103 protein-coding genes, 1 tRNA gene and 2 pseudogenes (2 of these 106 only partly in view) are annotated in these 111,742 nt (G+C 65.1%); 49 read left to right on the top strand and 57 right to left on the bottom strand.

Annotated features, from left to right (window positions below):
* Nucleotides 1–304, bottom strand: partial view of a GPO family capsid scaffolding protein gene (locus NAO55_RS01855; protein WP_102839388.1) — the beginning only. 557 nt of this gene lie to the left of the window's left edge; 304 of the gene's 861 nt are visible here — the first part of the coding sequence; it begins with the start codon at nt 302–304; the stop codon falls past the left edge of the window.
* A gap of 149 nt (nt 305–453) precedes the next feature.
* On the opposite strand from NAO55_RS01855, the gene NAO55_RS01850 reads away from it, so the two are divergent.
* Together NAO55_RS01850 and NAO55_RS01845 are read left to right on the top strand one after the other, a co-directional pair.
* Complete coding sequence (locus tag NAO55_RS01850) at nt 454–2,208, top strand: terminase ATPase subunit family protein (RefSeq protein WP_033996967.1); 1,755 nt, start codon at nt 454–456, stop codon at nt 2,206–2,208.
* Nucleotides 2,208–3,263 carry a phage portal protein gene (locus NAO55_RS01845; RefSeq protein WP_102839389.1) on the top strand — a complete coding sequence of 352 codons (1,056 nt, stop codon included), beginning with the start codon at nt 2,208–2,210 and terminating at the stop codon, nt 3,261–3,263. The genes NAO55_RS01850 and NAO55_RS01845 overlap by 1 nt, the downstream gene beginning before the upstream one ends.
* Nucleotides 3,264–3,327: 64 nt before the next feature.
* Here NAO55_RS01845 and NAO55_RS01840 read toward each other — a convergent pair whose 3' ends face one another.
* From NAO55_RS01840 to NAO55_RS01820, 5 genes are all read right to left on the bottom strand, one after another.
* Complete coding sequence (locus tag NAO55_RS01840) at nt 3,328–3,963, bottom strand: hypothetical protein (RefSeq protein WP_102839390.1); 636 nt, start codon at nt 3,961–3,963, stop codon at nt 3,328–3,330.
* 754 nt (nt 3,964–4,717) lie between these two features.
* A tRNA-Thr gene (locus tag NAO55_RS01835) sits at nt 4,718–4,793 on the bottom strand.
* A 97-nt stretch (nt 4,794–4,890) separates the two neighbouring features.
* Nucleotides 4,891–6,096: a methyltransferase gene (locus NAO55_RS01830; RefSeq protein ID WP_102839678.1), complete on the bottom strand. Its 1,206-nt coding sequence runs from the start codon at nt 6,094–6,096 to the stop codon at nt 4,891–4,893.
* Between the two features lie 90 nt (nt 6,097–6,186).
* The gene (locus NAO55_RS01825) at nt 6,187–7,563 is read right to left on the bottom strand and encodes a TRAP transporter large permease (protein ID WP_102839391.1); all 1,377 of its coding nucleotides are present in this window, start codon (nt 7,561–7,563) and stop codon (nt 6,187–6,189) included.
* Nucleotides 7,556–8,107 (bottom strand): TRAP transporter small permease subunit, encoded by a 552-nt coding sequence (locus tag NAO55_RS01820; RefSeq protein WP_102839392.1) that lies wholly within the window; start codon nt 8,105–8,107, stop codon nt 7,556–7,558. The genes NAO55_RS01825 and NAO55_RS01820 overlap by 8 nt, the downstream gene beginning before the upstream one ends.
* A 295-nt stretch (nt 8,108–8,402) precedes the next feature.
* Between NAO55_RS01820 and NAO55_RS01815 the strand changes: the two genes are divergently transcribed.
* Nucleotides 8,403–9,509: a TRAP transporter substrate-binding protein gene (locus NAO55_RS01815; RefSeq protein WP_102839393.1), complete on the top strand. Its 1,107-nt coding sequence runs from the start codon at nt 8,403–8,405 to the stop codon at nt 9,507–9,509.
* Between the two features lie 82 nt (nt 9,510–9,591).
* Here the strand turns inward: NAO55_RS01815 and NAO55_RS01810 are convergent, their stop codons facing one another.
* The 4 genes from NAO55_RS01810 to NAO55_RS01795 all read right to left on the bottom strand — a co-directional run bounded on the left by NAO55_RS01810 (nt 9,592) and on the right by NAO55_RS01795 (nt 16,922).
* Nucleotides 9,592–10,017 carry an OsmC family protein gene (locus tag NAO55_RS01810; protein ID WP_063541536.1) on the bottom strand — a complete coding sequence of 142 codons (426 nt, stop codon included), beginning with the start codon at nt 10,015–10,017 and terminating at the stop codon, nt 9,592–9,594.
* A 41-nt stretch (nt 10,018–10,058) separates the two neighbouring features.
* Nucleotides 10,059–10,367, bottom strand: coding sequence for a DUF2388 domain-containing protein (locus tag NAO55_RS01805; protein WP_102839394.1), 309 nt, complete (start codon nt 10,365–10,367; stop codon nt 10,059–10,061).
* 67 nt (nt 10,368–10,434) lie between these two features.
* Nucleotides 10,435–15,144, bottom strand: coding sequence for a PAS domain S-box protein (locus NAO55_RS01800; RefSeq protein WP_102839679.1), 4,710 nt, complete (start codon nt 15,142–15,144; stop codon nt 10,435–10,437).
* A 185-nt stretch (nt 15,145–15,329) separates the two neighbouring features.
* Nucleotides 15,330–16,922, bottom strand: coding sequence for a L,D-transpeptidase family protein (locus NAO55_RS01795; RefSeq protein WP_232244578.1), 1,593 nt, complete (start codon nt 16,920–16,922; stop codon nt 15,330–15,332).
* A gap of 224 nt (nt 16,923–17,146) precedes the next feature.
* Between NAO55_RS01795 and NAO55_RS01790 the strand changes: the two genes are divergently transcribed.
* The gene (locus tag NAO55_RS01790) at nt 17,147–17,860 is read left to right on the top strand and encodes a murein L,D-transpeptidase catalytic domain family protein (protein WP_063541542.1); all 714 of its coding nucleotides are present in this window, start codon (nt 17,147–17,149) and stop codon (nt 17,858–17,860) included.
* A 194-nt stretch (nt 17,861–18,054) separates the two neighbouring features.
* Here NAO55_RS01790 and tfpB read toward each other — a convergent pair whose 3' ends face one another.
* The gene (gene tfpB / locus NAO55_RS01785; RefSeq protein WP_102839396.1) at nt 18,055–19,839 is read right to left on the bottom strand and encodes a type IV pilus assembly ATPase TfpB; all 1,785 of its coding nucleotides are present in this window, start codon (nt 19,837–19,839) and stop codon (nt 18,055–18,057) included.
* A 98-nt stretch (nt 19,840–19,937) separates the two neighbouring features.
* Complete coding sequence (locus NAO55_RS01780; protein ID WP_102839397.1) at nt 19,938–21,302, bottom strand: CYTH domain-containing protein; 1,365 nt, start codon at nt 21,300–21,302, stop codon at nt 19,938–19,940.
* Nucleotides 21,303–21,415: 113 nt separating this feature from the next.
* Between NAO55_RS01780 and NAO55_RS01775 the strand changes: the two genes are divergently transcribed.
* The 4 genes from NAO55_RS01775 (at nt 21,416) to argA (ending at nt 26,012) form a co-directional block, all read left to right on the top strand.
* Nucleotides 21,416–22,093 carry a TIGR00153 family protein gene (locus NAO55_RS01775; RefSeq protein ID WP_102839398.1) on the top strand — a complete coding sequence of 226 codons (678 nt, stop codon included), beginning with the start codon at nt 21,416–21,418 and terminating at the stop codon, nt 22,091–22,093.
* Nucleotides 22,094–22,134: 41 nt separating this feature from the next.
* Nucleotides 22,135–23,400, top strand: coding sequence for an inorganic phosphate transporter (locus NAO55_RS01770; RefSeq protein WP_102839399.1), 1,266 nt, complete (start codon nt 22,135–22,137; stop codon nt 23,398–23,400).
* Nucleotides 23,401–23,518: 118 nt separating this feature from the next.
* Nucleotides 23,519–24,670, top strand: coding sequence for an acetylornithine deacetylase (gene argE, locus NAO55_RS01765; RefSeq protein ID WP_102839400.1), 1,152 nt, complete (start codon nt 23,519–23,521; stop codon nt 24,668–24,670).
* Between the two features lie 43 nt (nt 24,671–24,713).
* Entirely contained in the window at nt 24,714–26,012 is a 1,299-nt protein-coding gene (gene argA, locus NAO55_RS01760) for an amino-acid N-acetyltransferase (protein ID WP_102839401.1), read from the top strand.
* A 33-nt stretch (nt 26,013–26,045) separates the two neighbouring features.
* Here argA and gshA read toward each other — a convergent pair whose 3' ends face one another.
* The 3 genes from gshA to NAO55_RS01745 all read right to left on the bottom strand — a co-directional run bounded on the left by gshA (nt 26,046) and on the right by NAO55_RS01745 (nt 30,454).
* A complete protein-coding gene (gene gshA, locus NAO55_RS01755; RefSeq protein ID WP_102839402.1) occupies nt 26,046–27,623 on the bottom strand; it encodes a glutamate--cysteine ligase in 1,578 nt (525 codons plus the stop codon).
* Between the two features lie 126 nt (nt 27,624–27,749).
* On the bottom strand, nt 27,750–28,139 hold the full coding sequence (locus NAO55_RS01750; RefSeq protein WP_011911515.1) for a PaaI family thioesterase: 390 nt from the start codon (nt 28,137–28,139) through the stop codon (nt 27,750–27,752).
* Nucleotides 28,140–28,141: 2 nt separating this feature from the next.
* Entirely contained in the window at nt 28,142–30,454 is a 2,313-nt protein-coding gene (locus tag NAO55_RS01745; protein WP_102839403.1) for a Tex family protein, read from the bottom strand.
* A gap of 224 nt (nt 30,455–30,678) precedes the next feature.
* Here NAO55_RS01745 and ompR point away from each other — a divergent pair, with 224 nt between their 5' ends.
* Both ompR and NAO55_RS01735 read left to right on the top strand, forming a co-directional pair.
* Nucleotides 30,679–31,413, top strand: a complete 735-nt coding sequence (gene ompR / locus NAO55_RS01740; protein ID WP_014821967.1) for an osmolarity response regulator transcription factor OmpR — start codon at nt 30,679–30,681, stop codon at nt 31,411–31,413.
* 76 nt (nt 31,414–31,489) lie between these two features.
* Entirely contained in the window at nt 31,490–32,821 is a 1,332-nt protein-coding gene (locus tag NAO55_RS01735) for an ATP-binding protein (RefSeq protein ID WP_102839404.1), read from the top strand.
* A 22-nt stretch (nt 32,822–32,843) separates the two neighbouring features.
* Here the strand turns inward: NAO55_RS01735 and rimK are convergent, their stop codons facing one another.
* Nucleotides 32,844–33,749, bottom strand: a complete 906-nt coding sequence (rimK, locus tag NAO55_RS01730; protein WP_014821965.1) for a 30S ribosomal protein S6--L-glutamate ligase — start codon at nt 33,747–33,749, stop codon at nt 32,844–32,846.
* Complete coding sequence (gene rimB / locus NAO55_RS01725) at nt 33,746–34,213, bottom strand: retropepsin-like aspartic endopeptidase RimB (RefSeq protein WP_014821964.1); 468 nt, start codon at nt 34,211–34,213, stop codon at nt 33,746–33,748. Before rimB ends, rimK begins: the two co-directional genes overlap by 4 nt.
* 101 nt (nt 34,214–34,314) lie before the next feature.
* Between rimB and NAO55_RS01720 the strand changes: the two genes are divergently transcribed.
* On the top strand, nt 34,315–34,713 hold the full coding sequence (locus tag NAO55_RS01720; RefSeq protein WP_102839405.1) for an RNA-binding S4 domain-containing protein: 399 nt from the start codon (nt 34,315–34,317) through the stop codon (nt 34,711–34,713).
* Here NAO55_RS01720 and NAO55_RS01715 read toward each other — a convergent pair.
* Complete coding sequence (locus NAO55_RS01715) at nt 34,710–35,501, bottom strand: phosphatase PAP2 family protein (protein ID WP_102839406.1); 792 nt, start codon at nt 35,499–35,501, stop codon at nt 34,710–34,712. The two genes, NAO55_RS01720 and NAO55_RS01715, sit on opposite strands and share 4 nt — an antisense overlap.
* 195 nt (nt 35,502–35,696) lie before the next feature.
* Between NAO55_RS01715 and hslO the strand changes: the two genes are divergently transcribed.
* From hslO to NAO55_RS01695, 4 genes are all read left to right on the top strand, one after another.
* The gene (gene hslO, locus NAO55_RS01710) at nt 35,697–36,584 is read left to right on the top strand and encodes an Hsp33 family molecular chaperone HslO (RefSeq protein ID WP_102839407.1); all 888 of its coding nucleotides are present in this window, start codon (nt 35,697–35,699) and stop codon (nt 36,582–36,584) included.
* A gap of 217 nt (nt 36,585–36,801) precedes the next feature.
* The gene (locus NAO55_RS01705) at nt 36,802–38,346 is read left to right on the top strand and encodes a phosphoenolpyruvate carboxykinase (protein ID WP_063541566.1); all 1,545 of its coding nucleotides are present in this window, start codon (nt 36,802–36,804) and stop codon (nt 38,344–38,346) included.
* 166 nt (nt 38,347–38,512) lie between these two features.
* A complete protein-coding gene (locus NAO55_RS01700) occupies nt 38,513–39,115 on the top strand; it encodes a nitroreductase family protein (RefSeq protein ID WP_063541568.1) in 603 nt (200 codons plus the stop codon).
* A 199-nt stretch (nt 39,116–39,314) separates the two neighbouring features.
* On the top strand, nt 39,315–41,240 hold the full coding sequence (locus NAO55_RS01695) for a RecQ family ATP-dependent DNA helicase (RefSeq protein WP_102839408.1): 1,926 nt from the start codon (nt 39,315–39,317) through the stop codon (nt 41,238–41,240).
* Here the strand turns inward: NAO55_RS01695 and NAO55_RS01690 are convergent.
* Nucleotides 41,237–43,258, bottom strand: a complete 2,022-nt coding sequence (locus tag NAO55_RS01690; protein ID WP_102839409.1) for an FIST N-terminal domain-containing protein — start codon at nt 43,256–43,258, stop codon at nt 41,237–41,239. The two genes, NAO55_RS01695 and NAO55_RS01690, sit on opposite strands and share 4 nt — an antisense overlap.
* 328 nt (nt 43,259–43,586) lie before the next feature.
* Here NAO55_RS01690 and NAO55_RS01685 point away from each other — a divergent pair, with 328 nt between their 5' ends.
* A complete protein-coding gene (locus tag NAO55_RS01685; protein ID WP_102839410.1) occupies nt 43,587–45,221 on the top strand; it encodes a methyl-accepting chemotaxis protein in 1,635 nt (544 codons plus the stop codon).
* 17 nt (nt 45,222–45,238) lie between these two features.
* Here the strand turns inward: NAO55_RS01685 and NAO55_RS01680 are convergent, their stop codons facing one another.
* Complete coding sequence (locus NAO55_RS01680; RefSeq protein WP_102839411.1) at nt 45,239–45,433, bottom strand: hypothetical protein; 195 nt, start codon at nt 45,431–45,433, stop codon at nt 45,239–45,241.
* Between the two features lie 222 nt (nt 45,434–45,655).
* Between NAO55_RS01680 and NAO55_RS01675 the strand changes: the two genes are divergently transcribed.
* From NAO55_RS01675 to NAO55_RS01650, 6 genes are all read left to right on the top strand, one after another.
* Nucleotides 45,656–46,573 (top strand): aldo/keto reductase, encoded by a 918-nt coding sequence (locus tag NAO55_RS01675; RefSeq protein WP_102839412.1) that lies wholly within the window; start codon nt 45,656–45,658, stop codon nt 46,571–46,573.
* Between the two features lie 10 nt (nt 46,574–46,583).
* The gene (locus tag NAO55_RS01670) at nt 46,584–47,894 is read left to right on the top strand and encodes an NTP/NDP exchange transporter (RefSeq protein ID WP_102839413.1); all 1,311 of its coding nucleotides are present in this window, start codon (nt 46,584–46,586) and stop codon (nt 47,892–47,894) included.
* A 40-nt stretch (nt 47,895–47,934) separates the two neighbouring features.
* Nucleotides 47,935–48,510, top strand: a complete 576-nt coding sequence (locus NAO55_RS01665; protein WP_102839680.1) for an Sbal_3080 family lipoprotein — start codon at nt 47,935–47,937, stop codon at nt 48,508–48,510.
* A 126-nt stretch (nt 48,511–48,636) separates the two neighbouring features.
* Nucleotides 48,637–49,059, top strand: a complete 423-nt coding sequence (locus NAO55_RS01660; protein ID WP_017244747.1) for an HPF/RaiA family ribosome-associated protein — start codon at nt 48,637–48,639, stop codon at nt 49,057–49,059.
* A 110-nt stretch (nt 49,060–49,169) separates the two neighbouring features.
* A complete protein-coding gene (locus NAO55_RS01655; RefSeq protein WP_102839414.1) occupies nt 49,170–49,730 on the top strand; it encodes a histidine phosphatase family protein in 561 nt (186 codons plus the stop codon).
* Between the two features lie 127 nt (nt 49,731–49,857).
* Entirely contained in the window at nt 49,858–51,069 is a 1,212-nt protein-coding gene (locus tag NAO55_RS01650) for an aldose 1-epimerase family protein (RefSeq protein WP_102839415.1), read from the top strand.
* A gap of 631 nt (nt 51,070–51,700) precedes the next feature.
* Here the strand turns inward: NAO55_RS01650 and NAO55_RS01645 are convergent.
* From NAO55_RS01645 to NAO55_RS01615, 7 genes are all read right to left on the bottom strand, one after another.
* Complete coding sequence (locus NAO55_RS01645) at nt 51,701–53,650, bottom strand: PAS domain-containing hybrid sensor histidine kinase/response regulator (protein ID WP_102839416.1); 1,950 nt, start codon at nt 53,648–53,650, stop codon at nt 51,701–51,703.
* Nucleotides 53,640–54,518 carry a sensor histidine kinase gene (locus NAO55_RS01640; RefSeq protein WP_102839417.1) on the bottom strand — a complete coding sequence of 293 codons (879 nt, stop codon included), beginning with the start codon at nt 54,516–54,518 and terminating at the stop codon, nt 53,640–53,642. The genes NAO55_RS01645 and NAO55_RS01640 overlap by 11 nt, the downstream gene beginning before the upstream one ends.
* On the bottom strand, nt 54,511–55,521 hold the full coding sequence (locus NAO55_RS01635; RefSeq protein WP_102839418.1) for an ATP-binding protein: 1,011 nt from the start codon (nt 55,519–55,521) through the stop codon (nt 54,511–54,513). Before NAO55_RS01635 ends, NAO55_RS01640 begins: the two co-directional genes overlap by 8 nt.
* Nucleotides 55,518–55,922, bottom strand: a complete 405-nt coding sequence (locus NAO55_RS01630) for an ATP-binding protein (RefSeq protein ID WP_015278624.1) — start codon at nt 55,920–55,922, stop codon at nt 55,518–55,520. Before NAO55_RS01630 ends, NAO55_RS01635 begins: the two co-directional genes overlap by 4 nt.
* Nucleotides 55,919–56,281 carry an STAS domain-containing protein gene (locus NAO55_RS01625; protein WP_063541602.1) on the bottom strand — a complete coding sequence of 121 codons (363 nt, stop codon included), beginning with the start codon at nt 56,279–56,281 and terminating at the stop codon, nt 55,919–55,921. The genes NAO55_RS01630 and NAO55_RS01625 overlap by 4 nt, the downstream gene beginning before the upstream one ends.
* Nucleotides 56,281–57,129: an STAS domain-containing protein gene (locus tag NAO55_RS01620; protein WP_063541604.1), complete on the bottom strand. Its 849-nt coding sequence runs from the start codon at nt 57,127–57,129 to the stop codon at nt 56,281–56,283. Before NAO55_RS01620 ends, NAO55_RS01625 begins: the two co-directional genes overlap by 1 nt.
* Before the next feature lie 197 nt (nt 57,130–57,326).
* Nucleotides 57,327–58,226: a LysR family transcriptional regulator gene (locus NAO55_RS01615; RefSeq protein ID WP_102839681.1), complete on the bottom strand. Its 900-nt coding sequence runs from the start codon at nt 58,224–58,226 to the stop codon at nt 57,327–57,329.
* 101 nt (nt 58,227–58,327) lie between these two features.
* Between NAO55_RS01615 and NAO55_RS01610 the strand changes: the two genes are divergently transcribed.
* From NAO55_RS01610 to NAO55_RS01595, 4 genes are all read left to right on the top strand, one after another.
* On the top strand, nt 58,328–59,566 hold the full coding sequence (locus tag NAO55_RS01610) for a 3-hydroxyacyl-CoA dehydrogenase (RefSeq protein WP_102839419.1): 1,239 nt from the start codon (nt 58,328–58,330) through the stop codon (nt 59,564–59,566).
* Nucleotides 59,567–59,568: 2 nt separating this feature from the next.
* Nucleotides 59,569–61,359, top strand: coding sequence for an acyl-CoA dehydrogenase C-terminal domain-containing protein (locus NAO55_RS01605; protein ID WP_102839420.1), 1,791 nt, complete (start codon nt 59,569–59,571; stop codon nt 61,357–61,359).
* 219 nt (nt 61,360–61,578) lie between these two features.
* Nucleotides 61,579–62,742, top strand: a complete 1,164-nt coding sequence (locus tag NAO55_RS01600; protein WP_102839421.1) for an iron-containing alcohol dehydrogenase — start codon at nt 61,579–61,581, stop codon at nt 62,740–62,742.
* A 38-nt stretch (nt 62,743–62,780) separates the two neighbouring features.
* Complete coding sequence (locus NAO55_RS01595) at nt 62,781–63,212, top strand: acyl-CoA thioesterase (RefSeq protein WP_102839422.1); 432 nt, start codon at nt 62,781–62,783, stop codon at nt 63,210–63,212.
* A gap of 104 nt (nt 63,213–63,316) precedes the next feature.
* On the opposite strand, the gene NAO55_RS01590 is transcribed toward NAO55_RS01595, so the two are convergent.
* From NAO55_RS01590 to yrfG, 4 genes are all read right to left on the bottom strand, one after another.
* A complete protein-coding gene (locus tag NAO55_RS01590) occupies nt 63,317–63,778 on the bottom strand; it encodes a YMGG-like glycine zipper-containing protein (RefSeq protein WP_102839423.1) in 462 nt (153 codons plus the stop codon).
* A gap of 171 nt (nt 63,779–63,949) precedes the next feature.
* Entirely contained in the window at nt 63,950–64,795 is an 846-nt protein-coding gene (fdhD, locus tag NAO55_RS01585; protein ID WP_102839424.1) for a formate dehydrogenase accessory sulfurtransferase FdhD, read from the bottom strand.
* A gap of 112 nt (nt 64,796–64,907) precedes the next feature.
* Nucleotides 64,908–67,469: a hybrid sensor histidine kinase/response regulator gene (locus NAO55_RS01580; protein ID WP_102839425.1), complete on the bottom strand. Its 2,562-nt coding sequence runs from the start codon at nt 67,467–67,469 to the stop codon at nt 64,908–64,910.
* Nucleotides 67,470–67,638: 169 nt separating this feature from the next.
* Nucleotides 67,639–68,319: a GMP/IMP nucleotidase gene (gene yrfG, locus NAO55_RS01575; protein ID WP_063541668.1), complete on the bottom strand. Its 681-nt coding sequence runs from the start codon at nt 68,317–68,319 to the stop codon at nt 67,639–67,641.
* Between the two features lie 115 nt (nt 68,320–68,434).
* On the opposite strand from yrfG, the gene nudE reads away from it, so the two are divergent.
* Both nudE and cysQ read left to right on the top strand, forming a co-directional pair.
* On the top strand, nt 68,435–69,001 hold the full coding sequence (gene nudE, locus NAO55_RS01570; protein WP_102839426.1) for an ADP compounds hydrolase NudE: 567 nt from the start codon (nt 68,435–68,437) through the stop codon (nt 68,999–69,001).
* On the top strand, nt 68,998–69,816 hold the full coding sequence (gene cysQ / locus NAO55_RS01565; RefSeq protein ID WP_102839427.1) for a 3'(2'),5'-bisphosphate nucleotidase CysQ: 819 nt from the start codon (nt 68,998–69,000) through the stop codon (nt 69,814–69,816). Before nudE ends, cysQ begins: the two co-directional genes overlap by 4 nt.
* A 59-nt stretch (nt 69,817–69,875) precedes the next feature.
* Here cysQ and NAO55_RS01560 read toward each other — a convergent pair whose 3' ends face one another.
* Both NAO55_RS01560 and NAO55_RS01555 read right to left on the bottom strand, forming a co-directional pair.
* Nucleotides 69,876–70,328 (bottom strand): thioesterase domain-containing protein, encoded by a 453-nt coding sequence (locus NAO55_RS01560; RefSeq protein ID WP_020306830.1) that lies wholly within the window; start codon nt 70,326–70,328, stop codon nt 69,876–69,878.
* Nucleotides 70,329–70,509: 181 nt separating this feature from the next.
* Nucleotides 70,510–70,911 carry a YkgJ family cysteine cluster protein gene (locus tag NAO55_RS01555; protein WP_020306829.1) on the bottom strand — a complete coding sequence of 134 codons (402 nt, stop codon included), beginning with the start codon at nt 70,909–70,911 and terminating at the stop codon, nt 70,510–70,512.
* A gap of 204 nt (nt 70,912–71,115) precedes the next feature.
* Between NAO55_RS01555 and NAO55_RS01550 the strand changes: the two genes are divergently transcribed.
* The 5 genes from NAO55_RS01550 to NAO55_RS01530 all read left to right on the top strand — a co-directional run bounded on the left by NAO55_RS01550 (nt 71,116) and on the right by NAO55_RS01530 (nt 76,256).
* Nucleotides 71,116–73,566, top strand: coding sequence for a glycogen/starch/alpha-glucan phosphorylase (locus NAO55_RS01550; RefSeq protein ID WP_102839428.1), 2,451 nt, complete (start codon nt 71,116–71,118; stop codon nt 73,564–73,566).
* Between the two features lie 182 nt (nt 73,567–73,748).
* Complete coding sequence (locus NAO55_RS01545) at nt 73,749–74,759, top strand: class 1 fructose-bisphosphatase (RefSeq protein ID WP_063541628.1); 1,011 nt, start codon at nt 73,749–73,751, stop codon at nt 74,757–74,759.
* A 3-nt stretch (nt 74,760–74,762) separates the two neighbouring features.
* Nucleotides 74,763–75,365 (top strand): DUF924 family protein, encoded by a 603-nt coding sequence (locus NAO55_RS01540; RefSeq protein WP_102839429.1) that lies wholly within the window; start codon nt 74,763–74,765, stop codon nt 75,363–75,365.
* A gap of 72 nt (nt 75,366–75,437) precedes the next feature.
* On the top strand, nt 75,438–75,692 hold the full coding sequence (bamE, locus tag NAO55_RS01535; RefSeq protein ID WP_063541632.1) for an outer membrane protein assembly factor BamE domain-containing protein: 255 nt from the start codon (nt 75,438–75,440) through the stop codon (nt 75,690–75,692).
* Between the two features lie 27 nt (nt 75,693–75,719).
* Nucleotides 75,720–76,256, top strand: coding sequence for a lipocalin family protein (locus NAO55_RS01530; protein WP_102839430.1), 537 nt, complete (start codon nt 75,720–75,722; stop codon nt 76,254–76,256).
* A gap of 21 nt (nt 76,257–76,277) precedes the next feature.
* On the opposite strand, the gene NAO55_RS01525 is transcribed toward NAO55_RS01530, so the two are convergent.
* The gene (locus NAO55_RS01525) at nt 76,278–76,703 is read right to left on the bottom strand and encodes a hypothetical protein (RefSeq protein WP_102839431.1); all 426 of its coding nucleotides are present in this window, start codon (nt 76,701–76,703) and stop codon (nt 76,278–76,280) included.
* A 78-nt stretch (nt 76,704–76,781) separates the two neighbouring features.
* Here NAO55_RS01525 and pip point away from each other — a divergent pair, with 78 nt between their 5' ends.
* Together pip and dtd are read left to right on the top strand one after the other, a co-directional pair.
* Nucleotides 76,782–77,756 (top strand): prolyl aminopeptidase, encoded by a 975-nt coding sequence (gene pip / locus NAO55_RS01520; RefSeq protein WP_102839432.1) that lies wholly within the window; start codon nt 76,782–76,784, stop codon nt 77,754–77,756.
* The gene (gene dtd / locus NAO55_RS01515) at nt 77,753–78,190 is read left to right on the top strand and encodes a D-aminoacyl-tRNA deacylase (protein WP_102839433.1); all 438 of its coding nucleotides are present in this window, start codon (nt 77,753–77,755) and stop codon (nt 78,188–78,190) included. The genes pip and dtd overlap by 4 nt, the downstream gene beginning before the upstream one ends.
* A 3-nt stretch (nt 78,191–78,193) precedes the next feature.
* On the opposite strand, the gene NAO55_RS01510 is transcribed toward dtd, so the two are convergent.
* The 10 genes from NAO55_RS01510 to ubiE form a co-directional block, all read right to left on the bottom strand.
* The gene (locus tag NAO55_RS01510) at nt 78,194–78,613 is read right to left on the bottom strand and encodes a UPF0158 family protein (protein WP_102839434.1); all 420 of its coding nucleotides are present in this window, start codon (nt 78,611–78,613) and stop codon (nt 78,194–78,196) included.
* A 165-nt stretch (nt 78,614–78,778) separates the two neighbouring features.
* Nucleotides 78,779–79,486 (bottom strand): 16S rRNA (uracil(1498)-N(3))-methyltransferase, encoded by a 708-nt coding sequence (locus tag NAO55_RS01505; protein WP_102839435.1) that lies wholly within the window; start codon nt 79,484–79,486, stop codon nt 78,779–78,781.
* Nucleotides 79,483–80,286 carry a twin-arginine translocase subunit TatC gene (gene tatC, locus NAO55_RS01500; protein ID WP_102839436.1) on the bottom strand — a complete coding sequence of 268 codons (804 nt, stop codon included), beginning with the start codon at nt 80,284–80,286 and terminating at the stop codon, nt 79,483–79,485. The genes NAO55_RS01505 and tatC overlap by 4 nt, the downstream gene beginning before the upstream one ends.
* Nucleotides 80,283–80,705, bottom strand: coding sequence for a Sec-independent protein translocase protein TatB (tatB, locus tag NAO55_RS01495; RefSeq protein ID WP_102839437.1), 423 nt, complete (start codon nt 80,703–80,705; stop codon nt 80,283–80,285). The genes tatC and tatB overlap by 4 nt, the downstream gene beginning before the upstream one ends.
* Nucleotides 80,706–80,775: 70 nt before the next feature.
* On the bottom strand, nt 80,776–81,009 hold the full coding sequence (tatA, locus tag NAO55_RS01490) for a twin-arginine translocase TatA/TatE family subunit (protein WP_003303029.1): 234 nt from the start codon (nt 81,007–81,009) through the stop codon (nt 80,776–80,778).
* 20 nt (nt 81,010–81,029) lie between these two features.
* Nucleotides 81,030–81,362 carry a phosphoribosyl-ATP diphosphatase gene (locus NAO55_RS01485; RefSeq protein ID WP_011911574.1) on the bottom strand — a complete coding sequence of 111 codons (333 nt, stop codon included), beginning with the start codon at nt 81,360–81,362 and terminating at the stop codon, nt 81,030–81,032.
* Entirely contained in the window at nt 81,355–81,750 is a 396-nt protein-coding gene (hisI, locus tag NAO55_RS01480; protein WP_023447081.1) for a phosphoribosyl-AMP cyclohydrolase, read from the bottom strand. Before hisI ends, NAO55_RS01485 begins: the two co-directional genes overlap by 8 nt.
* Before the next feature lie 49 nt (nt 81,751–81,799).
* Nucleotides 81,800–83,410 (bottom strand): ubiquinone biosynthesis regulatory protein kinase UbiB, encoded by a 1,611-nt coding sequence (gene ubiB, locus NAO55_RS01475; protein WP_102839438.1) that lies wholly within the window; start codon nt 83,408–83,410, stop codon nt 81,800–81,802.
* Nucleotides 83,407–84,030 carry a ubiquinone biosynthesis accessory factor UbiJ gene (locus tag NAO55_RS01470; RefSeq protein ID WP_102839439.1) on the bottom strand — a complete coding sequence of 208 codons (624 nt, stop codon included), beginning with the start codon at nt 84,028–84,030 and terminating at the stop codon, nt 83,407–83,409. Before NAO55_RS01470 ends, ubiB begins: the two co-directional genes overlap by 4 nt.
* Nucleotides 84,030–84,800 (bottom strand): bifunctional demethylmenaquinone methyltransferase/2-methoxy-6-polyprenyl-1,4-benzoquinol methylase UbiE, encoded by a 771-nt coding sequence (gene ubiE / locus NAO55_RS01465; protein WP_063541658.1) that lies wholly within the window; start codon nt 84,798–84,800, stop codon nt 84,030–84,032. Before ubiE ends, NAO55_RS01470 begins: the two co-directional genes overlap by 1 nt.
* Nucleotides 84,801–85,048: 248 nt before the next feature.
* On the opposite strand from ubiE, the gene NAO55_RS01460 reads away from it, so the two are divergent.
* Nucleotides 85,049–85,324, top strand: a complete 276-nt coding sequence (locus NAO55_RS01460) for a polyhydroxyalkanoic acid system family protein (protein WP_063539450.1) — start codon at nt 85,049–85,051, stop codon at nt 85,322–85,324.
* Nucleotides 85,325–85,462: 138 nt separating this feature from the next.
* Here NAO55_RS01460 and NAO55_RS01455 read toward each other — a convergent pair whose 3' ends face one another.
* The 4 genes from NAO55_RS01455 to NAO55_RS01440 all read right to left on the bottom strand — a co-directional run bounded on the left by NAO55_RS01455 (nt 85,463) and on the right by NAO55_RS01440 (nt 88,589).
* On the bottom strand, nt 85,463–85,837 hold the full coding sequence (locus NAO55_RS01455) for a gamma-butyrobetaine hydroxylase family protein (RefSeq protein WP_011911581.1): 375 nt from the start codon (nt 85,835–85,837) through the stop codon (nt 85,463–85,465).
* Nucleotides 85,838–85,885: 48 nt separating this feature from the next.
* A complete protein-coding gene (hslU, locus tag NAO55_RS01450; protein ID WP_063539452.1) occupies nt 85,886–87,229 on the bottom strand; it encodes an ATP-dependent protease ATPase subunit HslU in 1,344 nt (447 codons plus the stop codon).
* Nucleotides 87,230–87,256: 27 nt separating this feature from the next.
* Nucleotides 87,257–87,793 carry an ATP-dependent protease subunit HslV gene (gene hslV, locus NAO55_RS01445; protein WP_014821912.1) on the bottom strand — a complete coding sequence of 179 codons (537 nt, stop codon included), beginning with the start codon at nt 87,791–87,793 and terminating at the stop codon, nt 87,257–87,259.
* 313 nt (nt 87,794–88,106) lie between these two features.
* On the bottom strand, nt 88,107–88,589 hold the full coding sequence (locus tag NAO55_RS01440) for a tRNA (cytidine(34)-2'-O)-methyltransferase (RefSeq protein ID WP_102839440.1): 483 nt from the start codon (nt 88,587–88,589) through the stop codon (nt 88,107–88,109).
* Between NAO55_RS01440 and NAO55_RS01435 the strand changes: the two genes are divergently transcribed.
* Nucleotides 88,588–89,034 (top strand): hypothetical protein, encoded by a 447-nt coding sequence (locus NAO55_RS01435; RefSeq protein WP_102839441.1) that lies wholly within the window; start codon nt 88,588–88,590, stop codon nt 89,032–89,034. The genes NAO55_RS01440 and NAO55_RS01435 overlap by 2 nt on opposite strands.
* An 83-nt stretch (nt 89,035–89,117) precedes the next feature.
* On the opposite strand, the gene ntrC is transcribed toward NAO55_RS01435, so the two are convergent.
* The 5 genes from ntrC to glnA all read right to left on the bottom strand — a co-directional run bounded on the left by ntrC (nt 89,118) and on the right by glnA (nt 94,546).
* Nucleotides 89,118–90,554, bottom strand: coding sequence for a nitrogen regulation protein NR(I) (gene ntrC, locus NAO55_RS01430; protein WP_013981495.1), 1,437 nt, complete (start codon nt 90,552–90,554; stop codon nt 89,118–89,120).
* The gene (glnL, locus tag NAO55_RS01425; protein WP_017244102.1) at nt 90,551–91,633 is read right to left on the bottom strand and encodes a nitrogen regulation protein NR(II); all 1,083 of its coding nucleotides are present in this window, start codon (nt 91,631–91,633) and stop codon (nt 90,551–90,553) included. Before glnL ends, ntrC begins: the two co-directional genes overlap by 4 nt.
* Nucleotides 91,634–91,802: 169 nt before the next feature.
* Nucleotides 91,803–92,429 (bottom strand): DUF4124 domain-containing protein, encoded by a 627-nt coding sequence (locus tag NAO55_RS01420; RefSeq protein ID WP_102839442.1) that lies wholly within the window; start codon nt 92,427–92,429, stop codon nt 91,803–91,805.
* Entirely contained in the window at nt 92,426–92,974 is a 549-nt protein-coding gene (locus NAO55_RS01415; protein WP_102839443.1) for a DUF4124 domain-containing protein, read from the bottom strand. Before NAO55_RS01415 ends, NAO55_RS01420 begins: the two co-directional genes overlap by 4 nt.
* A 165-nt stretch (nt 92,975–93,139) precedes the next feature.
* Nucleotides 93,140–94,546 (bottom strand): glutamate--ammonia ligase, encoded by a 1,407-nt coding sequence (gene glnA / locus NAO55_RS01410; RefSeq protein WP_003303004.1) that lies wholly within the window; start codon nt 94,544–94,546, stop codon nt 93,140–93,142.
* 340 nt (nt 94,547–94,886) lie between these two features.
* Here glnA and thiI point away from each other — a divergent pair, with 340 nt between their 5' ends.
* From thiI to NAO55_RS01395, 3 genes and pseudogenes are all read left to right on the top strand, one after another.
* Nucleotides 94,887–96,341: a tRNA uracil 4-sulfurtransferase ThiI gene (thiI, locus tag NAO55_RS01405; RefSeq protein WP_102839444.1), complete on the top strand. Its 1,455-nt coding sequence runs from the start codon at nt 94,887–94,889 to the stop codon at nt 96,339–96,341.
* A gap of 166 nt (nt 96,342–96,507) precedes the next feature.
* Nucleotides 96,508–98,328, top strand: a complete 1,821-nt coding sequence (gene typA / locus NAO55_RS01400; protein ID WP_063539459.1) for a translational GTPase TypA — start codon at nt 96,508–96,510, stop codon at nt 98,326–98,328.
* A 338-nt stretch (nt 98,329–98,666) separates the two neighbouring features.
* Nucleotides 98,667–100,303: pseudogene (locus NAO55_RS01395) on the top strand (methyl-accepting chemotaxis protein).
* 63 nt (nt 100,304–100,366) lie between these two features.
* On the opposite strand, the gene NAO55_RS01390 reads toward NAO55_RS01395, so the two are convergent.
* Complete coding sequence (locus NAO55_RS01390; RefSeq protein ID WP_102839445.1) at nt 100,367–100,813, bottom strand: DUF2147 domain-containing protein; 447 nt, start codon at nt 100,811–100,813, stop codon at nt 100,367–100,369.
* Between the two features lie 606 nt (nt 100,814–101,419).
* Nucleotides 101,420–101,902 (bottom strand): hypothetical protein, encoded by a 483-nt coding sequence (locus tag NAO55_RS01385; RefSeq protein WP_232244579.1) that lies wholly within the window; start codon nt 101,900–101,902, stop codon nt 101,420–101,422.
* Between NAO55_RS01385 and NAO55_RS01380 the strand changes: the two genes are divergently transcribed.
* Nucleotides 101,901–102,323 (top strand): hypothetical protein, encoded by a 423-nt coding sequence (locus NAO55_RS01380; protein ID WP_102839447.1) that lies wholly within the window; start codon nt 101,901–101,903, stop codon nt 102,321–102,323. The genes NAO55_RS01385 and NAO55_RS01380 overlap by 2 nt on opposite strands.
* On the opposite strand, the pseudogene NAO55_RS20945 reads toward NAO55_RS01380, so the two are convergent.
* Nucleotides 102,276–103,019: pseudogene (locus NAO55_RS20945) on the bottom strand (AsmA family protein); the annotation flags it as partial. The gene NAO55_RS01380 and the pseudogene NAO55_RS20945 sit on opposite strands and share 48 nt — an antisense overlap.
* A 308-nt stretch (nt 103,020–103,327) precedes the next feature.
* On the opposite strand from NAO55_RS20945, the gene NAO55_RS01370 reads away from it, so the two are divergent.
* From NAO55_RS01370 to NAO55_RS01360, 3 genes are all read left to right on the top strand, one after another.
* Nucleotides 103,328–104,224, top strand: a complete 897-nt coding sequence (locus NAO55_RS01370) for an alpha/beta fold hydrolase (RefSeq protein ID WP_102839449.1) — start codon at nt 103,328–103,330, stop codon at nt 104,222–104,224.
* A gap of 142 nt (nt 104,225–104,366) precedes the next feature.
* Nucleotides 104,367–104,729, top strand: coding sequence for a hypothetical protein (locus NAO55_RS01365; protein WP_102839450.1), 363 nt, complete (start codon nt 104,367–104,369; stop codon nt 104,727–104,729).
* A 61-nt stretch (nt 104,730–104,790) separates the two neighbouring features.
* The gene (locus NAO55_RS01360) at nt 104,791–105,108 is read left to right on the top strand and encodes a hypothetical protein (RefSeq protein WP_180981613.1); all 318 of its coding nucleotides are present in this window, start codon (nt 104,791–104,793) and stop codon (nt 105,106–105,108) included.
* A gap of 169 nt (nt 105,109–105,277) precedes the next feature.
* Here NAO55_RS01360 and NAO55_RS01355 read toward each other — a convergent pair whose 3' ends face one another.
* Complete coding sequence (locus tag NAO55_RS01355) at nt 105,278–105,667, bottom strand: DUF4168 domain-containing protein (protein ID WP_102839451.1); 390 nt, start codon at nt 105,665–105,667, stop codon at nt 105,278–105,280.
* A 149-nt stretch (nt 105,668–105,816) separates the two neighbouring features.
* On the opposite strand from NAO55_RS01355, the gene NAO55_RS01350 reads away from it, so the two are divergent.
* The 5 genes from NAO55_RS01350 to fdhF form a co-directional block, all read left to right on the top strand.
* Complete coding sequence (locus NAO55_RS01350) at nt 105,817–107,298, top strand: sensor histidine kinase (protein ID WP_102839452.1); 1,482 nt, start codon at nt 105,817–105,819, stop codon at nt 107,296–107,298.
* Entirely contained in the window at nt 107,291–108,679 is a 1,389-nt protein-coding gene (locus tag NAO55_RS01345) for a sigma-54-dependent transcriptional regulator (protein WP_102839453.1), read from the top strand. The genes NAO55_RS01350 and NAO55_RS01345 overlap by 8 nt, the downstream gene beginning before the upstream one ends.
* Before the next feature lie 63 nt (nt 108,680–108,742).
* The gene (locus NAO55_RS01340; protein ID WP_102839454.1) at nt 108,743–109,201 is read left to right on the top strand and encodes a YehS family protein; all 459 of its coding nucleotides are present in this window, start codon (nt 108,743–108,745) and stop codon (nt 109,199–109,201) included.
* A 173-nt stretch (nt 109,202–109,374) separates the two neighbouring features.
* Nucleotides 109,375–110,049, top strand: a complete 675-nt coding sequence (locus NAO55_RS01335) for a DUF1028 domain-containing protein (RefSeq protein WP_102839455.1) — start codon at nt 109,375–109,377, stop codon at nt 110,047–110,049.
* A gap of 202 nt (nt 110,050–110,251) precedes the next feature.
* On the top strand, nt 110,252–111,742 hold the 5' portion of the coding sequence (fdhF, locus tag NAO55_RS01330) for a formate dehydrogenase subunit alpha (protein WP_102839456.1). The gene runs 606 nt beyond the window's last position; only the first 1,491 of its 2,097 coding nucleotides appear in the window; the start codon lies at nt 110,252–110,254; its stop codon lies beyond the right edge, outside the window.

Genomic DNA, 111,742 nt, shown 5'->3' with positions numbered 1-111,742 from the left:
GGGCGATGAGGTCGGCGGTCGGCTCGATCTGGGCGAACAGGGCCAGCTTCTTCTTGCCGGCAATCTCGACTTCTTCGGTTTTCAGCGCGACGACGTCGCCGTAGGCCTTGAACGGGCCGTCCGGCAGTAGGCTGCGGAAGTGCTCCAGCCAGACCCGGGCGCCGTAGGTGTTCGGGTTGTAGGTTTCGGCAGCATCCACCAGCCATTGACGTTCGATGGTGCGGCCGTCGGTGGTGGCGCCTTCGACGGCGACGCGGAAGAACTTGCTGCGGTACTTCTTGGCGGTGGGGTTGTTTGCGGCCATGGGGCTTTCCTCAATCCGGGGCTATGGGCCTTTCGTTGAGGGCATGGTCGGCACCCGGCGGGGGCGCGGCAACGCGGCTGGCGTGTAGGACAGAGCGATACAGGACGCGCCGGTAGGGGCTCGCGCGCGCGAGCGGCAGCATCGGCGCCATGAACGCTATCGTCGAACTCCCTACCGATCACCGCCGCCACGCCAAGCACCTGTATTGGCAGGGCTATCGCGTCTGCGAGATCGCCGAGCTGCTCGGCGAGAAGGAGAAGACGCTGCACAGCTGGAAGGCCCGGGACGAGTGGGACCGGGCTACGCCGTTGGAGCGCATCCAGGCGGCCACCGAGGCCCGACTGGTGCAGCTGATACTCAAGGAACCGAAGAGCGGCTCGGATTACAAGGAGATCGACCTGCTCCACCGGCAAATGGAGCGGCAGGCCCGAATCCAGCGCTACCAGGACGGCGGTACCGAAACCGACCTCAACCCTGAGCTGGCCAAGCGCAACGCCGGGGAGAAGCGTAAACCCAAGCGCAACGACATCACAGAGGAGATGGTCGAGAAGCTCGTCGAGGCGTTCCTCGACGGATGCTTCGACTATCAGAAAGACTGGTACCGGGCGGGCAACCAGCGCACGCGGGCCATCCTCAAGAGCCGGCAGATCGGCGCGACGTTCTACTTCGCCCGCGAGGCGTTGATCGATGCGCTGACCACCGGGCGCAACCAGATCTTCCTGTCGGCCAGCAAGGCGCAGGCGCATATCTTCAAGGCGTATATCCAGGCCTTCGCCCGCGACACGGTCGGGGTTGAACTCACCGGCGACCCGATCATTCTGCCGAACGGCGCCGAGATGCACTTCCTGGGCACCAACGCGCGCACCGCCCAGGGCTATCACGGCAATTTCTACTTCGACGAATTCTTCTGGACGTTCAAGTTCAACGAGCTGAACAAGGTGGCCAGCGGCATGGCCATGCAGAAGCAATACCGGCGCACCTATTTCTCGACGCCCAGCTCGATGGCACACGAGGCCTATTCGTTCTGGACGGGCGAGCGCTTCAACAAGGGCAAGCCGGCGGCCAAGCATCTCAAGCTGGATGTGAGCCACGACGTGCTGCAGCAGGGGCGGCTGTGCGAGGACCGGATCTGGCGGCAGATCGTCACCATCCTGGACGCCGAGGAGCGTGGCTGCGACCTGTTCGATATCGACGAGCTGCGCCTGGAGTACGACGCGGCGGCCTTCCAGAACCTGCTGATGTGCCAGTTCGTCGACGACGGGGCGAGCATCTTCCCGCTCAATCTGCTGCAGCCGTGCATGGTGGACAGCTGGTCGGTGTGGACGGACTACCAGCCGATGGCCATGCGGCCGTTTGCCGATCGGCAGGTATGGGTGGGCTATGACCCGGCCGAGTCTGGCGATTCCGCCGGCCTGATCGTAGTGGCGCCGCCGCTGGTACCGGGCGGCAAGTTTCGCGTCCTGGAGCGGCATCAGTTCCGCGGGATGGACTTCAACGCACAGGCCGAGACGATCCGCCAGGTGACGCGCCGCTACTGGGTGACCTACATCGGCATCGACACCACCGGTCTGGGCAGCGCGGTGGCGCAGCTGGTGCGTCAGTTCTTCCCGGGCTTGAAGACCTTCTCCTACAGCCCGGAGGTGAAGACGCGCCTGGTGATGAAGGCTTGGGACGTGATCAGCAAGGGCCGGCTGGAGTTCGACGCCGGCTGGACTGACCTGGCGTCGTCGCTGATGGCCATCCGCAAGACGGTTACGCCGGGCGGGCGCCAGTTCACCTATACCGCCGGGCGCAACGAACACACGGGCCACGCCGATCTGGCTTGGGCGCTTTTCCACGCACTGCACAACGAGCCGCTGGAGGGCCAGACCGTGGCCAACACCGGCATCATGGAGATTTATTGATGAGCAAACGTCGCAACCGTAACCAGCAGGTGGCCACCACTGACCAGGTGCGCGAGGGCGAGGTGCTGGCCAATGGTGAGGGCGGTCAGTCGATGGCCTTCACCTTTGGCGATCCGATGCCAGTGCTCGATGGCCGCGAGATCCTGGACTACCTGGAATGCTGGGCCAATGGCCGCTGGTACGAGCCGCCGGTCTCGCTGGACGGGCTGGCGAAGTCGTCGAAGGCGAGCGTCTATCTACAGTCGGGCCTGATCTTCAAGCGCAACGCGCTGGCCCGCACCTTCATCCCGCACCGGCTGCTCAGCCGGGCGGCCTTCGAGCAGATCGTCATGGACTGGGGCTGGTCGGGCAACCTGTACCTGGAGAAGCGCGACAACATGCTGCGCCAGGCGATCGGCCTGCAGCCCTGCCTGGCGAAGTACATGCGGCGCGGTACCGACCTTGCGACCTACTACCAGGTGCGCGGCTGGAAGGACGAGCACGAGTTCAAGACCGGCAGCATCTGCCACCTGCGGGTGGCGGATATCAACCAGGAGGTCTACGGCCTGCCGGAATGGCTGCCCGCCCTGCAGAGCGCGCTGCTCAACGAGAGCGCCACGCTGTTTCGCCGCAAGTATTACCAGAACGGCAGCCATGCCGGCTTCATCCTGTACATGACCGACGCGGCGCAGAACGAGGACTTCGTCACCGACCTACGTAACGCGATGAAGAACAGCAAGGGCCCTGGCAACTTCCGCAACCTGTTCATGTACGCGCCGAACGGCAAGAAAGACGGGTTGCAGCTGATCCCGATCAGTGAGGTGGCGGCGAAGGACGACTTCGGTGCGATCAAGAACATCAGCCGCGACGACCAGCTGGCGATGCTGCGCATCCCGCCCCAGCTCATGGGCGTCGTACCGCAGAACGCTGGGGGCTTCGGATCGATCCGGGAGGCGTCCCAGGTGTGGGCCGTCAACGAGCTGGAGCCGGAGCAGGCTCGGCTGGGGCAGATCAATGACTGGCTGGGGGAGGAGGTGGTGCGCTTCCAGCCGTATGAGGTACCGGCGCAGGCGTAAGCTGACTACAGCGTTGCACACCGGCGCCTCGGAGAGGCGCAAAGTGGTTTCGGTAGCACTCGCGTCAACCGTGCAGTGGCGTCGCAGCAACCCGCAACAGGACTTTCATATCATTTTCTAGTTTCGAGTAGTCATCGGTCCACCCAAGCGCGTCGAGGACATCTTTCGCAAGAGAGCGGAAAGGGTGAGTCATTTGGAAGCGGTCTGGATTTTTCTCATGCAGTTTTCGGAACGTCTCAACCCATGAGCTGCGATAGCGGCGGTCGATCACCTTGCCGTCTGAATTTAGGTCCGGTTCCAGACGCGTATCTTCGTAGTGCATGGCTTGATTCCGGCCGTGCCAGATCAGGTCCCTAACGCAACTACATGAAACCGATCTGCCCGCAGGCGCCCTATTTAGCGGGTCTTCATATCCCATCGAGAGTGCTTGTTTAGCAATCTGGAGTATCGCTCCTGCTGCTACACCAATCAGCACCTCTCCTGTCTCCAGGCCGTTCAGATTCCCGCGCAGCTTCATCCGGGTGCGATCCAACCTGTGGCCGGCATCGGTCACGCCTTCGAACAAAGCCAAAGTCTCTTCGTTTGAGTGCCGTGAGTTTTCCAGCCCCTTTTGCATCTCCAGTTGCGTGTTAATCGAAATGTGCAGGTCCAGCAGCATCCGTTGGGCCCGGTTGAAGTAGGTGATCGCCGCCTCATTCATGGTTGCTATTTCCTTCCTAGAGCGCAGTCAGGCCATCTTGGCTAACTGCTCGCCCACTGTCGAACCGGCAATGGTCTCCGTCAATATCCTCACTCGCCCGCATCTGCAATCTCCAACCGGACCCGGCGCGCGCGCTCGTCCCCCCGCCACGCCCCCGGGCTAAATGTGTCGTTTTTTCTGCGCGCCTGCGGACAGCTGTACGCGGCCCAGGCAGTGGGCTGGTGGATGGGTATGAGGTAGAGCAAAACCCTGCGTTTCCCTGCAGGAAGAGCGGTTCTGGACGCTCCCGAGCTGTGTCCGGGGTATGGGCTTATGGGGGGCGATTTTCAGAAAGAGTAATTTCTGCAATCTGCCTGCAGACCGACCCTAGAGGCCGCGTCGTTCGGGGGGTCTGAGATTACAAAGGGAGGTAACCTAGAGGTAATCAAAAAGGTAATTTTTTATAAGCTGCTGATTTTGAAGGCTTTTTTAGAGGCCCGATATCACCCTATAAAAGAGTAACCAGATTACCTTTATGTTACTTGGAAGTTACCTTTTGCCATCGCCGGAAAAGTCTTGCAGATCAGGGCTTTGCGCCCGTTTCCCGGTCGATGTTACGGAAATTACTCTTTTTGCAGACCCCCCCACTACCTGAGAAAACAGCCTCACGTGTGGGGCGCGTGCGCATGTACGCGACGGTTCTGCTTGTTACGTGGCTTGTTACGCTAGCCTGCGTCGGCATCAGCCTTTATAGGGCTGGAAGCCTTGGTATTCGTGGTGCCGGCACCAGGAGTCGAACCCGGGACCTACTGATTACAAGTCAGTTGCTCTACCAGCTGAGCTATACCGGCAAGTGAGGGTCGCCATTATATCCATTGCGGGCGGCGAGTAAACCGTTAGCTGACGGTCACTTGCGCTGGCTTATTCAGGCCGCTTCACATTTGCGCGTTATCGGTAGCGCTCGGCCAGCAGGAGGATGTTGCGCGGCGTCAGTTCGCTGGGGCAGAAGGTGCCGAGGCGCACGCGGTAGCCGTGCTCCTCCAGCAGCAGGGCGCGGTCGAGCAGTAGCCAGAGTTCCAGCGGGCGGCGGAACAGGCCGCGTACCAGTTCGAGATTGCGTACCTCGGCGAGGCGTTGCCAGCCGGCCCGCTCCAGTGCGGCCCAGTCCTGCTCGCCCGGGGCGGGCAGTTGCTTGAGGGCGGCCAGGTCGCGGCAGTAGTCGGCGAAGTCCTTCTTCAGCCAGGCGCTCGGCAGCGAGGGCGTCGGCAGATAGTCGTCCTGCTGGCGCAGGCGCCGCTGCAGCAGATCGAAGCCCAGCCGCCAGGCCATCGACTGGTCGCGATTGCGCCGTTCGCGCGCGCCGGCGGTGACGGTTTCGCTCAGCGGCAAGCCGAGGTCGTCGCGGCTGAGTTGCAGTGCCGTGGCCCGGCCGGCTTCGGAGAGCGGCACGTAGATCTCGTCCCGGGTGCGGTTGTAGCAGCAGGGGGCGATGGCGATCTGGCGACAGCCCTTGGCAACGCTCAGGCGCAGCAGGCGTACATGCAGATCACCGCAGGCGTGCAGCGCGACGGGGGTGTGCGTGGCCTGTAGCTGATCGCCAGCATCAGCTGCGAGCACGTCCTGGCAGCGGTGCCGGGCCGGGATGCCGAGCCGCTCGCTCATATGAGCGCCTGCCTGCACCAGCGTTTCATCCCATTCCAGGCAGGTCAGCGCGGCGCCATTGCGGGCGAGATAGCGACCGAGATGGCCCTTGCCGGCACACCAGTCCAGCCAGTGCGTCGGTGCTTCGGCGAACCGTAGGCGGGCGCCGAAGGCCTGAATCTGCAGGGCCTTGCGGCCTGGCACGTCCACCGCGTGGCGATGGTCCATGGCTGACGATTCGCCGGCGGGCAACGCGTCGAGGTGGCTCAGCTGGTCGGCGAGGTCCGCCAGTTCAGCAAAAGGCGCGGGTGCGCCGAGTGTCGTTGGCTGGTTGTGTACGGCCTCGGCATCGGCCAGCGAGCGGCCGCGCAGCCAGGCGGCCAGCTCGGGGTGCTCGGCTTCCCACGGCAGCGTGTGGCAGACGAACGGCCGTGGCCGCCAGAGCGACTGGTGCGCAGTGAGGAAGCGGTCCAGCGCCTGGAAGCGCTCGAGCAGGTTGGGGGCGGCGGACATCGGCGGGGCCGGCATATGAACAGGCGCCGATTGTAGCGGGAGCGCCTGCCATAAAGCACAACGCCCGTCGAGGACGGGCGTTGTGTCGAACTACTTGCCGTAGACCTGTTCCGGCAGCCAGGTCACCAGGCCCGGCCACATGTACGCAACCACCAGCATGCCGATCTGGATCATGATGAACGGCAGCACGCCTTTGTACATCACGCTGGTAGGTACGCTGCGTGGCGTGACGCCGCGCAGGTAGAACAGCGAGAAGCCGAACGGCGGGGTGAGGAATGACGTCTGCAGGTTGATCGCAAACATCACACCGAGCCACACCGGGTCCAGGCCCATGGCGAGCAGGATCGGGCCGACGATGGGCACCACCACGAAGATGATCTCGATGAAGTCGAGGATGAAGCCCAGCAGGAAGATGACCAGCATCACCACCAGGAAGGCGCCAAGCACGCCGCCAGGCAGCGAGTGCAGGGCATCCTCGATCAGCGCTTCACCACCGAAGCCACGGAACACCAGGGAGAACAGCGAGGCGCCGATGAGGATCAGGAACACCATCGAGGTGATCTCGGTGGTGCCGAAGGCGACCTGCTTGAGCTGGGCGAAATTCAGCTGGCCCTTGGCGATCGACAGCACGGTCGCGCCAAGTGCACCGATCGCCGCAGCCTCGGTTGGGGTGGCGTAACCGGCGAGAATCGAGCCGAGCACCGCGGTGATCAGCGCCAGCGGTGGCAGCAACGCACCGATCAGCTTGCCCCACTCGATCGGACCCAGTTCTTCCTGCGGCAGCGCCGGCAGCTTCTTCGGTTGGAATATCGCCACGGCGATGAGGTAGAGGATGTACAGCCCGACCAACACCAGGCCTGGAATCAGCGCGCCGACGAAGAGGTCACCGACCGAAACGGTCTTCGGCGAGAAGATGCCCATCTTCAGCTGTGCCTGCTGGAAGGCGCTGGACATCACGTCGCCGAGCAGAACCAGGATGATCGAGGGCGGAATGATCTGGCCGAGGGTGCCGGTGGCGGCCAGAGTGCCGGTAGCGATGGCCGGGTCGTAGCCGCGACGCAGCATGGTCGGCAGCGCCAGCAGGCCCATGGTGACCACGGTGGCACCGACGATGCCGGTGCTGGCCGCGAGCAGCGCGCCGACCACGCAGACCGAAATCGCCAGGCCGCCACGCAGGGTGCCGAACAGTCGCGACATCGATTCCAGCAGGTCTTCGGCAACGCGCGATTTCTCCAGCATCACGCCCATGAAGACGAACAGCGGCACGGCCAGCATCGTCTGGTTGTTCATGATGCCGAAGATGCGGTTCGGTAACGCGTGCAGGTAACCCACGTCGAACGAGCCGGTGACCACGCCGATGCCGGCGAACAGCAGTGCCATGCCACCAAGGGTGAAGGCGACCGGGTAACCCGACATCAGGGCGAAGCAGATGCTGATGAACAGCAGGATGGCCATGATCTCACCCATGCTTCACCTCCTGCTCTGCTTCAGGCAGGCGACCGGCCAGGCGGTAGCCGGCCTTGATCAGATCGGAGATGCCCTGCAGGGCGAGGCTGGCGACCAGAAGCAGAATGATGCTCTTCTGCAGGTAGACGAACTTGAGCCCGCCGGACTCGTTGGAGCCCTCGTACGTCGCCCAGGAACTGCTGACGTAATCCCAGCTGTTCCAGCCGAGAAACAGGCACACCGGCAGCAGGAACAGCAGATGGCCGAGGCCATCGACGGCGGTCTGCCGGCGGCTGCTGAACTTCTGATAGAAGATGTCGACGCGGACGTGGCCGTTGCGTTGCAGGGTCCAGGCGGCGGCGCCCATGAAAACGAGCGCATGGCCGTACATCACCGCTTCCTGCAGGGCGATTGCGCCGATGCCGAAGCCATAGCGCAGTACCACCACGATGGCGGTGCCAATGACGAGAAACAGGGTGATCCAGGCACATAGCTGGCCGAGGCGCATGTTGAACGCATCGATGAGGCCAGCCACGCGCAGCAGGGGCGGGGGGCTCTGGGACATTGGTAGTCCTTCTTAGTAGACGCAAGGTTGGCGGGAGGCGTCGATTCTTGCAGCACTGGCGCGTTGCAGCAATCGGCCTACGACTTTTAGCTTATGCGCTAGGCTTGAGGCGCCGGAGGCTCTAATGTTAGTCGAGCCCGAAGTGGCGTATGCATTTCCGGCGCAGGTTTCGCCGTGCGAGCCAGCGCTCAGCCTGAATCAGGCGCTCGAAACGGAACGAAAGGCGCAAGGCGATCCGGCAAAAAAGCGTAGCCTTGCCGTTGCGCAATAAGAACAAATAACAAGGAGTAACCTCATGAAACGTCGTGACATTCTCACCGCCGCTGGCGTAGGCCTGGCGGCCACCGCACTGGCCGGCTGCAACGACAAGAGTGAAAAGCCGGCCGCAGGCGAAAGCACGCAGGCCAGCGAGCAGCAGACATTCAACTGGAAGATGGTCACCTCCTGGCCGAAGAACTTCCCGGGCGTAGGCGTCGGGGCGGAGAACTTCGCCAAGCTGGTCAACGAGATGAGCAACGGTCGGCTGACCGTCAAAGTGTATGCCGCGGGCGAGCTGGTTCCGGCTCTGGAAGTCTTCGACGCGGTGTCGCGCGGCACGGCCGAGATGGGTCATGGCGCTCCCTATTACTGGAAAGGCAAGGTGCCGGCGGCGCAGTTCTTCTGTGCGCTGCCGTTTGGCCCGAACGCGCAGGAAATGAACGCCTGGCTGCATCGCGGCGGCGGCATGGAGCTGTGGGAGGAGGTCTACAAGCCGTTCGGCGTGCTGCCGATGGCTTGCGGCGCCACCGGCGTACAGACTGCCGGCTGGTTCAACAAGGAAATCAACTCGGTCGACGACTTCAAGGGTCTGAAGATGCGTACCCCGGGCCTGGGCGGCGAAGTGCTGACCAAGATGGGCGGTACGGTGGTGAACATGCCGGCCGGCGAGATCTTCACCGCTCTGCAGACCGGTGCCATCGACGCCACCGAGTGGATCGGCCCGTACAACGACCTGGCGCTGGGCCTGCACAAGGCATCCAAGTACTACTACACCCCGGGTTGGCAGGAGCCGAACGTCACCTTCGAGCTGGACGTCAACCTGAAGGCTTGGGAAACCCTGCCGGATGACCTCAAGGCCATCGTCCGGGCCGCTGCCCGTGCGGTTAACGGCGACATGCTCGACGACTACAACGCCAAGAACATGGAAGCCATGGAGCAGCTGCGCGAGCAGGGCGTGGAAGTCCGACGCCTGCCGGACGATGTGCTGGCCCGCCTGAAGGAAGTCGCCGCCGAGGTGGTCGATGCCTCCGCCAACGCCGACCCGGTTGCCGCCAAGGTGTGGGAACAGCAGAGCGCCTATCTCAAGCGGTTGTACGAGTACGCCGAGCTGAACGAGAAGGACATCTACAACATCCGCGGCTGATAGATACCCCGGATGCGAAAACGCCACACCGGCAACGGTGTGGCGTTTTTTTTCGCCCGAGCTCCGCGCGTTGGAGGAGCGATCAGCCTTCCAGCGTCGCGTTCAGGCTGATGCGTGCGTTGAGCACCTTGGACACCGGGCAACCTTCCTTGGCCTGGTTGGCGATCTGCTGGAACTGAGCGTCGTTCGCACCCGGAATGCGTGCCTTGAGGGTCAGGTCGATGGCCGTGATGCTGAAGCCTTCACCATCCTTGTCCAGCGTCACCTCGGCGTGGGTCTCGATGCGTTCGGCGGTGAGGCCGGCCTGGCCGAGCATCATCGACAAGGCCATTGAGAAGCAGCCGGCGTGGGCCGCACCTATCAGCTCCTCCGGATTGGTCCCGGGCGTGTCCTCGAAGCGGGTATTGAAGCCGTAGGGGTTGTCCTTCAGCGCGCCACTCTGGGTGCTGATGGTGCCCTTGCCGTCTTTCAGGCCGCCTTGCCAGACGGCCGAAGCGCTCTTCTTCATGAACTGTCCTCCGGATATGGGTTGCGGGTTTGGCACGCCGCTCAGCGCGGCTGTTCGGCCGCCAGGATGGCAGTTGCCAGCTCCATGTCGCTGGCTCGCAGGTCGGGCTGCTCGCGACGCATCTGCTGCAGTGCGGCCTCCAGGTACGGGCCGCGGATCTCGCCATTGCTGGCGACGAAGCTGCCGGCATCCTCGCGCGCTGGAACGACGAGCTTGTTGTCCTTGAAGGTCAGGTAGGTGGACGCGGTGGTCGCGCCGGAGGAAAGGATGTCGCGCACCAGGCCATCGGCCATGGCCGTGCCCAAGGGTGCCAGGGCGAGGGTAAGCGCCGCGAGTCGTATCTTGCGCATGAGCGGAAACCTCTGTGCTGTCGTCCTTCCTGAGAGTGCGCGACGCCGATCGGAGTTCCGGTTGCGCTCAGTCGCGACCGTCGATCAGGCGCCGGATGCGCGCGGCGAGGATGTCGATGCTGAACGGCTTGGTGAGGATGTCCATGCCGGGCCCGAGGAAGTCGTTGCGCATTTCATCGTCCGGCACGTAGCCGGTGATGAACAGGACCTTCAGATCGGGGCGGCCCTGGCGCGCGCGTTCCACCAGTTGTCGACCGTTGAGGCCCGGCAGGCCGAAGTCGCTGACCAGCAGGTCGAGACGCTGGTCGCCGTCCAGGTAAGGCAGTGCACTGGCCGAGTCGAACGCCTCCAGCACCCGATAGCCCAGCTCCTGCAGCACTTCGACCACCAGCATGCGCACCGCGGCCTCGTCCTCGACGACCAGTACCGTTTCGCCGTGCTGCGCACTGGGCGTCTCGGCAGGCTGTTCCGGCTGGTGCTGGGGGTTCCGTGCGGCCTGATTGCGCGGCAGGTAAAGCGTGACCCGGGTGCCCTGGCCCAGCGTACTGTCGATGCTGACATGGCCCCCGGTCTGCTTGGCGAAGCCGTAGACCATCGACAGCCCCAGCCCCGTGCCCTGGCCGATCGGCTTGGTGGTGAAGAACGGGTCGAACGCCTTGGCGATGGTCTTGGCAGACATGCCGGCGCCATTGTCGGTGACGCTCAGCACGACATAGTCGCCCGGTTCGGGGGCATCTGGCTGGCGTTGTTGGATATGCAGGTTCTGCGTGTGCACGCCGAGCCTACCGCCGTTGGGCATGGCGTCGCGTGCATTGATCACCAGGTTGAGCAGGGCGTTTTCCAGCTGATGGCCGTCGGTGTAGGCCTGCCAGGCATCGGCCTGCAGCTCGACCTCCAGCTGGATGTGCTCGCCCATCGTACGGCGCAGCATATCCTCCATCGACACCACCAGCAGGTTCACGTCGACGGGCTTGGGATCCAGCGACTGGCGTCTGGCAAAGGCGAGCAGGCGATGGGTCAGCGCCGCGGCACGGTTGGCGGAGGTGGTGGCGGCATCGATATAGCGGTCCAGATCGCTGGTGCTGCCGTTGGCGACGCGGCGCTGAATCAGGTCCAGGGCGCCAAGCACGCCGGTGAGCATGTTGTTGAAGTCGTGCGCCAGGCCACCGGTGAGCTGGCCGATGGCTTCCATTTTCTGTGCATGCCGCAGTGCTTCCTCGGCGCGTTCGCGCTCGGCCATCTCGATATGCAGCCGGCTGTTGATCGCCGCCAGTTCACGGGTGCGCTCGGCCACGCGTCGTTCCAGGCTGTCGTTAAGCTCGCGTAGCGCCTCCTCGGCGGCGACTTGAGCGGTAACGTCGGTATTGGTGCCGAACCAGTGGGTAACCTGGCCGAAGTCGTCGCGAATGGGCAGGGCGCGCGAGAGAAACCAGCGATACTTGCCATCCTTGCCGCGCAGCGGAAAGGTTTCCTCCCAGATCGAGCCGATGGCGAAGGCACGCTTCATCGAGGCGCTGACCCGCTCGTGATGGTCCGGGTGATTCACCGCACGCCAGCCCAGGGCGCGCATGGCTTCCTGGGTGGTGCCCGTATAGTCGTACCAGCGCTTGTTGTACCAGTAGATGCGGCCATTCGGGTCGGCCATCCAGGCGAACTGGCTCATGTTGTCAGCCAGCGTGCGGAACTGCTCCTCGCTCTCGCGCAGGGCACGCTCGGCGCGCATGCGTTCGTCGGCGGACCAGGCGCGGTCGGCGACCTCGCGAATGAACGAGATGTCGTCGTCCAGCCAGGCCCGCGGTTGGTCTTCGAGCAGCATCATCACTGCAGCCAGACGGCCCTGCTCGAACAGTGGCACGCAGACGATGCTGCGGATCAGGCTTTCGGCGAAATTCTCCGCGTGACTGGCGGTGCGGGCGTCGTGCAGCACATCCTCGATCACCACCAGCTCGTTTTCCTGCAGATCGTAGAAGAAGTCGCCGTAATCGGCGAAATAGACCGTCTCGCTGCTGCTGTCGGAGCTGCCATCGCTCCAGTAGCGCTCGATGGTGGCGCTCTGGCTGGAGAGCTCGACGCTGGCGAACAGCACGCGGGATATGCCGATGGTCCTGCCGATCACGCTGACCGCCGCATGCGCGATGGTCTGGCTGTCGTGCTGTTCGCGCAGCAAGTCGCCCAGTTCGATCAGCGCCGTCTGCCGCTGTTCGGCCTGCTGACGGTCGCGGATCTGCTGCTCGAGCATCTCGTTCATGCGCAGCATGCGCTCGGCGGCGCTGCGCTCGGCGGTAATGTTGCGAGCCGTGCCGAGAATGCGCACTTCGCCATTGCCATCGACCAGCCGGCGTCCGCGGTTGGCCAGCCAGATGAAGCTGTTGATACGGGTGTCGAACATCCGGTAGTCGAGCTGGAACTCGCCGTCGCCCTCACCCTTCAGCGTATCGCTCAGTGCCTTGAACAGCTTGCCCCGATCATCCGGATGGACGCGGGCGAGGATCTCCTGCACGTCCAGTCCCGGCTCATCGGGTGACAGTCCGGCCATGGCCTTGAGCTGCGCATCCCAGTGCAGCGAGTGCTGGCTGTCGCGGTATTCCCAGACGCCGGTCGAAGCGATCTCGTTGGCCAGGCTGATGCGCTGTTCGGCTTCGCGCAGCGCCTTGTTCGCACAGGCGCGCTCGGCGGCGCGACGAATGCGCTCGAGCACCTCACGAGTGAGCGCGATATCGTCTGCGCTCCAGCGGTTCGGCTGGCTGCGAATGAACAGCAGTACTGCCTGCTGGTTACCGGGCTCGGCTCCTGGCAATTCGGTCAGCAGCAAGGCGTCGGCGGCCAGGCTGCGGCGCAAGGGCTCGCTCGGCGCGTGGTCCGGGTCGAACACAACGATGCTGTCTCGAGCCAGCCGCTCGCTCAGGTCGGTGGCAACGGCAGCCAGGTCATGCTGGCTGATGCGGCTCGTTGCGCCTGGGGCCGGCCATTGCGCCTGCACCGAGAGCCGGGCGTTTTCCAGCCAGCCCCAGGCGATGCAGTCGCAACGCATGAGTTTCGCCAGGCGTTCGTCGAGCACGCAGCAGACGTCGACACGCTCGCTGCTGGCCTGCAGGCAGTCGCTCAGCTCCAGCAGGAACGCTTGCAAGGCCTGATGCTGGGTGCGTTCGCTGATGTCGCTGAAGGTGCAGATGGCCCCCTGCAGCTCGCCGTCGCGATAGATCGGTGCGACGCGGTATTCCACCGGCAGGCTGCCGCCATCGACACGGAAGAACAGCTCGTGTTCGACATGCCGCGGCTCGCCGGTCGTGGCGGTGTGCTGGATGGGGCAGTCCTGCACCGGATAAGGGGTACCGTCCGGGTGGCTGTGATGAATCAGCTGGTGCAGCTGCCTGCCGAGCACTTCTTCGCGGCTGGTGAAGCCGAGCATGTTGAGGAAGGCATCATTGCACAGTGTGACCGCGCCGCTGCGATCAATGGAATAGAAGCCTTCGTTGGCCGAGTCCAGCAGCAGCCGGGTGAAGGCTTCGCTTTCCAGGCGCTGCATCTCCAGCCGCCGCCGGGCATCGACATCCTGGGCGACGCAAACCCAGTGCAGCAGTTTGCCGCCGGCGTCGTAGACCGGCGCTGCGCTCGCCTGGAACCAGCGCTGACTGCCGTCGCCATCGCGCAGCGGCAGCTCAAGCTTGAACGGCAGCTCCCGACGCAGCGCGGCCCGCCATTGCTCGGCGACACGCTGGCGATCGGGTTCGGTGACCGCCTGCAGCCAGCCGTCACCGTGCGATTGCTCGATTGCGAGGCCGGTAAAGTCGGTCCAGTAGCTGTTGCAGAAACTCAGGCTGCCATCTGCATCGCACTGCCAGATCACCTGCGGGCTGAGGTCGACGAGGGTGCGATAGCGTTCTTCGGTTTCGCGGGCCGCAGCCTGTCGCATCCGCGACTCGGTCAGGTCGCGCAGGATCTTGACGAAACCCAGCGGCTGTCCATCCTCCAGCAACGGCGTGAGGATGCCGCTGGCCCAGAACTGTTCGCCATCCTTGCGCTGGTGCCAGCGCTCGTCGAGCGCACGGCCCTGCTCCAGAGCGGTGCGCATTTCCTGCTCGGGGACATCGGCGGCGCGATCCTGCTCGGTAAACATGAGTTCGACATGACGGCCGCAGACCTCGTCCTCCGACCAGCCGAGCAGCTGTTGCGCGCCGCTGTTCCAGCTGGTGACGAGGCCGCGCAGATCGGTGGCGATGATGGCGTAATTCTGCGCGCTGTCGATGATCTGCCGGCTACGCGCCTGTTCGTTGCATAGGCGCCGCAGTTCCAGCAACGCCATGGCCTGGCGTGCCAATGCCTCTAGCTGGGCCCGCTGGCGTGCGCTGAGCTCGCGTGGTTGGCGGTCATAGATAGACAGCGTGCCCAGCGGTAGTCCGTCCGCGTCACGCAGTACGGCGGCGGCACAGAAGTCGGCGTGCTGGCCGTCGACGAGGCGGGGCATTCGGACAGGGGCGCGGAGCTCGTCCGCCCGTCGAACGAATAGCGGATCTGCCTGCTCGATAGCCTGCGCCGGCACCGAACAAGCGCGCTCCTGCGGCTGTTGTTCGATGGAGAACGCGGCTATGCAATGCTGCTGGTGCTGATCGATCAGGTGGATCGCTGCCGCCGGGCAGGCGAACAGCTCTGCGGCCAGCGCTGCCAGCTCATCAAGTTCCGTGTTGGGCGTGCCGTCGAATACGCGATAGCGGGCCAAGGCGGTCAACCGCTCGGCTTCATTCCAGGTCGCGGCGGGGGCACTGTGGTCGGCGTTCAAAATGTCCTGCTCGGCTATCCATTGCACTGAGTAATTCAGGCGAATCCCATGGCGAAACACTCGGCATCGATTCGGTTGCCGAGCGGTCAGCAAAAGACTACGCCGAGCCTGCTTGGTTCAGGCTGCAACGGACAAAATCCCCGACGAATGGAGTGCATTTCCCGACGTGATCGGGCTGCGGCCGATCAACGGTTGCTGGCGGCGTTCAGCGCGGCGAGCAGCGCGGCGTCGCGGTGATAGATATCCGGTCGATAGCGGGGGTGACCGTCGGCATCGGTGTCGGCCGTCCAATAGGCCATCAGGATCGGCGTCGGGCGGGCCAGGCGATATTCGTGAGTCTTGCCCGATTGCAGCAGAGTGGCGACTACGGGGCGCTCGTGGTCTTCCAGCAACAGATCGACCAGTTGCAAAGCCGACTCGACGCGCACGCAGCCGGAGCTGAAGGCGCGAGCGGCGCGGTCGAACAATGGCTGGCTTGGCGTGTCGTGCAAGTAGACCGAGTAGGGATTGTCGAAACGGATTGCCACCTGCCCGAGCGGGTTGGCCGGCCCGGCATCCTGGCGCAGCAGAATGCCGCGCGGGTTGTTCCAGTCGACGTGCTGCGGGTCCAGGCTGTTGCCCTTGGTGTCGAGCACACGCATCTGGTTGCGTGCCAGGTACCCAGGGTCCTGGCGAATCAGGGGCAATTTGTCCTGCTTGAGGATGGTCGGCGGAACCGTCCAGGTGGGGTTGAGCGTCAGGCGCGTGATCTGCGATTTCAGCGGCGGCGTTTGCCGCGCCTGCCGGCCGACCTGGGTACGCGTCTGCCAGAACGGGCAACTGTCGCGAAAGTAGATCAGCCGGGCTCCGGCGATATCCACCAGCAGCGACTGAGCTTCCAGATCGCGGCTGACCCAGCGCAGGCGCTCCAGGTTGATGCGCAGCTGATCCAGACGGCTGGCCGGACTGACGTTCAGTTCGGTCAGGGTCGCGGAGCCGACCACGCCGTCGTCTTCCAGGCCGTGCTGGGTCTGGAACCGCTTGACCGCCTGCACCAGCTCGCCGTCGTAGTGCCGGTCCAGGGCCGACTCCGTCGCTGAGCCGGCCAGCAGCAGCTCGCGCAGCAGGGGTACCCGTGGGTCGGTCATTCCCGGGCGCAGGGTCGGTCCTGTCGGCACGGCTCGCCATGCCGGCAGCGGACGCTGGCCTAGATCGGCATAGGCCGCCCGCAGGTCACGATAGAGCGCCAGCTCAGGGCGGGCACGATCGAACGCCTCGGGAAGATCGGCCAAGCCCTGCACAGCGATCTGCAGCAACCGTTCGCCATCATCGCGCTCGGGCAGCTGCGGGCTGCGCCAGAGGGGTTCGACCTTGGCCTGAAGCAGGCGACCATGCGATAGATGCTGCAGCGCTTCGAGGTAGGCATGGCTGGCCAGGATGTCGGCGCATTCGCGAGCCCATGGATCGGTGCTGCTGCGCTGCAGTTCATGGCGGACCCGCTCGGGTTGGTACTGCGCCGGATCGAGGCCGTCATCGGCCAGCATCGCAAGCTGGCGCAGCAGTTCGTCGAGCATGGGGTAGGACGTCCAGACCGGGCGCTCGCCGGTTGCCTGGTAGAACTGCCGGAGGCGTTGCAGGGCGCCGTCAGGCAGCTCCGCCGGCAGCGTCGGGCAGCCGTGCGGCAGCCCTTGCAAGGCGGCGGACACGGGTGTCTGCGCGGCAGCGGACGGAGCGGCAACGGCCAGCCAGGGGGCCAGGCATAGCCACAGGGTCAGACGGGATGCACATTTTTTAACCAAGGTCTCGCTCCAAGCCGTTGCGGTGGCTGCTAGACTGCGCCCCGTGGGGCCACGGCGCCGGCTTCGCTGTTCAGCCGTCCGGTCCATAAGAACATATCGTGCCGGGAAGTTGGGGCTCGTTCGTCCCGCCCGGCTTAATTGCTCCGCTGCTGCAATGTGCCGCGGGCATGAGGCACCGGCCAGACAGGAAGTCGTCAGGCCGTGGCCGATGAGGTTTGTCGTTCATGATGTCCATTCTTCGACGTGCCTGCCTGGCGGCGGGTCTTTTCGTTTTCGCTGTGCCTGTCTGGGCGGCCACCGCCACCTATCAGCCGATGGTCGACAGCCTGGCCCGGCTGGCCCCCAAGCTGGACCGGCAGGTCCTGACTCATGCGGTCGCGGCCATGCAGTGCGCCGTGAACAATGGTGCCGCTGCGGCCCAGCGCCTGGCGGTGATCGACTTCTCGCGACCGTCGAGCGAAAAGCGGCTGTGGATCTTCGACCTGGAGCAGGAGCGGTTGCTGCTCGAGGATCTGGTCGCGCATGGGCAGAAATCTGGCGACAACCATGCCACCCGCTTCTCCAACAAGGTCGGCAGCCACCAGTCCAGCATCGGCCTGTTCCGCACTGCCGAGAGCTACAGTGGCAAGCACGGCTACTCGCTGCGCATGGACGGCCTGGAACCAGGTATCAATGATCGCGCCCGTGAACGCGCTATCGTCATTCACCCGGCCGCCTACGTGAATCCGTCCTGGATCGCCACCCAGGGTCGCATCGGCCGCAGCCAGGGCTGCCCGGCGGTTCGGCCGGAGGTGGCACGGATGGTGGTCGATAGTCTCAAGGGCGGCCAGTTCATGTTTTCCTGGTACCCGGACCAGCAGTGGCTGCAGTCCTCGGCCTACCTCAACTGCAAGCCCAATCAGGTGGCGAGCATTCTCGCTGCAAGGGCGGATGGCTGAATCGTCGTTCAGCCTCAGGTGTAAGGCAGGCCCATCGGTGGTTTCGGCCGCTGATGCTGATTGGGCGCGAGCTATTCGCGGCCAGGCCGCTGCCCCAGCTGGTGCAGGGTGGACCACGCTTCACCGATCCACCGGACGGAGTCGCGGTGGATGTAAAAAGCGACATCCACCCTACGAACGCCTCGAGCCGCCGGCTATTTCTGCTCGCTCTGCGGCGTTACCCGCAGCACTTCTTCCATGGTCGTCAGCCCGGCGGCGATCTTCTGTGCGCCAGACAGGCGCAGGCTGCGCATGCCGTCCTTGAAGGCCTGGCGGCGCAGGGCAACGATATCGGTGTCGGCGGTGATCAGCGGTTTGATCGCATCGTTCAGCAGCATGATCTCGTAAACCCCAGCCCGGCCGCGGAAGCCTGTATCGCGACATTCCAGGCAACCGACCGCCCGTTGCGCGGTGGTCGGTAGCGGGGCATTCCAGGGCCGGGTCAGCGCGCTCCAGTCATCGGCATCCAGCTGCACCGGCGCCTTGCAATGCGGGCACAGCGTGCGCACCAGACGCTGGGCCATCACGCCAAGCAGCGTGGCCTTGAGCAGGTAGTGCGGCACGCCCAGCTCCAGCAGGCGGGTGATGGCACTGGGCGCGTCGTTGGTATGCAGCGTGGAGAGCACCAGGTGGCCGGTCAGCGCGGCCTGGATGGCCATCTCCGCGGTTTCCAGATCACGGATCTCGCCGACCATGATGATGTCTGGGTCCTGGCGCATCAGCGCGCGTACGCCGCTGGCGAAGGTCAGGTCGATGTTGTGCTGCACCTGCATCTGGTTGAAGGCACCCTCGATCATCTCGATCGGGTCTTCGATGGTGCAGACGTTCACTTCCGGCGTCGCCAGCTGCTTGAGCGTGGTGTAGAGCGTGGTGGTCTTGCCCGAACCGGTCGGCCCGGTGACCAGGATGATGCCGTTGGGCTGGCCCGTCATGCTCTGCCAGCGGCGCAGGTCGTCGGCGGAAAAACCCAATTGGTCGAAGCCCTTGAGCAGCACCTCGGGATCGAAGATGCGCATCACCATCTTCTCGCCGAAGGCGGTCGGCAGGGTCGACAGGCGCAGCTCCACTTCGCCGCCGTCCGGCGTCTTGGTCTTGACCCGGCCGTCCTGCGGTTTGCGCTTTTCCGCGACGTTCATCCGCCCCAGCGTCTTGAGCCGGCTGACCACCGCCATCGCCACCTGCGGCGGGAACTGATAGACGTTGTGCAGCACACCGTCGATCCGAAAACGCACCGTGCCCTGATCGCGGCGCGGCTCGATGTGGATGTCGCTGGCGCGCTGCTGGAAGGCGTACTGGAACAGCCAGTCGACGATGTTGACGATGTGCGAGTCGTTGGCGTCCGGTTCCTGGTCGCTGGCACCGAGGTTGAGCAGCTGCTCGAAGTTGCCGACGCCGCTGATCTTCTGCTCGCTGCCACTGGCGCCGCTGACCGACTTGGCCAGGCGGTAGAACTCCACGGTGAAGCGCTGGATGTCCGCCGGGTTGGCCACCACGCGCTTGATCGGGCGCTTGAGCACGTGGGTCAGGTTGGCTTCCCAACCGTGTACGAACGGCTGGCTGCTGGCGATGGTCACGGCGCTGGCGTCCACCGCTACGGCAAGAATGCTGTGGCGCTGGGCGAAGGCGTATGACATCAGCGGGGTGATGGCGGCGACGTCGATCTTCAGTGGGTCGATGCGCAGGTACGGCTGGCCGGCGTGCTCGGCGAGCCAGACGGTCAGCGTCTCCAGGTCGAGCTTCTTACCCGGCCGGCGCAGATCGTCGAGCTGCTGAGCGGCGAGAAATTCCAGCGGATGCTGCTGGTTGGCCACCGCGCTGCGGCGCACCGTCAGGCATTGCTCGGCGCTGTCCTGGGCGACCCGCCCCTGGGCAACCAGCTCGCGCAACAGGTCGGCTAGATCGAGAGGGCGGTCCTGAGTGGGCGAGTTCAGCACGGACATGGAGTTCCTTCGACGTGGCGGCGCAAAAAACCAAGCTTGCCGTTAAACCCCCGACGCTGTCTGCTGCCGGGGTTCAACTTTGCGCAGCGTTGATGCCGTTATTTTTCCAGCAGCTTCCAGGCCTTGAGCGTCCAGACCCGATGGGCCTGCTCGACGCGTTGCTCGCGCGCTGCTTCGTCCAGCGCCTGACGGGCCATTTCGTGGAGCTTGGCCAGTTCGCCGTAGAGACGGTCGGTTTCCGGCAGCTCCAGCACGCCGCGGGCCAGGTGCAGCCAGACCAGCATTCGCTCCATGCGCGGGCTCTGCTCGGTCAGGTCTTCGGGTTGCTGCTGGTAGCGTAGCAATTGCAGAGCCTTGGCTTCTTCGGCCAGCAGGTGCGGCAGCCATTTGCCCAGCTCGGCAGCACCCTGGCGATCGCCACGGGCGTTGCGGCCTTGGGTCCAGCGGCGTTGCAGCAGCCACAGCGAGGCTTTCAGCGACAGCAGGCCCCAGCGGGTCCGGCCCAGCTCGTCGGTGAACTGCGCCGGCGCGGCCTTGCGCCCCCCTTCATCGTCCTGACCGGCTTCGACCCGTGGGCGCCAGTCCTGGATCAGCATATCGAGCAGTTCGCGCAGTTCTCGGCTGCTGGCACGCGGGGCGGCCTGGCCGAGGCTGCCGAGCAGGGCACGCAGTTCGATGAGCTGATGTAGCCACTCGCCCAGTAGCTTCCAGCGGCCATTGAAGCGGTACTGCTCGGCCAGGCGCTGGCTGTTGCCGAGCAACTGCCAGCCGAGGGCGACGATGGCATCGTCCAGCGCCATGCCGGGCGTCAGCTCCGGGGCTGGCAGCTGCAGGCTGTAGCCATCGGCGTCGTACAGGCGGTAGCCGCGCTCGGCCTTGCTGATGTCGCAGGGCATCAGCGGCAGATCGGCGGCCAGTTCGGCGGCCAGTTCCAGCAGCGCTTCGGGTTCGCCCTGGCGCAGTTCCAGTTCCAGCTCGCAGATCTCCTCGGACTGCTTGCCGGCCTTGACCTGTCCCAGATCCAGCGCGGCCTCGATGACGACCCTGGTCTTGCCACGGCCCCAGGCGATCTCGGCTTTCTCGCGAACGAAGTCTGTGGTGAAGATCGGCTTGAGGGTCTTCTTGTCGAGTTCGGCGAGGCTGGCCGGCCAGCAGTCGTCGCCGAGCTTCTTCACGTCAAGCTTGGCCTTGTCCAGGTACCAGTCCCACTCGTTGCGTTCGGACAGACCGGCGACGCTCTGGCCGCGGCTTTTCAGGGTCTGGATGAATTGCTCGCCGTCGCGGCGCAGGCGCAACGCGACCCGGGCCTGAGCGAGTGCGCGGTCCGGGGTGTCGTAATACTGGTTGAACAATTCATGGCGCGACCAGCCACTCTTGTTGCGCTTTTTCAGCAGCGGATGTTCGCGCAGGGCGAGCAGGGTTTCGCGGCTGGCGCGTAGCTTGATTTCGGTTTCTTTCTGCATGGTGCCGACTGGGTGCCTATGATGTGTTGATGTTGCAGTCTGATGACGCACGGTAGCAGGCGTGATGGCCTGTCCGTATACTTGCCGCCTCTTTCAAGCCGGGGCCATACCCTATGCCAGTCAATCCTTTCGTCAGCTTGTTCGGACGTTCGCCAATCGGCCCGATGCAGCAGCATATGGCCAAGTCGCATGAATGTGCAGCGAACCTGGTGCCGCTGTTCCAGGCGGTGATGGCCGAAGACTGGGAAAAGGTCGAGCAGATCCAGCAGCAGATGGCGCAGCTGGAGAACGAGGCCGACAAACTGAAGAAGAGCGTACGCCAGCACCTGCCCAAGAGCCTGTTCCTGCCGGTGCCGCGCTCCGACCTGCTGGACCTGCTGAGTGTACAGGACAAGATCGCCAACCGCGCCAAGGACATCGCCGGTCTGATGCTGGGCCGCTGCATGACCATCCCGCAGGCGCTGCAGCCGCAGATGCTGGCCTACGTGCAGCGCAGCGTCGACGCCAGCGCCCAGGCGCTGAAGGCGCTGAAGGAACTGGATTCGCTGCTGGAAACCGGCTTCAGCGGCCGTGAAGCCACACTCGTCGAAAAGATGGTCGAGGAGCTCGAGGAGATCGAGCGCGAAACCGACCGCATGCAGATCACGGTACGCCGTGCACTGTTTCATCTGGAAAAGGACCTGCCAGCAGTCGACGTGATCTTCCTCTACAAGATCATCGAATGGATCGGTGATGTAGCCGACCGCGCCGAGCGCGTCGGCAACCGTCTGGAACAATTGCTGGCGCGCTGAGGCGCCAGCGTCCTTTCTGGGTTCAACAGGTAGTTTTCCTTATGTCTCTTATTGCGGATTACGGCTTCGTACTCCTGATTCTCGCCTGCGCATTCGGTTTCTTCATGGCCTGGGGCGTCGGCGCCAACGATGTGGCCAACGCCATGGGCACTTCGGTCGGATCCCGTGCACTGACCATCAAGCAGGCGATCATCGTGGCGATGATCTTCGAGTTCTGCGGCGCCTACCTGGCCGGTGGCGAGGTTACCGAGACGATCAAGAACGGCATCGTCGATGCCGAGGTCATCCCGCCCGATCTGATGGTGCTGGGCATGATGTCGGCGCTGCTGGCGGCCGGTACCTGGCTGATGATCGCGACGATGAAGGGCTGGCCGGTCTCCACGACGCATTCGATCATCGGCGCGGTCATCGGCTTCGCGGCCGTCGGCGTGTCCACCGATGCGGTGCACTGGGAGGCTATCGGGCCGATCGTCGCCAGCTGGGTGGTCACGCCAATGCTTTCAGGGATCGTGGCCTTCGGCCTGTTCATGAGCGTGCAGAAACTGATCATCAACACCGATCATCCCTTCGAGAACGCCAAACGCTTCGTCCCGCTGTACATGTTCCTGACCGGCTTCATGGTCGCCTTGATGACGGTGACCAAAGGCCTCAAGCATGTTGGCTTGCACCTGAGCAGCCAACAGGGCGTGGTCATCGCCTTCGGCATCGGTCTCTTGGTGGCGCTGCTCGGCGTGGCGCTGCTCAGCCGTATCAAGCTGGACGTGGAGGCGGACAAGACCTTCCACTTCGCCAGCGTGGAGAAGGTCTTCGCCGTGCTGATGATCTTTACCGCCTGTTCGATGGCCTTCGCCCACGGCGCCAACGACGTGGCCAACGCCGTCGGTCCGCTGGCCGCCATCGTCGGTGTGATCGAGTCCGGTGGTGCTGCCGACGTCGCCGCCAAGTCCGCGGTGCCGGGCTGGGTGCTGCTGCTGGGCGCGCTCGGTATCGTCATCGGTCTGGCCACCTACGGTTACAAGGTGATCGCCACCATTGGCAAGGAAATCACCGAGCTGACCCCGAGCCGCGGCTTCGCCGCCGAACTGGCCACCGCGACCACCGTGGTCGGCGCCTCGGCCATCGGCCTGCCGGTTTCCACCACCCATACGTTGGTGGGTGCCGTGCTTGGCATCGGTATCGCCCGCGGTATCGGTGCGCTGAACCTGGGCGTGGTCGGTTCGATCTTCATGTCCTGGCTGATCACCCTGCCGGCCGGTGCCTTCCTCGCGATCGTCTTTTTCACCGTGCTCAAGTTCATCTTCACCTGAGTCGAGCCGACGCGATCGACGCCCCGCCTCGGCGGGGCGTTTTCGTTTGCGGGTCCCGCCGTCGCGCGTTTCGTGCTTCACTGCACCTTCGTTCCGATCGCATCACGGGAGGTCACCGGTGCCCATTCCTTCGCTCAAGGAGCAGTTCGCCGCGCTCATTGCCGCACCCTCCGTCAGTTGCACGCAGCCTGGCTGGGATCAGAGCAACCGTCCGGTGATCGAGCTGCTGGCCGCCTGGCTCGGCGAGCTGGGCTTTGCCTGCGAGATGCCGGAGATTGCGCCCGGCAAATTCAACCTGCTGGCCAGCTATGGCAGCGGCCCCGGTGGCCTGGTGCTGGCCGGACACAGCGACACCGTGCCGTTCGATGGTGAACTGTGGACGGCCGATCCGCTGCGCCTTCGTGAGGCCGATGACCGCTGGTACGGGCTCGGCAGTTGCGACATGAAGGGCTTCTTCGCGCTGATCATCGAGGCGGTGCGGCCTTTGCTGGAGCAGCCATTTCGTCGTCCGCTGCTGATCCTTGCCACCTGCGACGAAGAGAGCTCGATGTCCGGTGCCCGCGCCCTGGCCGCAGCCGGTCAGCCGCTCGGCCGCGCGGCGCTGATCGGCGAACCCACGGGGCTGCGGCCGGTGCGTCTGCACAAGGGCATCATGATGGAGCGCATCGACATCCTCGGGCAGAGCGGGCATTCCTCCAACCCCGCCTACGGCCACAGCGCACTGGAAGCCATGCACGGCGTAATCGGCGAGATGATGACGCTGCGTCGGCAGTGGCAGGCCGAGTACGACAATCCGCTGTTCGACGTGCCCAAGCCGACGCTCAACTTCGGCTGTATCCACGGCGGCGACAACCCCAACCGCATCTGCGGGCAATGCGCGCTGGAATTCGACCTGCGCCCGCTGCCGGGCATGGACCCGCAGCAGCTGCGCGGGATCATTCGCCAGCGCCTGCAGCCGCTGGCCGAGCAGCACCAGGTGAAGATCGACCTGGCGCCGCTGTTTCCGGCGGTGCCGCCCTTCGAGCAGCCGGCCGAAAGCGAGCTGGTGCGCCTGGCCGAGCGCCTCACCGGGCACCGCGCCGAGGCGGTGGCGTTTGCCACCGAAGCGCCTTATCTTCAGCAGCTCGGCTGCGAGACCCTGGTGCTCGGCCCCGGTGACATCGCCTGCGCGCACCAGCCCGACGAGTACCTGCAGCTCGAGCGCATCGAACCGACCGTGCAGCTGCTGCGTCGGATGATCGAGCACTACTGCCTGCAGCCGCAGGCCTGATCCACCCCGCCCCAACCGAAAGGACCGCCACGAAGGCTCATTCATGCACGACTACGTCACCTGGCTCCGCGATTCCTCGCCCTACATCAACTCGCACCGTGACCGCACCTTCGTCGTCATGCTGCCGGGCGACGGCGTGGAACATGCCAACTTCGCCAATATCGTCCACGACCTGGTGCTGCTGCACAGCCTTGGCGTGCGCCTGGTGCTGGTGTTCGGTTCGCGTCCGCAGATCGAGGCGCGGCTGGCGGCGCGCGGTATCACGCCGCGTTTCCATCGCGACCTGCGCGTCACCGATGGTCCGACCATGGAGTGCGTGATCGATGCGGTCGGCCAGCTGCGCATTGCCCTGGAGGCACGGCTGTCCATGGACAAGGCCGCCTCGCCGATGCAGGGCGCGCGCCTGCGGGTGGCCAGCGGCAACTTCGTCACCGCAAGGCCGATCGGCGTGCTCGACGGCGTCGACCTGCACCACACCGGCGAGGTGCGGCGCATCGATCGCAAGGGCATCGGCCGGCTGCTGGACGAGCGCACCATCGTGCTGCTCTCGCCGCTGGGCTATTCGCCCACCGGGGAAATCTTCAACCTGGCCTGCGAGGACGTCGCCACCCGCGCGGCCATCGATCTGCAGGCCGACAAACTGGTGCTCTACGGCGCCGAGACCGGCCTGCTCGACGAAAGCGGCAAGCTGGTGCGTGAGCTGCGTCCGCAGCAGATCCCGGCCTATGTCGAGCGCCTCGGCAGCCAGTACCAGGCCGAACTGCTGGATGCGGCGGCGCAGGCCTGCCGCGGCGGCGTGCGGCGCAGCCACGTGGTCAGCTATGTCGACGACGGTGCGCTGCTCAACGAACTGTTCACCCGCGACGGTGCGGGCACGCTGGTGACCCAGGAGCAGTTCGAGCAACTGCGCGAGGCGACCATCGAGGATGTTGGCGGGCTGATCGACCTGATCACGCCGCTGGAGGAGCAGGGCATTCTGGTGCGGCGCTCACGCGAGGTGCTGGAACGCGAGGTCGAGCAGTTCAGCATCGTCGAGCGCGACGGGTTGATCATCGCCTGTGCGGCGCTCTATCCGATCGCCGACTCGGATGCCGGCGAGCTGGCCTGCCTGGCGGTCAATCCGGAGTACCGTCATGGCGGGCGCGGCGACGAGTTGCTCGAACGCATCGAGGAACGTGCCCGGGCGCTGGGGTTGAAGAAGCTGATCGTGCTCACCACGCGTACCGCGCACTGGTTCCAGGAGCGTGGCTTCGAGCCCATCAGCGTCGATCGTCTGCCGGCCGCGCGGGCCTCGCTGTACAACTTCCAGCGAAATTCGAAGATTTTCGAAAAGCCGCTCTGAAGCCTGCTGGCGGGCGCAGACCCGCCAGTTTGCTTAGAGGCTTAGGCTGCGCTGGTAATCGGCGACGAAGCTGTCGAAGTCCAGCGTGTCGGCGGCTTCTATCGCTGCCTGGCGCTCCAGCGACTGCCGCGCCGCCGTTTCGAACTGCTGCAATTCATCGGTGCTTGGCGCCTGGCTGCGGAAGTAGTCGGCATGGGCAAGCGTCTGGCGCATGGCGAACTGGCTGAAACTCTCGCCATTCGTGCGCAACTGCTCGAGCACGCGCGCCGAGGGCGTCAGGCTGCTGTCGGCGACCTTGGCGCGCTGTTCGGCCAGTGCCTCGGCATGCCGGCTGTCGCCATGGCTGCGGTCGAGCAGGGCGGCGACTTCGGCGATCTCGTCGAGCAGCTGCCCGGCCCACTCGCCGAGCGGCACGGCCTCGCCGCAGCGCTGCAGTTGCAACCCGGGGCGTCGCCCCTCCTTGACCACCTTGAGGAAGTTGTCGGTGGCCGCGCCGCACTCGCCATCGGCCAGGCAAGGGCTGTCGGCCAGCGCGCAGAACAGCAGGAAGGCGTCGAGGAAGCGTGATTCGGCGAGGTCGATGCCCAGCGGCAGGAACGGGTTGATGTCCAGGCAGCGCACTTCGATGTACTGAATGCCGCGGGCGCGCAGGGCCTGCAGCGGGCGCTCGCCGGTGGCGGTGACGCGCTTGGGGCGGATGTTCGAGTAGTACTCGTTCTCGATCTGCAGCACGTTGGTGTTGAGCTGCTGCCAGTTGCCGGCGGCGTCCTTGATGCCCATCGCCTCGTAGGGGGTATACGGCGTGGAAACTGCGCGGAACAGGCTCTCGGTATAACTCGACAGGTCGTCGTAGCAGGGGGTGAGGCCGGCCTGGGCGTTGTTCTGATAGCCCAGATCGCTCATGCGCAGGCTGGTGGCGTAGGGCAGGTACAGGGTGTCGGCGTCGAGCGCTTCGAGCTGATGCGGGCGCCCGCGCAGGAAGCCGGCGTCCAGCGCCGGCGAGGCACCGAACAGATACATCAGCAGCCAGCTGTAGCGGCGGAAGTTGCGGATCAGCCCGATGTAGCGCGCGGAGCGGTAGTCCTGGACCGAGCGGGTATCGCCATCATCGGCCTGCAGTACCGGCCACAGCGCCTCGGGCAGCGAGAAGTTGTAGTGGATGCCGGCGATGCACTGCATGGTCTTGCCGTAGCGCAGCGCCAGGCCCTGGCGATAGACATGCTTGAGCCGGCCGATGTTGGAACTGCCGTATTCGGCGATGGGGATGTCCGCTTCGCTCGGCAGCGGACAGGGCATGGACGGGCTCCACAGGTATTCATCACCGAGCTTGGCGTAGGTGAAGCGATGGATCGCTTCGAGCTCGGCCAGGGTATTGCGAGGGTCCTGGTCGGTGCCGGTGATGAACTCCAGCAGCGCCTCGGAATAATCGGTGGTGATCTGCGGGTGGGTCAGCGCCGAGCCCAGCGCAATGGGGTGCGGCGTCATGGCCAGATGGCCGTGGGCATCGACGCGCAGGCATTCGCGCTCGATTCCGTGCAGGCATTGGTTGAGCAGCGGCAGGTGGGGAGCCTCGGCCAGCAATGCCAGGCGGTGGGTGAGAAGAGCGCTCAACTTGTGGATTCCTTCACGCGACAGTCGCCCCAATATGGGGATGGAAACGCCGCTTCACAAGAGGCAGCGTTGCTTCGACCACAGGCCAGGCGTGCCGACTCCGCAAGCGGCTGGCGGCACAGGCCGTTAGAGGCAGGCGAAGGTCGCCTGGGCCTTGGCGATCAGCTTGTCGCCCTGATGGACCTCGGCTTCCAGCACCTGGGTCCGCCGGCCACCGTGCACCACCCAGGCGCGACAACGCAGCTCGCCATCGGTCACCGGGCGGATGTAGTTGACCTTGCATTCGAGCGTGACGCTGTTCGGCGAGCCATCGCCCAGGCTGTGGCTGGCCTGGCCCATGGCGGTGTCGATCAGCGAAAACAGCGCGCCGCCATGCAGCTTGCCGTGCAGATTGCGGAGGCCGTCGTGCATGGACAGGCCGAGCACGGCCTCGCCATTGCCGACCTGGTGAATCTCCAGACCGAGCAGACGGCCGAAGGCGCTGGAGTTACCCACCGCCTCGACTTGAATGCTCATGCCTACTTCCTCAGCTGTTTGGCGTTGGCGAACAGCGCGGCCATGGCGGCATTGGCCGGTGCCGGCTTGTCTTCCCTGGCATGACGCTCGCTACGCGGGGCGTTGCCGCGTGGCTTGCCGCCGCGCGGGCCGTCGGTCTTCTCGCCGGGCGTGTCGCTCATGCGCATGGACAGGCCGACGCGGTTGCGCGGGATGTCCACTTCCATGACCTTGACCTTGACGATGTCGCCGGCCTTGACCACCTCGTAGGGATCCTTGACGAACTTCTCCGACAGCGCGCTGATGTGCACCAGACCGTCCTGGTGCACGCCGATGTCGACGAAGGCACCGAAATTGGTCACGTTGGTCACCACGCCTTCGAGCACCATGCCCGGCTCCAGATCGCTGAGCTTCTCCACGCCGTCCTGGAATTCAGCGGTCTTGAACTCGGGGCGCGGGTCGCGACCCGGCTTGTCCAGTTCGCTGAGGATGTCGGTGACGGTCGGCAGGCCGAAGGTCTCGTCGGTGAACTGCTTGGGGTCCAGGCGCTTGAGAAACGCCGAGTCGCCGATCAGCGAGCGGATATCGCGACCGGTGTCGGCGGCGATGCGCTTGACCAGCGGATAGGTTTCCGGGTGCACCGCCGAGGCGTCCAGCGGGTTGTCGCCGTTCATCACGCGGAGAAAGCCGGCGGCCTGTTCGAAGGTCTTCTCGCCCAGCCGCGGGACCTTTTTCAGCTCGCTGCGGGACTTGAACGCACCGTTGGCATCGCGGAACTGCACGATGTTCTGCGCCAGCGTCGCGTTGAGGCCGGAGATGCGTGCCAGCAGCGCGGCGGAAGCGGTGTTGACGTCGACGCCGACGGCGTTCACGCAGTCCTCGACCACGGCATCCAGCGAGCGCGCCAGTTTGAGCTGGGACACGTCGTGCTGATACTGGCCGACGCCGATGGATTTCGGGTCGATCTTCACCAGCTCGGCCAGCGGATCCTGCAGGCGGCGCGCGATAGAGACGGCGCCGCGCAGGGAGACGTCCAGGTCGGGGAATTCCTTGGCCGCCAGTTCCGAGGCCGAATACACAGAGGCGCCGGCTTCGCTGACCATGATCTTGGTCAGCTTGAGACCGGGCACTTTCTTGATCAGCTCGCCGGCCAGCTTGTCCGACTCGCGGCTGGCGGTGCCGTTGCCGATGGCGATCAGGTCCACTGCATGCTTGGCGCACAGCTTGGCGAGGATCGCCAGGGTGCCGTCCCAGTCGTTGCGCGGTGCGTGCGGGTAGACGGTGGCGGTTTCCAGCAGCTTGCCGGTGGCGTCGACCACCGCGACCTTGCAGCCGGTGCGCAGGCCCGGGTCCAGCGCCAGGGTCGCGCGCGGGCCGGCCGGCGCAGCCAGCAGCAGGTCATGCAGGTTACGGGCGAACACCGAGATCGCCTCGTCCTCGGCCTTGTCGCGCAGCTCGCCGAGCAGGTCGGTTTCCAGGCTGGTGTAGAGCTTGACCTTCCAGGTCCAGCGCACCACCTCGGCCAGCCACTTGTCGGCGGCGCGGCCGCGGTTGGCGATGCCGAAGCGCTCGCCGATCATGCCTTCGCCGGGGTGCATGCTGCCCGGGGTCTCGTCGCCGACCTTGAGGCTGACGCTGAGGATGCCCTCGTTGCGCCCGCGGAAGATCGCCAGCGCGCGGTGCGAAGGGGTGTTCTTCAGCACCTCGTCGTGTTCGAAGTAGTCGCTGAACTTGGCGCCTTCGGTTTCCTTGCCCGGTACGACGCGGGCACTGAGGGTGGCGTTGTGCTTGAGGAAGTCCCGCAGCTTGGCCAGCAGGTCGGCGTCCTCGGCGAAGCGCTCCATGAGGATGTACTTGGCGCCTTCGAGCACGGCCTTCACATCGGCGAAGCCCTTCTCAGCGTCGATAAAACGGGTGGCTTCGCTTTCAGGATTCAACTCGGGATTGCCGAACAGCGCATCGGCCAACTCGCCGAGACCGGCTTCCAGGGCGATCTGGCCCTTGGTGCGGCGCTTCTGCTTGTAGGGCAGGTAGAGGTCTTCGAGGCGGGTCTTGGTGTCGGCGAGGTCGATCTCGCGCTTGAGCTCGGGGGTCAGCTTGCCCTGTTCCTCGATGCTGGCGAGGATCGAGACGCGTCGCTCGTCCAGCTCGCGCAGGTAGCGCAGGCGCTCTTCCAGGTTACGCAGCTGGGTATCGTCGAGGCTGCCGGTGACTTCCTTGCGGTAACGGGCGATGAAGGGAACGGTGGAGCCTTCGTCGAGCAGCGCCACGGCGGCGGCGACCTGTTGCGGGCGTACGCCCAGCTCGTTGGCGATACGGGAATTGATGCTGTCCATGAACCTACCTGGGTCAGTCGAGGCATGCAGGTCGGGCCTGCGCGAAAGCCGGCGATTATAGGGGAAGTGCGGCGATCGGCCTCAAGCTAATCCCGGCACATGGCGTGCGGCATGACGGTTTGCGCGTGGTGACTGCCGCTGGGCGAAAAATCTGCTAACAATGGCTGTCAGTAGGGCCGATCCACACTGCGCAATAATGCGCCGTCGACCATCTGGGAGTTTCCATGAGCAGCACTGCGCCAGCCAGCGAAGGCGAAAAAATCCTCATCGTCGATGACGATGCCCGTCTGCGACGTCTGCTCGAGCGTTTTCTCGACGAGCAGGGCTACCGCGTCCGTACCGTGGAAAACACCGAGCAGATGGACCGTTTGCTCAGCCGCGAGCTGTTCCAGCTGGTGGTGCTCGATCTGATGATGCCGGGCGAGGACGGGCTTTCCGCGTGCCGCCGGCTGCGCGAGGGCAACAACCAGATTCCGATCATCATGCTCACCGCCAAGGGCGACGAGGCCAGCCGCATCCAGGGCCTGGAGCAGGGCGCCGACGACTACCTGGCCAAGCCGTTCAACCCTCGCGAGCTGCTCGCGCGCATCCGTGCGGTGCTGCGCCGGCAGGCGCCGCAGGTGCCGGGCGCCCCGGCCAGCGAGGACGAGACCGTCACCTTCGGCGAGTACGAGCTGTCGCTGGCGACCCGTGAGCTGAAGAAGGGCAACGAAGTGCACATGCTCACGACCGGTGAGTTCGCCGTGCTCAAGGCGCTGGTCCAGCATGCTCGCGAGCCGCTGACCCGGGACAAGCTGATGAACCTCGCCCGCGGCCGCGAGTGGGATGCGCTGGAGCGCTCCATCGACGTGCAGATCTCCCGCCTGCGTCGGCTGATCGAGCCGGACCCGTCCAAACCGCGCTACATTCAAACCGTCTGGGGTGTGGGTTACGTATTCGTGCCGGACGGCAACAAGTGAGTCGGCTGCGGCCTGTTTCAGGCTGCGAGCGTGTCAGGCTCGCGGCCTGCCGTCCCGGGCGTGCCGCCGCTTTTTCATGAAGACTCCGCTCTGGTTCCCGCAAAGCTTCTTCGCCCGCACCCTGTGGATGGTGCTGATCGTGGTGCTGTTCTCCAAGGTCCTGACGCTGGTCTATCTGATGACCAACGAGGACGTGCTGGTGGACCGCCAGTACAGCCACGGCGCGGCACTGACGCTGCGTGCCTACTGGGCCGCCGATCTCGAAGACCGCGACCGTATCGGTCGTGCCGCCGGCCTGCAGCTGGTGGCCGAGCAGAACGTGCCGCGCAGCGAGTATCACTGGCCCTACACCGAGATCTTCCAGCGCCAGATGCGCGACGAACTGGGCGACGACACCGAGGTGCGCGTGCGCATCCAGCCGTCCACGGCGATCTGGGTGCGCGCGCCGAATCTGGGGCCGGACTGGGTGCAGGTGCCGCTCTATGCCTATCCGCTGCGTGGCCAGCGCATCTGGAGCGTGCTCGGCTGGTTCCTGGGCATCGGCCTGCTGTCCACCGGCGCGGCCTGGATATTCGTCAGTCAGCTCAACCTGCCGCTCAAGCGGCTGGTCTTCGCCGCGCGGCAGATCGGCAAGGGCCGGCGCGTCCGCCTGCCGATCAGCGACACGCCGAGCGAGATGACCGAGGTCTACCGCGCCTTCAACCAGATGGCCGAAGACGTCGAGCAGGCCGGTCGCGAGCGCGAGCTGATGCTGGCGGGGGTGTCCCATGATCTGCGCACGCCATTGACGCGCCTGCGCCTGTCGCTGGAGCTGATGAGCAGCGATGACGAGCTGACCGACGACATGATTCGTGATGTCGAGGACATGAATGCGATCCTCGATCAGTTCCTCGCCTTCGTCCGCGACGGCAGCGACGAGCCGGTGGAGACCACCGACCTCGGCGAGCTGATCCGCGAAGTGGTGGCGCCCTACAACCAGCAGCAGGAGATCGTGCGTCTGTGCGTCGAGCCGATGCCGCCGTTCGCCCTGCGTCGGGTGTCGGTCAAGCGGCTCTTGGTCAACCTGATCGAGAATGCGCTGCGTTATGGCGGTGACGGGGTCGAGGTGGCGGCGTATGTCTCCGGCGACCAGCATGCGCCCTATGTGGTGCTCAGCGTGCTCGACCGCGGGCCGGGAATTGATCCGGCCGAGCTGGAAGGCCTGTTCAACCCCTTCATCCGCGGCGATCGCGCCCGTGGTGGGCAGGGCGCCGGGCTGGGCCTGGCCATCGTCAAGCGTATCGCCTCGCAGCACGGTGGCATCGTCGAGCTGCGCAATCGCGAGGGTGGTGGTCTGGAGGCACGCGTCAGCCTACCCTTGGGGCTGTTGTTGCCGCGCGACGCGGTGCAGGGCAAGCCGGCCGAATAAGCCGGCTCGCAGCGTGGACGGATCAGCCCTTGCCCTTGGTGCGGGTCAGGTGCGGGCCGCCGTTCTTTTCCAAGTACTGAATGATCAGCCCGGCGACGTCCTTGCCGGTGGTTTCCTCGATACCGGCCAGGCCCGGCGAGGAGTTCACCTCCATCACCAGCGGGCCATGGTTGGAGCGCAGGATATCGACACCGGCGACGTTTAGGCCCATCACCTTGGCGGCGCGGATGGCGGTCATGCGCTCTTCCGGGGTGATCTTGATCAGGCTGGCGGAGCCACCGCGGTGCAGGTTGGAGCGGAATTCCCCAGGCTTGGCCTGGCGCTTCATCGCGGCGATGACCTTGTCGCCGACCACGAAGCAGCGGATATCGGCGCCGCCGGCTTCCTTGATGTACTCCTGCACCATGATGTCCTGCTTGAGCCCCATGAAGGCCTCGATCACCGATTCGGCCGCCTTCTCGGTTTCGCAGAGCACCACGCCGATGCCCTGGGTGCCTTCCAGCACCTTGATCACCAGCGGGGCGCCATTGACCATCTGGATCAGATCGGGGATGTCGTCCGGCGAGTGGGCGAAGCCTGTTACCGGCAGGCCGACGCCGCGACGTGAGAGCAGCTGCAGGGCGCGCAGCTTGTCGCGCGAGCGGGCGATGGCCACCGACTCGTTGAGCGGGAACACCCCCTGCATCTCGAACTGGCGCAGCACGGCGCAGCCATAAAAGGTCACCGAGGCGCCGATGCGCGGGATCACCGCGTCGAAGCCCTCCAGCGGCTTGCCGCGGTAGTGGATCTGCGGCTTGTGGCTGGCGATGTTCATGTACGCGCGCAGCGTATCGATCACCACCACTTCATGGCCACGCTGCTCGCCGGCTTCGACCAGACGACGGGTGGAATAAAGACGCGGATTGCGCGACAGCACGGCGATTTTCATTGAGCACCGGAAGAAGTGAGGATCTGGGGTTTGTCCTGGATATAGGTTCGCGACGGATCGATCAGCCATTGACCGTCGACCAGTGCCTTGGAGCCGAGCAGCAGGCGGTAGCGCATGGTCTTGCGGCAGGTCAGGGTGAACTCCACCGGCCAGACGTGGCTGCCCAACGCGAGCAGGGTGCGCACCACGTAACGCGTCTGCACCTGGCCGTTGGAGCTCTTGATCAGCTTGCGGGTGACCAGTGGCGCCTCGCAGCGATGGCGTCGCTGCACCAGCGTGCCCAGGTGCGCGGTGAAGCGAACCCAGCGCTGCCCATCGCGTTCGAATTCGCTGATGTCGGTGGCGTGCAGCGCCGAGGTGCTGGCCCCGGTATCGACCTTGGCACGCAGGCCCACCACGCCGAGATCCGGCAGGGCGATCCATTCACGCAGTCCGATCACGGTGTGGGGGTCGAGTCTCTTCAATGGGCGTGTCCGAAGAATTTGGCGGCATTCTAGTTGGGGTGCATGACAACTGCATCCGTCTGTAACACCCTAGAACGATGTGTAGGAGTTAGAGCTGGACGATGGCTGAAAAAGACGACGACAAGGTGCGCCTGGACAAGTGGCTGTGGGCCGCGCGCTTCTTCAAGACTCGCGCGTTGGCCAAGGCGGCCATCGAAGGAGGCAAGGTGCACTGTCGCGGCGAGCGTTGCAAGCCGAGCAAGGAACCGAAGGTGGGCGATGAACTGGTGATTCGCGTTGGCTTCGACACGCGTACGGTGGTTATCCGCGCGCTATCGGCGGTGCGCCGCGGCGCACCCGAGGCGCAGACGCTCTATGACGAGACGCCGCAGAGCCTGGCTGCTCGCGAGGAAGCGGCAGCCCAGCGCAAGGCAGGTGCCCTCGGCATGCAGACCGACGGCCGGCCGAGCAAGAAGCAGCGTCGGCAGATCCAGCTGCTGCGTGACTTCAAGCCCGACTAGCCGCGCAGCACGGCCAGCTGGCGCAGCAGCGGCAGCCTGGTGGCCAGCTGCATGGGCGCACGAGCTAGCCACTGCAACAGTGCAGCGATATGCGCGCCCAGTGGTGTGCAATAGCCCCAGCCGATGGCCAGCAAAGCGATCAGCAGCCCTCCGACGAAGTCATCGCTGAGCCAATGGGCGCCAGCGACCAACCGCGGCAGCATGAACAGCAAGGTGATGCCGAGCACCAGTGCCAGGCGGCCGCCGCGGGCGAACAGCGCCATGAACAGTCCCCAGATCAGCAGCACCGAGGCGTGATCGCCGGGGAAGCTGCGGCTGGAACGATCCTTGAGTTCGAACATTTGCTCGAGCAGCGGGAAGTGGTCGCTCAGATGATAGGCGCCAGCGATTTCGAGCGAGGGACTGGCGTGTTGCCAGCCGAAGTGCCCGGCCAGCTTGGTCACCAGCACGCGAATCACCAATAGCACCAGCAGCAGCGCGACGAAAGTGAACAGCGCCGGGCGCAGCTGGTGCTGCGCGAACAGCCAGTCGCGGCGGATCAGCAGAGTCAGCAGCAGGGCGCCGACGAGGATGTCGAACACGCGAATGCTGGCCAGTGCCCACAGCCAGTCCCACCAGGCCTGCTGGCCCAGCGAGCCGTTGAGTAGCTGGAAGGTCGCCTGGTCGATGGCATTCCAGAGCGGGCGGCTGGTGGGCCAGAGCCAGCTGAGCAGCAACAGGCCGGCGAGCAGGTGGGTGATGAACAAAGGCAGCGGGCGCCAGCGCGCCTGGGGCGTGGTCATGGGCATGGGGTCTTCCCTGGAGTTGCGATGGCGCGCGATGCTAGGGCCTGCCGTTACGCCTGTCCTGACTACCTGCGAGCCGTTCAGCCCGCGTTCAGCTTGCGGCTGTCCGGAACTCCGTCTGGCGCCCGCCCTTGGTAAGGGCCGGATTTGCGCCTAAAATTGCCCGCCTCCTCCGCCGTACCTGCGAGCTTTCCGGCTATGCCCGATCAAACCCAGCGTTTTCTCTTCGATGATTCCGATGTTCGCGGCGAGATCGCCACGCTCGAGGAAAGCTACCAGCACGTGCTCGCCAAGCACGCCTATCCAGAACCTGTGGCCCAATTGCTCGGCGAGCTGCTGGCGGCGGCCGCGTTGCTGGTCGGCACGCTCAAGTTCGACGGGCTGCTGATCCTCCAGGCCCGCTCCAACGGTGCCGTGCCGCTGTTGATGGTCGAGTGTTCCAGCGCGCGCGAAGTGCGTGGCATCGCCCGCTATCACGCCGAGCAGATTCAGCCAGGTGCAACGCTGGGCGAGCTGATGCCCGAAGGCATGCTGGCGATCACCATCGACCCGGCCAACGGCCAGCGTTATCAAGGCATCGTCGGGCTGGAGGGGGTCAACCTGGCAGCCTGCCTGACCGACTATTTCGCCGCCTCCGAGCAGCTGCCGACGCGTTTCTGGCTCAATGCTGACAGTCGTCGCGCCTGCGGTCTGCTGCTGCAGCAGCTGCCGGCCGATCGGCTCAAGGATCCGGAGGAGCGTGACGCCAGCTGGGAGCACCTGCTCACTCTGGCCGACACGCTGACCGCCGAGGAGCTACTGGGGCTGGACAGCGAGACGCTGCTGCATCGGCTTTACCACCAGGAGCAGCTGCGCCTGTTCGATGCGCTGCCGATCCGCTTCCGCTGCAGCTGCTCACGCGAGCGCTCCGCCCGTGCTCTGGTCAGCCTGGGCGAGGAAGACGCCCTGCAACTGGTGGCTGAGCAGGGTGGGACGGTCAGCATCGATTGTCAGTTCTGCAACGAGAAATACACCTACGACGCCGCGGACGTGGCCCAGTTGTTCGCCGGCGGCGGCAGCGAGGCGCCGTCTGATACCCGCCACTGAATCGGCCTGACGCGCAACGCGTCTGCATCAAGGTTCCGCGGGGCTGCCCGTTGATGCCGGCGGCCTCGCGCCGACAGTGAACTATTTGGCCATCACGGCCTCATACCCAGCGCGGCGCATTATCTGGCATAATCGCGCGCACTTTTTTCGATGTAGTTCGCTGTTCGGCGGGCTACAACAGCATGGAGGAATCGGCCCAGGGCCGACGGGAACACTCATGACGCAAGCCACCAACGCCGTGTACACCGACATCAGCACCGCTCAACTGATTGAAGAAGCCGTCAAGCGCGGAGAGGGCGAACTGTCCGCCAATGGCTCTCTGGTGGTGAAGACCGGGCACCGCACGGGTCGTTCTCCGGCTGACCGCTTCATCGTCGAAGAGCCGAGCACCCAGCAGAAGATCGCCTGGGGCCCGATCAACCGTCCGTTCCCGGCCGGCAACTTCGAGGCGTTGTGGAACCGCGTCGAAGCCTACCTCGGCGAGCGTGACAGCTTCGTTTCCCATGTCCATGTCGGTGCCGATCCCGAGCACTACCTGCCGGTCAAGATGACCACCGAAACCGCCTGGCACAACCTGTTCGGCCGTTGCCTGTTCATCACTCCCGAGCAGTTCAACCAGGCCGGTCTGAGCGAATGGCGCATCCTCAACGCACCTTTCTTCCAGTGCGTACCCGAGCGTGACGGCACCAATTCCGACGGCTGCGTGATCATCAACTTCGCCGAGAAAAAGGTCCTGATCGCTGGCATGCAGTACGCCGGTGAGATGAAGAAGGCCATGTTCTCCGTGCAGAACTTCCTGCTGCCGGACGTCGACGTGCTGCCGATGCACTGCGCCGCCAACATTGGCGAAGACGGCGACACCACCCTGTTCTTCGGTCTGTCCGGCACCGGCAAGACCACCCTATCGGCCGACGAGAGCCGTTACCTGATCGGTGATGACGAGCACGGTTGGGGCGTTGGTCGCGTGTTCAACATCGAGGGTGGCTGCTACGCCAAGTGCATCGACCTGTCCGAGAAGAACGAGCCGGTGATCTGGAAGGCCATCAAGTTCGGCGCTGTACTGGAGAACGTGGTCCTCGACGAGCGCACCCGCCTGCCGGACTACGCAGACGCCAGCCTGACCCAGAACAGCCGCGCCGCCTACCCGCTGCAGCATGTCGAGAAGCGTTCCGAGAAGAATCTCGGTGGCGAGCCGAACGCGGTGATCTTCCTGACCTGCGACCTGACCGGCGTACTGCCGCCCGTGTCGATCCTGAACAACGAGCAGGCTGCCTACCACTTCCTGTCCGGCTACACCGCGCTGGTCGGTTCCACCGAAATGGGTTCGGGCAGCGGCATCAAGTCGACCTTCTCCACCTGCTTCGGTGCACCGTTCTTCCCGCGCCCGGCTGGCGAGTACGCCGAACTGCTGATCAAGCGCATCAACGGCTTTGGCTCCAAGGTCTACCTGGTCAACACCGGCTGGACCGGTGGTGGCTACGGTGTCGGCAAGCGCTTCAACATCCCGACCACCCGTGCGGTGATCGCGGCAATCCAGAGCGGTGCACTGGTAGGTGCCGAGACCGAGCACCTGCCGATCATCAACCTGGACGTGCCGAAGGCCGTTGCCGGTGTCGATACCCAGCTGCTGAACCCGCGCAACACCTGGGCCGACAAGAGTGCCTACGACCAGGCCGCGAAGGAACTGGCTGGCAAGTTCATCGAGAACTTCAAGAAGTTCGATGTTTCCGACGCCATCCGCAACGCCGGTCCGCAGCTCTAAGCTGCCTGCCGCGTGATCGAAAGCCGCCTCCGGGCGGCTTTTTCGTTTGAGCCGGGCGGTGAGTTAGATCAAAGGCGTCGATGATTCTTATCGGTCAAGACGCATGGATTCGATTGGTCGACGCCCTTAGCATGGCGCCACTGTTCATTACGAGGAACCGCGCGCCATGAATACCGAAGAAGCCATCCGCACCCGTCGCGCCGTCAAGGCGTACGACCCGAGCTTTCAGCTGAGCCGTGAGGAAAAGGACGAGCTGCTGCAACTGGCACTGCTGGCGCCCTCTGCCTTCAATCTACAGCATGTGCGCTTCGTCGAGGTCAGCGACCCGGCGTTGCGCGCGCAGATCCGCGAGGTGGGCTGGAATCAGGCGCAGATGACCGATGCCTCGATGCTGGTGGTGGTCTGCGCGCAAGTCGACAGCTGGGAAAAGAATGTCCGTCGCGTCTGGGACGGTGCACCGAGTGAGGTGCAGGACTACATGGCCGGTGCCATCGATGCCTACTACCGTGGCAAGCCGCAGGTCCAGCGTGACGAGGCCATGCGCAGCTGCGGCCTGATGGCGCAGACGCTGATGCTCGCGGCACGGGCCAAGGGCCTGGATTCCTGCCCCATGGATGGCTTCGATTTCGATGCGGTCGGCAAGCTGATCAACCTGCCGGACAACCATGTCATCGCGCTGATGGTCGCGGTGGGCAAGCGCGCCGCCGAGCCCAAGCCGCGCGTCGGCAAGTTGCCGTTCGATGAGGTGGTCATCCGCGATCGCTTCTGAGTCTTCTGGCGAAGGGCGCGCAATGCGCCCTTCCGCTGGGCCCGCTTTGCCCTCCTCGAAGCCTCATCCGGCCCGCCCAGGGCCATCGCTGGGCTGATGGCCACGCGCTCCGACGACCGGACGCACATGTCAGCCGCTTTGCAGTACCGTCTCCCTCCTTTTGCTACCCTCCGGCCTCCAGTCAAGGGAGTGACTCAGCATGATCGAACAGACGCTCGAACAGACATTCGGCTACGACGGCTTTCGTCCCGGCCAGGAACGGGCCGTTCGCGCCGTGGTGGCCGGCCGCTCGGCGGCGGCGATCTTTCCCACGGGGTCGGGCAAGTCGCTGTGCTATCAGCTGCCGGCGTTGCTGCTGCCGCATCTCACCCTGGTGGTCTCGCCGTTGCTGGCGTTGATGCAGGATCAGCTGGCCTTTCTGCAGCGGCATGGCATCGCCGCCGGCAGCATCGACTCGGCGCAGAGCCGCGAGCAGGCCAGCGAAACCATGGCGCGGGCCAAGTCCGGCGAACTGAAGATCCTGATGATCTCGGTGGAGCGACTGAAGAACGAGCGCTTCCGCCATTTCATCAGTCAGGTGCCGATCTCGCTGCTGGTGGTTGACGAGGCGCACTGCATCTCCGAATGGGGCCACAACTTCCGCCCGGATTACCTCAAGCTCCCCGACTACCAGCGCCAGTTCATCATTCCCCAGGTACTGCTGCTGACTGCCACGGCGACGCCGCCGGTGATCGCCGACATGCAGGCCAAGTTCTCGATCGCCACGGACGACGTGGTCACCACCGGCTTCTACCGGCCCAATCTCAATCTGCTGGTTGAGCCGGTCAGCGGCTTCAACAAGCCGCGCCGGCTGGTGGAATGGCTAGAGGACAAGGCTGGGCAGCCGACCATCGTCTACGTCACCCAGCAGAAGACCGCCGAGCAGGTCGCCGAGCATCTGGCGCAGCGGGGGTTTCCGGCCAGCGCTTATCACGCTGGCATGGCTCACGAGATGCGTGAGTCGATCCAGCGCCGCTTCATGGCCGGCGAGCTGAACTGCATCGTCGCCACCATCGCCTTCGGCATGGGCATCGACAAGGCCGATATCCGCAACGTGGTGCACTATGACCTGCCCAAGTCGGTGGAAAATTACAGTCAGGAAATTGGTCGGGCAGGGCGCGACGGCAACGCTTCGGATTGCCTGGTGCTGGCCAATCGCGACAGCCTCAGCGTGTTGCAGAACTTCGTCTACGGCGATACGCCGGAACGCGAGGGCATCCGCTGCGTGCTCGACGAGCTGCTGCAGGCCGGCGCCGGGGGGCAATGGGAGCTGATGCTCAACCAGCTGTCCGATCAGAGCAACATCCGCCAGCTGCCGCTGAAAACCCTGCTGGTGCAGCTGGAGCTGCGCGGCATCATCGCACCGCGTTTTGCCTACTTCGCCGAGTACCGCTTCAAGTACCTGCTCGAGCCCGAGGCGCTGGTAGCGAAGTTCGAAGGCGAGCGGCGACAGTTCGTCGAAGCCATCGTGCACACCTCGGCGCGGGCGCGGACCTGGTGCACGCTGGATTTCGAAGCGCTATACGGGCAGCACGGCGCCGACCGCGCTCGGGTGGTCAAGGCGCTGGAATATTTCCAGGAGAAGGGCTGGATCGAGCTCGACAGCAAGCAGATGACCGAGGTCTACGCGCTGCTCGACACGCGCTTCGATGCCGAGGCCCTGAGCGCCGAGCTGCACGCCTACTTCAAGGAGCACGAAGCCAGCGAGATCGCCCGCATCGACAACATGCTGGCCCTGTTCGAGTCCCGCGAATGCCTGAGCCAGCGACTGGCCGCCTATTTCGGTGATCGCCAGGCACCACAGCGCTGTGGGCATTGCTCGGTCTGCCGCGGACAGGTCGCGAAGCTGCCGGAACCGCCGACACTGGCGCCGCTGGAGCAGATCGACCTGGCCGCCCGCTGCGCCGAATTCAGTCAGCGTTACACGCAGCTCAAGGGCGGTGCGCCCAGTGCCGAGTGCCTGACGCGCTTTCTCTGCGGCATCAGCGTGCCGCTGTTCACCAGGCTCAAGGCGCGCCAGCTCCCCGGTTTCGCCTCGCTGGAGGCCTACCCCTACGCCGAGGTCCGCGCGCGCCTGGCTGGTTAGCGGGCGGTCAGGCCGATCAGCCGGTCGGCGACGCCCTTGGTCTGGCGTGAGGTGCCAGCGGTGAGGTTGCTCGAGTTCTCCAGCGCATCGAGCAGCCCGGTCAGCGAGCCGACACCGGCCGATTGCGTCTCGATATGCTGCGCCACCGCGCGAATCTCGCTGGCCAGGCGGTCGATGTCGGTACCGATCTCTTCGGCGTTCTTGCCGGTGATCTCGGCCAGCTTGCGCACCTCGTCGGCCACCACTGCGAAACCGCGGCCCATGTCGCCGGCGCGCGCCGCCTCGATCGCCGCATTGAGCGCCAGCAGGTTGGTCTGCCCGGCGATCTGCTGGATGGTCTGCACCACCGACTGGATGCGCTGGCTGGACTGTGCCAGGTCGCGGGCGCTGCTGACCACCTCGTCGGCCTGGTGAACCATCTGCTTGACCGAGCTGCCGGCCTGTTCGATGACGGTGCCCTGCTGGTTGATGTTCAGGGTCAGGTCGTCCATCGACCCGTGCAGTTCAGTGGCGCACTGACTCAGCTGTTCGGACATCGAGCGGCGTTCCTCGTCGGCCTGCGAGAGCACCTGACCGAGGTCGGCGAGGCCGCGGAACACCGGCCGGATATGCTCGTCCAGACCGTTGATGTCCACCGCACTACTGTAGTCCTGGCGCTTGAACTGCTCGATCTGCTTGACCACCACCTGGCTCAGGCCGGTGAGTTTCTTGATCTGCCGCCGCAGGAAGAACGCCTTGAATTCACCGTGGTAGGCGATGAAGTTGTCGGTGTACTCGTCGTGGAACTCGTCCTTGCCGTTGGTGCGGAAGAAGAACACCGCCGTCAGTGTCTGGTTGAGATTGAGGCCGAGGATCTCGCCGAAGGTCGAATAACCGGCCACCGGCACGTCATCGAACACCGGGTCCATGCTGCCGAGCGCTCGTTCGTTGTTCAGCCGGCGCAGGATGCAGTCGTTGAGGATGCCCACGATCGGCTTGCCGGGTTTGTTGCGCATGAACTGCTGATAATCGCGGCGGGTGGTTTCGGCCAGCGGCGTGCGCTTGACCATGATCAGCTCTTCGCCGGGCGCTACGTCGCAGAACAGATGCACGCGCTCGTTGACGAAGTCGATCTGCGAGATCGAGCGGACAAACACTTCCTCGCCGACGCGGATGGCGAAGGAGTAGTCCGAGAGCCGTTGCTCCAACTCCTGCGGCGCGCATTTGAGCGCCTCACAGAGCGCCTGGACCATGCTGCGGATGTTGCCGCGAGCGTCGACCACCTGGCTGATGTAGCGATCCTCCAGGGAGGCGCTGAGTACGCTCAGGCTGAGCGGCGTGGGCTCGAAGTTCTGGCTCTTGAAGACGCCGAAGCGGACGTCGCGGGCGCACTTGAGGAAGACGATCAGCGCATGGTTCTGGTAGCTGCGCTGGCCGTCGTGGAGTTGGGTGCGCTGGAAATCCAGCTTGCCGCCCGCCGAGCCACCGACGAACAGGCAGGGAAAGCGCCCGGACTCGTACAGGGCCTCCATGAAGAAGGATTCCGAAGCGGAGAGGCCGTCGAAGAAGATATTCGCCAGGGTGTCGCGGTAATCGATCTTCATCGACACCTGCACGCGCTTGATCGACGCCGTGAGGCGTGCGATGCGCTCGCCCATCGACAGCCGCTGACCCCCGCCGCGGATGTCCTCGCACTCCAGCGGTACGCGGACGATCTCGGCGGCGGCGATGACGCTGGCGTCGAACAGCTGCAACACCACCCGATCCCACTGCGCACCGGTGGCACAGTAAAGCCGCTGCCCCTCGCTGGACAGCTCGCCCGCAGTGGTGCACAGGCTGATCGTCGCCTGCGGAAAGCGCTGCGCTACCTGCCTGGCGACTTCGTCCAGATCCACATGCGGCGAGACGAAGCCGGCGATGTAGGTCGGGTTGAAGCGCAGGGCGGCGAGCTGCTGTGAGAGCTGCTGAGCCGGGCAGAGCAGGCTCGCCGTGCCGGTGGATTGCGTATGGCCTGGCTTGAATCGGGAGAGCGAAATCATGGGCGTTACTCGCGCTTGGGGACAGGAAGCGGGAAACTCGGCCGCTCCCGCACTGATCAGCCGTCGATCAGAGGCTACTTTTTTGTTATCGACGCCCGGGCCGCGAGCTGATGCCCGTTCGGCGCCGTCACCGTCAGCCACGTTATCGGCCGCCAGATCGAAGATCGCCATGCAACCATGGTCTTCATCCGGAAGTAGTGGGTGGCGCGGCGATTGCCCTTGATATGGCGCAAAGGAAGTCGCGCGCGGCTGTGCGATTGTCGACCGGTGGCCTGTTGCCGCAGTTGTTGTAGCCGATAGCAAGGAAAGCCTCTCGAGGAGCGACGCCATGCCCCGCCTGTTCACCGATCTCGGATTCCGCTGGAAGATCACCTTGCCCATTGCGGCGCTGGCCCTGTTGCTGGTGCTGATGGGCATTTTCGGGATGCGCGGCATCGAGCGCGTCACCGGCTCCAGTGAGGTCTTGGCCACACGCCATCTGCCGGCCATCGGTCTGCTGCTCAATGCCGATCGCGACCTGTATCAGGCCTTCGTCGCCGAGCGTAGCCTGCTCGACAGCGATGCTGGCGAGCATGTGCAGGCACTCAAGGCCAGCCATGCGGAAAACCTCAGGCAGGCCTACGACCGTGTGCAGAAGTACGCAGCCATGCAACCGGGCGCCGAGGCACTGGCGCTGGTCGAGCAATTCAATGGCGGCTTTCAGCAATGGTCCGCGGTATCGCAGCGGGTCATCGAGCAGGTCGATCTCGATCCTCAGGCCGCCAGCGCGCTGAGCTTCGGTGACAGTGAGGCGCGCTTCGATGCCATGCGCGATGCCATCGACAAACTCGGTGAACTCGAAGGCGCAGCCGCCGAGGCCGAGGGCGCGGCGGCGATCGCCGAGGGCGCCGCCACATCCAGTCAGCAGACCGTGGTGCTGATCATCGGCCTGCTGGGCTGCGCACTGCTCATCCTCGGTCTGCCGCTGGTGGTGTTGCGCCCGATGCGCCGTTTGCTCGATCGGCTGAAGCAGATCGCCGATGGCGATGGCGACCTGCGTGCTCGCCTGGAGGTGCATTCGGCTGACGAGCTGGGCCAGCTCGGCAATGCCTTCAACCGCTTTCTCGACAAGCTGCAGCCGCTGATCGCCGAGGTCGGACGGGTTACCGCTGAGGTCGAGACAGCCGCGCGTGGCATGGCGGCGATGGCTGAAACCAACGATCAGTTGATCAGCAGCGAACACGCCGCGGTCGATCAGGTGACCACCGCGGCGACCGAGATGAGCGCGGCGGTGCACGAAGTTGCGCTCAATGCGCAGAATGCATCGGACGCCGCGCGTGCGGCGGAAACCCAGTCACGCCAGGGCGCGTCGGTCGTCAGCAGCACCATCCAGTCGATCCGTCAGCTGGCCGGGGAGGTCGAAGGCGCATCGCAGACCATCGGTGCGCTGGCCGAGGAAACCGCCAGCATCGGCGCGGTGCTCGAAGTGATTCGCGGCATCGCCGAGCAGACCAATCTCCTCGCGCTCAACGCCGCCATCGAGGCGGCGCGCGCCGGTGAGCAGGGCCGTGGTTTCGCCGTGGTGGCCGACGAGGTAAGGGCACTGGCCGCGCGCACGCAGGATTCGACCAAGGATATCCAGGCGCGCATCGAGCGCCTGCAGAGTGGCGTCGGCAAGGCCGTACAGGCCATGCAGACCGGCAGTGACAAGGCGCGAGACAGTGTCGAGCGGGCATCCGGTGTCGATCAGGTGCTGGCGGAAACCTCCGTGTCGGTGCAGCGCATCAACGATATGGCCGCCCAGATCGCCACCGCGTGCGAGGAGCAGAGCTGCGTCACCGAGGAAATCGCTCGCAACATCACAGATATCCGTGACCTGTCCAACGAGGCGGCCACTTACTCCTCGCAGAGCATGCTCGCCAGTCAAAAGCTGTCCGGGCTGTCGAAGACGCTGGCGGAACTGGTTGGCCGTTTCCGCACCTGAGGCCGGGCGCGCTGCCGTTACAGCGAGCCCCAAAGCAGCCGACCCAGACCGCTGTCGTTCGGCAGCAAAAGCAGGCTGAGGATGAACACCAGCAGCAGTCCGGCGGCATAGCAGAGGCTGCTCAGCCGGGAGCGTGCGCGGGGCGGGCGCGACGCGGCAGGTGGCTTGCCGTCTGGGCTCGGCTGGCGCGACTGGGGTATGTTGCAGGACATGCTCGTCTCGACAGTTATCAGCCCGCCGTCAACGCAGCAGGCATCGGAAGCGGCGCAGTAAAGCGCAAATGGAGGCGTATCGCCACTACTGTGGCATCGCTTCCGTACGCTTCGCGTCGCTCTGAAACATCAGGAAAAGCTCCGTACGTCGCCGGACCGGTATCGCGGGATGGCTCGACCATACTCAGAGGTCGATACCGCAACTGATCGGAGACTCCGCCCATGCTGACGCGCCGCCAGATCATCCAACGTTCAGCAGTGGCCGCAGCGCTGCTGGCGCTCGGTCCGCTGCTACCGTCGCTGGTGCGGGCAGCCGCGGGGCTGCGTCGACGCGAGATTCCTTCCACCGGCGAGATGCTGCCCGTGATCGGCCTCGGCACCTCGATCACGCACAATGTCAGCCTTGACGATCCGCGCATGGACCGCCTGCTCGAGGTGCTGCGGGTGCTGGTCGAGGGTGGTGGCTCGGTGATCGACACCGCGCCGAGCTATGGCAATGCCGAGCGCGTCGTCGGTGAGCTGGTCGAGCGCCTGGGCCAGCGCGGCCAGGTGTTTCTCGCCAGCAAGGTGTCTTCGACCGGCCGCGAGCGCGGCCTGGCGCAGATCGAGGCGAGCTTCGGGGCCCTGCAGACCGAGGTCATCGACCTGATCCAGGTGCACAACCTGCAGGACACCCGCACCCAGCTCGGCCTGCTGCGTGAACTCAAGCAGGAGGGGCGGGTGCGCTACATCGGCGTGACGCACTATCTGGAATCGGCCCACGATCGCCTGCTGGACACCCTGAAGCAGGAGCAGGTGGACTTCGTGCAGTTCAACTATTCGGTGGGCGAGCGCAACGCCGAGAAGCAGCTGCTGCCGTACTGCGCCGACCACGGCATCGCCACGCTGATCAACCGGCCGTTTACCCGTGGCAACCTGCTGTCCAGGGTCAAGGGCAAGCCGCTGCCGGACTGGGCCGCGGAGATCGACGCCAGCTCCTGGGCGCAGCTGCTGCTCAAGTTCATCCTCGCCGAGCCGGCGGTGACCGCGGTCATACCGGCGACTTCTAACCCGCGCTACATGGCCGACAACCTGCTTGCCGGCCAGGGCCGTCTGCCCGATGCGCGACAGCGGCAGATGATCGTCGACGCCTTCCGCTGAGCCGGGCCAAATGCCCGTCGCTCCGGCTGCGCGCCTCGCCGCGCTGATCAATGCCCGCCCCGGCGAACTCCGCGCGGCGCTGGCCGGCTTCGGCCTGTTCTTTTGCCTGTTCGCCGGCTATTTCATGCTGCGCCCGATCCGCGAGTCCATGGGCATCCAGGGCGGCGTCGAGAACCTGCAGTGGCTGTTCACCGCGACCTTCATCGCCATGCTGGTGGCGGTGCCACTGTTCGCCTGGCTCAACTCGCGGGTGGCGCGCGTCCATTACATCGATTGGGTGTACGGCTTCTTCTGCGTCAACCTGCTGCTGTTTGCCGCGCTGTTCTTCGCGCTGCGTGACAGCGTCTGGCTGGCGCGAGTGTTCTACGTGTGGATCTCGGTCTACAACCTGTTCGTGGTCTCGGTGGCCTGGAGCCTGATGGCCGATGTGTTCGATGCGCCTCAGGCGCGCCGGCTGTTCGCCTTCATCGCCGCGGGTGCCAGCGTCGGCGGACTTGTCGGCCCGGCGACGAGCGCACTGTTGGTTGGCGTGCTCGGTCAGTTCGGGCTGATGCTGCTGGCGGCGCTGCTCTTGGTCGCCGCGGTTGTGCTCAAGCACTACCTGATGGTCTGGCGCGAGGATATGGGTGCCGGCCGGCCCGGAGCCGAACACGCCGAAAGTCCACGGCGACCGGTAGCGGGCAATCCATTCAGTGGCCTGACGCGGGTGCTGGGCTCGGGCTATCTGCTCGGCATCGCGGCGTTCGTGCTGCTGCTGACGACCGCCAGCACCTTTCTCTACTTCGAACAGGCACGGCTGGTCGCCGAGCTGTTTCCGGATCGTGCCGAGCAGGTACGGGTGTTCGGTGCGATCGATTTCGTGGTGCAGGCGGGTGCCTTGCTGTCGCAGCTGTTCATCACAGGGCGCATCGCGCAGCGGCTCGGCGTGCGGATTCTGCTGGCAGCGGTGCCGGCGCTGGTCTGCCTCGGGTTCATCGGCCTGGCGCTGGCGCCGACCTTTGCCGTGCTGGCCGCTGTGATGATCGTCCGCCGCGTCGGCGAATACGCCTTCGTCCGCCCGGGCCGCGAGATGCTCTTCGCGCCGCTGGATGCCGAGAGCAAGTACAAGGCGAAGAACTTCATCGATACCGTGGTCTATCGCGGCGGCGATGCCCTGAGCGGCTGGGCCAAGAGCCTGCTCGACAGCCTCGGTCAGGGCGCCTGGCTGGTGGGGCTGGTGGGCGCGATGTGTGCGGTTGTCTGGGGTGTGCTGGGTTGGCTGCTCGGTGGTCGGGCTGACCGTGCGGATCAGGGGAAGGAAGCGACTAGATCGACGTTGTGATGGCACAATGCCGTCTTTCTATCCGGACAAGGACGTCAACATGCGCACAGCGCTGCCCGTACTTCTCGCCACGCTCTTCATGACCGGCTGCAGTATCAAGCAGACCGTAACCCCCGCCAGCCTTTCGGCTGAGCTCTCGCCCGAGATCTGCACGATACCTGCTGTCGGGCTGCGCTCCGGCTTCAACACCACCTATCAACAACTGCTTCGAGACAAGGGTTTCAAGACTCGCCAGCTCGCCGCAGGCAGTAGCCCCTCTCGTTGCGCTCTCGCCACGACCTATACAGGAACCTGGCGCTGGGATCTGCTGCTTTATATGAGCTATGCCGATATTCGCGTCTACGAGAACGGTCGCCAGGTTGGCCAGGCGGAGTATGACGCTCGCTGGGGCGGCGGCCGGCCAGACAAGTTCATCAGTGCCGAGGACAAGATCGCCGAACTGACCGATCAACTCTTTCCCAACGGCGCCCATGGTCTCGGGGCCGTTGCAGAGAAAATGCTCGACGCACCGCTGAGCGAAGAAGCCTATCGTCAGCATCAGCTCGAGCTGCTTATGCGCGAGAACCTTCCATACGATCAATACCAGCAGCGCTACCGCGAGCTGATGCAGGAATGACTGAAGCACATCGTAGCCAGCAGCCAGCCGACCCACTTGAGCTCGCAACCGGACGAAGCACCTGAACCTTCGAAGAGACCGGCCCCTCGAATCTTCGTAGACCCGTCAATTATCAGGAGCAGTCGTATGCATGTTCAGGTCAATAGCAACCACATTCCCGGCAGCGTAGAGCTGCACGAGTGGGTCGGCACGACCGTGGAGGATCGCCTGGAACGGTTTGACGATTTCCTCACCCGCATCGAGGTGCATATCAGCGACGAGAACGCGCAGAAGGCCGGCGCCGACGACAAGCGCTGCCAGATCGAGGCGCGGCCGAAAGGCCATCAGGCGGTTTCCGTAACGCACAAGGCCGAGTCGATGCAGCTGGCGGTCGATGGTGCCGCCGAGAAGATGCACCATGCGCTCGAGCATCTGATGGGCAAGCTGGACAGTCGGGTCCTGTCTGGCGGTGAATTGAATGACCCCCTGCGTGACGAGTCACCACAGGCCGTCAAGGATGCGATGCTCGAAGAGGAGTTCCTGGAAAAGCAGGACGAGCTCGACAAGTGATCCTGTCGCCCCGGCTGCGCGCCGGGGCGTTTCCACCAGCTTCATTCTCATTCTATCCCCCTGCTGCCGCCCTGCGCCTTGGCGGCCGGCCCCGTGTATCCGGTAGTCAGATGCAGATCATCCTCGTGCGGCACGGTAGACCCGATCACGGTGCAGCGCGCTGGAGCACACCGGTCGGCATGAAGACCTGGGTCGAGCGCTACAACGCGGCGGAGGTCGTCGCCGCCGAACGCCCGGACAGTCTGGTCGCGCTGGCAGGCTCGGTTGGCATCGTGGTCTGCAGCTCCTTGCAGCGTTGCATCGAATCGCGCTCGCATCTGGAGTGCGACTGCTGTGAACGGCCCGATCCGCTGTTCGCCGAGGCGCACCTGCCTTATCCGGACTGGGGGCTGCCGCTGTTGCCGTCGCGCTTCTGGCGCCTGGTGTTTCGCACCGCCTGGTTTCTCGGCTTTGCCAGCCATACCGAGCACATCGGCGAGTCCACCAGGCGTGCCAGCGCAGCGGCAGAGCGTTTGATCGAGCTGGCCGAGGCCAATGAAAGCGTGCTGCTGATGGGACACAAGATCATGAATGCGCTGATCGCCCGGCAACTTCGTCAGCGCGGCTGGCGTGGTCCCGCGCTGCCGCTGCTCACCGGCTATTGGCAGCCGAGTCGCTACAGCAAAGGCTAAAGCCTGCTCCGATCACACCTTCCGCGCGTGTTCCACCTGCCTTCGGTCATTCGGCAACCGCTTTGGCTTGCCAGATGAAACGTTTCATCTACCTTGAGCAGGAGTCATAACTACAAAGGGAACCCCCATGACCCGTTTGCAGCTTCTCCTCGGCCTGGGCATCTGCCTGGCCACTCCTGCCATGGCCTGGGAACAGGTGCTGATCGACCACGACAAACCGGCGAAGAACTGGCGCATCACCAGCGAAGAGCTGGGCATCGACGCGCCGAAGCCATTCTCGGTCAGCATGCGTACCTTGCATGGCGGGCGGCAGGAAGGCGTCAACCTGATCGAGATCGACAACGGCAGCATGCGCATGACCGTTGTGCCCACACGCGGCATGAACGTGCTGGAAGCGGTGGCCGGCGAGGTCCGCCTGGGCTGGGATTCGCCGGTGGATGAAGTGGTCAACCCGGCCTTTATCGAGCTCAACGGGCGCGGCGGTCTGGGCTGGCTCGAAGGTTTCAACGAACTGGTCACCCGCTGCGGCTTCGAGTGGGTCGGCCACCCCGGCGAGGACAATGGCGAACTGCTCACGCTGCATGGTCGTGCGGCGAACATTCCGGCTTCGCGGGTGGTGCTGCAGATCGACGAGAAGCCGCCCTATGCCATTCGCCTGCGTGGCGAGCTGCAGGAGAAGGCCTTCAAGAAACTCGACTTCGCCATCCTCACCGAGCTCAGCACCGAGCCCGGCCGCAGCGGATTCTCGCTGCACGACACGCTGACCAATCAGGGCGACTACGCCAAGGAATACCAGGTGCTGTACCACACCAATTTCGGCACGCCGCTGCTGGAGGAGGGCGCGCGCTTCGTGGCGCCGGTCAAGCAGGTCTCACCGTTCAACCCCCGCGCGGCGAAGGAGCTGGGCGACTGGCAGCGCTACCGTGGTCCGACCAGGGACTACGACGAGACGGTGTTCAACGTGGTGCCCTATGCGGACGAACAGGGCAGGACCCTGACCATGCTGCACAACCGCGCCGGCAACCTCGGCGTGAGTGTCGGCTTCAATACCGCCGAGCTGCCGGTGTTCTCGCTGTGGAAGAACACCGATACCGAGCAGCAGGGATACGTGACCGGCCTCGAGCCGGGTACCAGCTTTTCCTACAACCGCCGCTATCAACGGCCGTTGGGGCTGGTGCCGAAGATCGAGCCGGGCGAGCAGAAGCATTTTCGCGTGACCTACGAGCTGCTGGCCGATAGCGCCGCGGTCGACGCCGCGCGCAAACGGATCGAAGCGGTACAGGCTGGTCGCGAAACTGAAATCCGTGACCAGCCGCTGGTTGACCTGACCAGGGACTAATACGGCTGCTGGCGACGTGTTGCGTGTGCTGCAGCTCGTCGCCACGATGCATCGTCGATCCGCTGCGTCACCCGCTATGGCGGGCTCTATGCCGGGCCTTGCAGGGCGACTGCGAGGCGCGGCTGGGGTCTGAAAGTTCTCCGCTTTCTACCGCTATAGCAAAAGGCTTACAAGAGGCTGCGGCGTTCGACCCTTTTGCCGATCACGGCATGTAATTAATCTACACCCACTCTGAAGCGCAGGAAGCGCTCAGGATCAGGAAGATCGACCATCGCCAGGACGGCACTCGAAGGGAATTCGGAACGGTCAGAAAAACCCGCCTCGGCGGGTTTTTGCTTTTCCGTGCTGCTTCGACTGCATCGACTGCAGCGCTCGCCGTAGCGAAAGGCTTACACGCAGCTCAGCCATTGGCGCTTTGTCTGCGCCACGGCGCAGCTTAATCTTTGCCCGTCTCTGAAGCGCAGGACGCGCTCAGGATCAAGGAGGATCGACCATCGCCAGGACGGCAACCGGAAGGATTCGGAATGGTCAGAAAAAACCCGCTACGGCGGGTTTTTTGTTGCCTGCGCAAAATCCGTCCTCAGCCGCAGCGTGGTGCTTTTTCAGCGGCTCGGGATGGCGCTTGACAACATCAGGCCTCGTCGAGCAGGCCGCGGATCTTGACCAGCAGGTCCGCGGCTTTGAACGGCTTGAGTACCAGCTCCATGCGTTCATCGACGAATCCCTCGCGACTGGATGCTTTTTCCGCATAACCGGTCATCAGCACCACCGGTAGCGTTGGCCGCGAGCGCCGCGCCCATTCGGCCAGCTGCTGCCCGGACAGGCGCGGCAGGCCAACGTCGGTCAGCAGCAGGTCGATGGACGGATCGGCCTCCAGCAGTGCCTGGGCGGTTTCCACATCGCCGGCCTGGCTACAGCGATAACCCGCCTCGATGAGGGTCTCGGCGATCAGCATGCGCACGCTGGGCATGTCTTCCACCACCAGCACGTGCTCATGGCCGGCCAGACGCGCCGAATCATCCGGCGCCGCGCTGGGTGCCAGACTCGTTTCGCCGTCGGCGGCCGGCAGCAGCAGCGTCACGTCCGTACCGACGCCCAGGGTGCTGCGAATGTGCGCGTCGCCGCCCGACTGCAGGGTGAAACCATAGATGCTCGACAGCCCCAGACCGGTACCGCGGCCTTGGGGTTTGGTGGTGAAAAAGGGGTCGAACACCTTGTCCAGCACGGCGGGGTCGATGCCCGTGCCATCGTCGCTGACGCACAGGCCGATGTAACGGCCGGCGGCCAGCTCAGGGTGCTGGCTAGCGTCGGTGGAAAAGGTCCGGATGCCGATGTGGCCGCCTTCGGGCAGGGCGTCGCGGGCATTGATCACTAGGTTGAGCAGCGCGCTCTCGAACTGGCTGACATCCACCCGCGCCACGGCCGGCCCGTCGGTGAAGTCGAAGCTCAGGGTGATGCGCTCGCCGATGGTGCGCCGCAACAAATCCTCCAGCGAGCGGATGCGCTCGTTGATGTCCAGCGCGCGGGCGTCCAGCGGCTGCTTGCGGGCAAACGCCAGCAGGCGATTGGTCAGCGACGCGGCACTGCGCGCCGAACTCAGTGCGGCGTCGGCGAAGCGCAGCACGCTGTCGCCGCGGCCTTCGATGATCCGCTGTTTCATCAGCTCGATGCCGGTGATGATGCCGGTGAGCAGGTTGTTGAAGTCATGGGCGATGCCACCGGTCAGCTTGCCCAGGGCATCCATCTTCTGTGCCTGCAGCAGCTGCTCTTCGGTACGCGCGCGCTCGGCCACCTCATGGGCCAGCTGACTGGTGGTGGTCGCGATCTCCTGCCGCTGGGCGCGTTCACGGTGACGCTGCTCGGTGACGTCCTCGACGAACACCAGGCCCAGCCCCTGTGCGCGGTACGGCGAGATCTGCCACTCGGTCTCGCGGGTCTCGCCGTTGACCTGCATTTGCAGTGGTGTATGCCAGCGTTCGCCGGCCTGCAGATGCGTGCGCAGCTCGGCGAGAATCGCCTCCTGCCCGGCGGTGACGCTTTGCAACAGAGGCGAAGCCGGGCTGGCGCCGCCGATCAGCAGTTCGAATGCGTGATTGCACTCGTGCAGCTGCAGCTGGGCGTCGAGTACCGCGATGGGCGCCGCGACGTGAATGAATATCTCGCGAAAGCGCGCCTCGCTGTCACGCAGCGCGCGCTCGGTATCGCGTACCCGCAGCAGGGTGCGCAGCGTCGCCAGCAGCACGTCGGGGTCGACCGGGTGGATCAGGTAGGCGTCGCCGCCGGCGTCGAGACCGGTGATGATGTCGCCGGTCTCGATGGATGCCGCGGACACGTGAATCAGCGGCAGCAGTGCGGTATTCGGATCGGCGCGCAGCTGACGCGCGATGTCGAAACCGCTGATGTCCGGCAGGTTGACATCGAGCACCAAGGCATCCGGCATGGCGCTGGCGAGCAGCGCCAGCCCTTCGCTACCGGTGCCGGCCTCCAGCACCTGATAGCCGTGGCGCTCCAGGACCCGACGCATCGCGTAACGCGTAGTGGCGTTGTCATCGACGATCAACAGGCGGCTTTCACGCTCCATCGCTTCCCTCCGCCTCGATGCTGAACGGGATGATCACATAGAACTCCGAGCCCTTGCCCGGTTCGCTCTCCAGCCCGACCCGCCCGCCGAGCAAGGCGGCGAAGCGCTTGCACAGGGCAAGCCCCAGACCCGTGCCACGCAGGCGCTTCTGCAGCGGCGAATCGACCTGGGAGAAGTCCTCGAACAGGCGATCATGCAGCTCGGCGGCGATGCCGATGCCGGTATCGGTAACGGCGAACCGTACCTGCTGCGGATTTTCCATCCGTGCCGAGACCCGAACCTCGCCGTGCGGGGTGAACTTCAGCGCGTTGGAAATGAAGTTGCGCAGGATCTGCGCGAGCTTTTTGTCGTCGGTGTAGAAGCGCGGCAGCCCCTGCGGCTCTTCGAAGATGAGATCCACCTGAGAGCCTTCGACGATCGGCCGGAACATGCCGCGCAGCGCGGAGAACAGGTCGAGCATGTCGAACCAGGCCGGGGAAATGCTGACACGGCCTGCTTCGATCTTCGCCAGATCGAGCAGGTCATCGACCATCTCGCTCAGCTCATTGGCCGCCGAGCTGACGAAACGTACCTGCTTGTGCTGTTCCGGGCTTAACGGGCCGTCCAGTTCGTCGCTGAGCAGGCGTGTGATGCTGAGAATCGAGCCCAGCGGCGTGCGGAACTCGTGACTCATGTACGACAGAAAGCGGCTTTTCAGGTCCGAGGCCTGGCGTAGTTGCTCGGCCTGGGTGTCCAGCTCGGCATACAGCGCCAGGACACCTTGATTGGTTTCTTCGAGCTCGGCGCGCAGCGAGTCGTTATCGCGGCGCAGCTGCTCGATGAGGCCGGCGTCGCCGAACCCGGACCCGGGGGATGTCGGATCAGCCACGAGGAGCCTCCAGATTGAGTGCCAGCACGGTCACGTCGTCGCGACCGCGACAGAAGTCCCGATGCAGCAGTGCGGCGATGATGGCTGGGTGTCGATGAACCAGCCCTGGATAGTCGCGCAGATTCCAGCGGGTTTGCAGACCATCGCTGAAGAGCACCAGTAGTCGCGCCTCGCCCAACGGGTAGTCGAAGACGTGCGCCTTGCGAAAGCGCACACCGACGATGCCTGGGTGCGAGGCCAGGCCACGCGAGCCCCCGCTACCGATCAGGCTGGCGCCGATATTGCCAACCCCGGCGAAATTCAGCGTCTGCCGCTCGCCGTCAAAATGAGCGATGGCTGCGGCGCCGCCACGAGTGCCGTTCATTGCCTGGTGCATGTTGCTGAACAGGGCGAAGGGGGAGTCCATCGGGGCTTCTGCAAACGCCGCGGCGCCTGCTTGGGCGGCCTGACGGGCAAGCTCGCCATGGCCGATGCCGTCGATGACCAGGGCACTGCAACGCTGCCCATCGAAGGCCAGCTGCCAGGTGTCGCCGCAAACCTGTTCACCTGGGTAGGGATGCTGGCTGACGCCGTAGCGCCATAGCGGCGGCTGCACGCCGCGAGGAAACAGCTGCGCCAGCACCACCGAGCCGCGGGCATTGGAGTAGGCGTCGAACACCTGGGCCTGACGCGCCAGCGCGCCGAGTCCGATGCCCTGGGTGCCGCGGGTGGAAAAGCCGTCGGTCAGGCATTGATCGAGGTCGAAGCCCGGTCCGCGGTCGACCGCGATGATTTCGACGCCGCGCCCCTCTCGTCCAGGAATTACGCGCAGGTGCAGTTCGCCGCGTCCGGCGTGCTTGAGCAGGTTGCTAGCCAGTTCGGTCGCGAGCAAGGCGACGCGTCCTGCATCGGTGACATCGAAGCCCTGCTGTTCGGCCAGCCGCTGGGCGACCCGACGGGCATGGCCGATCTGGCTGTTGTCTTCGATCAGCAGGACCTGAGTGACGCTGCCCGGAACGTTCATGTCCACCGCGTGATGGTGATTCGGGTGCCCACGCCGACCGTGCTGTCGAGTTCGAACTCGTCCACCAGCCGCTTGGCGCCGGTCAGCCCCAGGCCGAGTCCGCTGCCGGACGTCCAGCCGTCGGTCATGGCCAGCTTGATGTCGGCGATGCCCGGCCCTTCGTCGCGGAAGGTCAGGCGCACGCCGACCCGCGTGCCGTCCTCGATCAGCTGCCAGTCCATGTCGCCACCGCCGCCGTAGACCACGGTGTTGCGCGCCAGCTCGCTGACCGCAGTGACCAGCTTGGTCTGGTCGATCAGGCGCATGGCACATTCCTGGGTCAGCTTGCGCACGGTCTGCCGGGCCAGCACGACATCCTGTTCGAGGCGCACCGGCTGGCTGCCGCTGCTGCGCACGATCATTGCGCAGCCACGCGGGCGCGCAGCAACTGCATGCCACGCTCGACATTCAGGGCGGTGCTCACGCCGGGCAGTTCGAGACCAAGCTCGACCAGGGTGATGGCCACGGCGGGCTGCATGCCCACCACCACGGTTTCGGCATCCATGATTCGCGACAGGCCGGAGATATTGGCGATCATGCGGCCGATGAAGGAGTCGACCATGTCCAGCGCGGAGATGTCGATCAGCACGGCCTTTGCCGAAGTTGCGCTGATGCGCTCGGCCAGGTCGTCCTGCAGGGTCAGGGCCAGCTGGTCATGCATGTCGACCTGGATGGTGACGAGCAGGAACTCGCCCATCCGCAAAATAGGGATTCGGTCCATCAGGCAGTCCTGGTGACGGTGAGACCGGAGCGGCGCAGGGCCAGGGCGAGGGCGTCGGCCAGGCTGGCCTTGGTGACGATGCCCTGCAGGTCGAGCCCGAGGTGGACGATGGTCTGCGCGATCTGCGGACGTACGCCGCTGATGATGCAGTCGGCGCCCATCAGACGGATGGCGGTGACCGTCTTCAGCAGGTGCTGGGCGACGAGGGTGTCGACGGTGGGCACGCCGGTGATGTCGATGATGGCGATTTCCGAACCGGTGTCGACGATGCGTTGCAGCAGCGATTCCATCACGACCTGTGTGCGCTGTGAGTCGAGGGTGCCGATCATCGGCAGGGCAAGTACGCCGTCCCACAGCTTGACCACCGGGGTCGACAGCTCCAGCAGCTCTTCCTGCTGGCGCTTGATCACCTCTTCGCGGGATTTCTGGAAGGTGCGCACGGTGTATAGACCCAGGCTGTCGATCAGCTCGGACACGGCCCACAGTTGCTCGGCGAACACCGCCGGTTCATTGGCATATTCGCTCTGCAGCAGGGTCATCAGCGGACGCTTGATGGCGAAGAGGAAGCCGGCGGTCTGCTGCGAATCCATTCCCAGCAGCGCACGGCTGCGCGACAGCTTTTCCAGATAAAGGCGCATGCCGTCCCAGGTCGGGCCGTTGACGTCGGCAGAGCCGTCCGCCGTTGCGCTGATGAGTTGGCGGATCAGGTCGATGGTCTGCTGGGTCAGCTCTTCCGGCTTGACGTTGTGGTAGCCGCCAAGGCTCTGCAGATCGGATTTCCAGCTGCTCAGCAGCTCGGCTTGGTTGCGGGTGATGGTGTCCAGGGTACGTTGCAGCAGGGCCGCCATAGGTGTAGCTCCAGATTTGCTTGGTCGTCCATGTTCACCATGGCGCGTAACAGGAATAGATGTCCGCTGTGCGGCGATGTTCCGCGAACGCGGCTCAGTCATCTGCGTTTGGGGTGGAAACCCGACGAAAACGCTGGGGAATACTAGCAAATAGGCATAGGACAGGGGTGCACGAATCGTCGCGCGTGATTCGCCGCTTAGCCTGGCGCTACGCCGTCGATCTGTTCGATCAGCCATTGCAGCGCCGCATCATTCTGCCGTTGCGCCACGCTGACGATGTCCAGCTCGAAGGGGCCGAGCTCGAACGGCAGGTCGAACAGTCGCAGCGGCAGCAGGTCGGCGAAATGGCGGGCCAGCTGCGTCGGCAGCACCGCCGCGAGGTCGCTGCTGGCGACGATATGGGCGGCTTGCAGGTAGTTCGGCGTGGTGTAGACGACCTCGCGGGCTAGGCCTTGGCCCTCCAGCCACTGATCGACCATGCCGCGGGTCTGACCGCCATGCACCCAGAGATGGCGCAGGCCCAGGAAGGCTTGCAGGTCGAGGCCGTCCGTCACCAGTGGATGGCCGCGGCGCACCGCCACCTGCAGCGTTTCGCTGGCCCAATGGCGCACATGGAAGCGCGATGGCACGTCGAGGAAGCGTCCCAGCACCAGGTCGACTTCGCCATTGTCCAGCGCCTCGGTGGGCAGGCTGGGTGTCAGGTGCTGGATCGCCAGCCGAATGCCCGGCGCCCGCTCGGCCAGGCGCCGCATCAGCGCCGGCATGCAGATCAGCTCCACATAATCGGTCACGGCGATGCGAAAACGCTGCTGGCTGCACGCCGGATCGAAGGCTTCGCCGGCGATCAGGCTGTGTTCGATCTGCTGCAGCGCATGACGGATAGGCGCCTCCAGCGCCAGGGCTCGCGGCGTCGGTTGCATGGCCCGGCCGACGCGCACCAGCAGCGGGTCGTCGAGCAGTTCGCGCAAGCGGGCCAGAGCGTTGCTGACCGCCGGCTGGCTGAGGGACAGGCGCTCGGCGGCACGCGAGACGTTGCGCTCACGCAGCAGGGCGTCCAGCACGCGAAGCAGGTTGAGGTCGAAGTTGTAGATATTCACTTGGTGAATCCGAAACATCACAAGACTAAATTTCAAAAATAGTAGCGTCTTCGTCTATGGTTGGTCTCCACTTTTTCCAGCCTGCGACGAGGACCGTTCACATGAGCCAACCCCGCTTCGATATCCAGACCGCCGCCGTGATCGGCGCGGGCACCATGGGCCGCGGCATCGTCATGAGCCTGGCCAATGCCGGTGTGCAGGTGCTGTGGCTGGACAACAATCCCGAGATGCTCGAGCAGGCGCTGGGCGTGGTGGCCGACACCTACGCACACAACGTGCGTCAGGGGCGGATCGACGAGGCCGAAGCGGCGGCGCGCCGGGCCCGCATCGCCAAGGCGGCGGATTACCCGGCGCTGGCCGACGTGGACCTGGTGATCGAGGCGGTCTACGAGAACCTCGAACTCAAGCAGAAGATCTTCCGCGAGCTGGACGGCATCGTGAAGGCGGCCGGCATCCTCGCCAGCAACACCTCGGCGCTGGATATCGATGCCATCGCTGCTGTCACCAAGCGCCCGGAGCAGGTGGTAGGCCTGCACTTCTTCAGCCCGGCGCACATCATGAAGCTGTTGGAAATCGTCCGCGGCGCGAAGACGGCGCCAGCAGTGCTCGAGGCTGCCACGGCCCTCGGCAAGCGCATGGGCAAGGTCAGCGTGATCGCCGGCAACTGCCCGGGCTTCATCGGCAACCGCATGCTCGCCACCTACGTGCGCGAGGCGCGGATGATGCTGCTCGAAGGCGCCTATCCCCATCAGGTGGACGCCGCGCTGCAGGGCTTCGGCTTCGCCATGGGGCCGTTCCGCATGTATGACGTGGTGGGTATCGACCTGGAATGGCGCGCCCGCGAGCTGGCCGGCAAGGGCCAGGACGAGGCCGAGGTGCAGGTGGATAACCGTCTCTGCGAACTGGGCCGCTTCGGCCAGAAGTCGCGCATGGGCTACTACCGCTACGCCGAGGGCAGCCGCCAGGCCGAGCACGACCCGGAAGTGGACGCCCTGGTGCAGCGCGAGTCCGAGCGCCTCGGCTATGAGCGCCGCGAGATCGGCCCGGAGGAAATCCTCGAGCGCTGCCTGCTGGCGCTGGTCAATGAGGGCGCCAAGATTCTCGAGGAAGGCATGGCCGAGTCCAGCGCCGATATCGACACCGTCTACCTCTACGGTTACGGCTTCCCGGCCGAAGTCGGCGGGCCGATGACCTGGGCCGACCGTCAGGGTCTGCCGGCCATTCGTGAGCGCCTCAACGCGTTGGCCGAGCGCCACGGCGAGCACTGGCAGCCGGCCGGACTGATCGACAGCCTGGCCACACTCGGCGGCCGCTTCGCCGACTACAAGAAGGAGGCTTGAGCATGGAATACAAGGCCCCCCTGCGTGACATGCGCTTCGTGCTGCACGAGCTGTTCGACGCCACCGGCCATTGCGAATTGCTCGGCAACGGCCTGGACCGCGAGCTGATCGACGGTGTGCTGGAAGAAGCTGCGCGCTACACCGGCGGCGAGATCGCGCCGCTCAATCGCAACAGCGACGAAGAAGGCGTGACCCTGGAAAACGGTGAAGTGCGCACGCCGCAGGGCTTCGTCGAGGCCTACAAGCAGTACGTCGACAACGGCTGGGCGAGCATGACCGGGCCGACCGAGTACGGCGGCCAGGGCTTCCCGCAGTTGGTGGCCTGCAACTTCCACGAGATGCTGATGGGCGCGTCGCTGTCCTTTCGCATCTATTCCGGCCTGACCGAGGGCGCGGTGCTGGCGCTGTACAAGCACGGCAGCGATGAACTGAAGAATGCCTATCTGGAGAAGCTGGTCAGCGGCAGTTGGAGCGGCACCATGTGCCTGACCGAGCCGCAGGCCGGCACCGACCTCGCCCTGCTGCGCACCCGCGCCGAGCCGCAGGCGGACGGCAGCTACAAGGTCAGCGGCAGCAAGATCTTCATCTCCGGCGGTGAGCACGACATGAGCGAGAACATCGTGCATCTGGTGCTGGCGCGCCTGCCGGATGCGCCGGCCGGGGTGAAAGGCATCAGCCTGCTCTTGGTGCCCAAGTTCATCGCCAATGCCGATGGCACGCCGGGCGAGCGCAACGCGCTGAGCTGCGGCGCCATCGAGCACAAGATGGGCATCAAGGGCGCGGCGACCTGCGTGATGAACTTCGATGGCGCCACCGGCTGGATCGTCGGTGAGCCCAATCAGGGACTGGCCTGCATGTTCACCATGATGAACGACGCGCGGTTCCAGGTCGGCTTGCAGGGACTTGGCATTGCCGAACAGGCTTATCAGGGCTCGCTGGCCTATGCCCGCGAGCGCCTGCAATCGCGCGGACTGGCAGGCGCGCAGCATCCGGACAAGCCAGCCGACCCGATCATCGTGCACCCCGACGTGCGCCGCATGCTGCTGACGCAAAAGACGCTGGTCGAAGGCAGCCGCATGCTGGCGGCCTACTGCGCCCGGCAGCTGGACCTCGAGCACGGCCATCTCGAGCCGAGCTACCGCAAGGCCGCAAGCAAGCGTGCGGCGCTGCTGATCCCCATCGTCAAGGCGTTCTTCACCGACATGGGCCAGGAGGTGGCGAGCCTCGGCGTGCAGGTCTACGGCGGCCACGGCTATATCCGCGAATGGGGCATGGAACAGCTGATGCGCGACAGCCGCATCACCCAGCTCTACGAAGGCACCAACGGCATTCAGGCGCTGGATTTCATCCGCCGCAAGCTGCTCGGTGACGGCGGCGCGGAACTGTCGGCGCTACAGGCGGAATTCAGCGAGATTTGCGACCGGCAGATCGATCGCCCGGCGCTGCACGAACTGGCCAGCAGGGTGCAGGCACGCATCGGCGAATGGCGCGAGCTGACGGCCGAGATCATCGCCGCCACCGGTCGCGATCCCCAGGAGATCGGCGCGGTGTCGGTGGATTTCCTGCATTACTCCGCCTATGTCTTGTTGGCCGGCCTCTGGCTGCAGGCTGCGGCGCGCTCGCAGGATGCGCTGGAGCAGGGCGCCGGCGAGGAGGCGTTCTATCAGGCCAAGCTGGCCAGTGCGGATTTCTATCTGCGCCGTGTACTGCCGCGTGCCAGTGCGCATCGGGAAGCCATTCAGGGTGGCGCGGATTGTCTGATGGCGTTGCCGGAGGCGGATTTTGCGTTTTAACGAGAAGTGGCGATCGAGCTAACCCGCTGCCCCTCGCCCCTACGCCGGGCGGCCCAGCCCTCTCCCCGAAAAGAGAGGGCGTTGATCGAATGACGGTAGGCCGCGCGGTGTTGGGCTACTACACAGAACTACCCCCTCTCCCTCCGGGAGAGGCTTGGGGTGAGGGGGCTTTTGATTTGCTGCTCTCTCAACGCCGCATCAAGACAATCAGGAGGCAGCATGCATCCGTTCAGCTTTGCCACAACCGCTCAATTGATCTGCGAGCCCGGCTCGTCGCGCCGGCTGGCCAGCCTCTGCAAGGAACGTGGAGCGCGCTCGGTGCTGGTGGTGACCGACCCCGGCATCACCCGTTTTGGCCTGCTCAACGAGGTCCTGCCGGGCTTCGAGACGGAAGGGTTGAAGGTCGCCGTTTACGATCAGGTCGTCGCCGATCCGCCAGAAAACATCGTGATGGCTGCAGTCGAGCAGGCGAAAGCGTGCAGTGCCGCTCTGATCATCGGCTTCGGCGGCGGCAGCTCCATGGACGTGGCCAAGCTGGTTGCGCTGTTGGCCCATCCTGATTGCGCGCAATCGCTGCAGGACATCTACGGTGTCGGCAACGCCAAGGGCCGGCGCCTGCCACTGATTCAGGTGCCGACAACGGCGGGTACCGGCTCCGAAGTCACGCAGATCGCCATCATCACCACCGGTGAGACGACCAAGATGGGCGTGGTCTCGCCCCTGCTGCTGCCGGACCTGGCATTGCTCGACGCCGATCTCACCCTCGGCCTGCCGCCGGCGGTGACCGCGGCCACCGGCATCGACGCCATGGTGCATGCCATCGAGGCCTACACCAGCGCGCTGAAGAAGAACCCCATGTCCGACCTGTTGGCCCGCGAGGCGCTGCGCCTCTTGGCGGCCAATCTGGACGAGGCGGTGCACAACGGCAGCAACCGCGAGGCACGCCAGGCCATGCTGCTGGGCGCCTGCCTGGCCGGACAGGCGTTCGCCAATGCGCCGGTCGCCGCCGTGCACGCGCTGGCCTATCCGCTGGGAGGCAATTTCCACATTCCCCACGGCCTGTCCAACGCCCTGGTACTGCCGCAGGTGCTGCGTTTCAACGTCAGCGCGGCGGCCACGCACTACGGCGAACTGGCACCGATCATTCTCGGCGAGCGCCTGCGCACGGATGATCCGTCCACCTACGCCGAGCAGCTGATCGCGGAGTTCGAGCAGATGAGCGCCCGCGTCGGCCTGCCGACCCGCCTGCGCGACGCCGGCGTGCCGGAAGAGATGCTGCCGCAGCTGGCGAAGGAGGCGATGCTGCAGCAGCGGCTACTGGTCAACAATCCGCGCGAGGTCAGCGAGGCCGATGCGCTGGCGATCTATCAGGCCGCCTACTGAGCCAGTCTTCCTCTTCATTGCGTACCGCGAGAACGACCATGCCCGAGCAACCCAAACACCTGCGCCGCGACTACAAGCACTTTCAGCCCATCACCACGCGCTGGCACGACAATGACATCTACGGTCATGTGAACAACGTCGTCTATTACGGGTTTTTCGACACGGCGGTGAACAACTACCTGATCCAGCAGGGCGGGCTGGATATCCAGGATGGCGACATCGTCGGCTTCGTGGTCAGTTCGGCTTGCGACTACTTCGCCTCGATCGCCTATCCGGACCTGATCGAGGTGGGCCTGCGGGTGGCCAAGCTGGGCAACTCGTCGGTGCAGTACGAGCTGGCGATTTTCCGCGAGGGCGAGCAGGAGGCCAGCGCGGCGGGCCGCTTCGTGCATGTCTTCGTCGAGCGGGCAAGCAACCGGCCGACGGCGATCCCGCCGCGCCTGCGTGCGGCGCTGGAGGCTCTGGCGTAGCGGCTGGATTCATTTAGCCAGAGAAACGAGAACGCCCGGACTCGGCAGGGCGAATCCGGGCGTTCTCGAGGGATGCTGCAGCAGGCCGGCGACCTGCTCAGGCATCAATGGTGTTTGTGACGATGCTTGTAATGCCCCTTGGCCTTGCCGGGCGGGCCATAGTAGTGGCGGTCGCGGTAACGGCGATCACCTCGGTAGCGGTCGTCATCATCGTCGCCGTAGGCGTTGCCGATCGCGCCGCCGGCACCGCCGCCGACGGCTGCACCGATCAGACCGCCGGTGCTGCCGCCGACCTGCTGGCCGATGACGTTGCCGCCGGCCGCACCAAGGCCACCGCCGATGGCCGCTTCGGTGCGGCTGCGCTTGTCGGCGCCGACCATGCCACCTGCCGCACCGCCGACGCCAGCGCCGATGGTCGCGCCAGTCGAGCCACCCAGATGCTCACCCACCACGGAACCGAGCGCGCCACCGAGGGCACCGCCAACGGCGGCTTCGGTGTTGCTGCCGGCAAAGGCGGCTGCGCTGAGCAGGCTGGTGGACAACAGGAAAATCGAGGCGTACTTCATGGTGTGATCCCGTATGTGGAATTGCGCCGCGATCCTCACGTGCCGCTTCGCTTCCGGCAAGGGCTTTCCGATGAAATGCGTGAAGCAGTTCCTGTTTGCTAACTCTTTGATTTACGGTCGGAACTTGCTTTGCGGGCGGGGGTCTTGTGCCGCTTGTGCGGCGTCCGCAACTCAATCGCGGGCGGCGCTTGCCGCCGGGCTGTAGACGCGCGGCGGGCTGCGATGCGGCAGATGAATCAGGTTCAGGTTGTGTCGCTGCGCCCAGCGTGTCGCGAGACCAGTGGGGGAGGACAGGCTGACCAGGGTCGGGATGCCTGCGCGCTGAACCTTGTGCACCAGCTCCAGGCTGCAGCGACTGGTGACGATAGCCAGGCCGCCGGCAGCTTCCAATCCTTCGCGCGCCATGGCACCGATCAGCTTGTCCAGCGCGTTGTGCCGACCGATATCTTCACGCCCCAGACGTATCGTCCCCTGGTTGTCCATGAACAGGGCCGCATGTACCGCGCCGCAGCCGCGTCCCAGCGGTTGATAAGCGGAGATGCGCTCGCGCAGGTCGTGCAGCCAGTGTGCCGGCGGCAGCGCCGCTGGAGGCATGATCGGCAGCTGCGGCAGGGCCTGTTCCAGCGCTTCGACGCCACACAGGCCGCAACTGCTGTTGCCGGGGAGCTGGCGGCGCTGTCGCTTGAGTTGCCAGAAGCTGCGGCTGGATATCTCGACTTCCGCCCGCCGGGCGCTGCCCTGGCCGTGCAGATGAATGTCGTAGATGTCGTTCGGCGACTCGACGATGCCGTTCGCCAGGCTGAAGCCGACGACGAAATCCTCGAGGTCCGCCGGAGAAATCATCATCACCGCCTGATTGAGCCCGTTATAGGCGATCGCCAGCGCGCATTCCTCGGCGAGGTCGACATCGCACCGTTCGGCCTCGTCGATCGGCTGATAGTGATAGCGCTGGCTGGCACCGCTGGGCGTTGGCGTAGCCGTTGCGATACCGGCGGGCAGACGGGAAGGCGCGTTCATCGGCAGGCTCGTAAGGGTCGGTTTCAGGGCCGGGGTCGGGCAACTGCGCTGCGAGCGCCGATCAGGTTGCCGGCAGCCGGTAGGGTTATGACCCCGCCCGGCCGAAGACGATTCACCGTTGGTCGGCCTTCGCCAGCATGTCGCGCACGCGCTTGGCCAGCGCGTCCAGGTTGAAGGGCTTGCTGATCATGTCCATTCCCGGTTCGAGGAAGTCCGAACTGGCCGCCTGCCTGGCATAACCGGTCATGAACAGGACCGGCAGGCCGGCGCGTTGCTGCCGTGCGATATCCGCCAGCTGGCGCCCGTTCATTCCCGGCAGGCCGACATCGGTCACCAGCAGGTCGATGTCGGGCGTGTTTTCCAGGATGCGCACCGCGGCGTTGCCATCCGCCGCTTCCAGGGCCTGGTAGCCGAGCATCTGCAACACGTCGAGAACCAGCAGACGCACGGCGGGATCGTCTTCGACCACCAGTACCGTCTCGCCCTGCCGGGCGCGCAGCGGGCCATGCACCTCGCTGGTCAGCGGTATCGCCTCGGGCTGGCTGTCGAAGACCGGCAGATAGAGGCTCACCTGGGTTCCCTTGCCCGGTTCGCTGGCGATCTGAACGTGCCCGCCTGCCTGGCGGGTGAAGCCGTAGACCATGGACAGGCCCAGCCCGGTGCCCTGGCCGATCGGCTTGGTGGTGAAGAAAGGCTCGAAGACGCTGGCCAGGACCTTGGCGCTCATGCCGCAGCCGCTGTCGGTCAGGCTCAGGATGACGTAGCGTCCCGGCGCCAGTTCACCTACCTCGCTCTGCTGTCGAAGCTCGACGTTGCGCGTCTCGAGCAGCAGGGAGCCGCCGTCGGGCATCGCGTCGCGAGCGTTGATGACCAGGTTGAGCAGCGCGCTCTCCAGCTGGTTCTCGTCGCTCGAGACCGGCCACAGACCGGCTTGCAGCTGGTTGCTGATGCGGATATGGCTGCCCAGGGTGCGGCTCAGCAGATCGTGCATCGACTCGATCAGCTGGTTGAGTTCGACGCACTTGAGATTCAGCGGCTGCCGACGCGCGAAGGCCAGCAGACGATGGGTCAGTGCCGCGGCGCGGTTGGCCGAGGTCACCGCGGCGTCGATGAAGCGCTGGGTTTCATCATGGCGGCCGGACTGGATATAGCGCTGGATCAGGTCGAGGCCGCCGATGATCCCGGTCAGCATGTTATTGAAGTCGTGGGCGATGCCGCCGGTCAGCTGGCCGACCGCTTCCATCTTCTGCGCCTGACGCAGCGCTTCCTGAGCCTGTTCGCGGCTGGCCATTTCCTTGAGCAACCGCTCATAGACTTCGGCCAGCGCCTGGGTGCGCTCCTGAATGCGGCTTTCCAGAGTCTCGTTCAGTTCGCGCAGGGCCTGCTCGGCGCGCCATCGTTCGGTGACATCCAGCGCCATGACGAAAAAACCTAGCACCTTGCCCTGGCTGTCTCGACGCGGCAGATAGTGCACCAGCATACGTCGCGGCTGCCCGTCGCGATGCGGACTGTAGGCTTCGAATACCACTTCCTGGCCGGCCAGCGCGGCCCCGATATAGTCACGTCGCGCGGCATAGCCCTGCTCACCGAGCACTTCGCGAACGGACTTGCCCCGCAGCCATTCGGTCGAATGGCCGAACCAGTCCTTGTAGTAGCGATTGTTGAAGCGGAAGCACTCGTTGTTATCGACATAGCCGATCAGCACCGGCAGGGCATCGGTGATCTTCTTCAGCTCGGCTTCGCTCTGGCGCAGTGCATCCTCGCTGGCCTGCTGGCGGCTGATGTCCATTACCGCGCCGGGAAAGCGCTGCGGTTGGCCGTGCTCGTCGCAATGCCGACGACCGCGCGCGAGGGCCCAGCGCACGGTGCCGTCGGGGCTGCGCAGGCGATAGCGCACCTCGAGCTCTTCGCGGCCGTCGATACATCGCGACAGCGCGGCCTGCAGGCGCGGTATGTCGTCCGGATGAACGTGCTCGAAGAATGCCTGATGGCGCAGCCCGGTCGGTCCCGAGCGCTCGACCGGCGCAATGCGCAGCAGCTCGGCATGGTCCGGAATGCCACCGCTACGGATGTCCCAATCCCAGATCCCGACCAGGTCACTGGCCTCCAGCGCCAGCTGCAGGCGGTGCTCGCTGATCCGGTGTACTTCGGCACTGAGCTTGTAGTGCAGGGCGGTCTGCGATAGCCGAGTTTCGGTGCGCACGCGTTCGCTGGTTTCGCTCAGGCACAGCAGCAATCCGCCAATGCCGTGCGGCTGGTTGCGTATCGGGCTCAGTGCCAGGTCGAACCAGGCCTCGACCCGCTGGCCGTCGCGCTCGACCGCCAGCTGCTGGTTGCGCAGCGTTCGCGGCTCGCCGCGACGGGCTCTGTCGCATGCCGGGGCGAGCAGCTCCCAGGTCGCGCCCCAGCGCCGGCAGGCCGGCATGCCCAGTTCGGCCGGGTGGCGGTCGCCGATAAGCCGGGCATGGGCGTCGTTGTACAACTGCAGCGCCTGGTCGCCCCAGAGGATGCACATGGGCAGCGGCGCTTCGAGGATGGTGTCGAGAAGCAACCGCAGCGTCTGCGGCCAGCTATCGAGCGGGCCGAGCACGCTTTCTTTCCAGGCATGCCGGCGAATGCGCTCGCTCATCTCGCTTTGACTGTGGGGCCAGAACTCGGCGCCTACTGCTGCCATGTCACTTCCTATCGATCATCCGTGGCTTTTGAACCGCGAACGCCGGGTCTCGACGACCGGCGTTCGCTGTTTCGATGTTGCTCGGCCCTAACTCATCCTGAGTCGGTTCTGCCGGCGGCAATTGTTGCGTAGTGTAAGGCTTCTGGCTGGCCCACGGCAGAGCCAGCCGTCACGCCAGGGGGCCGGTCAGGCTGCTTGCCAGGTCGCGATAATCCTCGACGGCGGCGAACTCCTCGGTGTCCTTCGGCGCGCGGCGGCTGTCCGGCTCGCGCACCGCGAGCAGATGGGCGATGCCGAAACGCCGGGCACTGCGCAAGATTGGCAGGCTATCGTCGATGAACAGGGCACGGGACGGGTCGAACTCCAGATCCTGGCGCAGCGCATACCAGAACTGCGCTTCCTCTTTCGGGTAGCCATAGTCGTGGGAGCTGATCAGGCGGTCGAACCAGGGCGCCAGTTCGATTTTTTCCAGCTTCAGCGACAACGAGTCGCGGTGGGCGTTGGTGATCAGCACCACGCGCTTGCCGGCTTGGCGCAGTGCGGCGAGAAACTCGTCGGCGCTGGGCCGGAGGGCGATCAGCTCGGCGATCTCGCGCTTCATCTCGCGGATCGGCAGGTTCAGCTCGCGCGACCAGTAATCCAGGCAATACCAGGTGAGCTTGCCGACGTGTTCGTTGAACAGCGGCGCCAGCTCCAGCTCGGCCATGGCGCGGCTGATGCCGTGCAGCTCGGCGTAGCGTTGCGGCAAGAGCTCGAGCCAGAAGTGATTGTCGAAGTGAAGATCCAGCAGGGTGCCGTCCATGTCGAGCAGGACGGTGTCGATGTCGGGCCAGGGCAGGGTGGCGGTCATGGGCGGGCTCGGGTCGGCGAAGGGGATGAACAGGGCGTTCAGCTGGTCGCAAAGCATTCGCGGCCAGCGCGGGAACACGGGTTATGATAGCCGCTCGCGTTTCCAGGAGTTTCCCATGCGCCAGAAACCCACCGTGCTAGCTCGTGAAATCGTTGCCAGCAGCCGCCTGTTCCGCGTCGAGGAATTGCAATTGCGCTTTTCCAACGGCGTGGAGCGTACCTACGAGCGCCTTGTCGGAAAGGGCAGCGGCTACGGCGCGGTGATGATCGTGGCGCTGGCCGACGCCGAGAACGCGCTGCTGGTCGAAGAGTATTGCGGCGGGACCGACCGCTACGAGCTGTCGCTGCCCAAGGGGCTGATCGAGCCGGGCGAGGACGTGCTGGAGGCGGCCAACCGCGAGCTGAAGGAGGAGGCCGGCTTCGGCGCCCGGCGCCTGGAGCTGCTCACCGAACTGTCGCTGTCACCCGGCTACATGAGCCAGAAGATCCAGGTCGTGCTGGCCCGCGATCTCTATCCAGAGCGGCTGCCAGGCGACGAACCGGAGCCGATGCGGCTCGACAAGGTCAGCCTGCACGAGCTGTCCAGCCTGGTACAGCATCCACAGTTCAGCGAAGGCCGCGCACTGGCGGCGCTCTATCTGGCGCGTGATCTGCTGACCCAGCGCGGGGAGTTCGGCCAATGAGTCATCCTTATCTTTCGACGGTGATCGATCTGGTGCGCCAGGCCGGTGAGGTGATCCTGCCGCACTGGCGCAGCGAGCTGGAGGTGCAGGCCAAGGCCGACCAGTCACCAGTGACGGCGGCGGACATGGCTGCACATCATGTGTTGCTCGATGGCCTCAAGGCGCTCGACGGCAGCATCCCGGTGCTTTCCGAGGAGGACTGCGAGGTGCCCCTGGCCGAGCGTGCCGGCTGGACGCGCTGGTGGCTGGTCGACCCGCTGGACGGCACCAAGGAGTTCATCGCCGGCAGCGCGGAATTCACCGTCAATGTGGCGCTGATCGAACAGGGCGAGGTGCGCTTCGGCGTGGTCGGCATTCCGGCATCCGGGCGCTGCTACTACGGCGGCAAGGATTTCGGCGCCTGGCGCAGTGAGGCCGATGGCGCGGCGCAGCCCTTGCGCGTGCGCCAGCACCCCGCGGGAGCCTTCACCGTCGTCGCCAGTCGGCGGCACAGCAGCCCGGCGCAGGAGCAGCTGCTGAACAGCATGCGCGAGCGCTTCGGGGAGCTGGCGTTGGCCAATGTCGGCAGCTCGCTGAAGTTCTGCCTGCTCGCCGAAGGCTCGGCCGATTGCTATCCAAGGCTGGCGCCAACCTCGCAATGGGACACCGCAGCGGCACAGGGCGTGCTGGAAGGCGCCGGTGGCGAAGTGCTGGAGGTGGGAGGTGCGCCGTTGCGCTACGAGGCGCGGGAAAGCTATCTGAATCCGTCGTTCCTGGCACTGCCGGTCGGCGTCGACTGGCGCGAGATGCTGATCGAGCTGGCCGGCCGCGACTGATCGCGCGAGCCGGGCGCGCGATCGACAGGGTATATGCTGCGCCGCCCTGGCGCAGCCGATCACTTGTGCAGTACGAACTGCCCGGTGAAGCGCACGGCATCGCGACCGTCGGCGGCGAGGATGCGGCTGTGCAGCTCCAGGCGCGAGCGCCCGCGCCGACGATAGATCGCCTCGAAACGCTCCCAGGCCTCGGGGCTCGGTGCCGAGCAGATGGCCATGGCGTCGTCGACCACCGGCAGGGGGTATTCGATCTTGCCTTCGTGGATGACGATGTGCCCGTCCTCGATACCGGCTTCGCGCAGGCGCAGATGCAGCCAACCCCAGCCCGCCAGCACGGCAGCGCAGTAGAGGCTGCCGCCGAACATGCTGCTCTTGTGATTGATGTTCGGCTGCAGCGGCACCTGCAGGCGCAGCTCGTGGTTTTCCCAGCGCTCGACACGCAGCCCCAGCGAGCGGGTCAGCGGAATGTCGTGATGGAGGATGGCTTCCAGGTAGCGGCTATCGCGGCTCATGCCGGGTAGATTCCTAAACGTTGCGAAGATACAGACAGACGCCAAGCATGACTCCTGAGTCACGCTTTGGCCAGTCCGTTCAGGCATCAGGCCGGGGCCGCCAGATCCGCTGCGCTCCTGGCCCTGCGCGTGCCCCGGGCCGGTGCCGTGGCGGTTGACGGTGACGTTCGCTGGTGCGCCGCTAGCCGTTGGTCTTGCTGCGATAGGCGCAGTAACCGGGGCGCGGTCCGATGCGCGGGTGGTTGCGGCAGGTATCCGGACGCTTGGCATAGACCGTGCAAAGACGTGTCTTGCGGTCCAGGTAGAGGCAGTCGCCATTGGTCAGGCGCGTCAGCGTGAAGATCTCGTGCTTGTGGTTGAAGTGCTCGACGATGCCGGCCTTGCTCAGACGCTTGGCGATGTTCTTCGCCGGCTCGTCGCGCTCGAAGGCATCCACCAGCTCCAGGCGGATCAGGTCATCGATGCGCACCTCCACCGGCAGGGTGCAGCAGGTCGCATGGCAGTCGCGGCACAGGCCGGCGCTGTAGCGCACCCAGGTTTCCAGGCGTTCCGGGTCGGCGGAGGCGATCAGTCTTGTCTTCACGGGAGGTCTTTCGGTGCGGTTGGGCGCGCGGATCATAACGGCTCGCGCGCCAATTACCAGTGCCTTCCGGCGCTGGCCACCGGACAGGCGGTAGCGCAGATGTAAAGGAAACCTGTAACCCTTTTCGGAAACGCCGAATCAGAGGTGAACGGGCGCGGCTGCCGTGAGTCCCTCTTGTGTGTCTTCGCTAACCGAGGTCTGTCCATGACGCAGGAATCAGCCACTGTCACCGCCGAAGAAGTCGCCGCTTTTCGTGAGCGGGTTTTGCGCAAGCTCACCTACTCGGTGGGCAAGGATCCGGAGAACGCTTCCGACTATGACTGGTTCCATGCGGTCGCCCTTGCCACCCGCGACAGCACCATCGATCGCTGGATGGACTGCACGCGCGAGGCCTATACCGGCGGGCAGAAGCGGGTCTACTACCTTTCGCTCGAGTTCCTGATCGGTCGTCTGCTGGTCGACAGCCTGAGCAACCTGGGCCTGTTCGATGTGGCGCGCGAGGCGCTGGCCGGGCTGGATGTGGACATCGATCGCATCCGTCTGCTGGAGCCGGACGCGGCGCTCGGCAACGGCGGCCTCGGGCGGCTCGCGGCCTGTTTCATGGAGAGCATGGCGACCCTTGGTGTGGTCTCCCACGGCTATGGCATTCGCTATGACCACGGCCTGTTTCGCCAGGCGATCGTCGACGGCTGGCAGCACGAGCAAACCGAGACCTGGCTGGATTTCGGCAATCCCTGGGAGTTCGAGCGCTCAGAGGTCAAGTACCTGATCGGCTTCGGCGGCAGCGTCACGGCGACCACCAACGAGCAGGGCGAGGTCCAGCATTTCTGGCACTGGGCCGAGGGCGTGCGGGCGATCGCCTACGACACGCCCATCGTCGGCTGGCGCGGTGCCGGGGTGAATACGCTGCGCCTGTGGCGCGCGCGGCCGGAAGCGGACTTCCACCTGGCGCGCTTCAATGCTGGTGACCACATCGGCGCCGCGGCGGAAGAGGCCCGCGCCGAGAGCATCTCGCGGGTGCTCTATCCGGCCGATAGCACCGAGGCCGGTCAGGAGCTGCGTCTGCGCCAGGAGTACTTCTTCGTCGCCGCCTCGCTGCAGGATCTGCTGCGCCGCCATCTCAAGCAGCGCGGCTCGCTGGATAGCCTGCCCGACTACACCTCGATCCAGCTCAACGACACCCATCCGGCGATTGCCGTGGCCGAGCTGATGCGGCTGCTGGTCGATGTGCACAGCTACGAATGGCGGCATGCCTGGCGGCTGACCACCGCCACCCTGTCCTACACCAACCACACCCTGCTGCCCGAGGCCTTGGAGACCTGGCCGGTGGGGCTGATGGAGCGCCTACTGCCACGGCATATGCAGATCATCTATCTGATCAATGCCTACCACCTGGACAACCTGCGCGAGCGCGGCATCCACGACGCCGAGCTGCTGCGCTCGGTGTCGCTGATCGAGGAGGAGCACGGCCGGCGGGTGCGCATGGGCAACCTGGCCTTCCTCGGTTCGCACAGCACCAACGGCGTGTCCGGTCTGCATACGCAGCTGATGCGCAAGACCGTGTTCACCGACCTGCATCGCCTCTATCCGCAGCGGATCAACAGCAAGACCAATGGCATCACCTTCCGCCGCTGGCTCTATCAGGCCAATCCGCAGCTGACCCAGTTGCTGGTGGAGCATCTCGGTGAGGAAGTCCTCGACGAGCCGGAAACCCGTCTGCGCCAGCTCGAGCCCTATGCCGAACAGGCGGCCTTCCGCCAGCGCTTCGCCGAACAACGGCTGGCCAACAAGCGCCATCTGGCCAACGTGATCCAGGAACGGCTGGGCATCAGTGTCGATCCGAACGCGCTGTTCGACGTGCATGTCAAACGCATCCACGAGTACAAGCGCCAGCTGCTCAACCTGCTGCACACCGTGGCGCTGTACCAGGCCATTCGCTCCGATCCGGGCGGCAACTGGGTGCCGCGGGTGAAGATCTTCGCCGGCAAGGCGGCCGCCAGCTATCACCAGGCCAAGCTGATCATCAAGCTGACCAACGACATCGCCAACACCATCAACGCCGACCCGACCGTGCGCGGGCTGCTCAAGGTGGTGTTCCTGCCCAATTACAACGTCAGCCTGGCCGAGGACATCATTCCCGCGGCGGACCTGTCCGAGCAGATTTCCACCGCCGGGCTCGAGGCTTCCGGCACCAGCAACATGAAGTTTGCCCTCAACGGTGCGCTGACCATCGGCACCCTCGACGGCGCCAACGTGGAGATGAGCGAGCAGATCGGCCTGGAGCACATGTTCATCTTCGGGCTCACCGCGCAGGAGGTGAATGCGCGCAAGCAGGCCAACGAATACAACGCCGAAGCCATCATCGCCGCTTCGCCGCGGCTGGCCGAGGTGCTTTCGGCCATTCGCGGCGGTGCCTTCTCGCCGGGTGACGCCGGGCGCTATACCGGCCTTGTTGATGGCATCAGCTGGCACGATACCTTTATGGTCTGCGCCGATTTCGAGGCCTACTGGCAGGCCCAGCTGGAGGTCGAGGAGCGCTGGCGCGATCCGGCCCGCTGGTGGCGTTCCTCGGTGCTCAATACCGCGCGCACGGGCTGGTTCTCGTCCGATCGCACCATCCGCGAGTACGCCCTGGAAATCTGGAAAGTGATGTGACGGCAGGCCCGCCGGCGCTTTTTCGCTGGCGGGCAGCCGGAACCTGCGGGGCGTTGCGCTCGTGCTGGCAATCTGCTCGCCGCTGCGCTGAACTCTGCGGGGGGCGAACCGGTCTGAGGGGAGTTAGTTTTCCTACGGCCTGCTAAACTGCGCGGGTTTATCCTTCCTCCGGAGTCATTTCCATGTCACGCGTAACCCTCAGTCGCTTCCTCATCGAGCAGACTCGCAGCAACAACACCCCGGCGGATCTGCGCTTTCTCATCGAGGTCGTGGCGCGTGCGTGCAAGGCGATCAGCCATCAGGTCTCCAAGGGCGCGCTGGGCGGCGTACTAGGCAGTGCCGGTAGCGAGAACGTGCAGGGCGAAGTGCAGAAGAAGCTCGATGTGCTCTCCAACGAAATCCTGCTGGAAGCCAATGAGTGGGGCGGCCACCTGGCCGGCATGGCGTCCGAGGAAATGGATAACGCCTACCAGATTCCCGGCAAGTACCCGAAGGGCGCCTATCTGCTGGTCTTCGACCCGCTGGACGGTTCCAGCAACATCGACGTGAACGTCTCGGTAGGCACCATATTCTCCGTGCTGCGCTGCCCGGATGCCTGCTTCAGCCAGAACGACGCTCTCGGCGAGGAAGCCTTCCTGCAGCCGGGCACCAAACAGGTCGCCGCCGGTTACGCCATCTACGGTCCACAGACCATGCTGGTGCTGACCCTCGGCCATGGCGTCATGGGCTTTACCCTCGACCGCGAGCTGGGCAGCTTCGTGCTCACCCATGAGAACCTCAGCGTGCCGCAGAGCACCGCCGAGTTCGCCATCAACATGTCCAACCAGCGCCACTGGGAAGAACCGGTCAAGCGCTACGTCAGCGAGCTGCTGGCCGGCAAGGAAGGCCCGCTGGGCAAGAACTACAACATGCGCTGGATCGCCTCGATGGTCGCCGACGTGCACCGTATCCTCACCCGTGGCGGCATCTTCATGTACCCGCGCGACGCCCGCGAGCCGGACAAGGCTGGCAAGTTGCGCCTGATGTACGAGGCCAACCCGATGTCGATGATCATCGAACAGGCCGGCGGTGCCGCCACCACCGGTTCCCAGCGCATCCTCGAGATTCAGCCGGATTCCCTGCACCAGCGCGTGCCGGTGTTCCTCGGCTCGAAGGAAGAAGTCGAGCGCGTCACCGGCTACCACCAGGGCTGACCGGTGCAGGCGCCCTGGCAGGACTTGCTCCACTGGTGGTTCGGCCAGGGCACCAGCGCAAGCGAGATCGCGGCTGAAAAGCAGCGCCTCTGGTTCGGTTACCGTCCAGAGCAGGATGCCGAGGCCCGCGAACGCTTCGGTGCACTGGTCGAACAGGCGCTGAACGGAGAGCTGGAGGACTGGGCCGAACTGCCCGAGGGCTGGCTGGCCTTGGTACTGCTGCTCGACCAGCTGCCACGCATGATCCACCGCGACACCCCGCGGGCCTTCGCCGGCGATGAGCGCGCACAGCAGTTGGTCCGCGATGGTTTGGCCCATGGCGGCGACATGCTGCTCTCGCCGATCCAGCGGGTATTCATCTATCTGGTGCTGGAACACGCGGAGAACCTGGCGGTGCAGGATCTGGCTGTGGCGCACTTCACGGCCCTGCGCGACATCGCTGCCGAGCACGAGCAGGTGCTGTTCGCCGGCTTTCTCGACTATGCCGAGCGCCATCGGGACGTCATCTCCCGCTTCGGCCGCTTCCCGCATCGCAACGCCATTCTCGGACGTCGCAGCAGCGACGCCGAACGATCATTCCTGCAGCAGCCGGGTTCGTCGTTCTAGCGTGCCGCCGTCGTAGCGCTGCAGAAACCTCGCTCGGCAATGCTGAACTTAAAAAGAAGCAAGGAGCTCGATATGTCATTGCGTACCCCATTGCTGATTGTCTGCACGGCTCTGCTGGCCGCCTGCAGCCCGATCACCCAGGAGAACTTCGCCAAGCTCAAGCCCGGCATGGAGCGGGTGGAGGTGGAGAAGCTGCTCGGCAAGCCTTCGGAATGCGCCGGCGCGCTGGGCATGTCCAGCTGTACCTGGGGTGAGAAGAACCGCTTCATCAGCGTCCAGTTCGCCGGCGACAAGGTGATGATGTTTTCCGGCAAGGGGCTGCAATAACCGCTGATGCAACCCTGGAGATATCCGATGCGTGCAAGTGTCGCCCTGCTGTGCTTGATGATGCTGTTGAGTGGCTGCGTGGGAGGCGGGCGTGAACGGCCGCCGGAAACCGTGGGCGAGGTGAATCTCGAGCGCTACCAGGGCACCTGGTACGAGCTAGCACGCCTGCCGATGTTCTTTCAGCGTGACTGCCTGCGCTCCGAAGCGCACTACCAATTGAAGGACGACGGTCATGTCGCGGTGACCAATCGCTGCGAGACGGAAGATGGCGAATGGCAGGAAGCAAAGGGTGAGGCGGTACCGCAGGAGGCAGGGCGCACCGATCGACTATGGGTGCGCTTCGATAACTGGTTCAGCCGGCTGTTCCCCGATCTGACCAAGGGACACTACTGGGTGCTCTACCTCGACGAGGGCTACAACACCGCGCTGGTCGGCAGCCCCGACCGCAAGTACCTCTGGCTGCTTGCGCGCGACGCCGAGGTCGACCAGGCGACGCGGGAGCGCCTGCTCAGCGAGGCCGAACGCAGGGGCTACGACACCTCCGAGTTGATCTGGCGGCGATGAGCGTTCAGCGCTCGGCGCCGCTCACTGCCATTGCAGGCGCGCCAGCTGCCAGTTGCCGTTCTCCTGTCGCCATTCCAGTCTGACCTGATAGTGCCCGGCCTGCTGCGGCAACAGCGCCTCGGCGCCGGTCAGCGCGACCTGCGCCTCGGTATAGCCGCGGTCCGGGTAAGTCGCATCGACCCAGCTGCGCTGGCTCAGGGCGATCACCCGGACGTTGCGGTGGCGCAGGAACATCAGCGTTGCCGTGCGCCGCGCCCATTCCTGATCGTACTGTCGCTGGGCCTGGAAATCGGCGTGCAGCAGCGCCATCAGCTCCCCGGTCTGCTTGCTCTCCAGGCTCGTCTGCAGCTGTTCTGCCGCGCGCTGCAGCGCCGCCTGCGGATCGTCCCGTCCGCAGCCGACAAGTGCCAGCAGTACCGCCAGCGCCGCTATTTTCCATGCTGACATGCTCAACTCCCCGAACCTCGCTATGATGCCGCAAACGTCATGCGGGCCGGCCGGCCCGCCGCAGATCAGGAGTGTGCCATGCAGCCCTTGTATCCGGAGATCAAACCCTACGCCCGGCACGAGCTGGCGGTGGAAGAACCGCATGTGCTCTATGTCGACGAGAGTGGATCGCCGGACGGCCTGCCGGTGCTGTTCGTCCACGGCGGCCCCGGCGGTGGTTGCGACGCCATCAGCCGGCGCTTCTTCGATCCGACCCTGTACCGCATCATCACCTTCGACCAACGCGGTTGTGGTCGCTCGACACCGCATGCCAGCCTGGAGAACAACACCACCGCGCACCTGATCGCCGACATTCAGCGCATCCGCGAGCATCTGGGTATCGACAAGTGGGTGCTGTTCGGTGGCTCCTGGGGCTCGACGCTGTCGCTGGCCTACGCCCAGGCCTTCCCCGAACACGTGCACGCGCTGATCCTGCGTGGCATCTTCCTCTGCCGGCCCGATGACCTGTCCTGGTTCTATCAGGAAGGCGCCAGCCGGTTGTTCCCTGATTACTGGCAGGATTTCCTCGCGCCGATTCCGCCCGAGGAGCGCGACGATCTGATGCAGGCGTTCTACCGCCGGCTCACCGGCAGCGACCAGATCGCCCAGATGCATGCGGCCAAGGCCTGGTCATGCTGGGAAGGCCGCACGGCGACACTGCGACCCAACCCCAACGTCGTCGAGCGCTTCGCCGATCCGCACCGGGCACTGTCGATGGCGCGCATCGAGTGCCATTACTTCGTCAACCACGCCTTCCTTGAACCTGATCAGCTGCTACGCGACATGCCGAAGATCGCCCACCTGCCAGGCATCATCGTGCATGGCCGCTACGATGCGATCTGCCCGCTGGACAACGCCTGGGCACTGCACCAGGCCTGGCCCAACAGCGAGCTGCAGATCATCCGCGATGCCGGGCACTCGGCGGCGGAAGTCGGTATCACCGATGCGCTGGTCCGTGCCACCGGTGAGATCGCCCACCGCCTGCTCGACCTGCCGCCGGCGGATGCCGAATGAAGGGGCTGATCCAGCGCGTTCGCCAGGCGCGGGTCGAGGTGGCTGGCGAGGTGGTCGGCGCCATCGATCAGGGTTTGCTGGTGCTGGTCGGTGTCGAGCGTGAAGACGATCAGGCGCGCGCCGACAAGCTGCTGCACAAGCTGCTCAACTACCGGGTGTTCAGCGACGAGCAGGGCAAGATGAACCGGTCGCTGAAGGACATCGGCGGCGGCCTGCTGCTGGTTTCGCAGTTCACCTTGGCCGCCGACACCCGCAGCGGCCTGCGCCCGAGTTTTTCCAGCGCGGCGCCACCTGCGCAAGGCGAGGCGCTGTACGACTATCTGCTGGCGCAGGCGCGCGACCAGCATCCCCTGGTTGCCTGTGGGCGCTTCGGTGCGGAGATGCAGGTACATCTGGTCAACGACGGCCCGGTGACCTTTCTCCTCGAAAGCTGAGCTTCAGTGGCGCATCGGTTCCAGATCGTTGTCGCGCAACCAGGTAATAGCGTATTCGCGTAGCTGTACGGTCTGGTAGCGCAGCCAGGCCTCCCTGACGTCGGGGAAGTCCTCCAGCTTGAAATCGAAGGTGCGTAGCGGCTTGCGCCCCTTGAGCGCATTGCTGAGCACCGCATGGGCGATGGGATCGTGCTGGGTGAACAGGAAGGCCTCACGCATGGCGATCGATTGCGCGAGATCCAGTGGTTCGATGTGCAGGTAGCGGTCCTCCTTGACGTCATACTTCTCCATGGCCCCGGGAGGAGGATCACCGGGAAAGATCGCGCGAATTTCGCCGCTTTCCAGATCCAGGTAGTACTCGGCGATGTCGCGTCCGTCCAGAGCATATTCCAGACGGTGCATGTCGATGGTCAGTGGTCGCATGGCAAGAACGGCTCTTTTAGGGATTCGTTGGAATGTCGAGGCCGCGGCGCAGGCGCGCCGAGGCGTGAGCAGTCCCAATCTCTGACTCCCTCGTACCGGGTGGGTGCGTTACGTTCATCGGCGTGCAGCTGGCACCGGTCGCTTTCGATCGAAACGATCCCAGGGTCAGAACAGCCGTGCCAGCAATGCGGCGACCGCCGTTTCCACACGCAGGATGCGATCACCCAGCTGCACCGGCTGCAGGCCGGCGGCGGCGAGCTTGTCCACCTCGTAGGGAATCCAGCCGCCTTCCGGACCGATCGCCAGGATGACTGGCTCGCTGAGCGCGCGAGGGCAGGGCGGGAAATCACCAGGGTGGCCGACCAGGCCGCAGGTGCCTACCGCCAGCTGCGGCAGGCGGTCTTCGACGAAAGGCTTGAAACGCTTTTCGATGACGACCTCGGGCAGCACGGTATCGCGCGCCTGTTCGAGGCCGAGGATCAGCTGCTCGCGAATGGCGGACGGTTCGAGGAAGGGCGTCTGCCAGAAGCTCTTTTCCACTCGGTAGCTGTTGAGCACGACCAGTTTTGGCACGCCCATGGCGGCGACGGTCTGCAGCACCCGGCGCAGCATCTTGGGTCGTGGCAGCGCCAGCAGCAGGGTCACCGGCAGCTTGGCCGGCGGTGGTTGATCGAAGCTCACCTGCAGCTCGGCCTCGGTGGCGTCCAGGCGCAGCAACTGGCCGCTGCCGATATTGCCGCCAACCAGGCCAACCTTCAGGTGCTCGCCAGCCTCGGCACGATGTACCTCGCGCATGTGGGTCAGGCGGCGGTCGCGCAGCAGGACCCGGTCACCGGCGATGAAGTCGGCCGGTTCGAGCAGCAACAGGTTCACGGGCGCGGCGCGGGCGGCTGGTCGCTGGCTTCCGCTTCGTCGTCCTCGGCGTCGCCGCGGAAGGGCTCCTCACGCTTCTTGACCATGCTGCCGCAAATCACGCCGGCTTCGAACAGCAGCCACATGGGCACGGCCAGCAGGGTCTGCGAAAACACATCCGGTGGCGTCAGTACCATGCCAATGGCGAAGCAGCCGACGATCACGTACGGGCGGCTCTTGCGCAGGGTTTCCACATCGACGATGCCGACCCAAATCAGCAGGAAGGTCGCCACCGGAATCTCGAAGGCCACGCCGAAGGCGAAGAACAGGGTGAGCACGAAGTCCAGGTACTGGCCGATGTCGGTCATCATCGACACGCCCTCAGGCGTCACGCTGGCGAAGAAGCCGAACATGATCGGGAACACGACGAAATAGGCGAAGGCCATGCCGGCGTAGAACAGGAAGATGCTCGACACCAGCAGCGGCACGGCGATGCGCTTCTCGTGCTTGTACAGACCGGGGGCGATGAAACCCCAGATCTGATGCAGGATGATCGGCATGGAGAGGAACAGCGCGACCATCAGGGTCAGCTTGAACGGCGTCAGGAACGGCGAGGCGACGCCGGTGGCGATCATCGTCGCGCCTTCGGGCAGATAGGCCCGCAGCGGCGCGGCGACCAGCGCGTAGATCTGTTGCGAGAAGTAGAACAGCCCGGCGAAGAGCAGGGCGATGGCGACCACGCAACGCAGCAGGCGCTTGCGCAGCTCGGTCAGGTGCGCGACCAGCGGCATTTCCTGGTCGTCGATGGAAGGCTTGCTCATGGTTCGGATGGTCTGTCGGAGCGAAGGGGCTGAGCGGTCTCGGTGCCAGGAGCGGGTGGGTTCGCAGCGGGCGTCAGCGTATCGCTGGAACTACTGCTTGCTGTGCTCGCGGCCTGGCCGGCGCCGTCTGCGGACGTCGGCGGGGTTGTGGCGGTCGGACTGCTGGAGGGCGACGGCGGCATGATGCTCTGCTTCATCTCCCGCTCCAGATCGAGGATGCGCTCGTTGTGCAGTTGCCGGCGGATCTCGTCGGCACCGATCTCGCGCTCCACCTCGGCCTTGATGTTGCTGAAGCTGCGTTTCAGCCGGCCAACCCACAGTCCCGTGGTGCGAACCGCACCGGGCAGGCGTTCCGGACCGAGCACCATCAATGCCACCAGGCCGACCAATAGCAGTTCGGTGAAACCGATATCGAACATCAGGACGTGCTCACATCAATAGGGAGAGCGGCCGGGCAGCGAAGGTCGCCGCTCGGCCGCATGGAACGTATCACTGGTCTTTCTTGGTCGGTTCTTCGACCTTGCGCGCCTGTGCGTCAATGGTCTGGTTCTGCTTGTCCTCGACGCCGGGCTTCTCCTCGTCGGTGCCCATGGATTTGCGGAAGCCCTTGATCGCATCACCGAGGTCGGAGCCCAGGCCCTTGAGGCGCTTGGTGCCGAACAGCATGATGACGATGAGCAGGATGATCAGTAGTTGCCAGACGCTGATGCCGCCAAAACCCATGGTGATATCTCCGATGTGAATCAGGTTTGCGGACGCGCGGCTTTTTCCGCGTGTCCGGAGAGACCGAAGCGTCGATCCAGTTCATCCAGCACGGCCTGCGGGTGCTGGCCGAGAGCGGCGAGCATGACCAGGCTGTGGAACCAGAGATCGGCGGTTTCGTAAATCAGGTCGCTGGAGTCGCCACTGACGGCGGCATCCTTGGCGGCGAGGATGGTTTCCACCGACTCCTCACCAACCTTCTCGAGAATCTTGTTCAGGCCCTTGTGGTACAGGCTGGCCACGTACGAACTGTCCGGCGCCGCGCCCTTGCGGGCCTCCAGCACCTCGGCCAGGCGGGTGAGGGTGTCACTCATGCTTGTGCTCCGCGTAGATGGCGTGCGGGTCCTTGAGAACCGGCTCGACGACTTTCCAGGCACCGTTTTCGAACACGCGGTAGAAGCAGCTTTCGCGCCCGGTGTGACAGGCGATGCCGCCGATCTGCTCGACCATCAGGATGATCACGTCGGCGTCACAGTCCAGGCGCAGCTCGTGCAGCTGCTGCACATGTCCGGACTCCTCGCCCTTGCGCCACAGCCGGTTGCGCGAACGCGACCAGTAGATGGCGCGGTTTTCCTGCGCGGTCAGCGCCAGGGCTTCGCGATTCATCCAGGCCATCATCAGCACGCGGCCGGTCTTGTGGTCCTGGGCGATCGCCGGCACCAGACCGTCGGCGTTCCAGTTGATTTCGTCCAGCCAGTTCATCGGATTCTCCGCTCAATGGGCCAAGTGTGCCAGCCTGCACCAGGGATGGCTATCGGCGCACCACGATGAAGACGCCGGCCACCAGCATCACCCATGCCGGCCAGGCGGTTAAGGCGGTCAGGCTGTCCGCGCTGGCTGCCAGGGTCGCGCCGCTGCCGAGCAATACCGCACCGATCAGCCGCAGCGGCCAGCCGTGGTGACGCTCGCGCCAGGGCGGCGGTGGGTTGTTCGCATGCGGGTGCGCCATCCGTTCGAGCAGCTCGCGGGTCATGTTGGCCAGGTGCGGCAGCTGTTCGATCTGCGCGTGCACGTTCTTGATCAGCTGCTTGGGGCTCATGCGCTCGCGCATCCAGCGCTCGAGATAGGGCTGGCCAGTGCTCCAGAGGTCGAGATCCGGGTACAGCTCGCGGCCGAGGCCTTCGATGTTGAGCAGGGTCTTCTGCAGCAATACCAGCTGTGGCTGCACTTCCATGTTGAAGCGCCGCGCCACCTGGAACAGGCGCACCAGCAGCTGGCCGAAGGAGATGTCCTTCAGCGGCTTCTCGAAGATCGGCTCGCAGACGGTACGGATCGCCGCCTCGAACTCGTTGACCTTGGTTTCCGCCGGTACCCAACCCGAGTCGATGTGTAGCTGGGCGACCTTGCGGTAGTCGCGTTTGAAGAAGGCCATCAGGTTGCGCGCCAGGTAGTCCTGGTCCTCGGGCGTCAGGCTGCCGACGATGCCGAAGTCCACCGCGATGTACTGCGGGCTCCAGGGCTGGTGGGTGCTGACGAAGATGTTGCCGGGGTGCATGTCGGCATGGAAGAAACTGTCGCGGAACACCTGGGTGAAGAAGATCTCCACGCCGCGTTCGGCCAGCTGGCGCATGTCGGTGTTCTGCCGCGCCAGCCCGGCCATGTCCGTCACCGGTACGCCGTAGATGCGCTCCATCACCAGCACCTGCGGGCGGCAGTAGTCCCAGTACACCTGCGGCACGTAAAGCAGCGCCGAGCCCTCGAAATTGCGCTTGAGCTGGCTGGCGTTGGCCGCTTCGCGCAGCAGGTCGAGCTCGTCGTAGATGGTCTTGGCGTAGTCGTCGACCACTTCCACCAGGTGCAGGCGGCGCGCGTCGATGGAGATGCGCTCGGCGGTATTGGCCAGCATGAACAGCCAGGCCAGGTCCTGGCTGATGATCGGCCGAAGGTTCGGGCGCACCACCTTGACCACCACTTCCTCGCCGGACCGCAGCTTGGCCGCATGCACCTGCGCCACCGAAGCGGAGGCCAGCGGCTTGCTGTCGAAACGGGCGAAGATCTCGCCTACCGGCGCACCCAGCTGGCGCTCGATGAGTGCCGTGGCAACGGCTGAATCGAAGGGCGGCACGCGGTCCTGCAGCATCGCCAGCTCTTCGGCGATATCCAGCGGCAGCAGATCGCGGCGGGTGGAGAGGATCTGCCCGAACTTGATGAAGATCGGCCCGAGTCCTTCCAACGCCAGGCGCAGGCGAGCGCCGCGCGACAGCTCGCTGCGCCGCCGCGGGATCCAGCGCCAGGGCAGCAGGTAGCTGGTGGCGCGCAGCCACCAGGGCATCGGCAGGTCGAGAATGATGTCATCGAGGCGGTAGCGGATCACCACCAGCAGGATGCGAAACAGGCGGCGGGCGGCGGCGAACAGCTTCATTCGGGGCGATCTGGATTCAGGTTGAGGGCGAGGCGCTCGATGCGGGCTTCGAGTCGGTCGAGGGCAAGTTTCATGTCATCCAGCTCGTCGAAACGCGCCTGGGCTTCGGCCTGGCCGACCAGCGTGCGTGACTCTTCGCTGAGATAGTCGGCCAGATCCTGGCGCAGCGAGCCGGCGCTGTCGCGCAGCCAGTCCAGCGGGTTGCGCAGGCTGGAGCCGAGCAGCTGTGCGCCGACCGGGCCGAGCCAGCGGGAAATTTCGTATTCCCAGTCCAGCTCCAGATCCTGCAGCACCTCCGCGAGGTTCATCAGCAAGCCGCTGTCGCCCTCGATCTCGACGTCCGGACCATGCAGCACCGCGGTCTTGTTGCGGCTGACGGCCAGGCGCAGCAGGCTGCTCGCCGGCGCGCGCAGCTGGCAGTCGGCGTCGCTACCCCAGGTGCCGGCCAGACGCAGTCCTTCATCGTCGGCGAGAACGAACAGGCGCCAGGCCGGCGCCGTGCAGTCGATCTCGATGATTCGGCCGCTCAGGCGTGCCAGTCGCGGCAATGCCGTGGGATCCAGGCGCAAGACGCGATTGATGCCACGCTCGGCACCGGCCAGCAGGGCAGCGCGCAACATCAGGGTTTGATGCCGCGGTGCAGGGCGACGATGCCGCCGGTCATGTTGTGATAGCTGACGCGCTCGAAACCGGCGGTCTCCATCATGCCTTTGAGGGTTTCCTGATCCGGGTGCATGCGGATCGACTCGGCCAGGTAGCGATAGCTGTCGGCGTCGTTGGTGATCAGCTTGCCCATCATCGGCAGCAGGCTGAACGAGTAGGCGTCGTAGGCCTTGGAAAACAGCTGGTTGGTCGGCTTGGAGAATTCCAGCACCAGTAGCCGGCCGCCCGGCTTCAGGACGCGCAGCATCGACGCGATGGCGTCTTCCTTGTGGGTGACGTTGCGCAGGCCGAAGGCGATGGTCACCACATCGAAATAGTTGTCCGGGAAGGGCAGCTTCTCGGCATCGGCCTGAACGAACCTGACATTGCCGGCCACACCCTTGTCCAGCAGCTTGTCGCGGCCGACCTTGAGCATCGAGGCATTGATATCGGCCAGCACCACTTCGCCGGTGGGTCCGACGATGCGCGAGAACTGCCGTGTCAGGTCGCCGGTGCCGCCGGCGATGTCGAGGATGCGATTGCCGTGGCGGGCGCCGGACAGCTCGATGGTGAAGCGCTTCCACAGCCGATGCACGCCGCCCGACATCAGGTCGTTCATCAGGTCGTACTTGGCGGCCACGGAGTGGAACACCTCGGCCACCTTCTGCGCCTTCTGGCTTTCCGGCACGTTCTTGTAGCCGAAATGGGTGGTCGGTTCTGCGTCATGCGCTTTGCGAGGGTCGGTCATGTCACTTTCGCCGGGAAGAATGTGCCCGGCATTCTAAACCTAAAAAGCCGGCTGATAAGCGTCGAGCTGCCGACGGCTGGCAAAAGGACTAGCGGCGACATGTCGCAGTTCGCCGTGTCATGGCGCGGGCTGTGGCTGCCCGGTGTGGGTGCGAGCGCTATGGCCGTTGGCGGCAGGGTATTGACCGGCCGCGCCGTCTGTCGGCGCTTTGCTATAGTGCGCGCCTTTTCGGGCAGCCAGGAGTCGTCATGGCCCAGATCATCGTCGAACGTTCCCACAATCTCGGCCGCGAGGCCGCGCGTGAAAAGGCCGACGAACTGGCCGCGCGATTGGCTCGCGAGTTCGGCGTGAGCTGCCAATGGCAGGGCGATGTGCTGGCGGTCAGGCGCAGCGGTGCGGACGGGCGCATCGAAGTCTACGAGGACAGCGTCAAGGTGCTGCTCAACCTCGGTCTGCTGCTCTCGGCCATGGGCAGCAGTATCCAGGGCCAGATCGAGCGGGCACTGGACAAGGCGCTGGCCTGAGGCAGCTGGCCTTCAGCCTATCGGTCGCAATAAGGTGCGCGGAACGTAGGGTGGCTGTCGATTTTTACATCCGCGGCCGCGGAGCATCGACGCTGTTCGGTGGATCGATGAAGCGTGATCCACCCTACGGTTTCCCTTTCAGAGCATCAGCTTGACCACCGACTCATCGGGGTCGCGGGACTTGCCGGCGGCCGCCAGTGCCGCGAGATAGGCGTCCCATAGCGCCTGCTGATTCAGCGCCAGGCGTTCGAGGTAGTCCCAGGTGTAGAGGCCGCTGTCGTGGCCGTCGCTGAAGGTCAGCTTCAGGGCGTACTGGCCGGCCGGCTCGATCTGCTCCAGCGCGACCTTCAGCTTGCCGGTCTGCAGCACCGGGTTGCCGTGGCCCTGGACTTCCGCCGATGGCGAATGCACGCGCAGGAACTCGGCGGGCAGCACGTAGCGCTCGTCGGCGCCGTATTCCAGTTCCAGCGTTCTGGACGCCTTGTGCAGTTTGATTGCAGTGGGGATGCGCATGCGACGCTCCGGAAAAATCGGCCGTGGCAATGGCCACGGCCGTGACGGTCAGAGAATGTAGCGCGACAGGTCTTCGTCCTGAGCCAGTTCGCCGAGGTGCTCGTTGACGTAGGCGGCGTCGATGCGGATTGGTTCGCCCTGCTGCTTGCCGGCCAGGTCGGCGGCGCTGAAGGAGACCTCCTCCAGCAGGCGCTCGAGCAGGGTGTGCAGGCGCCGGGCACCGATGTTCTCGGTCTTCTCGTTGACCTGCCAGGCGATCTCGGCGATGCGCTTGATGCCGTCCTCGAGAAACTCGATGTGCAGCCCTTCGGTCTTCAGCAGCTCGCGGTACTGCTCGGTGAGCGCCGCATGCGGCTCGGTGAGGATGCGCTCGAAATCCTGCGGTGACAGCGCCTTGAGCTCCACGCGGATCGGCAGGCGACCCTGCAGTTCCGGCACCAGGTCGCTGGGCTTGGACAGGTGGAAGGCGCCGGAGGCGATGAAGAGGATATGGTCGGTCTTGACCATGCCCAGCTTGGTATTGACCGTGCTGCCCTCGATCAGCGGCAGCAGATCACGCTGCACCCCTTCGCGGGAAACGTCGGCGCCACCGGTGTTGCCGCGCTTGGCGACCTTGTCGATCTCGTCGATGAAAACGATGCCGTTCTGCTCCACCGCCTCCAGGGCACGGGCCTTGAGGTCTTCTTCGTTGACCAGGCGCGCGGCTTCCTCGTCGCGAATGAGCTTGAAGGCTTCCTTGATCTTCAGCTTGCGGCTCTTCTTCTTGCCCTTGCCCATATTGGCGAAGAGGTTCTGCAGCTGGTTGGTCATTTCCTCCATGCCGGGCGGGGCCATGATTTCCACCCCGGCCGGGCTCTCGGCGACCTCGATGTCGATTTCCTTGTCGTCCAGCTGGCCTTCGCGCAGGCGCTTGCGGAACAGCTGACGGGTGTTGGAATCACCGCTCTGCACCGGTTCCTCGGAGAAGCCCACCGGCCGGGCCGGCGGCAGCAGCGCATCGAGAATGCGTTCTTCGGCGGCGTCTTCGGCGCGGTGGCGCATCTTGTGCACCTCCTGCTCGCGCAGCATCTTCAGCGCCGCGTCGGCCAGGTCGCGGATGATCGACTCGACGTCGCGGCCGACATAGCCGACCTCGGTGAACTTGGTCGCTTCCACCTTCAGGAATGGTGCGTTGGCCAGCTTGGCCAGGCGGCGGGCAATTTCGGTCTTGCCGACGCCGGTGGGGCCGATCATCAGGATGTTCTTCGGCGTGACTTCCTGGCGCAGCTCGGCCGGCAGCTGCATGCGCCGCCAGCGGTTGCGCAGGGCGATGGCCACGGCGCGCTTGGCGTCGTCCTGGCCGATGATGTGGCGGTTGAGTTCGTGGACGATCTCGCGGGGCGTCATGGACATGGTGCGGTACTCCGGAACGACAGGCGATCAGATCGCGCTGTCGAGCTCCTCGATGGTCAGGTTCTGATTTGTGAACACGCAGATGCTGCCGGCGATGTTCAGCGCCGTCTCGGCGATTTCCTGGGCCGACATGTCGGCGCCGGCCTTGAGCAGCAGGGCCTTGGCCGCGGCCTGGGCGAAGCCGCCGCCGGAGCCCATGGCGATCAGATCGTCTTCGGGCTGCACCACATCGCCGTTGCCGGTGATGATCAGCGAGGCGTCCTTGTTGGCCACGGCGAGCATGGCTTCCAGGCGGCTCAGGGAGCGGTCGGTGCGCCAGTCCTTGGCCAGCTCGACGGCGGCGCGCACCAGATGGCCCTGGTGCTTCTCCAGTTGACCTTCGAAGCGCTCGAAGAGGGTAAAGGCATCGGCGGTGGCGCCGGCGAAGCCGGCCAGGACCTGGCCGTGATAGAGACGGCGGACCTTCTTGGCGTTGCCTTTCATGACGGTGTTGCCGAGGGAAACCTGGCCGTCGCCGCCCATGACGACTTTGCCGTTGCGGCGCACTGAAACGATGGTGGTCAAGGGAAAATCTCCACACTGCGGGGCGATGAATGCCCGAATGCGGTTGATATGGGGGACTGCTGCCGGCTTTTCAACAGCTGTCGGCGAGGTTCACCTGCAATCGCGGTTCTGCGCGAGGCGCTCAGTCAGGCCGGGGTGGTTCGCTGCGTTGCGGGCGACGGGGCTGGCGCGGCACGTCGCCGGCGACCGCGGCTGCGGTCATCTTGCGCAGCCCGACCGGAATCGACTTGGCCGCCGGCACCTCGCCAGCTTGTCCGTTTACGACGGGCCGAGGCCGGAATGTTCACGGCCCTTTGTCACCAGGCGGTGCGATTCACTCCATGGCGAAGCCGTGCTGGCGCCAGGCCTCGTACACCGCGACGGCCACGGTGTTGGACAGGTTCAGGCTGCGGCTGTCGTGACGCATCGGCAGGCGCAAGCGCTGCTCGTTGGGCAGGGCATCGCGGATCTCTGGCGGCAGGCCGCGGCTTTCGGGGCCGAACAGCAGGGCGTCGCCGCGCCGGTAACGCACCTCGTGGAAGGGCTGCGAGCCCTTGGTGGTGAAGGCGAACAACCGCGGGCCGTCCGGGTTGGCGGCGTCGATGCCGATCCGCGCGAGGCAGCTCGGCAGGTCGGCGTGGCGCTCCAGCGTGGCATATTCGTGATAATCCAGGCCGGCACGGCGCAGGCGTTTGTCGTCCAGCTCGTAACCCAGCGGCTCGATCAGGTGCAGGTGGCAGCCGGTATTGGCGCAGAGCCTGATAATGTTGCCGGTATTGGGCGGTATTTCCGGTTGGAACAGGATCACGTGAAACATGCGCAGCACCGAGGTTGAGGATCGGCGGCATTCTACCGGGGAGCAGGATCCGATGCCGCGGCTGCGGCGGCGCTTTTTCGGCTCGCTGGTGCTGATCGGTCTGCTGATCGGGCTGATGATCGGCCGGCTTACCGCGCCGGGGCCGGTGCAACTAGAACTGGTGCAGGTGCAGCCGCAAGGCCTTTCGCTGCAGTTCGACCGCGAGCCCGAGGTGTATGACGAGCACCTCGAAGGGGCGTTCGCCCTGTTGTTCCAGGCCGATGGTGAGCCGCAGTCCGGGCAGCTGCAGATCGACGGCATGCCGGTGGCCTGGCGCGTGCAGCAGACCGAGAAGGGCCTGCTGTTGCATCTGGTGGCGGCGCGGCGGCTGCAGGGGCAGTGGCAGGGCGCGCGCGGCGACGGCGGCTGGCAGGTGCAGGTCAGCGTGTCGCCCTGGCGGCCATGATGGATTCGCACATGGCTGGTGCGTCAGAAAGAAGAACCCCGCCAGTGGCGGGGTTCTTTTTCGCAGGCCGGATCAGCGTCTGATCAGCTGTCGTCGCCGTCGTCGTCATCGCTGCCATCGACGCGCATGCCCAGCTCCTTGATCTTGCGCGTCAGGGTGTTGCGACCCCAGCCGAGCAGCAGCGCGGCGTCGCGGCGGCGGCCGGCGGTGTGCTTGAGCGCGGTCTCGATCATGATGCGCTCGAAGGCCGGCACCGCCTCGTCGAGCAGGTTGCTCTGGCCGCGCGCCAGGGCCTGATCGGACCAGTTGCGCAGCGCCTGTTCCCAGTTGTGCGCCGGCTGCGCCTCGGCCTGCTGGTTGAGCAGCTCGGGCGGCAGGTCGTCGACATGCACTTCGCGTCCGGACGCCATGACCGTGATCCAGCGGCAGGTGTTCTCCAGCTGGCGCACGTTGCCCGGCCAGGGCAGGTGCTGCAGGTATTCCTTGGTTTCCGGCTTGAGCACCTTGGTCTCCACCGACAGTTCCTGCGCGGCGCTGGCGAGGAAGTGCTCGGCGAGTGCCGGGATGTCCTCGCGGCGATCAGACAGGCGCGGAATGTGGATGCGGATGACGTTCAGGCGGTGGAACAGGTCTTCGCGGAACTTGCCGGCCTGCACCAGGGTTTCCAGGTCCTGGTGCGTCGCGGCGATGATGCGCACATCGACCCGCACCGGCGTGTGGCCGCCGACCCGGTAGAACTCGCCATCGGCCAGCACGCGCAGCAGGCGGGTCTGGGTGTCCGCCGGCATGTCGCCGATCTCGTCGAGGAACAGGGTGCCGCCGTCGGCCTGCTCGAAGCGGCCGCGGCGCTGGTTGGCCGCACCGGTGAAGGCACCTTTCTCGTGACCGAACAGCTCGGATTCCATCAGATCCTTGGGGATCGCCGCCATGTTCAGCGCGATGAACGGCGATGCCGAGCGTGGGCTGTGGCGGTGCAGCGCATGGGCCACCAGCTCCTTGCCGGTACCCGACTCGCCATTGATCAGCACGGTGATGTTGGAATGGCTGAGGCGACCGATGGCGCGGAACACCTCCTGCATCGCCGGTGCCTCGCCGATGATCTCCGGCGTGTGATGACGATTGGCCGGCTGCTGCTGGTTCTGCTGCTCCTGGGCGTGCTGGTTGGCGCGCTTGACCAGCGACACGGCGTCGTCGACGTCGAACGGCTTGGGCAGGTATTCGAAGGCGCCGCCCTGGTAGGAGGCCACCGCGCTGTCCAGGTCGGAGTGCGCGGTCATGATGATCACCGGCAGGCGCGGGTACTGCTCGCGGATCTGCGAGAGCATGTCCAGGCCGCTGAGGCCGGGCATGCGGATGTCGGAGATGATCACATCCGGCTGCTGGCGGGCGAGGCGGGCCAGCACGCTGTCAGCGCTGTCGAAGCTCTGCGTGGCCATGCCTTCCTGTTGCAGGGCCTTTTCCAGGACCCAGCGGATGGAGCGGTCGTCGTCGACGATCCAGACGTTTTCGCTTCGGCTCATGCTGATGTGGCTCCTTGTTCCAGCGGTAGGAAGATCGAGAACACGGTGTGGCCGGGATGGCTCTCGCATTCGATCAATCCCTGGTGCTGACTGATGATGTTCTGGGTGATGGCAAGGCCCAGCCCGGTTCCGTCCGGGCGACCGCTGACCATCGGATAGAAGAGCGTGTTCTGCAGCTCGGCGGGGATGCCCGGGCCGTTGTCGATGATCTCGATGCGCGCCACCAGGCGATGGCGGATATGGCCGATGGTGAACTGGCGCAGCGTGCGGGTGCGCAGGGTCAGGCGGCCGAGGCCCAGCTCGTTCTGTCCGGCCAGTGCCTGCATGGCGTTGCGCATGATATTGAGCACCGCCTGGATCATCTGTTCGCGGTCCATCAGGACCTCGGGAATGCTCGGGTCATAGTCGCGCACCAAAATGATGCTTCCCTGGCATTCCGCCTCGATCAGGCTGGCCACATGTTCGAGCACTTCGTGGATATTGGTCATCGCCAGCGACGGCAGCTTGTTCGAGCCGAGCATGCGGTCGACCAGATTACGCAGACGGTCGGCCTCCTCGATGATGACCTCAGTGTAGTCCTTCAGATGTTCTTCCGGCAGCTCGCGGGCCAGCAGCTGTGCCGCGCCGCGGATGCCACCTAGCGGATTCTTGATCTCGTGGGCCAGGCCGCGCACCAGCATCTTGGTGGTTTCCTGCTTGGACAGCTGGGCCTCTTCCTTGGTGATGCGCAGCAGCCGGTCGCGCGGCAGCACTTCCAGTAACAGCATGGTCTCCTGGCGCGTCAGCACCGGGGTCACCGCGTAGTCGACGGTCAGCGACTGGCCGGTGGCGGAGGTCAGGGTGGCTTCGCGCTTGGTGAACGGGTGGGCTTCTTCCACAGCCTGGCGCAATGCCGCCAGGGCTTCCGGCGATTCGGTGAACAGTTCGCTGATGAATTGCCCATGGCTGCGCTGACCGCTGACGGCCAGCAGCATTTCGGCCGCCGGGTTCATGTACTCCAGGCGCAAGCGCGAGTTGAGCAGCAGCGTCGCGGTGGTCAGGTTCTCGATCAGCAGGCGTTGCAGGGCTTCGTTGATCATGACTGGTCTGCATCCGGAGGTTCGTGCAGGAAATGCAAGAACCAAACCAAGCGCGCCATTGCGGCGCGGATCGGCCTGATGCTGCAGCCCTACGGGCTGTCCGGTGACCCAAATTGGTGACGAGCGATCGGCTCGTTCATTGGGCGCACCAAACAGGTGCACTCAATGATCATAGAAAGGGCACGAAGGGAATGTCGCGTTTTTCTACCGGTTTGTCCTTCAGCGGGCATTCCGGGCGCACGCCGTAATCGGCCTTCTTGCACGGGTTGACCATGCGTCGCTGGGCCAGAGAGGTGCGAAGCAGGTGAAAGGACCGGATCGCACTGCGTTGCAGTTCGCGTTCCTGCTCATCGATCACCGCCACTGCCAGCTGGTGTGTGCCGCGATCGACATTGCTCAGCTCGAATTCCGCCTGCTCGGCTGGCGCACCGAACGGTTGTCCGTCGAGCAGCACCTGATAAGCGTGCCCGGGTTGCAGCGCAGGCTCGGCTTGCAGGGTGACGTTGACCGTGCCCGCATTGTTGCGGATCGCCTCGTCCTCGGTCGGACTGATGATGTGCAGCCGATAGTCGACGGGTGTTGCTTTCACCGCTGGCCCGGCGGTCGGTGCGGCCTGCACGGGAGGCGCAGGCATGCTGTTCGATGGTTTTAGCCGTACCTCCTCCGCCATCTGGCCGGCCGGGCGATCGGTAAAGACCCGATTGCCCTCCGCATCTATGTAGGAATAGACGCCGGCGAGAGCCGGCAGCGCACTGGCGAGCAGCAGGATGGCAGCTGCCTGGCGAACGATTCTCAAGGCGCAGGCCTCGCCGGCTTCGGCCGCAACGCCGGGCTCGAGGTATGCACACGCTGCACCGTGAACCGCTCCGGCTGGCTGCGCTGAATGACCCGCTCGCCGCTCAATATCTCGACATGCAGGCGGTGTTCGCCGCGTTCGACATTGTTCAGTTGCAGGGACGTGGCCGCGCTGGCGGCGGCCTGAGGGATGCCATCGAGTACGAAGCGCAGGCTGTGGCTGGGTTGCAGCGGCGGCTCCAGCACAGCGCTGACGACGAAGCTGCCGTTGTTGGCGCGCAGCGCCTCATCATCGGGAATTCCGGCTACCTGCAACGTCTGGTAGGGCGCCTGCTGCGTCTGCTGGCTGTCCGGCAATGGCGGTGGCGGCTCGGGCGTACGGATATTGACGGTATTGGCCGGTGGCAGATCCACCGTATCGGCCTGCACGCCTTCCGGCGGTTGGTTGGTGAACACCGTGTTGCCTTGCTCGTCGGTGTACTTGTAGATCTCGGCGAAGGCCGGGACGCTGAGGATGAACAGCAGGCTGAACAGGGCGCTACGCATGGGTGGCTCCGCAGGAGGTGGACCGTCGAAGCCTTGCACTGCAACGGCCTTCAGGCAAGCACGATCGCTGCGATTTGCGAGGCGTGACAAGCTGCATGGATCGCAGTCGCCGGGCAGAAACGAAGAAGGCCACCCGAGGGTGGCCTTCCTGTCACGCGAACTGGATCAGACGCTGTAGTACAGGTCGTATTCCAGCGGGTGCACGAAGGTGCGCACCTTGATTTCTTCCTCGGACTTCAGCTCGATGTAGGCATCGATGAACTCGTCGGAGAACACGCCGCCCTTGGTCAGGAACGCGCGGCCCTTGTCCAGCTCTTCCAGGGCTTCCTTCAGGCTGCCGCAGACCTGCGGGATCAGCTTGCCTTCTTCCGGCGGCAGATCGTACAGGTTCTTGTCGGCGGCATCGCCAGGATGGATCTTGTTCTGGATGCCATCCAGGCCAGCCATCAGCAGTGCAGCGAAGCATAGGTACGGGTTGGCAGCCGGGTCCGGGAAGCGCGCTTCGATACGACGGGCTTTCGGGCTGGAAACGTACGGAATACGGATCGAGGCCGAGCGGTTGCGCGCCGAGTAGGCCAGCATGACCGGTGCTTCGAAGCCCGGGACCAGACGCTTGTAGGAGTTGGTCGACGGGTTGGTGAAGCCGTTCAGCGCCTTGCCGTGCTTGATGATGCCGCCGATGAAGTACAGAGCGGTCTCGGACAGGCCGGCATAGCCTTCGCCAGCGAAGGTGTTCTTGCCGTCCTTGGAGATCGACATGTGCACGTGCATGCCCGAGCCGTTGTCGCCGTAAAGCGGCTTCGGCATAAAGGTCGCGGTCTTGCCGTAGGCGTCAGCGACGTTGTGTACGCAGTACTTCAGGGTCTGAACTTCGTCAGCCTTGGCGACCAGGGTGTTGAACTTCACGCCGATTTCGTTCTGACCGGCAGTGGCCACTTCGTGGTGGTGCACTTCGACGACCAGGCCCATCTCTTCCATGGCGTTGCACATGGCGGTACGGATTTCGTGGTCGTGGTCGCACGGCGGAACCGGGAAGTAACCGCCCTTGACGGCCGGGCGATGGCCCTTGTTGCCGCCTTCGACGTCCTGGTCGGTCATCCAGGAGCCCTGCTCGGAGTAGATCTTGAACATCGAGCCGGAGATGTCCGACTTGAACTTGACCTGGTCGAAGATGAAGAACTCCGGCTCCGGGCCAACGAATACGGTGTCACCGATGCCGGTGGACTTGAGGAATTCCTCGGCGCGCTTGGCGATGGAGCGCGGGTCGCGGTCGTAGCCCTGCATGGTGCTCGGCTCGACGATGTCGCAGACCAGGATCAGGGTCGGCTCTTCGGTGAACGGATCGAGCACAGCGGTCTCGTCGACCGGCATCAGGATCATGTCGGAGGCTTCGATGCCTTTCCAGCCATGGATGGACGAACCGTCGAACATCTTGCCGTGCTCGAAGAAGTCTTCATCCTGGGCATCACGAGCCGGGACGGTGACGTGGTGCTGCTTGCCTTTGGTATCGGTGAAGCGCAGATCAATCCACTTCACATCGTAATCTTTGATCAGTTGAAGCGACTTCGACATGGTGTTCTCCAAGTGGTGGAAGCGTGACAGTGAGCTTCCGAATCAGGGTGAAGCCGGGCGGCGATGTTCCGCCAAGGCGACCTGCCTCACAAGAGAGCAAATTGCATGCCAGTGCTCCGTCTTGGGACTGCAGGCCCGCAACAGCGCTGCCGCAGCCTTTGGCCGTGCTAAATGCTAGCTGTCACGGCCGAAGCGTGCGCGTTAATGGTGCGAACGGTCGTGGCTGCGCATCGTTTTGGTGCGCGGCGCCCGGCCTCAAAGAAAGCGATTAAATCTTGAGCAGTTTCCGCTATACTCCGCGCCCCTCTTTTCCAGCCATACCGGCACCCGCGCTGTTTCCATGAAGCTGATCGTCAAGGTTTTTCCCGAAATCACCATCAAGAGCCCGCCGGTGCGCAAGGGCTTCATTCGCCAGTTGGCGAAGAACATCCGCACCGTGCTGCGCGAGCTCGACCCCGAGGTGCGGGTCGAAGGCGTGTGGGACAACATCGAGGTGGAAACCGCGCTCAGCGAATCGAAGCCGCTGCGCGAGATGATCGAGCGCCTGCGCTGCACGCCCGGCATCGCCCATTGCCTGGAGGTCCACGAGTACCCGCTGGGCGATCTCGACGACATCGTCGCCAAGTGCAAGGCACACTACGCCGAGCGCCTGCCGGGCAAGATCTTCGCGGTGCGCTGCAAGCGCGCCGGCAAGCACCCGTTCAGCTCCATGGACGTCGAACGGCATGTCGGCAGCCAGCTGCGCCAGCAGTGCGGTGCCGCCGGCATTTCGCTGAAGGCGCCGGAAGTCGAAGTGCGCATGGAAATTCGCGACCAGCGCCTGTTCGTCGTCCACGAGCAGCACGACGGCATCGGCGGCTATCCCCTGGGTGCGCTGGAACAGACCCTGGTGCTGATGTCCGGGGGGTTCGACTCCACCGTCGCCGCCTATCAGATGATGCGCCGCGGGCTGATGACGCATTTCTGCTTCTTCAACCTCGGTGGCCGCGCCCATGAGCTGGGCGTGATGGAAGTCGCCCACTATCTATGGAAGAAGTACGGCAGCTCGCACCGCGTGCTGTTCATCAGCGTGCCGTTCGAGGAAGTGGTCGGCGAGATCCTGCAGAAGGTCGACAACAGCCAGATGGGCGTGGTGTTGAAGCGCATGATGCTGCGCGCCTCGACCGAGATCGCCGAGCGCCTGCACATCGACGCACTGGTCACCGGCGAGGCGATCTCCCAGGTCTCCAGCCAGACCCTGCCGAACCTCTCGGTGATCGATTCGGCCACCGACATGCTGGTGCTGCGCCCGCTGATCGCCAGCCACAAGCAGGACATCATCGACACCGCCTTCGAGATCGGCACCGCCGAGTTCGCCAAGAACATGCCCGAATACTGCGGCGTGATCTCGAAGAACCCGACCACCCGCGCCAAGCGCTATCGCGTCGAGCACGAGGAAAAGCAGTTCGACATGGCCATCCTCGAGCGCGCCCTGGCCAGTGCCCGCCAGGTGCCGATCGACCGGGTGATCGACGAGTTGGGCGAAGACATCAAGGTCGAGGAGGTCAGCGAGGCGACGGCCGGCCAGGTCATCCTCGACATTCGTCACCCCGACGCCGCCGAGGACGAACCCCTCGAACTGTCCGGCATCGAAGTTCAGACCTTGCCGTTCTACGCGCTGAACAACCGTTTCAAGGAACTGGATGAAAACCGCCAGTACCTGCTGTATTGCGACAAAGGTGTCATGAGCCGCCTGCATGCTCACCATCTGCTGAGCGAGGGGCATGTGAATGTTCGCGTCTATCGTCCGGCCTGACGCATCGGTGAAACAGCCGGGGCTGTTGGGTGGCAGCATTCGCCACCGCCCTCCCGACCGCTGCTGATCGCAAGGCCCAGTCGTTACAACTCGGACAGCCTGACGTCGTCCGGACAATTCCCAGCTTCGAGCCCGAGTTCGAAGCTATCTACAGAGAAACGAATCAGTGATCGAGAATCTTCGCAACATCGCCATCATCGCCCACGTCGACCATGGCAAGACCACCCTCGTCGACAAGCTGCTGCGCCTGTCCGGCACCCTCGACCGCAAAGAAGCGGAAAACGAGCGCGTGATGGACTCCAACGACCAGGAAAAGGAACGCGGCATCACCATCCTGGCCAAGAACACCGCGCTGAAGTGGAACGGCTACAACATCAACATCGTCGACACCCCCGGCCACGCCGACTTCGGCGGTGAGGTCGAGCGCGTGATGAGCATGGTCGACTCCGTGCTGCTGGTGGTCGACGCCCAGGACGGCCCCATGCCGCAGACCCGCTTCGTGACCCAGAAGGCGTTCAAGGCCGGCCTGCGTCCGATCGTCGTGGTGAACAAGATCGACCGCCCGGGCGCGCGTCCGGACTGGGTCATCGACCAGATCTTCGACCTGTTCGATAACCTCGGTGCCAGCGACGAGCAGCTGGACTTCCCGATCGTCTACGCCAGCGCCCTGAACGGCATCGCCGGCATGGACCACGAGAACATGGACGACAACATGGATGCCCTGTTCCAGGCCATCATCGACCACGTTCCGGCGCCCAAGGTGGACGTCGACGGCCCGTTCCAGATGCAGATCTCGCAGCTGGACTACAACAGCTTCCTTGGCGTTATCGGTATCGGCCGCATCGCTCGCGGCACCGTGAAGACCAACACCCCGGTGACTGCCATTGGCGCCGACGGCAAGAAGCGCAACGGTCGTGTTCTGAAGATCATGGGCCACTCCGGCCTGCAGCGGGTTGAGGTGGCCGAAGCCACCGCCGGCGACATCGTCTGCGTGTCCGGCATGGACGAGCTGTACATCTCCGACACCCTCTGCGACCAGAGCGCCGTCGAGGCGCTGCCGCCGCTGACCGTCGACCAGCCGACCGTTTCCATGACCTTCCAGGTCAACGACTCGCCGTTCGCCGGCAAGGAAGGCAAGTTCGTCACCAGCCGCAACATCAAGGACCGTCTGGACAAGGAGCTGCTGCACAACGTGGCGCTGCGCGTCGAGCAGGGCGACAGCCCGGAGAAGTTCAAGGTCTCCGGCCGTGGTGAGCTGCACCTGTCGGTACTGATCGAAACCATGCGCCGTGAAGGCTTCGAGCTGGCCGTCGGCCGTCCGGAAGTGGTGATCATCGAGAACGAGGCCGGCGAGAAGCAGGAGCCCTACGAGAACGTCACCATCGACATCGAAGAGCAGCACCAGGGGCCGGTGATGGAGCAGATGGGCCTGCGTAAGGGCGATCTGACCAACATGATTCCCGACGGCAAGGGCCGCATCCGCCTGGAGTACACCATCCCGGCGCGCGGTCTGATCGGCTTCCGCAACAACTTCCTGACCCTGACCTCGGGCACCGGCATCCTGACCTCGACCTTCAGCCACTACGGCCCGATCAAGGCCGGCGAAGTCACCAACCGCCAGAACGGCGTGCTGGTCTCCATGGCCACCGGTACCGCGCTGACCTACTCGCTGGAAACCCTGCAGGCCCGCGGCAAGCTGTTCCTCGAGCCCGGCCAGGACATCTACGAAGGCCAGCTGTGCGGCATCAACAGCCGTGACAACGACCTGGTGATCAACCCCACCAAGGGCAAGAAGCTCGACAACATGCGCGCTTCCGGCAAGGACGAGGTCATCGCGCTGGTTCCGCCGATCAAGTTCACTCTCGAGCAGGCGCTGGAGTTCATCGCCGACGACGAGCTGGTGGAAGTGACGCCGAAATCGATCCGCCTGCGCAAGAAGATGCTCAACGAGAACGACCGCAAGCGCTACGAGCGCGCCAAGGTCTAACACTCGTTGCGAGACAACAGAAAGGCGCCTTCGGGCGCCTTTTTGCTGTCTGCTGATTGCCAAGTCGACCTGCTCCGGCGTGCCGAGCATGCAGCGAGCGGCCTGCCAAAATTCTACAAGACCTCTACAAGTCTCGCCCTTGAGCCTGCGAGAGCACGCCTTGCTGGCAGGTATGTCCAGATTCAGCCCGCTTTCGCTCGACATTCCGTCGATAAAAAACTTGTACAGGTAGTGTCATAGCGACATTATCATGTACAAGTTTTGCATCGCTTCGTGTATCGCTCGAAGCACCAACGACTGGCTGATGGGCTGCCGCGCAGCCTCGCAAGGAGAGTTCGATGAACAAGCAGATGTCGGTATCCATGCGCCTGGCCCTGGGGTTTCTGGTGATCCTGGCGCTGATGGTGGTGGTCGCCGTGGTCAGGCGCTCAAAGTCGACATCATCGACCGCAGCATGAGCCAGATCAGCTCGCAGGCCGGCCTCAAGCAGCGCTATGCGATCAACTTTCGCGGCAGCGTGCACGACCGTGCGATCGCCGTGCGCGATGCCGTCAGTGCGGCTGATCCCGCGTTTGCCCGTGAGCAGGTGGCGGAGATCGAGCGACTGGCGCAGCTGTACGCCGACTCGGCGGCGCCGATGAAGACGATGCTCGCGCAGCCCTCCGCCGATACCGTGGAAAAGCAGCTGATGCTGCAGATCGAGACCATCGAGGCGAAGACCAACGCGCTGACCCAGCAGGTGGTCGAGCTGCGCTTCAGCGAGGGCTCGGAGCGTGCCTACGACTTTCTCCTGGAAAACGTCGCCGGCGCCTATACCGAATGGTTGCGGCTGATCAACGCATTCATCGATCACCAGGAATCGAGCATCAATCAGGACGTGACCGTGGTCCGCGAGACCGCCAGCGGCTTCCTCGCGCTCATCGTCGCGGTGACCGGCGTGGCGGTTCTGCTGGGCGTGGCCATCGCCGTGGTGATCATCCGCAAGCTGCGTTCGACCCTCGGTGCCGAGCCGGACGAGGTAGCCCGTGTGATCGGCAACCTGGCCAATGGCGATCTCGGCCAGGTAATCGTCACCCCGTACCCGGACAGCGTCATGGGGGCGACCGCGAAGATGGCCAGCCGCCTCACCGCGATCATTGCCGAGGTGCGCGCTGCCGCCGATGGCGTCGGCGTCGCCTCGGGTGAGTTGCGTACCTCCTCGGCGAACAGCAACCCGCAGATCCAGCACCAGTCGGCCGAGGCCGAACAGGTCGCCACGGCGATCAACCAGATGGCCACGACGGTGAACGAGGTGGCGAGCTTCGCCGCCCGTGCCGCCGCTGCGGCGAAGAGCGCCGACGAGCAGGTCGAGACCGGTACGCGAATCGTCGGCGAGACGGCCATTTCCATCCATAACCTGGCCAAGGTGCTGGAAAGCGCGACCGAAACCTTCAACCAGGTCTCGGCGCAAAGCGGCGATATCGAAAAGATCCTGCAGGTCATCAGCGCCATCGCCGAGCAGACCAACCTGCTCGCGCTCAACGCCGCCATCGAGGCGGCGCGCGCCGGCGAACATGGTCGCGGCTTCGCAGTGGTGGCCGACGAGGTGCGCTCGCTGGCCAACCGTACGCAGCTGTCATCGAGCGAAATCAGCGAGATGATCGCCTCGCTGCAGGCCGGAGCCGGCAGGGCCGTGGAGGTGATGCAGTCGAGCAAGCTGCTGGCGCAGCAGACTGTCGAGCAGACGCTGCAGGCGGAAAATGCGCTGACCAAGATTCGCCAGGAAGTGGGTTCGATCAACGAGATGAACGCGCAGATCGCGACCGCATCCGAGGAGCAGAGCGCGGTGGCCGAAGAGGTCAATCAGAGCGTCACGCGCATCCATGATTCGACCGTCGCCAGTTCGGCCGCCTCGAATCAGGTAGCGTCGTCGAGCCAGGACCTGACCATGCTGGCCGAGGAGCTGAATCGCAAGGTCAACTACTTCCGCATCTGACCCCGTGCGCCGCACGGACGAACAGCCCCTGCCAAAATACCTGGGTGTTGTACGCGGTCAGGCTTACTGGCGAACCCAGGTCTGGCTGCGGCCCAGCGCCTCGATGCCGATGTAGCCGCGCACTTCCAGCTTGTCGCCGCCATCCAGCAGGCGGGCCTTGGAGCGATAGGTCTTGCCCTTGGCCGGGTCGAGGATGGTGCCGTCGCTCCAGGCCTGCTCGCCGTCCGGCTTGAGGTCCCAGAGGATGGTCATGCCGGTGATGGGCTGATCCTTGCGCTCGCCTTCGCACTCGCTGCAGAGCGGGTTCGGCCCGTGCTCCGATTGCAGAATCTGCGCCACCTTGCCGGTCAGCGTGCCATCGGCGGCCTGCTGGATCTCGACGATGGACTTGGGCTTGCCGGTCTCGTCGTCGATGGTCTGCCAGCGCCCGGCAGGCGATTCGGCAGCTGAGGCCAGCGAGGGGAGCGAGAGCGGCAGGGCCAGCAACAGGGCATTGAACAGTGGGCGCATGGTTTCTCCAGTGATCAGAAGGGCGCCGCCGACTCTACCACCGGCAATTGCGCCCCGTTGCCCCTGGCCGCCTGACCGGTCGGTTCTCGTCACATACGCCGTCTCGCTCGTCCTGTTTCCGCTGGATTCGGCGTGGCTGGCGAAACCGATGTCGCTGTCTCGATTGGGCATGTTGCCGATAGACGGCGAGTCGAGCAGCTTGTCCACCCTCTGCCGGGTGATCGCGTGCCCGCCACGAACGTCTGCTTGAAGAGCAGCACCGGCGCATCGAAGAGCTCCATTCGTTGCCAAGGCGCGAGGCGCAGCTGATGTACGTGGCGGCTGTCGTGCGATGGCCACGCTAGCCGCGCTCGACGGCGATTTCGCCGGCGCGGGCGACCAACAGCGTTTCCCGCTGAGCGAACCGTTCGGTTCGGTCAGTGATCTCATCGAGCGTTTGTGCCTATGACAGGCCGGCCATCGCGGCGATGGCAAAGGCCAGACCAATGACGCACCTGCGCCACTGGCAGGCTTGCACACGTCGACGGCCCCTGGTCGCGCCGCTGTTGCCGGTTGCACGCGGGAACAGCGCAATGGGCCTGGACCGATGTCCCAACACGCGTACGGCTAGGTCCCGGTCCGTTCGAATTGCTTCAGCGCCTTGTCGCAGCCCATGCCCGAACCTTCGCCGAAACCGGGTTCGAGCCACGGCAGAATCGCCAGCGGCGGCGCGACGATGGCGCCCAGGACGCTGGCGAGCCCGCGGGCGACCAGCGTGTCGGTGATCACTTCCACTTGCGGATCACGCAAGGTGCCACGCAGTTGGATCGGCGCCTGACCCGATAGCAGGCTGAAGTCTCTGGCGTGGGCGTCGAATGCCAGTTTCAACCGCTCGGTGGCCAGGTCGATCTGGCCGCCCCCGGTCAGGTTGCTGTCTTGGGTGCTGACGAAGAACCGCTCCAGATGCGCAATGCCGGCGTCGGCGTCGAAACGCAGGTAGCCGCAGCTCATGTCGGTAGGTGCGTCGTTGATGAGCGCGGCGATCGAGGCTTCGCCCGCGTTGAGCCCGAGTAGCTCGATCGCGACCTTGTCCAACTGGCCGCCCGACATGGCTAGCTCCAGGCGGCCGTCGGCGCCGGCCGCCATCTCCGCCGCGGACTGCCCGCTGACGGCCAATCGCAGCCCGTTCGAGCAGGTCGCGGGCATTGCCCAACAGGCGATCGGCTGCCATGGGGCGGCGCTCGCCCGTGCGGGTCGGTCGAGGCATCAGGCCCCAGCGGTCGAGGTCCAGCTGGTCGCCTTCGAGGCGGATGGCCACCCTTGGCTCGGAACCGGCCTGCACGCTCGCCGCACCGGTCAGATGGCTGCCGTTGGTACGCAGGTCGATATCGCTCAACGCCCACTGCGAGCCGTCGCGCCGCGTGTTTGCCTGCAGCCTGAGCGGCGGCAGGTCGATCGGCAGCGCATCGAAGGCCATGGCGTCCGACGCAGAGGCCGTCAACCGGCCCTGCAGCTGCTCAAGGCTGGGTAGCGAGGCACTCTGTCCCTCGAACCGCAGTTGCAGAGCGCCAAGCTGGGCGTTCAGCGAGAGGGTATAAGGGGCGTCGGCCGCCAGCGCCCGCGCTGGTGGGTCACCGATGAGCGTCAGGCTGACGGGACGGCCGCGGAATTGGCCGGAACCTTCCACGTTCAGCCGACGCGGACCTTCGTCACTGGGAGGCGTCGCCACCGACAGGTCAAGCTGAAGGTCGAGCTGGGCATCGCGGTAATGGATCTCGCCGTCGCGGATGCGCAAGGGATCGGGGCTGAACGGCAGCGAACCTTGCTCCGGGCCGTCACCCAGCGGCGCGGCCCAGTTCGTTTGACCATCGGCTTGGCGGGCGAGGTGGACTTGAGGTTGAACCAGCTGGAGCGACCGCAGCTGCACGTCACCGGTCAACAGGGCACCGACGCCCAGCCGGGCACGCAACGCGTCGAGCGTCAGCAGCGGCGCGTCGGATGCCCAGTCGGCGTTGGCGATGCGCAGGTCGCGAAGCTGCACGCCCAGCGGCAAGCCCCATTCGATGTCGAATTCGCCGATGGACACCGCGCGCCCGTCCAGGCGCTGGCTCAGCTGGCGCTCGATCAGTTGCCGGGCCCAGGGTGACTCGGCCAGCAGGGCAAGACCGCCCAGCAGAACGAGAATGCCGGCAAGACCGGCCAGCAGCCATGGGGTCGCTTTGGACACCTGTTCCTCCTTCCGGCAAGCCGTATGGGATGGATATCGATGGGTGTCCTATGTGCAACCCCGATAAGCGGGGAGAGGTCGGCCGCTGCGGTTACCGACGGCCGAACGGATCCTGACGCGGTTACTCGCAGCCCCAGCTTGGCGAGGGTCTCTGCAAGGGCACCGGCCACACCGTCGAAGGCGAAGGACTAGACGGGATAGCAGCGCCCGGCTGACTCGCCGGGCCACCAAGCTGGCCGGCACAGCAAGTCGTCATTCCACGGCACCCCGCTAGACTGGCTTCGTCTCCACGAAAACAAGAAGAACGAATGAGTAGCACCGACGGCATAGCACTGGATAGCTGGCGCGCCAGCGCTCGCGAGTTCGATTTTGGCGGCAAGCGCATCCGCTACTGGACGGCTGGCGAAGGCGAGCCGCTGCTGCTGATCCATGGCTTTCCCACCGCCAGCTGGGATTGGCACAAGGTCTGGCAGCCGCTTGCGGCGCGCTATCGGCTGGTTGCCTGCGACATGCTCGGCTTCGGCTATTCGGCCAAGCCGCGCGGGCACGCCTACAGCCTGATCGAGCAGGCCGACCTGCAGCAGGCACTGCTGGCGGAGCTGGGTATCGGCGGTGCGATCCATGTGCTGGCGCATGACTATGGCGACAGCGTGGCTCAGGAGCTGCTGGCGCGGCATTGCGAAGGGCGCATCGCGCTGGCCAGCTGCGTGTTCCTCAATGGCGGGCTGTTCCCGGAAACCCATCATCCGGTGCGGGTGCAGAAGCTGCTGCTCGGCCCGTTCGGCTTCCTGCTGGGCAGGCTGTTCTCGCGGCGTACGCTCGGGGCGACCTTCGGCCGGGTGTTCGGTGCGCAGACGCAGCCGAGCGACGCCGAGCTGGACGATTACTGGCGACTGATCGCCGAGAGCGACGGACCGGCGGTGATGCACCGGCTGATCCGCTACATGCCCGAGCGGGTCAGGCAACGCGAGCGCTGGGTGACAGCCATGCAGCGCTGCAATGTGCCGTTGCGGGTGATCGACGGTGCCGCCGATCCAATCTCGGGTGCACACATGGTGGCCCGCTACCGCGAGCTGATTCCGACGCCCGACACCGTGCTGCTGGAGGGCATCGGCCACTACCCGCAGGTCGAGGCGCCGGAGCGGGTGCTTGAACACTACTTCGACTTTCGTGCGCGTCTTGCTGCTGTAGAGGGTGGCAGTTGAAAAAACGACATCGTGCCCGAGCACCTGCAAGCCGAGGGGGAGAGGTGGCGCGAATTATTGCGGGCCCGCCGTGACCTGACGGGCCAGCGAACTCCTTGGTGCCTGACCGTTCTCACGTAGTAGGACTCAATGGAGAACCCGGATGAAAAGACCAATTTTGGCGTTCGCTGCCCTCGCGTCTGCTCTCCCTGCTCTAGCCGACGACCCGATGGTCGTGACTCGTCTGAATGGCATGAATATGGGGATCGAGGAACTTGGCGTGCCTTCGGCATCCTCTGAACAGGTCGATCTGCGTGGTGTACTGGCGATCAAGGTGACCAACCGCAGCGCGGAGACCGCTTCCTGCCAATTCCATGCTCTGCCTGAGGAAACGGCCATGACGGCTACACCCGCTGCTTCGATCAGCCCGAACGAAGAGGTCGTCATGCAAGTGCCGGGTAAATATTCCGCGGGCGGCCCGATTGCCATGCTCGTCTGCAAGCCAGTAGGCGCAGCGAGTAATTGATTGGGCAGAAGATTCCACCGCCCTGAGCTGGGCTCACCGCCCAGGGGAAGAGGAGAACACCATGAACAGATACTTGCTTGCTTCCATTTCGATGGCCACGCTTTTTCTATCCGTACCGCATGCGGCCGCACAATGGCCGGCAGGTACCCCTCGTGATGACACTGGCTCGCGGGCAAGTCAGATGGGTAAACCGACCCCTCAGGAGAAGCTCGAAACACATCGAAACGAGCAGGGGCAGATCGTCACGGAGGACGGTCGGCCGGTCGAAGGTTTGTCGGACAGCGAATCGGTACCTAATCGAAATCTGCATCGGACCGAACAGGATACGGTGACCGCAGACCCACCTCACCAGTCAGCTACACCAGGCGAGCTTGAGTAACCGTTCGTCAAAGGGGGGCTGCGTTGTATGCCACCGCTACCCGTTGCATGCCGAGCGCGAAGCTGGGACTCGCGCTCAGGCCACATGAAGCGAAACAACCCCGCTCGCATCGCCTGAGCGGGGCATTTCCCGTCGCGTAACGTGCTTAACGCAGCGCTACAGCAACGCTTCACTTCATCATCGCGATCACACGGTTGCGCAGCTCCGGGTCGGTCTGCACGGCTTGGTTGATGGCGTTGTACTCGTCGATGCTGATGTCGTTTTCCTCGATCACGCCGAGCATCTTCTCGTTGGCCTGCTGCTGAAGATCGCGGGCCTTGTCGGCGTCTTCGGTCTGCTGCAGCTTGCCGGTGAATTCCTCGCGGATCTCCATGATCTCGCCGAGCGACTCGGCGAAGCTTTCCAGTTTTTTCTCACCGAACTGCTGGGCCTGTACACCGGCCGCAGGCTGCGCGGTGGGGGCCGGGTTGGCTGATTGCGCCGATGCAAGGGGGGCGGCCAGGCCGAGGAACAGCGAGAGGATTCCGGTGAAGGCGAGACGAGCGTTGTGCTGGGTCATGTTCATTCCTGCTTCGGTTAAAGACGCCTTTAACAGTGCAGCAGCCGTGCCAGGTGCTCACTCTTAACGTAACTGATTGAAATATAAGTAATTGATCGTTTCATCGGGGCGCGCTGGCCGTAGCCAGTGGCCTGCTGTAGTGTGCCGGAATGACACATGTATCAATCTGGCAGCGCCCGGCGAGCTTGCGTGGCGCGCTGTTGCTCAAGGTCATCGTGCCGCTGATGGCGATCATGTTCGGCTTCAGTTCGGTGGTGCTCTGGACGGTCGAGCGCAGCAGCGAACGGCGCCTGCAGGCCGAGGTCGAGCTGGTCGCGCGGGCGGTGCGCCTGCCGCTCAGCGCCAGCCTGGAGAAGAACCACGAGCGCACCCTGCAGCAGGTGCTGGAATCGGTGCTTGGCGTCGGTCGTGTGTATGGCGCCTATGTCTACGACCGTGACGGCAAGCTCGCGGCTTATGCCGGCGCGGTGGAACCGGATCAGGATGAGTCGGCGATCCAGCAGCTCACCGCCGGTGGCGAGCGGACCGGCACCTATCAGCGCATCAATGGCCGCCCGGTGTATTCCTACTTCGTTCCGCTGGAAGAAAGTGGCGGGCAGATCAATGGCCTGCTGCAGGTGACCCGACGCTGGGGTGATTTCGAGCAGGACATCCGCCGCCTGCGGCTGATCGCTGCGGGCCTCGGCAGCTTGCTCGCCGGGGTGGCGCTGGTGGTGATCCTGCTCGGCCATCGCTCCGCGGTGGGCAAGCATCTGCAGCAGCTGGCGCGCAGCATGGAGCGGGTCGCGGCCGGCGAGCGCGAGCATCGAGCGCCGCGCAGCGGGCCGCAGGAGATCGTCGTGCTCTCCGGCGCGCTGAATCAGATGCTCGACAGTATCGCCGCCGCCGAGCGCCAGGTCGCCGAGCAGCAGGCCCGCGAGGAGCAGTTGCAGGCGCGCCTGCGTCAGAGCCAGCAGCTGGCGGCAGTGGGGCGGTTGGCAGCCGGGGTGGCGCATGAGCTGGGCAGCCCGCTCAGCGTGATCGATGGCAAGGCGCAGCGGGTGTTGCGCGACGATGAGCTGGGCGAAACCCACCGCCGCGCGCTGTTGCAGATTCGCCAGCAGGTGGCGCGGCTCAGTGCCATCGTCCGCCAGCTGCTGGATTTCGGCCGCGCCGCCGGCTCGCCGCTGCGCAAGGTGCCCGCCGAGGTGCTGGCGCATTCGGCAGCCGCGGCGGTGGCCGATGAGCTGGCTGCACTGCAGGTTCGGCTGGAGCTGCAGGCACCGGCGCAAACCCTGTACTGCCGGGTCGACCCGCCGCGTTTCGAGCAGGCGCTGACCAATCTGCTGCGCAATGCCGCCCAGGCCAGCCCTGGCGGATTGGTGCGCCTGCGCTGGTGGCGCGATGGTGCCGAATTGATGTTGCAGGTCGAGGACGATGGCCCCGGCATTGCCGAGTCGAACCGCGCGGCGCTGTTCGAGCCGTTCTTCACCACCAAGCCGGTGGGTGAGGGCAGCGGGCTGGGGCTGGCAGTGGCCCATGGCGTGGTCGGCGAGTGCGGCGGACGTATCGAACTGGTCGACGGCGACCTGCCGGGCGCAGCCTTCCGTATCGCATTGCCATTGATCGACGAGGAGGTCGAGCATGACTGAAGTGACGCAGGAGCGGGTGCTGCTGGTCGAGGACGACGACAGCCTGCGCCAGTTGCTGGTCGAGGAGCTGGAAGATCGCGGCCTGCAGGTGCGTGCGCTGGCCAGCGCGGAGGAGGCGGTCGGCTCGCTGGAAAGCTGGGAGCCGGCGCTGGTGGTCAGCGATCTGCGCCTGCCCGGTGCCGATGGCATGGCGCTGTTGCGACGGGTCAAGATGATGCAGGCGGCGCCGGCCTTTCTGGTGATCACCGCGTTCGGCAGCATCCAGCAGGCGGTGGCGGCGCTCAAGGAGGGCGCCGACGAATTCCTCACCAAGCCGCTCGACCTCGAGCACTTCGCCCTGGCGGTGGCCCGGGCGCTGGAGACACGCCGTCTGCGCGACGAGGTGCGGCGCTTCCAGCAGCTGCTCAGCGATGATCGCTTCCACGGCATGCTCGGCCGCAGCCGGGTGATGCGTGGCTTGTTCGACCAGATCCGCCAACTTGCTCGCGCCGAGGGGCCGGTGCTGGTGATCGGTGAGAGCGGCACCGGCAAGGAGCTGGTGGCCAGGGCGGTGCATGCCGAGAGCGAGCGCGCCAAGGGGCCGTTCCTCGCGATCAACTGCGCCGGGTTGCCGGCCGAATTGCTAGAAAGCGAGTTCTTCGGTCACGTCGCCGGTGCCTTCACCGGCGCCAACCGCGCGCACAAGGGGCTGTTCCAGCAGGCTGACGGTGGCACGCTGTTTCTCGACGAGATCGGCGAGATGCCGCTGCCGCTGCAGGCCAAGCTCCTGCGCGTGCTGCAGGAAGGCACGATCCGCCCGGTGGGTGCCGAGCGCGAGCTGAGCGTGGACGTGCGCATCATTGCCGCTAGCAACCGCCCGCTGGAAACCGAGGCGGGGCGCGAGGCCTTCCGCGAGGACCTGTTCTTCCGTCTGGAAACCTTCATCCTGCAGGTGCCGCCGCTGCGTGATCGCGAAGAGGATCTCGAACTGCTGGCGGCCGGTTTCGTCGCCCACTTCGCCGCGCGCAGCGGGCGGCCGGTGCGCGGCATCGCGCCGGCGGCACTGGCGCAGCTGCGGCGCTATCCGTTCCCCGGCAACGTGCGCGAACTGCAGAACGCCATCGAGCGTGCGGTGACCTTCTGCCACGGGCGCAGCATCGAGCTGGAGCACCTGCCCAGCCGCATCGCCGACTATCGTGATGACAAGGCGCGCAGTGCCGGTGCCGAGCTGCTCGCCCAGCTCAGCGACGGTCCACTTTTGCCGACACTGGAAGAGCTGGAACTGCGCTATATCGAACACGTGCTGAAACTGGTGGACGGCAACAAGCGCCGCGCGGCGGCCCTGCTGGGCATCGGCCGGCGCACCCTGTACCGGCGCCTCGGCGAGCGCGAGGACGGTTGATCGGGCTCGCCGCAGGGCGCCCGAAAGCGCACACTGCCGGCCTTTTCTCAGCGAGGAGCGACCATGCTCAACAACGACGTCCTGCGCAGCCTGCGCTACACCCTCAAGGTCAGCGATGCACAGATGGCCGAAATCGCCGCGCTGGGCGGTTGTACGGTAGACGAGGCAGAGGTTCGCGCCTGGCTCGCCCGCGAGGACGAGGACGGCTATCAGGAATGCCCGGACGAGGCGATGGCGCGTTTTCTCGACGGCTTGATCTACTTCAAGCGCGGCAAGGACGAGAGCCGCCCGGCGCCGCCGCTGGAGCTGCCGGTGAGCAACAACCAGATCCTGAAGAAGCTGCGAGTAGCCTTCGAACTGCGCGATGAAGACCTGCAGGCGATCCTGCGGGCCGCCGACCTGCAGCTGTCGAAATCCGAGCTCGGCGCGCTGTTCCGCAAGCCGGGACACAGCAACTACCGGCCCTGCGGTGACCAGCTGCTGCGCAACTTCCTCCAGGGGCTATCGCTGCGCCAGGGCTGAGCTCGCTAAGGCGGGCCTGCAGTGCTTGCGTGGTCGGCATGGACGCTGTGGCGAGGGAGCCCTGAGCGTCGCGTTCGGATCGCTTGCCCTGAGCAGCTCCGGCCGGCACGCGTTGCATGAACGTTTGCCGCTCGGCTCGGGCCTAACCCCTGACGAATCCAGGGAGCCCGCCCATGACCTTTTCCATCGTCGCCCGCTGCCCGCGCACCGGGCAGTTCGGCGTCGCAGCCGCCACCGCCATGCCGGCCGTCGGCAAGCTGCTGACCCACGCTGCGGCGCATGTCGGGGCGGTGGCGACGCAGGCGCAGATCAACCCATACCTCGGCATCGACGGCCTGCGCTTCCTGCGCGAATTCAGCCCGGCCGCTGAGGTCCTCGAGCGGCTGCGGCGCACCGACCCCTGCATGGAGCTGCGCCAGTGCGCGGTCATCGACAACAGCGGGCGCACCGCCTGCTGGACCGGTGAGCGCTGCCTGCCCTGGGCCGGCTCCATCGCCGGCGAGCAGTTCTGCGTGCAGGGCAACCGGCTCAAGGGCCGCGAGGTGCTGGAGGCGGCGTGCCAGGCGTATGTCGGCAGTGCCGATCGGCCGCTGGTGGAACGCCTGATGGCGGCGCTGGAAGCCGGCGATGCTGAAGGTGGCGACCGCCATGGCGAGTCCTCGGCGACGGTGTATGTGGTCGATCAGGAGGCGTATCCGCTGTGGGACATCCGTGTCGACCACCACCGTGATCCGTTCGCCGAGCTGCGCCGGCTGCACGATGTGTCCGCCCGCGAGGTGGTCCCGGAAATCCTCGCCATGCCGACGCGCGCCAATCCCGCAGGCGCGGCTGGCGAAGAAACCATCTAGCTGCCCGGGAGGACGCAGGGCTGCAGGCGCCTACATCGAGCGAGCGGTTGAACCCGCCCCTGACCCGAGCGAGTGGCCGCGGATTTCGGACAGTCACGCGCATTTATCGCGTCTGCAGGGTTCGTTACTCGTTCAGCGCCTAAACTTGCTCTCAGCGTATCGAGGCCCGAGGCTGGCGCGGCGTCGAACGCGGGAGGCATCCATGCACGTGATTCCGAGCATCTGCACCTTCTGTGGCGTCGGCTGCGGCCTCGGCCTGCGAGTCGAGGGCGGTCGCGTGGTGGGCGTCGAGCCGCAGCCGGGGCACCCGGTCAGCGCCGGGCAGCTGTGTGCCAAGGGCTGGGCCAGCGGGTTTGCCATCGATGCCGGCAACCGCCTGCGCACGCCGCTGATCAAGGAGCACGGAAGGTTCCGCGAAGCGGGCTGGGACGAGGCGCTGGATCTGATCGTCAGCGAGTTCCGCGCGGCGCTGGAGGTCGCCGGGCCGGCCGGAGTCGGGGTGATCAGCTGCGCCCACGCGAACAACGAGGATAACTATGCCGCGCAGAAGTTCGCTCGCGCGGTGCTCGGCACGGCCAACATCGATCATTGCGCGCGCATCTGCCACAGCCCTTCGGTGGCGGGGCTGAGTCGCACCCTGGGCTCCGGGGCGATGACCAATTCCATCGCCGACATCGACGAGGCCGAGCTGATTCTGGTGATCGGCGCCGACGTCACCGAGAACCACGCGATGATCGGTGCGCGCATGCTCCGGGCGCAGGCCCGCGGCGCCCGGCTGATCGTCGTCGACCCGCGGCGCACCCGCCTGGCGCGGCTGGCCGACCAGCACGTGCAGTTGCGCGTGGGCAGCAACATCGCGCTGCTCAACGGGCTGCTGCACATCATCTTCGCCAACGGCTGGGAGGACCGCGAATTCCTCGCCCGCCGCTGCGACAACGAGGCGGCGCTGCGTGCCCATGTGCGCGAGCTGACCCCGGAACGTACCAGCGTGCAGACCGGCGTGCCGGTGCTGGCGCTGATCGAGCTGGCGCGCGCCTACAGCCAGGCGCGGCGCGCCTTCATCGCCTACGGCATGGGCATCACCCAGTTCCAGAGCGGCACCCACAACGTTATTGCGGTGGCCAACCTGGCGCTGGTTTGCGGCCAGCTCGGCCGGCCCGGTACCGGCGTCAATCCGCTGCGCGGACAGAACAACGTGCAGGGCGCCTGCGACATGGGCTGCCTGCCGGACGTCTATCCCGGTTACCAGAAGGTCAGCGACGGCGCGGTGCGGAAGAAATTCGCCCGCGCTTGGGGCGTGGTGCAGCCGCCGGCACCGGGGCTGACCTCGCTGGGCATGAGCGAGGCGGCGCTGCGCGGCGAGTTCCACGCGCTGATGGTGCTCGGCGAGGAACTGGTGGTCACCGATCCGGACCAGCACAAGCTGGCCCGCGCGCTGCGTGCGCTGGACTTCCTGGTGGTGGTCGAGCTGACCCTGAGCGAGACCGCGCGCTTCGCCGACGTGGTGCTGCCGGCGGCCGCCTTCGCCGAGAAGGACGGCACCTTCAGCAATTGCGAGCGGCGCATGCAGCTGCTGCGCAAGGCCATCGAGCCGCCCGGGCAGGTGCGGGCGGACTGGCAGATCCTCGCCGCGCTGGCCGAGCGTATGGGCTATGAAGGCATGCGCTGGGCCAGCGCGGACGAGGTGTTTGCC

The organism is Stutzerimonas frequens (assembly GCF_024448335.1).
Taxonomy (GTDB): domain Bacteria; phylum Pseudomonadota; class Gammaproteobacteria; order Pseudomonadales; family Pseudomonadaceae; genus Stutzerimonas; species Stutzerimonas frequens.
Note: the sequence above shows the minus strand (reverse complement) of the source record. Positions and strands in the feature narration are given on the sequence as shown.

Excerpts from the sequence above, each read along its gene's own strand:
- NAO55_RS01850 (WP_033996967.1), top strand. The coding sequence starts at position 454 with ATGAACGCTATCGTCGAACTCCCTACCGATCACCGCCGCCACGCCAAG.
- NAO55_RS01845 (WP_102839389.1), top strand. The coding sequence starts at position 2,208 with ATGAGCAAACGTCGCAACCGTAACCAGCAGGTGGCCACCACTGACCAG.
- NAO55_RS01840 (WP_102839390.1), bottom strand. The coding sequence starts at position 3,963 with ATGAATGAGGCGGCGATCACCTACTTCAACCGGGCCCAACGGATGCTG.
- NAO55_RS01830 (WP_102839678.1), bottom strand. The coding sequence starts at position 6,096 with ATGTCCGCCGCCCCCAACCTGCTCGAGCGCTTCCAGGCGCTGGACCGC.
- NAO55_RS01825 (WP_102839391.1), bottom strand. The coding sequence starts at position 7,563 with ATGGGTGAGATCATGGCCATCCTGCTGTTCATCAGCATCTGCTTCGCC.
- NAO55_RS01820 (WP_102839392.1), bottom strand. The coding sequence starts at position 8,107 with ATGTCCCAGAGCCCCCCGCCCCTGCTGCGCGTGGCTGGCCTCATCGAT.
- NAO55_RS01815 (WP_102839393.1), top strand. The coding sequence starts at position 8,403 with ATGAAACGTCGTGACATTCTCACCGCCGCTGGCGTAGGCCTGGCGGCC.
- NAO55_RS01810 (WP_063541536.1), bottom strand. The coding sequence starts at position 10,017 with ATGAAGAAGAGCGCTTCGGCCGTCTGGCAAGGCGGCCTGAAAGACGGC.
- NAO55_RS01805 (WP_102839394.1), bottom strand. The coding sequence starts at position 10,367 with ATGCGCAAGATACGACTCGCGGCGCTTACCCTCGCCCTGGCACCCTTG.
- NAO55_RS01790 (WP_063541542.1), top strand. The coding sequence starts at position 17,147 with ATGATGTCCATTCTTCGACGTGCCTGCCTGGCGGCGGGTCTTTTCGTT.
- tfpB (WP_102839396.1), bottom strand. The coding sequence starts at position 19,839 with ATGTCCGTGCTGAACTCGCCCACTCAGGACCGCCCTCTCGATCTAGCC.
- NAO55_RS01780 (WP_102839397.1), bottom strand. The coding sequence starts at position 21,302 with ATGCAGAAAGAAACCGAAATCAAGCTACGCGCCAGCCGCGAAACCCTG.
- NAO55_RS01775 (WP_102839398.1), top strand. The coding sequence starts at position 21,416 with ATGCCAGTCAATCCTTTCGTCAGCTTGTTCGGACGTTCGCCAATCGGC.
- NAO55_RS01770 (WP_102839399.1), top strand. The coding sequence starts at position 22,135 with ATGTCTCTTATTGCGGATTACGGCTTCGTACTCCTGATTCTCGCCTGC.
- argA (WP_102839401.1), top strand. The coding sequence starts at position 24,714 with ATGCACGACTACGTCACCTGGCTCCGCGATTCCTCGCCCTACATCAAC.
- NAO55_RS01750 (WP_011911515.1), bottom strand. The coding sequence starts at position 28,139 with ATGAGCATTCAAGTCGAGGCGGTGGGTAACTCCAGCGCCTTCGGCCGT.
- NAO55_RS01745 (WP_102839403.1), bottom strand. The coding sequence starts at position 30,454 with ATGGACAGCATCAATTCCCGTATCGCCAACGAGCTGGGCGTACGCCCG.
- ompR (WP_014821967.1), top strand. The coding sequence starts at position 30,679 with ATGAGCAGCACTGCGCCAGCCAGCGAAGGCGAAAAAATCCTCATCGTC.
- NAO55_RS01735 (WP_102839404.1), top strand. The coding sequence starts at position 31,490 with ATGAAGACTCCGCTCTGGTTCCCGCAAAGCTTCTTCGCCCGCACCCTG.
- rimK (WP_014821965.1), bottom strand. The coding sequence starts at position 33,749 with ATGAAAATCGCCGTGCTGTCGCGCAATCCGCGTCTTTATTCCACCCGT.
- NAO55_RS01720 (WP_102839405.1), top strand. The coding sequence starts at position 34,315 with ATGGCTGAAAAAGACGACGACAAGGTGCGCCTGGACAAGTGGCTGTGG.
- NAO55_RS01715 (WP_102839406.1), bottom strand. The coding sequence starts at position 35,501 with ATGCCCATGACCACGCCCCAGGCGCGCTGGCGCCCGCTGCCTTTGTTC.
- hslO (WP_102839407.1), top strand. The coding sequence starts at position 35,697 with ATGCCCGATCAAACCCAGCGTTTTCTCTTCGATGATTCCGATGTTCGC.
- NAO55_RS01705 (WP_063541566.1), top strand. The coding sequence starts at position 36,802 with ATGACGCAAGCCACCAACGCCGTGTACACCGACATCAGCACCGCTCAA.
- NAO55_RS01700 (WP_063541568.1), top strand. The coding sequence starts at position 38,513 with ATGAATACCGAAGAAGCCATCCGCACCCGTCGCGCCGTCAAGGCGTAC.
- NAO55_RS01695 (WP_102839408.1), top strand. The coding sequence starts at position 39,315 with ATGATCGAACAGACGCTCGAACAGACATTCGGCTACGACGGCTTTCGT.
- NAO55_RS01690 (WP_102839409.1), bottom strand. The coding sequence starts at position 43,258 with ATGATTTCGCTCTCCCGATTCAAGCCAGGCCATACGCAATCCACCGGC.
- NAO55_RS01685 (WP_102839410.1), top strand. The coding sequence starts at position 43,587 with ATGCCCCGCCTGTTCACCGATCTCGGATTCCGCTGGAAGATCACCTTG.
- NAO55_RS01680 (WP_102839411.1), bottom strand. The coding sequence starts at position 45,433 with ATGTCCTGCAACATACCCCAGTCGCGCCAGCCGAGCCCAGACGGCAAG.
- NAO55_RS01675 (WP_102839412.1), top strand. The coding sequence starts at position 45,656 with ATGCTGACGCGCCGCCAGATCATCCAACGTTCAGCAGTGGCCGCAGCG.
- NAO55_RS01670 (WP_102839413.1), top strand. The coding sequence starts at position 46,584 with ATGCCCGTCGCTCCGGCTGCGCGCCTCGCCGCGCTGATCAATGCCCGC.
- NAO55_RS01665 (WP_102839680.1), top strand. The coding sequence starts at position 47,935 with ATGCGCACAGCGCTGCCCGTACTTCTCGCCACGCTCTTCATGACCGGC.
- NAO55_RS01660 (WP_017244747.1), top strand. The coding sequence starts at position 48,637 with ATGCATGTTCAGGTCAATAGCAACCACATTCCCGGCAGCGTAGAGCTG.
- NAO55_RS01655 (WP_102839414.1), top strand. The coding sequence starts at position 49,170 with ATGCAGATCATCCTCGTGCGGCACGGTAGACCCGATCACGGTGCAGCG.
- NAO55_RS01650 (WP_102839415.1), top strand. The coding sequence starts at position 49,858 with ATGACCCGTTTGCAGCTTCTCCTCGGCCTGGGCATCTGCCTGGCCACT.
- NAO55_RS01645 (WP_102839416.1), bottom strand. The coding sequence starts at position 53,650 with ATGGAGCGTGAAAGCCGCCTGTTGATCGTCGATGACAACGCCACTACG.
- NAO55_RS01635 (WP_102839418.1), bottom strand. The coding sequence starts at position 55,521 with ATGAACGTTCCGGGCAGCGTCACTCAGGTCCTGCTGATCGAAGACAAC.
- NAO55_RS01630 (WP_015278624.1), bottom strand. The coding sequence starts at position 55,922 with ATGATCGTGCGCAGCAGCGGCAGCCAGCCGGTGCGCCTCGAACAGGAT.
- NAO55_RS01625 (WP_063541602.1), bottom strand. The coding sequence starts at position 56,281 with ATGGACCGAATCCCTATTTTGCGGATGGGCGAGTTCCTGCTCGTCACC.
- NAO55_RS01620 (WP_063541604.1), bottom strand. The coding sequence starts at position 57,129 with ATGGCGGCCCTGCTGCAACGTACCCTGGACACCATCACCCGCAACCAA.
- NAO55_RS01610 (WP_102839419.1), top strand. The coding sequence starts at position 58,328 with ATGAGCCAACCCCGCTTCGATATCCAGACCGCCGCCGTGATCGGCGCG.
- NAO55_RS01605 (WP_102839420.1), top strand. The coding sequence starts at position 59,569 with ATGGAATACAAGGCCCCCCTGCGTGACATGCGCTTCGTGCTGCACGAG.
- NAO55_RS01600 (WP_102839421.1), top strand. The coding sequence starts at position 61,579 with ATGCATCCGTTCAGCTTTGCCACAACCGCTCAATTGATCTGCGAGCCC.
- NAO55_RS01595 (WP_102839422.1), top strand. The coding sequence starts at position 62,781 with ATGCCCGAGCAACCCAAACACCTGCGCCGCGACTACAAGCACTTTCAG.
- NAO55_RS01590 (WP_102839423.1), bottom strand. The coding sequence starts at position 63,778 with ATGAAGTACGCCTCGATTTTCCTGTTGTCCACCAGCCTGCTCAGCGCA.
- fdhD (WP_102839424.1), bottom strand. The coding sequence starts at position 64,795 with ATGAACGCGCCTTCCCGTCTGCCCGCCGGTATCGCAACGGCTACGCCA.
- NAO55_RS01580 (WP_102839425.1), bottom strand. The coding sequence starts at position 67,469 with ATGGCAGCAGTAGGCGCCGAGTTCTGGCCCCACAGTCAAAGCGAGATG.
- yrfG (WP_063541668.1), bottom strand. The coding sequence starts at position 68,319 with ATGACCGCCACCCTGCCCTGGCCCGACATCGACACCGTCCTGCTCGAC.
- nudE (WP_102839426.1), top strand. The coding sequence starts at position 68,435 with ATGCGCCAGAAACCCACCGTGCTAGCTCGTGAAATCGTTGCCAGCAGC.
- cysQ (WP_102839427.1), top strand. The coding sequence starts at position 68,998 with ATGAGTCATCCTTATCTTTCGACGGTGATCGATCTGGTGCGCCAGGCC.
- NAO55_RS01560 (WP_020306830.1), bottom strand. The coding sequence starts at position 70,328 with ATGAGCCGCGATAGCCGCTACCTGGAAGCCATCCTCCATCACGACATT.
- NAO55_RS01550 (WP_102839428.1), top strand. The coding sequence starts at position 71,116 with ATGACGCAGGAATCAGCCACTGTCACCGCCGAAGAAGTCGCCGCTTTT.
- NAO55_RS01545 (WP_063541628.1), top strand. The coding sequence starts at position 73,749 with ATGTCACGCGTAACCCTCAGTCGCTTCCTCATCGAGCAGACTCGCAGC.
- bamE (WP_063541632.1), top strand. The coding sequence starts at position 75,438 with ATGTCATTGCGTACCCCATTGCTGATTGTCTGCACGGCTCTGCTGGCC.
- NAO55_RS01530 (WP_102839430.1), top strand. The coding sequence starts at position 75,720 with ATGCGTGCAAGTGTCGCCCTGCTGTGCTTGATGATGCTGTTGAGTGGC.
- NAO55_RS01525 (WP_102839431.1), bottom strand. The coding sequence starts at position 76,703 with ATGTCAGCATGGAAAATAGCGGCGCTGGCGGTACTGCTGGCACTTGTC.
- pip (WP_102839432.1), top strand. The coding sequence starts at position 76,782 with ATGCAGCCCTTGTATCCGGAGATCAAACCCTACGCCCGGCACGAGCTG.
- dtd (WP_102839433.1), top strand. The coding sequence starts at position 77,753 with ATGAAGGGGCTGATCCAGCGCGTTCGCCAGGCGCGGGTCGAGGTGGCT.
- NAO55_RS01510 (WP_102839434.1), bottom strand. The coding sequence starts at position 78,613 with ATGCGACCACTGACCATCGACATGCACCGTCTGGAATATGCTCTGGAC.
- tatC (WP_102839436.1), bottom strand. The coding sequence starts at position 80,286 with ATGAGCAAGCCTTCCATCGACGACCAGGAAATGCCGCTGGTCGCGCAC.
- tatB (WP_102839437.1), bottom strand. The coding sequence starts at position 80,705 with ATGTTCGATATCGGTTTCACCGAACTGCTATTGGTCGGCCTGGTGGCA.
- tatA (WP_003303029.1), bottom strand. The coding sequence starts at position 81,009 with ATGGGTTTTGGCGGCATCAGCGTCTGGCAACTACTGATCATCCTGCTC.
- NAO55_RS01485 (WP_011911574.1), bottom strand. The coding sequence starts at position 81,362 with ATGAGTGACACCCTCACCCGCCTGGCCGAGGTGCTGGAGGCCCGCAAG.
- hisI (WP_023447081.1), bottom strand. The coding sequence starts at position 81,750 with ATGAACTGGCTGGACGAAATCAACTGGAACGCCGACGGTCTGGTGCCG.
- ubiB (WP_102839438.1), bottom strand. The coding sequence starts at position 83,410 with ATGAAGCTGTTCGCCGCCGCCCGCCGCCTGTTTCGCATCCTGCTGGTG.
- NAO55_RS01470 (WP_102839439.1), bottom strand. The coding sequence starts at position 84,030 with ATGTTGCGCGCTGCCCTGCTGGCCGGTGCCGAGCGTGGCATCAATCGC.
- ubiE (WP_063541658.1), bottom strand. The coding sequence starts at position 84,800 with ATGACCGACCCTCGCAAAGCGCATGACGCAGAACCGACCACCCATTTC.
- NAO55_RS01460 (WP_063539450.1), top strand. The coding sequence starts at position 85,049 with ATGGCCCAGATCATCGTCGAACGTTCCCACAATCTCGGCCGCGAGGCC.
- NAO55_RS01455 (WP_011911581.1), bottom strand. The coding sequence starts at position 85,837 with ATGCGCATCCCCACTGCAATCAAACTGCACAAGGCGTCCAGAACGCTG.
- hslU (WP_063539452.1), bottom strand. The coding sequence starts at position 87,229 with ATGTCCATGACGCCCCGCGAGATCGTCCACGAACTCAACCGCCACATC.
- NAO55_RS01435 (WP_102839441.1), top strand. The coding sequence starts at position 88,588 with ATGCGCAGCACCGAGGTTGAGGATCGGCGGCATTCTACCGGGGAGCAG.
- NAO55_RS01440 (WP_102839440.1), bottom strand. The coding sequence starts at position 88,589 with ATGTTTCACGTGATCCTGTTCCAACCGGAAATACCGCCCAATACCGGC.
- ntrC (WP_013981495.1), bottom strand. The coding sequence starts at position 90,554 with ATGAGCCGAAGCGAAAACGTCTGGATCGTCGACGACGACCGCTCCATC.
- glnL (WP_017244102.1), bottom strand. The coding sequence starts at position 91,633 with ATGATCAACGAAGCCCTGCAACGCCTGCTGATCGAGAACCTGACCACC.
- NAO55_RS01415 (WP_102839443.1), bottom strand. The coding sequence starts at position 92,974 with ATGCGTAGCGCCCTGTTCAGCCTGCTGTTCATCCTCAGCGTCCCGGCC.
- glnA (WP_003303004.1), bottom strand. The coding sequence starts at position 94,546 with ATGTCGAAGTCGCTTCAACTGATCAAAGATTACGATGTGAAGTGGATT.
- thiI (WP_102839444.1), top strand. The coding sequence starts at position 94,887 with ATGAAGCTGATCGTCAAGGTTTTTCCCGAAATCACCATCAAGAGCCCG.
- NAO55_RS01390 (WP_102839445.1), bottom strand. The coding sequence starts at position 100,813 with ATGCGCCCACTGTTCAATGCCCTGTTGCTGGCCCTGCCGCTCTCGCTC.
- NAO55_RS01380 (WP_102839447.1), top strand. The coding sequence starts at position 101,901 with ATGGCTAGCTCCAGGCGGCCGTCGGCGCCGGCCGCCATCTCCGCCGCG.
- NAO55_RS01385 (WP_232244579.1), bottom strand. The coding sequence starts at position 101,902 with ATGTCGGGCGGCCAGTTGGACAAGGTCGCGATCGAGCTACTCGGGCTC.
- NAO55_RS01370 (WP_102839449.1), top strand. The coding sequence starts at position 103,328 with ATGAGTAGCACCGACGGCATAGCACTGGATAGCTGGCGCGCCAGCGCT.
- NAO55_RS01365 (WP_102839450.1), top strand. The coding sequence starts at position 104,367 with ATGAAAAGACCAATTTTGGCGTTCGCTGCCCTCGCGTCTGCTCTCCCT.
- NAO55_RS01360 (WP_180981613.1), top strand. The coding sequence starts at position 104,791 with ATGAACAGATACTTGCTTGCTTCCATTTCGATGGCCACGCTTTTTCTA.
- NAO55_RS01355 (WP_102839451.1), bottom strand. The coding sequence starts at position 105,667 with ATGACCCAGCACAACGCTCGTCTCGCCTTCACCGGAATCCTCTCGCTG.
- NAO55_RS01350 (WP_102839452.1), top strand. The coding sequence starts at position 105,817 with ATGACACATGTATCAATCTGGCAGCGCCCGGCGAGCTTGCGTGGCGCG.
- NAO55_RS01345 (WP_102839453.1), top strand. The coding sequence starts at position 107,291 with ATGACTGAAGTGACGCAGGAGCGGGTGCTGCTGGTCGAGGACGACGAC.
- NAO55_RS01340 (WP_102839454.1), top strand. The coding sequence starts at position 108,743 with ATGCTCAACAACGACGTCCTGCGCAGCCTGCGCTACACCCTCAAGGTC.
- NAO55_RS01335 (WP_102839455.1), top strand. The coding sequence starts at position 109,375 with ATGACCTTTTCCATCGTCGCCCGCTGCCCGCGCACCGGGCAGTTCGGC.